Source organism: Gordonia sp. N1V (assembly GCF_029269935.1).
Lineage (GTDB): Bacteria > Actinomycetota > Actinomycetes > Mycobacteriales > Mycobacteriaceae > Gordonia > Gordonia polyisoprenivorans.
Genome location: NZ_JARJDD010000022.1, coordinates 1 through 97,380 on the forward strand (window position 1 = coordinate 1; position 97,380 = coordinate 97,380).

A 97,380-nucleotide genomic window follows, 5' to 3' on the forward strand; every position below is an offset into this window, starting at 1 on the left:
GACCACACCACAAAAAACGCCTCCCACACCCCTTGACACGTTATAGGAACGTCCCTGTTGCCACAGAACCTCATCCGGGACACCGCACCGAAATCTTCAGCACGACCTCTCGTACTCGACCTCGACGGCCTGCACGCCCCAGACCTCACCCGACCGCACATGCCCTGTTGGGGCCCAGCCGCGTTCGGCGTAGAAGTCCATGGCTCGCTCATTGCCCTTCAGCACGTGCAGCCGGGCGACCGGATAGCCCTGGCGGGCGATCTCCGCTTCCGCGCGATCCATCAGGGCCGACCCGATCCCCGACCGCCAGTGATCCGGATCGACGTAGAGCGCCATCACCGTGGCGTGCCCGTCGAGTTCACCGATGGTCACGAAACCGGTGACGCGGCCCGATGATTCGGCAACCCAGGTGTGCGGCCCGCGGTCGTCGTCAAAGGTGTAATGCTCGGCGCGGTCCTCTGGGCGCATCGCCCGCAGTTCAGCGTCGGGCAGCAACCCGTGGTAGCCACGCTGCCACGAACGCACGTGCACCCGCGCCACCGGAAGCGCGTCGGCGGCGGTGGCTCGCCGGATCAGCATCGACGGTTGTTCTCGTCGTCGGCCAGCTCTCGACGAAGCTGGTCCGCCATATCCGGTCGGAACCTCGACATCTGCATCGCTGCGATCGCCTGCGCTCCGACGGTCGTCACGCCGAGTTCCGACACCAGCCGCCGGATTGCGTCCTCCTCGGATTCCGCACGTTGCATGAGCGAGAGAACCTCTGCGGAACGATCGAGCGCTGTCACACAGGCACGCAACACCTCTGATCGCTCCTGCCGCCCGACCTCAGGATCCGGTCGTGCCCGGCGCCCGCGTGGCGAAGGCGCTTCGACGACCGGTCCATCCCACTCGAAGAGTTCGTTCGGGAGCGAGGCATGCTCGGTGAGCTCGACGACTTCCGACGATCCCGAACCGGCCGACATCGAAAGCCGCACGATCACCCCGGTCGACTCGTCGATGGAAATCTCGCCATTCTTTCTGGAGCGGTCCCCAACTACCACCACCCAGGCCTTACGGCCACCGACATCCACCGCTCGTGGCTCGTCGCGAACGACGACGTCACGACTCATACTGTGCAGCAATGAGTTCTGACCGAGTAACTGCAACGGGCTGACCCCGCGACCGAGTATCGGCAACCTGATGTCACCGTCCAGCAGAGTCATGTCGCCGTCGATGCGCACCAGCGATCTGTCACGACCGCTGAGATACACCGGCTCACCGCCGATCTCGATACGCCACCGATTGGTCGGCGCGTGCCAGAACCGATAGGACTCGTCGAGTTTGGCTCCGCGATCCGAGCCACGAGATCTGAGGAGTCCCGAGACCGTCACCGATCCGGACGCCGCATTGCGCCCGACCAGTTCGACCCACGAGACCCCCATCCCCGAGCTACCCCAGCGCCTGATCCAGATCCGCGAGCAGGTCGTCGATACCCTCGAGCCCCACCGAGAGCCGAACGACGGAGTCGCTCAAACCGATTGCGGCGCGCCCATCCGGACCCATGGCCCGATGTGTGGTGGTCGCCGGATGCGTGATCAGCGACTTGGAGTCACCGAGGTTGTTCGAGATGTCGATGACGCGCAGAGCGTTGAGGACCTCGAAGGCACGCTTCTTGCCGTCGACGCCGTCACGGTCGTTGAGTTCGAAGGTCACCACCGTGCCACCGCCGGACATCTGTGCGGTCGCCAGCTCGTACTGCGGGTGCGAGGTGAGGAAGGGGTATTTGGTCCACCGCACGCGCGGGTCGGCCTCCAGGAACTCCGCGATCCGCAACGCCGAGGCCACCGAGGCGTCGACGCGCAGCTTCAGCGTCTCGAGTCCCTTGACGAGGGTCCACGCGTTGAACGGCGAGAGCGCAGGTCCGGTGTGGCGCATCAGGGTCTGCACCGGCCCGTCGATGTACTCCTTGGTACCGAGCACAGCGCCGCCCATCACCCGGCCCTGGCCGTCGATGTGCTTGGTGCCGGAGTAGACGATGACATCGGCCCCCAGGTCCAGCCCCTGCTGCAGTAGCGGGGTGGCGAACACGTTGTCCAGCACCACCTTTGCTCCTGCAGCGTGCGCGAGCTCGGAGACCTTCGCAACGTCGACGAGGCTCTGCATCGGATTCGACGGGGTCTCGAAGAACACCGCATCGGCGGGCGTCGACAACGCCTGCTCCCACTGCTCGAGGTCTTCGCCGTCGACGAAGTCGGTGTGCACTCCCCACCGGGGCAAGATCTCGTTGGCGACGACGAAGCACGAACCGAACAGACTGCGGGCTGCGACCAATCGGTCGCCGGCTTTCAGCAGCGCACCCAACGACACGAAGACTGCGGCCATTCCGCTCGCGGTGGCGAAACATGCCTCGGCACCTTCGATCAGCCGCAGCCGCTCCTGGAACATCTCGACGGTCGGATTGCCGTACCGGGAGTAGACGAAGCGCTCGTCCTCACCCGTGAACGCACGCTCGGCGGCTTCGGCCGAGTCGTAGACATAACCGCTCGTCAGATACAGCGCCTCGGAAGTCTCGAAGAAACCCGACCGATCGAGCCCGCCGCGGACCGAGAGCGTCTCGGCCGAAACCCCCTCCGGCAGACCTCGGCTCACGACTGCCTCCACGGAAGGTCGAGGGCACGCCAACCCTTGGAACCACGGTGATCGAATTCGTCGAGCGGACCCTCGAAGCCGTCGACGACGTTGTACGCCTTGGCAACACCGTCCGCGGTGGCCGCCTCGGCGGCACCGATCGAGCGATGCCCGGAGCGGCAGAGGAAGATCACCTCGTCGTCATCGGCCACGCCGGCATCACGCAACTCGGCGACGAATCCCTCATTCGGAGTGCCGTGGGGAAAGGTATTCCACTCGATGAAAAGTGGTTTCTTACCAAGGATTTCGAGGTCAGGAACCCCGACGAAGGACCATTCGGCGCGGGTGCGACAGTCGACGAGTTTGGCCTTCGGGTTCTGCTCGAGCTTCTCCCACGCCTGCGTGGGACTCAGATCTCCGGCATACGTCATGGCTTGCACACCTTCCAGTTCCCGTCTTCCCGAATCGCGGCAACCTTGGTCGTCTGCGCCTGATCGGACTTCTTGTCGAAATGCCAATGTACCGTCGCGGTCGCCCGGTCACCGGACACCGCCACGTCGCTGATCGTCGGAATCACGATCCGCCCGTTGGTCTCCAGCGATTGCCGGTTCTGCGTCGCGAACTCCGGCTGCGTCGGAAATCCCGCCGAATTCAGGTCGGCGCTGCAGGTGTGCTCACGAAAGGCCGTGTAGTCGACGTTGTTGCGCGCGGTGTACAGATCGTTGATCGCGTACTGCACCTTCGCCGAGTCACTCGCCCGGTCCTCCGCCGGACGGAACACGTACGAGAGCGCGATCCCGCCGGCTGCGAGAACTACGACCACCAGGGCCACCCAGAACGGCCACGCGTTGCGCCACGACGGGGCGGCCGGCTCATCGGGGACGACGTCCGGCTCGGCCCGCTTGGCTGCGCGTTTTGCCATGTCGGCGAGTGTATCGACGCAATCGCGACACGAAGTGGGCGCCCTCGGCCGGCCGTGCCGCCGGTCACACGTGGTTAAGTGAGGCTATCCAAGGATGCACAATCCGACGAAGGAGACATCATGGCGCCCACCCGACCGGTCCGATTCGCCCGCCGACATCGTGGCCGACGCTCAGGTATCGCAATTGCCGGGCTGGCGTTCAGTGCGGTGGTGGCACTCGCGGGCTGCAGCGCTCCCGCCGACGATTCCGCGTCGTCGAGTGCGCCCGCGCCCGAGGCCGGAGCGCTGCCGGTCACCATCGACCACAACTACGGCTCGACCACCATCTCCACGCCGGTGACCCGCGTCGCCGCGATGGGGGTGGGCGACGGCGACACCCTGCTCGCGCTCGGCTTCCAGCCGGTCGCCATGGCCCCGTTCGGCACGCCGGCGAAGGTCCGGACCCCATGGACGGAGAAGTTGCTCGGTTCCAACGAGCCGGTGTCGCTGCCCGAGGCCTCGCAGCAGTTCGGCAACGAGATCGCCAAGGCGCTGTCCACGAATCCCGACCTGATCACCGCCGTCGGCGCCGCGCCCACCAAGGAGCAGTACGACAAACTCGCCGCCGCGGTCCCGACCATCACCCGGCCCACGAACTACCCGGATTGGCAGGTTCCGTGGGATGTGCAGGCCGCCGAGATCGGGCGCGCCGTCGGCCTCCCACACAAGGCCACCGAAACGATCAACGCGACCAAGAAACACGTCGCCGACCTGGCCGCCGCGCATCCGCAACTCGAGGGCAAGACCGCGGTCGCGGTGACCGCCTCGCCGGACGGCACCATCTCGATCTTCGGGCCCGGCGACGGCCGGGAGCAGATCCTGGAAAGCTACGGGCTGACCTTCCCGGAGGGCTTGAAGTCCGCGGTCACCAGTGGGTTCTATGGTTCGATCTCGGCAGAGAACATCGGCATGCTGAACCAGGCCGACGTCGTCGTCGTCCTCGACTGGCAGGGAGCCAACGACCAGCTCCGCAAGAACGCCAACTGGACCGGCCAGCCGTTCGTCACCGGCGGCCGCACCACCTACATCAACCAGGAGGTCGGAACCGCGATGGGCGTGCCGACAGTGCTGTCGATCCCCTGGATCGCCGACCAATCCATCGCACAGATCGCCGACGCGGCGGGCCACGCGAGCTGAGGTCGGCACCAACGCGGCTGCGGGCTGTGTGAGGTCACCCTAACCGCAGATTTTGGGTACGGGCTGCCAGGGCCTACCGTAGAAGGGATAAGCGTCGACGCACCGCCTCGTACCGCGGGCGTCTGATCTCCGTCGAGAACCGAGGTACTGACACTCCATGACCGATCAAGCTCGCCCGCTGCGCGTGGCCATCGTCGGCGCGGGTCCCGCCGGGATCTACGCCGCCGACGCCCTGATGAAGTCCGACACCGCCAAGGACCGCGGCGTGTCCATCGACCTCTACGAGCGCATGCCCGCGCCCTTCGGCCTCATCCGGTACGGCGTCGCACCCGACCACCCCCGCATCAAGGGCATCATCACCGCCCTGCACAAGGTCCTCGACAAGCCGCAGGTCCGCCTGCTCGGCAACATCGACTACGGCACCGACATCACCCTCGACGAACTCAAGTCGCACTACGACGCGGTGATCTTCTCCACCGGCGCCACCGACGACCGCACTCTCGAGATCCCCGGCGTCGACCTCGAACGCTCCTACGGCGCAGCGCAATTCGTCGCCTGGTACGACGGTCACCCCGACTTCCCGCGCGAATGGCCGCTCGAAGAGGAGAAGGTCGCCGTCATCGGCGTCGGCAACGTCGCGCTCGACGTGGCACGCGTGCTCGCCAAGACCGGCGACGAACTACTGCCGACCGAGATCCCCGACAACGTCTACCAGGGCCTCAAGAACAACAAGGCCCTCGAGGTCCACGTCTTCGGTCGTCGCGGACCCGCCCAGGCGAAGTTCACCCCGCTCGAGCTCAAGGAGCTCGACCACTCGCCGAACATCGAGGTCGTCGTGAACCCCGAGGACATCGACTACGACGAGGGCTCCGCCGTCGCGCGCCGCGGGTCGAAGATCACCGACCAGGTCGCCACGATCATCGAGAACTACGCGATCCGCGACCCCAAGCAGGGCGCCATCCACAAACTGTTCCTGCACTTCTTCGAGAGCCCCACCGAGATCCTCGGTGAGGACGGCAAGGTCGTCGGTCTGCGCACCGAACGCACCCAGCTCGACGGCACCGGCAACGTCAAGCCGACCGGCAAGTTCACCGATTGGGACGTCACCGCGGTCTACCGGGCCGTCGGCTACCTCTCGGACAACCTGCCGCAGATCCCGTTCGACAGCCAGGCCGGCGTCATCCCGAACGAGGCCGGACGAATCTTCGACGAAGGCGCCCACCTGACCGGGCTCTACACCACCGGGTGGGTCAAGCGCGGACCCGTCGGGCTCATCGGCCACACCAAGGGCGACGCCAACGAGACCGTCGACTGCATCATCGAGGACATGACCAACGGCGCGCTGCTCGAGCCCGCCCATCCCGCCGAGGACGCCGTCATCGAGTTGCTCGAGTCCAAGGGCATCCCGTTCACCACCTGGGACGGCTGGTACCGACTCGACGAGCACGAGCGTTCTCTGGGCGCCGAACAGGGCCGCGAGCGCGTCAAGGTCGTCGAACGTGAGGACATGCTCGCCGCCTCGGAGCCGCACAAGGTTCAAAAGGCCTGACTCCGTCAGGGGTTCAAAAGGCCTGACTCCGTCAGGGGTTCAAAAGGCCTGACACTCACTCCAGAGACACGGCTGACGAAAGTGGGGGAAGAATCTTCTTCCCCCACTTTTCCGTTCGTCCCCAAGCAATTTCCGGGGGACGAACGAAAAGCCTTGGGAAGAAGCCACACACACAGCGAGGGGCGAGACGGAGATCCGCCTCGCCCCTCGCTGACTGTGAGAGTGGTTGTCGTTCAGCCCTGCTGAATCGTCGGTGCCAGGTTCTGCGGGCCCGGCGAGTTCTGCGGTGCCGGGATCTGACGCACGTTGGCCCAGAAGCCGAAGTTGTTGGCGAGGTTCTCCACCTGCGCGCCGATGGTGTAGCCGGAGATCGACGACGGCCAGCAACCGGCCCACTTGGTCTCGACGTAGCGGTAGAACTGCCCGGGCTTGAGCAGACCGGCGGGCTGGCCGGCAATCCGCACCTGCTTGGTGGCCCCGCCGATCTCGGTGACGTTGACGTTGGTCATGTTGGAGCCGCCGACGTTCTTCACGCCCATCCACCGCGTCATCTGCCAGAGCGGTCCGGAATCCCAGTTCGGGCCCCACCGCTTGAACTCGCAGCTCACGCCGCCCAGCATGGCCAGATCGCCCGGCCCTGCGGCCTGCGCCTCACCCGCTGCGGCCAAGGTGCCCCCGGCGATACCGGCGGCAACCGCCGTCGCCGCGACGGCTCGCTTCATCGTCTTCTTCATGTCGACTCCTTCTTCGTCGAGCGGGCCCCGAAACCGTGGACGACCCCGAGGCTGCGAACTCCTACGACGCCCCCGCGCCGAAATGCGTACGTCTCCTTGTATCGCACTCTCACAGGTAACCGTTACGTAGGTCTCAGAATCGTTGCCGCACGGCAGCCGGATCGTCATCGAATCCGACAACCCGGGCTGAGGTAAGGTTGCCCTTCGTGCGACGCCTCACCGGACTACTGCTGATCCTCGCGGTACTCGTGGTCGCCATCATCGGGTCGGTGTTGATCGGCACGAGAGAGATGCCGCTGGCCGCCACCTGGGATTCCTTCACCGCAGGCTGCTCGCAGATCTGGCAGGCCCTGATCCACCTGCACATGCCGCGGGTCGACAAGTCGTCCGACACCGCGGGCATCGTCTGGGACCTGCGTGTGCCGCGTACCGTGCTCGGTCTCATCGTGGGTCTGGCCATCGGCGCGGCCGGCGCGATCACCCAGGGCCACACCCGCAACCCCATCGCCGACCCCGGGTTGCTCGGCGTCAATGCCGGCGCAGCCTGCGCGGTCGTCGGCGGTGTCTACCTGTTCGGCATCTCCTCGCCGCTGGCCTACATGGCATTCGGGCTCGGCGGAGCGATCATCGCCTCGGCCCTCGTCTTCGGGATCGCGGCACTGACCGGGACGGGTCCGATCACCCTCGTGCTGGCGGGCACCGGCCTGTCGGCGATGCTCGTGGCGATCACCTCGGCGATCGTGCTCAGCGACACCGCGTCGCTCGACGCGTGGCGTTTCTGGAGCGTCGGTTCGACGGCCGGCCGCAGCATCGACATCTTCTGGGCCGCATTGCCGTTCATCGGGGTCGGTCTCGTGCTGGCGCTGGCGTCGGGGTTCTTCCTCAACATCCTGAGCCTCGGCGACGACATGACCAAGGCGCTCGGCAGCCGCGTGTTGGTGATCCGCGGCGTCGGCATCCTCGGGATCACCCTGCTGATCGGGGCGGCGACCGCCGCCTGCGGACCCATCGTCTTCCTCGGTCTGGTGGTGCCGCACATCGCGCGCGCGATCACCGGCGCCGACTATCGCTGGATCATCCCGTACTCCGCGCTCATCGGCGCCGCGCTGTTGTTGGTGTGCGACATCATCGGTCGCGTCGTCGCCCGGCCCGGCGAGATCCAGGTCGGCGTCGTGTTGGCCTTCGTCGGGGCGCCGTTCCTGATCGCCATGGTCCGCCGGACAAAGTTGACGAGCGTATGAGTACCGACGCCGCCGCCGCGACGGCCGGCGACCACCGCCCGGGTCGCGACTCGCGCCGCATCGTGCGCGTCGGGCCGACGTCGTGGGTGTGGCGTCCGCGCATGGTGATCGCGGTGACCACCTCACTGCTGATCGCCTTCGTCCTGTTCCTGATGAGCGTCACCATCAGCGACTACCCGGTGACACCGATCGACGTGATGCGCATCCTGCTCGGTGGCGGTACCCGCATCGAGAACGTCGTCATCCTCGACGACGCCGTGCCGCGCGCGTTGGTGTCGGCGCTGGTCGGCTTCGCGCTCGGCATGTCGGGATCGTTGACGCAGTTGATCGCCCAAAACCCGTTGGCGACCCCCGACATGCTCGGCATCACCGCCGGGGCCAGCGTCGCAGCCGTCTCGGCGATCGCCTTCGGAACCGGGTGGGGCGCCGGACTCGCCCAGCTCGGCGTGCCCGCGTCGGCCCTCATCGGCGGACTGGCCACCGCCGTGGTGATGTATCTGCTCGCCTGGCCCGGACGGAAAGCCAACCACGCCATCAATCCGCTGCGCCTGGTGCTCATCGGCGTCGGCATCACCTGGGTGCTGCAGGCCGCCACCTCCTATCTGCTCACCCGCGCCGAGATCCGCGATGTCGGCCGTGCCCAGACGTGGCTGGTGGGGTCGGTGGCCAACACCTCGTGGTCGAGTGTGTGGCCGGTCGCGATCGCCGTGGTGCTGGCCGTCGTCGCCGTCGGGGTGCTCGCCCGCCAGATCGACGCGATGAGCCTCGGCACCGATCTGGCGCGCTCGCTCGGCGTGCGAACGATGGCCGTCTCGAGCGCGATCCTGCTGATCGCGGTGATCGTTGCGGCCCTGGCGGTCTCGGCCGCCGGGCCGATCGCCTTCGTCGCACTGCTCGCCCCGCAGATCGCCATGCGCCTGACCGGCAGTGCCATCCCCACCCCGGTCGCTTCCGGGGCGATCGGCGCGATTCTCGTGGCCGGCGGCGACATCCTGTGCCGCACGGTACTGCCGTCGGGTCTGCCGGTGGGCATCGTCACCGCGGCGCTCGGCGGCCCCTTCCTGATCTATCTCATGGTCTCGATCTCCCGAAAGGCCACCGTATGAGCCGACTTTCCGCACGCGACCTCGTCGTCGGCTACGACGACCGCATCGTCATCGACGGTCTTGACGTCGACATCCCCGACGCGGCGATCACCACGATCATCGGCCCCAACGGCTGCGGCAAATCGACGCTGCTGCGGTGTCTGGCGCGGCTGCTGCCGGCCCGCTCGGGCGTCGTACGCCTCGACGGCACCGACATCACCCGGATCAAGCCGAAGACCGTCGCCCGCACGCTGGGCATCCTGCCGCAGAATCCCGTTGCGCCCGAAGGACTCACCGTCGAGGATCTGGTCAGCCGAGGCCGCCACCCCTACCAGAAGTGGTATCAGCAGGCCTCCGCCGAGGACGAGGCCGCCGTCTCTCTGGCCTTGGAACTGACCTCGACGACCGACCTCGCCGACCGCACCCTCGACGCGCTCTCCGGCGGTCAGCGCCAACGGGTCTGGATCGCGCTCGCGCTGGCGCAGGGCACCGACCTGTTGCTGCTCGACGAGCCGACCACCTACCTCGACCTCGCGCATTCCCTCGAGGTCCTCGACCTCGTGCACTCCCTCAAGACCGAGCACGGCAAGACCGTCGTCATGGTGCTACACGACCTGAATCTCGCTGTGCGCTACAGCGATTCGCTGTTCGTTATGAATGACGGCCAACTGGTCCGGCATGGTGCACCCGACGAGGTGATCACCACCGAACTCCTCGACGACGCCTTCGGCCTGCGCGCGCAGGTGGTCACCGACCCGGTCTTCGGTGGCCCGATGATCGTGCCGATCGGCGCGCACAGTGCACGTGAGATGACCAGTGCACGCGGGGTACTCAGCGAGCCCTAGGCCGTTCGGTCACAGGGCGGCTACCCTGTGTGCTCACAGGGCGATCGCCCCGGCCAGCCATGTCCCCGACGCGAGCAACGCGCCGAACAACTCGATACCGATCGTCACCGCCGCCGCCTTGGTCGCCGCCACCGTACCGCGCCACGCAGCGCCGGCCGTGCGGGTTCGCACCAGCTCGGAAACCAGTGCACCGGCGATGAAACCGAGGAACAACCCGACGACGGGCACCACGAAGAACCCGACGATCCCCACCACCCCGCCGACCACGATGGTGCGGTTGGGGATCTCGTGACGACGCAGAACACGGCCGGCGACAACATATTTGACGATCTCACCGACACCGATCAGCACCGCGGCGAGCGCGAACACCGCCCAGGCCCAGCCGCCGACGACGATCGCCCACACCAGGATCGACACCGCGACCAGCAGGGTGCCGGGCAGCACCGGGACGACGATCCCCAACAGCCCCACGGCAATACAGACACCAACGATGACCTCGCCGTACAGGGGCATGAATCGGCCGCTCTACTCGACCTTGGCCGGAGAATCCGACCCGGCCGCCTCCGGACGCGGCGCCCCTGGCCCCGCCGGAGGGCGCAGTCCCGGGCCCGGCGCTCCCGCGGGTGCGGGCCCACGCGGTCCCGGTGGCGGACCACCCTGAGGCCCGCCCGGACGCGGACCACCCGGTGGTGGTGCGACCGGGGGCGGTCCCATCGGCGGCCGGCCCTGGGGGCGTCCCGGCCCGCCGGGAGGCATCTGTCCCGGCTGCGGGCGCGGCGGCACCCCCGGGGGCGGCCCACCCTGCGGTCCACCTTGCGGTGGTCCCACCGGCCCCCGTGGCGGAGGTCCGGCCGGGCGTGCGGGCGCCGGGGGCGGTACCGGTGCGGGAGCACCGCGACGCGCCTCACGCCCGGGCACCGGGGTGACGATCGAAGCGGCCTGCACCGCACGCTCGCGGGCCGTCGTGACGTCGTCGGCGGTCGCGGTGACCACCCCGACGCGACGTCGATGGAAGCTCTCGGGTTTGCCGAACAGCCGAATGTCGGTCTCCGGCACGGCAAGTGCTCGTGCGACGTTCTCGAAGCCGATCGCCTTCTCGTCGAGCTGACCGTAGATCACCGCCGACGCCCCCGGCGAGGCCAGCGTCACGTCGACCGGCAGCCCGAGGATGGCGCGTGCGTGCATCTCGAATTCGCTGAGTCGCTGGGTGGCCAGGGTGACCAGACCGGTGTCGTGCGGGCGCGGACTGACCTCGGAGAAATAGACGTCGTCGCCCTTGACGAATAGTTCGACGCCGAAAATGCCACGGCCACCGATCTTTCCGTCGCCGAGCGCGGTGGCGATCCGTGCGGCTATCGAGGTTGCGGCACCCAGCGCATCGGTGGTCATCTCGTGCGGTTGCCAGCTCTCGACGTAGTCGCCGTTGACCTGCTTGTGCCCGATCGGCGCGCAGAAGTGGGAGGTCAGTCGTCCGGTTGCCGGGTCGATGGCACGCACGGTGAGCAGTGTGATCTCGAAGTCGAAATCGACCCAACCCTCGACGATCACGCGTTCACCGGCGACGCGCCCACCCGTGGTCGCGCGCTGCCAGGCGGATTCGATGTCGGCGGCGCTCTTGAGAACGGTCTGCCCCTTACCCGACGACGACATGACCGGCTTCACCACACACGGGTAGCCGATCTGCTTGACCGCCACGGTCATCTCGTCGAGCGACCCGGCGAACAGGTACGGCGACGTCGGCAACCCGAGGTCCTCGTCGGCCAGTCGACGGATGCCCTCGCGGTTCATCGTTGCGATCACCGCCGACGCGGTCGGGATGACCTCGGCCAGCCCCTTCTTCTCGACTGTTCCGAGCGCCTCGGTCGCGATGGCCTCGATCTCGGGCACCACATAATGCGGGCGATACCTCTCCACCAGCGCGAGCACCGCGTCGCCGTCGGTCATGTCGATGACCTCGGCGTGATGGGCCACCTGGTGACCGGGAGCGTTTTCGTAGCGATCCACCGCGACCACCTCGACGCCGAGTCGCTGGAAGGCGATCACGAGTTCTTTGCCGAGTTCGCCGGCACCGAGCACCATCACCCGGGTCGCGGTCGGCGACAACGGTGTCCCGAGGATGTCGGGCGGGCCGACCGGTACGGACGCGGGCCGACGAACCGCCTGCACCTGCGTGGGCGCCTGGGCGACCGCGTCCGGCTTCTGCAATCCGACGGCGGGCTCACCCACCGGCTCGCCCCCCGGCACCGGCACCGCGACCACCGGCGCCTGCACGGACGACGACGGCGCAGATGACGACGGCGCGGACGACGACGGCAACTCCTGCGGGGACGGCGCGTCGGGACGCGAAGGCTCCTCAGAGGCGGCGCTGCTCTCGGTGTTCGAGGTCATTCTGTGGATTCTACGTGGCACCCGATCGGTGGGTCATCCACACCGCGCACGGTCGGCACCACTCGATACACGGCTGTGACCTGCGCGGACACCGGCCGACGATAGGTTCAGCCGACCACCTGATGGATGTAGCACCACCGCCAGAGTTCACCGGGTTCCGCCGAACGCATGACAGGATGCCCCGACGAGTGGAAGTGCGCGGTCGCGTGTCGGCGCGGCGAGGAGTCACAACACGCCACGTGCCCGCACTCCAGACACTTGCGCAGATGCGACCAGTGGTTCTCCCCGATGGCCATGCAGTCCTCGCACTCGTCGGTGTGTCCGGCAGCTGCGGCCGGATCGGTCGCGGGGTCGAGACCGATCTCGGCGAGTTCGGGACACCGCCCCGACGGGGTCGACGGCTGCGCCTTGGTCTCGGTGGTGCGGGAACGACGTCCTAACAGTGCCATGTGCCCATTATCGTCGCCCGGTAGGTTCAGGCGGGTGAGTGCATCACTCCTGCTGGTGGCCGCGGTATCGCTCGCGATCGCCGCCCTGTGCCGTCACTTCGGTTTGTCGGCCCCTCTGGTGTTGGTGGCGGTCGGCCTCGGGATCTGTTGGATCCCCGGGCTCCCCGACGTCGGACTCGACCCCGAGTTCGTGCTGTTCGTCATCCTGCCGCCGCTGCTGTACTCGGCCGCGCAGGACAGCTCGTATCAGGAGATCCGGGCCAACCGACGCGCCATCGGGCTGCTCGCGGTCGGGTTGCCACTGTTCTCGACGATCCTGGTGGGACTCGTTGCATGGGCTCGCATCCCCCATGTCCCGCTTGCTGCGGCGCTGGTTCTGGGTGCGGTCGTCGCTCCGCCGGACGCGGTGTCCGCGCAGGCGATCGGACGCCGCGTCGGATTGCCCCGTCGCATCATGACGCTGCTGGGCGGGGAGAGCCTGCTCAACGATGCAACCGCCCTCACCGCCCTTCGGGTCGCCCTGGCCGCGGCCATCGGCGCCACCACGACGGTGGTCAACGGCGTCTCCATGTTCCTGCTCGCCGCGGTGGGCGGTGTCGCGGTGGGGCTGGCGATCGGCTACCTGACCGCCCGCGTCCGCGACTGGCTGACCGACCCGACGATGGAAACGGCGATCGGGATCATGGTGCCCTTCGGCACCTACTTCATCGCCGAGGAACTGCATTCCTCCGGGGTGATCGCGGTGGTCACGGCCGGCCTGTTCCTCGGACAACGCTCCGTCCGACTCGGCTACGCCACCCGCATGCAGGACGACGCCGTGCGCCGATCCATCGACGCCATCCTCGAGGCGTTCGTCTTCCTGCTCATCGGTTTGCAACTGCCCGAACTGATCCGCGGGCTCTCCGGCCAGTCGTGGACACAGATCACCATCGACGCGGCCATCGTCCTCGCCGTCGTCATCGCGGTCCGCTTCCTCTGGGTGTTTCCGGCCACGTATCTGCCGCGGGTGTTCTCCCGGAAGGTTCGCGACGCCGAACCGTCACCCACTCCGAGCGCGGTGTTCGTCGTCGGATGGGCCGGGATGCGCGGCGTGGTCTCGCTCGCCGCGGCGTTCTCGATCCCGCTGTACACCGACTCCGGTGAACCGTTCCCGGCGCGCGCGGAAATCCTGTTCCTGACCTTCGTGGTGGTGGTCGGCACCCTGCTGATCCAGGGCACCACCCTGCCGTGGGTGATCCGGCGTCTCGGGGTGACCGGTGACGATCCGACCGAGGAGTTGCTCGCCTACGCCGGCGCGCAGGATCGCGCGACCCGTGAGGCCGAGAATCTGCTCGACCGCATCGAAGCCGAGATGGCACCCGATGACGTCCGTCGACATCAGATCGGGTTCTTGCGCAAATGGGTCACCACACAACGCAATACGGCGTGGGAGGACCTCGGCCGGGGTCCCGAGGCGATCGGTGAGAGTCCGAACGCCGCAGGTAATCGCATCCGACTGAAGCTGGTGCGGGTGCAGCGCAAGGTGTTCATCGAGGAGCGCGACGCCGGCCGGATCGACGACGAGGTGTTGCGCAAGGCATTGCGCCGGCTCGACTTCGCCGAGGGCCTGACCGACCGCGACGACACCTGACGAGCCCCGCGCCGTCTGACCGGTTGGTCCGCTTCATCGGCATCATCGCGATAATCCCAAGTGGGACAACTGGTTCAAACGGGACGCCTGTGACTGAAGTTGTGCCGAACCGTGATGCGACCACAACCGAATCACGGGCCGACCGGCAGTAGGTTGCCGATATGAGACGCCGGATGGCCGCGGGGGCGGCAGTACTCACATGTGCCAGCGCAGCCTGGTTGGGCCTCGCAGCGCCGGCCCACGCCTGGACCACCGGCACCGCCCATGCCGGATCCGGGACGATGAGCGGCAACACGGTCACACTCTTAGGCGTCAACAACTCACCACTGGCCGGCGGTCAGGGGCAGTGCAGCGCCTTCGTATATCCGATCTCGGCCCTCGGAGCACTCGAACAAGCCGCCCAGGTCGGCACGCAACGGGCAGCGGCACGCGTGCAAAACCAAGGGCCGCAGGTCGATTCACTCAACAACCAGTACGACCAGGACATGTCGGGGGTGGGCACCCCGCTGGCCGTCGCCGACACGGTCGCCGTCGGCGCGACCCCCACCACCCTGCTCACCTACCAGGGCACTGCCGCCCAGTACGCCGGATACGTCGTGTGCAGCTCCACCGCCGGACAATCCAGCGATGAGGACTACACGGCCTTCCCGGTCTCCGCCTCGGCGCCCGCCACACCCTCTCCCACCGCGCCCTCTCCCACCGCCCCGACACCGTCGACCCCGGGCCACACCGACACCGACGGCGTACTGAACTCGGCGAGCAGCTGGATGAAGTGGCTGTGGGCGTGCACCCAGTCGAGCGCCGCGACCTGTGGTAACGCCCCTGCGCTGCCGGGCCTGGCGCACTGAGCACACGGGCGCACCTGAGCATTCGGGCACGCCGGCAGCTCCGGATCGCGGGCCGTCAGGATGCTTCGGACACCGGATCGCCCACCCCGACCGCCTCGTAGACGACGGTCTCCTCGGTGCGCCCGCGGAGTGTGGCATGTTCGGCCTCGCGCCACTTCTCGCGCTCGGCCGGCCGCGCGGCCTCCACGGCACGCCCGGATGCCAACGGGTGCCGCGGATTTCGTTTGGCGAGTTCGGACAGTCGCGCACTCTCGTTGACCGGGTCGCCGATCACGGTGTATTCGAAACGCTGGATCGCGCCGACGTTGCCCGCCACGACCGGCCCATGGCTGACGCCGATGCCCGCCGACAGTTCCGGCACCTCCTCGCCGAGTCGCGTGGCGATCGTTCGGGCCGCCGCCAGGGCCGCACCGGCACAGTCCGACAACGCGATCGGCGCACCGAAGATCGCGAGCACCGCGTCGCCCTCGAATTTGTTGACCAGCCCCTTGTTCTCCTCGACGGCGGCGACGATCACCCCGAAGAAGCGATTCAGGATCTCCACCACCTCGCCGGGTGAACGTTCGGCGGCCAGCGTCGTCGAACCGATCACGTCGACGAAGACCGCGGCCACGACCTTCTCGGTACCCCCGAGTTCGGGGTCGGAGGCCAGAGCGGCCTCGGCGACCTCACGTCCGACGTGCCGACCGAACAAGTCGCGCATGTGTTCTCGTTCGCGCAGCCCGCCGACCATCAGGTTGAAACCGGCCTGCAGATCACCAAGTTCGGTGCCGTCGTAGACGACCACCTCGACGTCGTCGAGTTCCCCGGCTTCCACCCGGTGCAGCGCGGTACGCACGCTGCGGATGGGGCCGATGATGCTCAGCGACGACAACAACGTCAGGATCAGCCCGGTGGCCAGGGCCGTCACTGCCAGCACCGCGACACCGACGAACATGTCGACCTTGGACGTCTCGGGCCGGAATGCTCCGAACAACACGACCAGCAGGATGCCGGTCACCGGGATCGCCGAGCCGACGAGCCACGACACGATCGCCCGGCTGCGCACCCCGCTGCGTTTGCGTCTGCGGTATCCGGCGCTGATGAGTTCGGCGGCCACCGGCCGCAGTGAGAACTCGATCAGCAGATAGGAGTTCGCGACGACCACCACCCCGCTGAGACCGAAGACGAAGATCGTCTTCGGGATCAGTTCGGGATGCGGGATGCCGTAGCAGAGGGTGAAGAAGACGACCGCACCGATCCAGAGGACCGCCTGGATGCTCACCAGGCGCCACGGGGCCCGACGGGCACGCCGCGCATCGCGTTCGGTCGGCGGCCGATCCCGGATCGCCCAACGCAGATCGCGAACGACAACGATCGTGCCCCAACCGATTCCGATCACGAACGCCCCGGCGACGTAGAGCGGCAACGCGAGGAAGTTGACCCACCAGAGATCGGGCTGGAACACCGACGGCTCCGGAATCCCCACAGACGACAACGCGATGGCGATGATCGCGCCTACCAGGTTCGCGACGACAATCGACGCGGTCAGCAGCGTCTGGATGCGTAGCCGCTGTTTGAACCCGCTCTCACTGGCCGACCCGAGCAGGATCGAGCCGTAGTCGCGCCTCCCCCGCTTCGGTGCCATGGAGCTACCCTGCCATACCCGAGTCCGTCACCGGGCTGTTGTCATATGCGGGGCAGCGCCGAGCGCGCCTTGAGCGCCAGCCAGAGTTCCATGCGGTCCTCGCCGTCGTCGAGCCTGCGCCCCGACAGCGTGGCGATGCGATCGATCCGATTGCGAACGGTGTTGCGGTGCACCGACAACCGGGCTGCCGCCGGGTCCCACGCGCCGTTGACGCGCAGCCACTCCTCGAGGGTCCGCATCAGTTCGACGCGCTCGCGCTCCTCGAGTTGATCGATCGGGGCGAGCACGGCGTCGGCGAATCCGCGGAGGAGCCGTGGCTCACCGAGCCCGATGAGCAGCTCGACGGTGCGGCCCTCGCGCGCATCGACCGGCCGACCAAGGCGTTCGCTGGCGCCCACCAGCGAGCGCGCCTGGGTCAGCGACACCGGCAACGACGCCACCGCGACCGGGGCGCCCAACCCGATCGGCGTGCCGGGAGCGATCGCGGTGAGCGTCGCGAGCAACCCGTCGGATTCGGGGTGGGCGATCTCCACGAGCCGCCCGTGCGACCGGACGAGTCCGGCCGTCAAGGAGGATTGCAGGCGGAACAGCAACGCGTCCGCATCGTGGGGTGCGGGCGCGATCACCGCCGCGACGACGAGCGTCGTCCGCCAGCCCAAGGAGTCCGCAAGCTGTTGTGCGCGTGCCGGTTTCAGGCCAGGACGAACCAGTTGGGCGAATACCGCACCTCGGCGCTGACGTTCGGGTTGGCCGGCGACGTGGCGACGTTGCACCTCCAACGCGAGCAGCGAGACGAGCACCGTCGACGAATGCCGCGCCACCGGATTGAGTTGGGCGTCCAACACGATGAACGCCAGCGCGACACCGGAGCCGACGGTGTGGATCTCTCGCCCGGCACGCAACACCCACGACTGTCCGGGCGGTTCGCGCGAGGCGGCCACCGCCAATTCCACGGCCTCCGTACGCGCCTGCTCCGAGGCCCCGGGAGAGGCCGCGATCAGCCGGCCCACACCGTCGCAGACCACACAGTGCGCGCTCGACGCCTCGGCCCAGGTCTCCAGCAGCGCCGGCAACGGCGCGCTCGACGTGGCCACCGCGGTCAGTCGGCGATTGAGCTCCATCGCCTCCTCGAGATCGTGTCGCTGCTGGGCGGCCCGCTTCTCGAACACCCACTTGGTGATGGCGATGAAAGGCACCTCGACGGGGACCACGAGGAGCGGAACACCGATCTCGGCGGCCGCCGCACGCAGCGGCTCGGGGCAGGCGGCGTAGCGCGGGCCCAGACCCAGCACCAGGCCCGCGACACCACCGGCCCGGCAGTTGCGCACATACTCGCGACACCCTTGCTCGGTCATCTCCACCAGCAACCCGATGGTCATGAGCAGTTCCCCACCGCGCAGCCATTCGTGTGGGTCGGTCAGCTCGGAGACGTGCACCATCGTGACCTCGGCGTCGAGCGCCTCCCCTCCGGCCGCCACCTGCAGGTGGAGTTCGTCCGCTGCGGCGACCTCGCCGACGGTGATCATCGGATTCCCCTGGGCCCACTGTTGTACATATTGCCCAATCGTAATGACCGGATTGGACATTTTCGCACTGTCGGTGCAGGTCAGTGCGCCGCACTCTTGATGCACCGGCGACGACGCCACCCACCGAGTGTTCCGATCGACCCGAAAGCCCGTCATGACCCTCGATCTCCCCGCCGACGGCCCGACCGCCCGCGCCACCACCCGTCCTGCCATCGAGACCCGCTCCATCGACTACGTGCCCGACGACGAACGCCACGGCAAGGTCTCCGCACAGGGGCCGTTCTGGTTCGTCGGCAACTTCCAGCCGTTCACCCTCGCGCTGGGCTTCGTCGGCCCGGCGATGGGGTTGTCGTTGCTCTGGAGCATCGTCGCCGGCCTCGCCGGTATCGCCTTCGGCACATTGTTCATGGCGTTCCACGCCACGCAGGGCCCGGTCCTCGGGCTGCCCCAGATGATCCAGTCCCGAGCCCAATTCGGCTATCGCGGAGTGCTGTTGCCGCTGATCGGCACGCTGTTCACCTTCGTCGGCTTCAACGTCGTCGACATCGTGATCATCAAGTCCGGTCTGCAGTCCATCTTCGGCTGGAGTCCGGTGGTGGTCGCCGTCGCGATGTCGGTGATCGCCGCCGCGCTGGCCATCTTCGGCCACGACCTACTGCACCGGGCGTTCAAGGTCCTCTTCTGGATCTCGTTGCCGCTGTGGCTGATTCTCACGATCGGCATCCTGGCCGGCTCGGTGCACGGGTCCCTCGGACCGGCCGGTCCGGGCGGCTTCACCCTCGTGGCGTTCCTGGTGCAGTTCTCGGTCGCGGCGTCCTACAACATCACCTACGCCCCGTACGTGTCGGACTACTCGCGGTACCTGCCCCGGGACACGCGCCCGTTCTCGATCATCGCCTCGGTGTTCCTCGGCGCTGCCGCCTCGCCGGCGTGGCTGATCCCGGTGGGTGCGTTCCTGGCGACCTACCTCGGTGCGTCGGACGCGTTGAGCGGCATCAATGACGGTGGCAATCAGGTCATCTCGGGCCTGGGTAGCGTCCTGGCGGTGGTCGCGACCCTGGTGCTGGTGGCAACGATGGGCCTCAATGCCTACAGCGGCATGCTGACCGTGGTCACCGCGATCGACTCGGTCCGCCAGATCTCCCCGACGCGCCGGCTCCGCGTGATCACGATTCTGGTCCTGACCGTCGTGTGGCTGGCGCTGTCACTGGCGTTGACCGATGCCACCGAATCACTGAACACCGCCCTGCTGATCATGCTCTACCTGCTGGTGCCGTGGACGGCGGTGAACCTCACCGACTACTTCTTCGTCCGCCGCGGCCACTACGTCATCGCCGACCTGTTCACGCCCGCAGGCGTATACGGCCGGTGGCCCTGGCGCGGTATCGGCGCTTTCCTGATCGGCATCGCCGCCGAGATCCCGTTCATGGACCTACCGTTCTTCGTCGGGCCCGCCGCGTCGGCGATGGGCGAGGTGGACATCGCCTTCGTCGTCGGTCTGGTGGTCTCGGGCGGAGCCTACGTGCTGTTCACCCGCACCCAGGATCTCTCCGCCGAAACCCGGCTCCTCACCGGCCACCCCGAACTGTCCGACCCGGCAAGTACCGGCGAGATCCGCACCGAGATCGCCGCAGAAGAGCACAGCATGGAGGAGAACTCATGAGTGACAACGTGATTGCCGGTTTCGACACCCAGTTCCCGGTCATCGACGGGGTGGTGGGGCAGGTCGATGCAGCACGCTTCCCCCGCTACGGCGCACCGGCCACCTTTGCCCGCCTGCCGCGTCGGGACCAGGTCGCCGATGCCGACGTGCACATCCTCGGCATCCCGTTCGACACCGGGGTCAGCTATCGGCCGGGCGCACGATTCGGCCCCGGGCACATTCGCGCATCGTCGAAGTTGTTGCGGCCCTTCAATCCCGCCCTCGGCGTGGCGCCGTTCGCACGGCAGCAGGTCGTCGATTGCGGTGACCTGTCGGTTAATCCGTTCGCCATCACCGAGGCCATCGACACCATCAGCGCCGCGGCGAGAACCCTCGGCGCCGACGGCGCCACCCCGCTGATCCTCGGCGGCGACCACACCGTCGCGCTGCCCATGCTGCGCGCGCTGCACGACCTACACGCGAAACCCGTTGCGGTACTACACTTCGATGCCCATCTCGACACCTGGAACTCCTACTTCGGTGCGCCCTATACCCACGGCACACCGTTCCGCCGGGCCAGCGAGGAAGGACTGATCGACATGGAACGCTCGATGCACGTCGGCATCCGCGGACCGCTCTACAGTGCCGCCGACCTCGACGACGACTCGGCGCTCGGGTTCGCCGTGGTACGCGCCGATGACTACGAATTCGACGGTGTGGCAAGCATTGTCGAACGGGTGCGCACGCGCCTGGCCGGTGGTCCGGTGTACGTCTCCATCGACATCGACGTCCTCGATCCAGCGCACGCACCGGGCACCGGAACCCCCGAGGCCGGCGGCCTGACCTCCCGCGAGCTGTTGAACACCCTGCGTGGCCTACGCGGCCTCGACATCGTCGGCACCGACATCGTCGAGGTCTCGCCCGCCTACGACCACGCCGAGATCACCGGTATCGCCGCCGCACATGTCGCCTACGAGATGCTGTCGATCCTCGGGCCCCGCCGCTGAAGCGGCCGGCCCACCGTCCCTGCCCTTTCCCACCTGAACGGATCCCCCATGACAACCGACACGCTCACCGCACGCGCACTCGATGCCCTCGACGCCCTGGTGGCCGCGTTCGCCGCGAATGACGAGGACGCCTACTTCGGCGCATTCGCCCCCGACGCGCAACTGGTCTTCCCCGATCAGGACCACACCGCGATCGGCGTCGCCGACTACCGGGCGCTGTGGCGTTCCTGGCGTGCCGAGGGCTGGGGTGTAGCCACGTGCGCGAGCAGCGATCGGCGCGTACTCGTCGTCGGCACCGTCGCGATCGTGACCCATCGGGTGTCGACCACGCTGGCCGACGGCACCACGCTGTCCGAACGCGAGACGGTGGCCTTCGACCTCGACGCCGACCCCGGCCCGCAGGTCGTTCACGAACACCTGTCGGCGTGAGGCGCGCCGGGTGATGTAACGCCGCGCCAGGTCGTGAGCGATCCTCACGGTATCGGCGCCATCCCTCTCGACGCCGGCTGATGGCAGGAGTGTTCATGTCCGGTTCCGACGACACCCGCACCGCGGGCGGCGACCACGACTCGTCGATCGCGGCGAACTGGATGATTCACCCACCGCAGGCGCCGACCCCGGCGCCCCGTCGTCGGCGACGCCGGTTGATCGTGGTGGCCCTCATCGCGACGTTGACGATCAGCCTGTACGTACTGAGCTCGCTGATGTCGGGCGGCAATCGGGCCTCGGCGCTGGTCGGGCACCCGGAGGTCCTACGGCCCGGCTGCACGTGGGATTCGTCGGGCAACTACGTGCAGAACTGCAAGGTGTGGTCGGCGTCGATGAACAAATACATCGTCGTTCAGATCCGCGCCTCCAACAACAGCACGCAGGGCATCTACCTGCTCGACGGGATGCGCGCGGTGGATTCGCGGTCGGCGTGGACCACCGACGTACAGGCCGCGAAGGTCTACGACTCCAGCACCAACACCACGCTGGTGATGCCCGCCGGTGGCGCGTCGTCGTTCTACACCGACTGGAACGGTCCCGCGGGCGCGAACACCACGATCAAACAGGAAACCTTCCTGACCTCGGAGCTGCCCGACTATCTGTCGCAGAACTTCGGGGTGAGCAAGACCGGCAACGCCATCGTGGGCCTGTCGATGTCGGCGGGACCTGCGGTCACCCTGGCCGAGAAGCACCCCGAACAGTTCAAGGTCGTGCAGGCCATGTCGGGCTACTACCAGCTCGACAACCCGATCGGTGCACTCGGCGTCCTCGCCTCCCAGACCATCGTGTCGAACTACACCAACGGCATCCTCAACATGTGGGGTGCGCCGGGTAGTGCGCAGTGGGCGGCCAACGATCCCTCGCGCAACGTCGACAAGCTCAAGCAGAACGGGCAGGTACTGATCATCTCCTCGGGCAACGGCTTCCTCACGCCGGCCGAGGCCGCCAAGCTCGCACCGCAGGATCAGATCAGTGCGATGGCGTTGGAGATGCTCTCGGCGGTCTCGACGGTGCTCATGCAGTTGCAGCTCGGCCAGTCCGGGGCATCGGTGATCTCGCTGCCCAACTACGGCGGCCACGACTGGGACAATTGGGGCCGGAGCCTGACCGACGGCAAGGACGACCTGCTGAACGCCTTGCGCCAGAACCCGCCGGTGACCGACAAGGCACAGGTCGTCAATGCCACCGGGGCCACCAATACCGACGGTGTCACCGCAGCCGCGGCCAACATCCGCAAGGCGGCGGACACCACGGTGGCATTGCCGGCCGTGGTGGCGAGCAGTTCGTCGGACGCAGCGGCGTCGAGTGCGGCGTCGTCGAGTGCGGCGTCGTCGAGTGCCGAATCGTCCGCACCGGAGAGCGCGAGTTCGTCGGCGAACACCACGACGTCGGAGGCCCCGTCGAGTGACAACCCCACCTCCGATGACGCGACCACGAGCGACTCCACCCCGACCGCCCCGTCAGCCGACTCGCAGCCGACGCTGACGACGACCACCCCGGCCTACTGACCACCACACACTGCGGCGCCGGACGTTCATCGCGTCCGGCGCCGCAGCGTGTCTGATAGGTCAGCGTGTCTGAGGTGAGCGTTCGTCAGCTCACGCGGATCATCTTCTTGTTGACGAACTCGTCGATGCCGAAACGGCCGAGTTCGCGGCCGAAACCCGAGCGCTTCACACCGCCGAACGGCAACTCGGCACCCTCGGCACCCACGGCATTGACGAACACCATGCCGGCCTCGATCTTGTCGGCCACGCGCAGCGCCTGTTCGGAGTCGGTGGTGAACACATATGAGCCCAGGCCGAACGGGATGTCGTTGGCGAGTGCGACGGCCTCGTCCTCACCGGAGACCTTGTAGACCGTGGCGACCGGACCGAACAGTTCTTCCTTGGCCACCGGCGACTCCGGATCGATACCGGTGAGCACCGCCGGGGGGAAATGCGCGCCGGAGCGTTCACCCGCGGAATCCAGTGTCGCACCGGCCTTCACGGCCTTCTCGACCTGCTCCTCGAGGCGTTCGGCGGCGGCCAGCGACGACAGCGGCGCGAGGCCTTGCGCGGTCGCCTTGACCTTCTCGGTGAACTTGCCGAGGAACTCGTCGTAGATGCTCTCATCGACGATGAACCGTTTGGCGGCGTTGCAGGCCTGCCCGGTGTTCTCGAACCGGCCGTCGACGGCCGCGGAGACGGTCGCGTCGAGATCGTCGGTGGACAGCAGGATGAACGGATCGGACCCACCGAGTTCGAGGACCACCTTCTTCAGGTTGCGACCGGCGATCTCGGCGACGGCGGCACCGGCGCGCTCCGACCCGGTCAGCGACACACCCTGCACGCGCGGGTCGGCGATGGCGTCGGCGATCTGCTCGTTGGTGGCGTAGATGTTCACATACGCGCCGGCCGGATACCCGGCGTCAAGGAAGATCTGCTGCAGCGCCGCGGCCGACTCGGGGCACTGCGGGGCATGCTTGAGCACAATTGTGTTGCCCAGCACCAGGTTCGGGCCGGCGAAGCGGGCGACCTGATAGTAGGGGTAGTTCCACGGCATGATGCCGAGCAGCACGCCGACGGCACTGCGACGGATGAACGCCGACCCCTCGCCCTCGAGCAACGTGATCGGCTCGTCGGCGAGGAACTTCTCGGCGTTGTCGGCGTAGTACTCGTAGATCGCGGCACTGAACTCGACCTCGCCGACCGACTGATCGAGCGGCTTGCCCATCTCGCGCTGGATGATCGCGGCCAGCTCGTCCTTGCGTTCGGTGTGCAACTGCGCGACCTTGCGGATGAGGTCGGCACGCTCGGCGACCGTCGAGTTCTTCGACCATGTGGCGAAGGCGTCGGCGGCGGCGTCGATCGCGGCGCCCACCTGCTCGTCGGTGGCGGTCGGATATTCCTTGACGACCTCACCGGTCGCGGGATCGGTGACGGCGTACAGGGCCATCGGAACACTCTCCTCGTTCGCAGGGCAGCCCGGATGGCGCCCACTGCTCATGAGGGTAGCCTCCGATGCAACACCGCGCTCGGGAAACCGCAGAATCGGAGACTGATTACAGAGCTATTCGCAGCAGATCCCGACTTACGCGACGGAATCCGTCAGAAAGCCACCAGCCGCCGATGCTCCCGGAGTCAGACGATGGCCCTGCGAACAACGCGAAACCGCAAGCCGCCGACGCCACCGCGCTCAGACGATGGCCCTGCGAACAATCGTCTGGTCGCGGCCCGGGCCGACGCCGATGCAGGAGATGAAGGCCCCGGAGAGTTCCTCGAGCCGCAGGATGTAGTCCTGGGCGTTGCGCGGCAGCTCGTCGAAGGTCTTGCAGTTGCTGATGTCCTCCCACCAGCCCGGCATCTCCTCGTAGATCGGCTTGGCGTGGTGAAAGCCGGTCTGGGTCATCGGCATGTCCTCCACGCGCTCGCCGTCGACCTCGTAGGCGACGCAGATGGGCACCGTTTCCAGGCTGGAGAGGACGTCGAGTTTGGTCAGGAAGTAGTCGGTGATGCCGTTGACGCGTGTCGCATAGCGAGCGATCACCGCGTCGAACCATCCGCAGCGGCGGGCGCGTCCGGTGGTGACGCCGACCTCGCCGCCGGTCTTGGCGAGGTAGGCGCCCCACTCGTCGAAGAGTTCGGTCGGGAACGGCCCCGACCCGACGCGCGTGGTGTAGGCCTTGAGGATGCCGAGCACGGTGGTGATGCGGTTGGGCCCGATCCCGGCGCCGACCGCTGCACCGCCCGCGGTCGGATTCGAGGACGTCACATAGGGATACGTGCCGTGGTCGACGTCGAGCAGGGTGCCCTGCGAGCCCTCGAGCAACACGGTCTCGCCGCGTTCGAGGGCCTGGTTGAGCAGCAGCCGGGTGTCGGCGATGCGGTGTGTGAAACCCTCGGCCTGGGCGAGGACCTCTTCGACGACCTGCTCGGGCTCGAGTGCGCGCCGATTGTAGATCTTCACCAGGATCTGGTTCTTGAGTTCGAGTGCGGCCTCGACCTTTTGGGCCAGGATCTTCTCGTCGAGGACGTCGGCCACGCGTACTCCGACACGGGCGATCTTGTCCTGATAGCAGGGGCCGATCCCACGGCCGGTGGTGCCGATCTTCTTGTTGCCCAGGAAGCGTTCGGTGACCTTGTCGATGGCCACGTGGTACGGCATCAGCAGGTGGGCGTCGGCGGAGAGCAGGAGCCCGGTGGTGTCGACGTCGCGGTCCTCGAGTCCGCCGAGTTCGGTCAGCAGCACGCCGGGGTCGACGACGACACCGTTGCCGATGACGTTGTTGACGCCGGGGGTGAGGATGCCCGACGGGATGAGGTGGAGCGCGAAGGTCTCGCCGTTCGGCAACACCACCGTGTGTCCGGCGTTGTTGCCGCCTTGGTAGCGAACCACCCACTGCAACTTGCCCCCGAGGAGATCGGTGGCCTTTCCCTTGCCCTCGTCGCCCCACTGGGCGCCGATCAGCACGATCGCGGCCATGTTCTCTTTCCGCCCTTCCGCTTGCCTTCGCAACCGGGACAACCCTACTGGTTCGGTCAGCTCGATACCCTATTCCCATGTCTTTCGCGGTCATCACGTCATCGCAGGTGTCGGCGTCGGGCCTTTCTCGCCGCGCGATCCGGGACGCGGTGGCACATCGGATCGCCGACCCCGCCGTCACCCGGCTGATCGTGGAACCCGCGGCCGAGTCCACAAGTGCCGACAGGGGGTCGTCGACCCACCCCGACGCCCACCTCGCGCAGGTCATCGCCGCTCTGATGCTCTCCGAACGCCTCGACGTCGAGGTCGCCTACGTGGCCGATCGCCCCACCGCCGCGACCCGCACGTACGGGTTGCCGCACGGGTCGGCGGCCCGCGATCTCGCCGAACACGGCGACGCCGTGGCATTGCCGCTGATCCGCGACGACGCGGCGACCGTGCTGGTGGGCGTGGCCCGGCACCTCGGCGCCGAGGGGGCGCCATTGCACGGCGAGAGCTATGTCGACAGCGTCCGACTGTTCACCGGCGAGGTCCGCGGCATCCGGATCGAGCCCACCCCGCACGAGCCGGGTCTGCGCGCGCGCCTGGAGACCGGTGCGCTGGGCCGCTGGACGCGGCGAGGCCGATGGCACGACGGTCGGGCGATCCAGACCGGCGGCACCAATATCGTCGTCGAGCGGGAGGACGTGCTCACCGATCGGGTGGTCAAACGGTCCACCTACTACCGTCATCACGTGGATCTCAACCTGGTGTGCCCCCGATGACCGGCCCCGCCTTCGGCAGACGCCGCAACCCGACGATGACCGAGATGGCCCGCGCCATCCAGCCCGGCGTCGTGTTCTTCGCGCTGATCGCGGTGGCGGTGCTCGGCGGCTGGCTCGCAGCGACCGCCGGCTCCGATCGCTCGTCGGGCAAGGCGACCCTGGGTGTGATCCTGCTCGTGCTCGCGGGTTGGGTGATCTCGTTGTGTCTGCACGAGTTCGGTCATGCGGTCACCGCCTACCGATTCGGTGACCGCGACGCCGAGTTGCGCGGATATCTGACCCTGAATCCGTTGCGCTACACCCATCCGGGGCTGTCCCTGGGGTTGCCGTTGCTCATCATCCTGTTGGGCGGCATCGGTTTTCCCGGCGGGGCGGTGTACCTCAACGAGCGTGGCTTCACCAAGGCGCAGCGCACCATCGTGTCCCTGGCCGGTCCGGCGTGCAACATTCTGCTCGCCGTCGTGCTACTCGGGGTGATCCGCGGGTTCGGTCCGTTCGTCGACAGCCCCATCGGCTTGTTCGTCACCAACCCCGACAGCATCAATCTGTGGGACGGACTGGCGATGCTCGCGTTCCTGCAGATCACCGCCGCCGTACTGAACCTGATCCCGATGCCCGGCTTCGACGGCTACAACGCGATCGAGCCGTACCTCTCGCCGCAAACCCGGCAGAGCGCTGCCGCCGTCGCACCGTACGGCTTCCTGCTCATCTTCGCCCTGCTGTTCATTCCGCAGCTCAACAAGGCGTTCTTCGACCTGATCTTCTGGCTGTTCGAATTGTCCGGCGTCCCATCCGGTCTGGCCGGGTGGGGGTGGGACACCTTCCTGTTCTGGCGGCGTTAGGGCAGCGTTGCGACTTCGGTCGACGCCGGGTCAGCTCACCCGTTCCCAGAAGGCGCCTGTCGCCCGTATCCAGCTGCGGGTGTTGACGCCCGTGCCGATGTAGCTGCCCTGACCGCAGTCGGTGGCGGCGAACCCGCTGCGATCGGTCACGGCGCTGGTGCGGTGATAGAAGATCCGGACACCCTGTGTCTCACCGGAATTGCGGCCCGCCCCGACGCAGTCGAGTTCGAGGACCACCTTGACACCGGCCGGGCAGTTCACCGACGCCCCGGCCCAGTAGTTGTAGATACGGCAGTCCCGCGGCGATGCGGCCTGCGCATCACCCGGCGCAACGACGGCGGCGCCCAAGGCGATTCCGGACACGGCGATGCCCGTGGCGATACGTGCGGCGATGGTCATGCGAATACCTGCTCTCCTGTGGGGGCCACATCACAAGGACATTCGTCACAATTGCGGCAATCGTTACGCCCGTCGTCATGGGGGTCGGGGTCACGGGGTCAGGATTGCGGGGTCGAGAACCCGACGAGTTCAGGACGATCGACTCGTCCGGCACGAGCGGCGGTCGCCGCCGCCGTCCCGAGGGCTGCGACGGCCAGCACGAAGCAGGCGATCGCATACGGCAGGCTGCCGGTCGGGGTGCCCGCAGCGGTGACGCCGTCGACGGCATCGAGGTAGGCCGGCAGCGCACTGATCCACAGCACCGCGAAGACGACGAGATAGAGGGCCCCGAACACCACGATGAACGGCATCGCACTGCGCGGGTCGACACCGCTGGTGCGCTGCGGATCTCGCAGGTGACGGGCGAGCACGGCCAGTCCGATCACCCAGAAGGCGGCGAGTTCGGTGGTCAGCACGATGGTCTGCGCGGTGACGTTGGGGGTGCCCTGGCCGAAGATCGCCGTGGGGATGGAGAACACCACCATGCCGATCGGCGCGCACACCCCGGTGACGACGATCCGCCATCCGAGCGAGAATCCGCGCGGTGGCACACCGGCCGCGCTGCTCACGCCGATCAGACGGACCGCGAGGTAGATCAACACCCCGAACGACACCGACGCGAACAGCCAGATGCTGTTCATCGGCACCGACGCCAGCATCGGGGAATTGGCCTTGTTGCCCAGATCGCTTGCGGTTCCGCCGAAGAAGGGTTCGTCGACGTTCCATGCCCACCACTTCATCTGAGGGCCGAGCTGATCGAAGATCTCGTAGAACGCCTGATACACCAACGCCGTGCACACCGCTCCGGCCAGTGGGCCGCGGCGGGCGAACACCCCGAGGGCGCGGACGATGTCGTAGGCGAGCTGGCTGACCGCCGGATAGAACGCGACGATGTAGAGCGGCAACCGGTCGTACATGAACTGCACACTGAACACGTTGTGGGAGAACATGAAACCGACGGAGTGTTGCAGACCGAACCATTGTGGGAAGTACAGCGGCGGCTCGATGACGAACAGGTAGAGCAGCGATGCCAGCCAGATCGCCAAGTTCGTCGGATCACCGTCACGCCGCCACCGCCGCATTGCATGAAGCAGTGCCAGCACCGCGCCCAGAATGATCGTGTACTCCAGCACCGGCAGCGTCCAGTTGGCCAGCTGCGCCGGATTACGCAGGGTGACAACCGGATCGGCTGCCGAACAATCGAACCCCAGGTATCTCGTGATCAACTCCGCCGCCGACCCCGGCGCACAGACACTCATGTCGAACCCCCTACTCGGCGGTTGCGGCCGTCACCGGCCCGCGGTGAGACCGGCGGCGTCGGGCAGCGGAATCACCTCGGCGTTGCGGCCCGGGGTGGCCCGCCCGTCGACCCAGACGTCGGCGGGCGGATGCCCGGTGGGATCGAATCCCGGTGGCAGTACGGTACGTCCCGTGGCGCGTTTGCACCAGTACCACGCCAGGCCGGCGAGAACCCGTGGACTGCGGACCATCTGCACCGCCGGTTCGTCGAGATTGAAGACCTTGGCGAAGTGGTCCTCGACCACCGAATCCTCCCGGGTGGTGCCGGAGATGAGGTTGAACACCGGCCAGGCGAGTCGCCCGACGATCCGCCGTCGCCACGGCGGCACCACCTCGGTGCCCTCCGCGCTGTCGTATCCCTGATCACGCGCCAACGCCAGCATCCACGGGACCTTCAGCGACTTCGCCTGTGCGCGATAGAAGTCGGTGAAGAAGTCCCGATCCAGAGTTGTTCGGGCGGTGAGCTTCTCGTCGAGCAGCAGCGCCGAGCGGGCCGCCGAGCTCATCCCCTGGCCGTAGAGCGGATTGAACCCACAGATCGCATCGCCGATCACCACCAGGCCGGTCGGCGGGGCGTCGAGCAGATCGTAACGGCGCCAGGCGTTTCCGGTCGATTTGGTGACGAAGACCTTGGAGATCGGTTCGCACACGTCCACCACCGCACCGAAGGTGGGGGCCCGAACCGCGTGGGCGGCATCGACGAAGTCGTCTTCCCGCAGCGGCATCTTGTGTCCCCACGACCCCATGGTGACCAGCACCCGATCCTTTTCGATCGGGAAGATCTGACAGAGGTAGTCGTCGACAGCGGGATGCTCGCCGGTGTCGGTGGTCGGCAGAACCGACAGGTGATGCCACCACCACCAGTCCGGTCTGCTTGCCCCCGTGGGCTTTTGGTACCACCGCGTCGAGTAGGTCGCGCCGGCGTCGAGCGTGCGTACCGGCACCTGCGGCCATCCCGCCCGGTGCAGCCACTCGCTGACGCGTGAGCCGCGACCGAGCGCGTCGACGATGAGATCGGCCTCGACGACGTTGCCATCGGGCCCACCCGGGCGACCCGACAACCGGACGCCGGTGACCCGACGACCGTCGGCACCGTCGGCCGTCTCGAGGCCGCTCACCCCGACACCCTCCTCCACGGTCACATTCGGTATGTCGCGCAGCATGTCCCGCAGAACGCGTTCGACGAGCAGCCGGGAGGAGTAGATCATCGTCATCGTCGACTCCTGCCGCGGAATCCAGCCACGACCCTCGCAGTGCGCGGCCGCCATCGACGGCATCAGTTGCATCCCACCGGCCTGAACCAGCGCGCGCTCGAAGCCGGGGAAGATCGTATCCATCGCGCGACGTCCGGAGTTGAGCAGAAAATGCGGGTGCCGGCTCTGCGGCACACCCCTCCGGTGTTCGGCACCGTCGGGCAGCACGTCGCGCTCGACGACGATCACCTCGTCGACGTGCCGCGCGAGGACCCCCGCCGCGCAGATCCCCGCGATACTCCCGCCCATCACCACAGCCCGCCCACCGTGCGACATCGCCACTCCTCTTTTGTCATTCGTCTTGATCATACATTATCACTTATGTGTATGACCGTAACCACGAAGGCGACGCGGAGTCAATGGTGAACTCAACGGGACGGGTACCCGAATACGTACGATGGGGGCGGCCGACCTGCGCCGATACGTTCGGCACCACCCCCAGACGTGCCGGCCACACCCGAGGACCGAGGATGATCCCCATGGAGTTCACCGATTGCGCCGAGAGCGTTCGCTGATGCGCACCCGAGGATGGAACGGCACCCCGCCGGCCAGCGACGACGAGGCACGCGAACGCATCCTCGATGTCGCACGCCAAGCGATCACCGTCGACGGCGCGATCAACCTGAGCATCACCGACATCGCCCGCGAACTCGGGGTGACCCGGCAGACGGTGTACCGCTATTTCCCCAGTGCCGACGCCGTTCTCATGGAGGCAGCGCTGCGGTCGGCGACCGCGGGCTTCCTCGATCGTCTCGCCGGCCGCCTCGTCGGCATCACCGACCCGGCCGAAGCCGTCGTCGAGGGTCTCGCGACCACCCTCGAGGTGCTACCGGTCGATCCCTACGTCAGCGTGGTACTCAGTCCCGGCCACTCCAGCAGCCTGCAGTCCGCGATCACCTCCGAGGTGGCCATCGAGCTCTGCCGATCGATGTTGATGCAATTCGACATCGATTGGGCGCAAGCAGGTTTCGATGATGCCGAACTGGAGGAGCTGGCCGAGTTCCTGCTGCGGATCCTGCAGTCGTTCATCCTCGATCCGGGCCATCCGCCCCGCCAGGGCGCACACCTGCGCCGATATCTGCGGCGCTGGGTCTCCCCGGCGGTACGGGTGGCCGGTCTATCCGAAGGCTCCGGCGAATCCCGGACCCGCGCAGGTAGAAACACATGACCGCCAGCACGCTGCCCAGCACCCCGGTGTAGGCGCCGAACACCTGCGCCTCGACGGTCGAACCGACCTTGGTCAACCCCACGGCGAGCATGACGAAGAACGCCAGCGGGGCGAGATCGAGGATCGGGTGCAACGGCGGCGACGAGCCGGCGCGGGCGAGCCGCGCGCCGGCAGCCCTGGGCCCGATGACCCTGGTCAGCACGACCACCTGCAGGAACACGAGCAGCGTGAATCCCGGGAACACGCGCAGCGGCATCGCCATGTGGTCGGAGCCGATCGGCGACCCCCAGTAGCCCGCCACCTGCCCCGACTCGATCTGCGGGTAGGTGTAGGCACCGATCTTGATGCAGATGGCCTCGTAGATGACCGGCATCCACGAGACGAACATGCCGGCGATCAACGCCACCGAGATGGTTGTGAGCCAACTCCGGCCACGGTGATCGACGGAGTAGTCGCCGCACAGGATGATCGACGCGGCGCAGAACGCCGGCCACACCAGCACCGCGATCGAGACGGGCGGCACGATCGGCACCCCGAACAGCTGCGGCCCCCACAGACTCGTGTACGCGAAATGCGCTCCGTACCAACCACCGTCGGTGGCGATGTCGACGTACTCCGAGACCAGTTCCAGCGCCATCATCGTCACGAAGTAGACGATCATCGCGCGCACACCGAGCACACGTGTGATGTGCATGAGCAGCATCACCGCGATCACCAGCACCTGCGGGATCAGCAACCAGGCCGGCAAGAACGTGCCTTGCGGCAGAAAGAGATTGGCCGCGATCGAGACCATCCCGAGCCCGATCACCACCAGCAGAATGCGATCGAAACGAGTCCTCGTCGCCGAGCGGAGAACGGCGCGGATCGTCACCGCAGGCCGGTCGGTCGTTTCCGTCATGAGCGCCTCCCGGGGACCTTTAGGTCATACATTTGCCGTGCAGTGTATGACCGAGCGGGCAGTCACGTCCAGGGGTCATTGTGAGAACGTTGCCGTGGCGCAGTTCGGCGCGGGAACACCGCACGACTCGACGCAGGACCTCAGCACATGAGCTGGAGGCAGACCGCTGTCACCAGTTGAGATCTTCCGAGCATCTGTGCTGATCGTCGGCGGGATCGATCTGGACGGTCGCGTGACCGAGCCCATGGCGTGACAGCACGGCCTGCGCGGCCGGGAGTACTTCGGCATTGGGCCGGTCGCTGCCGAGGTGCACCGTCGCGACGTCCATTCCGGTGGTCAGCGACCAGACGTGCAGGTCGTGCACATCGGTAACCGAGGGGATCTCGGACAACTCGCGACGCACCTGGTCGACGTCGACGTGGGTGGGCGCCTGCTGATTGAGGATACGGAGGGCGTCGACGGCCAGCCGCAGGGCACGCGGCACGACCCACAGCGCGATGCCGACGGCCACGATGATGTCGGCGTAACCCCATCCGGTGGTCAGCGCCACGATGCCGGCGACGAGTACCCCGACACTGCCGACCGCATCGGCCAGCACCTCGAGGTAGGCGCCGCGAACCGCGATGGACTCCTGCGAATCGGCCCGCAACAAGAACATCACCAGCACGTTCACGGTCAGACCGACCAGCGCCACGACGATCAGGGTGAGACCGGGGACCTGGGGGTCCGACCCGATGCGCTCGATCGCCTCGTACAGGACGAAACCCGCGACGCCGATCAGCAGGACCGCATTGGCGACCGCGGTGAACACCTCGGCGCGGTGCCAGCCGAAGGTCCGGGTGTCGGTGGCCTTGCCGTGCCGGGCGAGCAGTAACGCGATGAGGCCCATGACCAGGGCGACGACGTCGGTGAGCATGTGTCCGGCATCGGCGATCAGCGCCAGCGAGTTGACCGCGAAGCCGACCAGGAGTTCGACGACGAAGTACGACCCGATCAGTCCGACGGCCACCGCCATCGGCCAGACGCGACGCTGCGACGCATTCGTCACGTCCACATGCGAATGGCTGTGGGAGTGCGGCGGCGCGGCGGAGTGTGAATGTGAATGTCCCATGGCCCCGCCAATATATGCACAAGTACGCATATATGGCAAGGCTTAGGTGTGCCTAACCCCTTCGCCTCCGCCATCCCCGCCGATCGGGCGCATGTTTCGGTCGGCTTGGCGCTCATCGACGTCGACCGTGCGCCAAATCTCGTCGACCGTGCGCCATTTTTCACCGATCGGGCACAGGCACCCAAAATCGAGAGCACTGCTCTTGCAATCGGCGCCTCCGACGCGGATACTCGGGGGCATGACCAAGAGCACCGCTCTCGAAAACTCCCGTTCTCCGCGCTCGGACGCCGTCACGCCACTGCCTCTCCACGGCACGGAGTACCTCTGGGGTGCCGGGGTGTTCGCCGTCGAGATCACTCTCTGGGCGGGCAGCGCGGCAGCCGGATACCACTGGGGTGCCCGGGCGGCGGGCCCGATCGGTGGGATCGGCCTGGCTTTGGCCGTGTTGGCGCTCATCGGGGTCTGCTGGGGTCGATGGATGGCCCCGAAGGCCACGCGACGATTGCGGGTGGCACCTCGCGTGGCAGTCGGCGTGATGCTGATCTGCGCGGTCACCGCCGCTGCACTGTCGATACTGGGCGCCGGTGTGGCGATCGGATGTCTCGCGATCGCCGTCGGGGTCTTCGCGATCGGTCAGGTACGGATCGACGGCAAGGCCTGATCGAGCGCTTCGATGCTCATCGCCGCGGTGTCACCGGCCTTCACCAGGATCAACATCTCGTCGGCCAGGCGCTTGCGACTCAGGGACACCACCCCGCGATAGAGCCCAGGCTCGCCTTCTACAGGTCGCAGCAGGTGCCCGTCGGCCCACACGTGGACCCCTGTCGCCTCCTTGGTTACCGACTCTTGTTCGGCTACACGAACTTTCACGTCCCACGAGCGGTCGGTATGCCCGATGTCGACCGAGTACGTCGGAGCCGGCGAACCGCCGTCACCAACGTCACCAGCCGGCTCGATCTGGTTGGCGGGCAACGTCGGCGTGAGGAACGCGGGTTCACGGCGCGTCGTCGCGGCCTCGTAGGCGCCCGCCAGATCCAGCAACCTGTCGTCACTGTAGGCCGCTCCGGCGAAGGTCAGTCCGACCGGCATCTGGATGTCGCCCATGACGCCCATCGGCACCGTCACACTCGGGATACCCAGATGGCGCAGCACCCGGTTGCCGTTGGAGTAGACGACGCCGTTGCGCATGGCCTCCTCACGACTCTCGGTCCGGGAGAACAGATCGGCGCGACCGACGCCGCCGGCAGCCGGGAATACCACTGCATCCAAGCCATTTTCGGTCAACCAGTCCTCGAAGTCCGCGGTGCGCGCCTGCTCGAGCCCGCGTAACAGATGGTCGATGTCCGGAACGTCGTCGTAGGACTTCGGAAGCCCCTGCTTGACGAGTTCGGCGAGCCGCTGCCAGTCGAATCCGCCGCGCGCACGGGTGATCCACACCGCCACCGGTGCATCGCCGGTGGGAAACACCGTGTCGCCGTCGACGTCGGCCCAGCTGTTCAACGCGGGATCGCCGTTCTCGCGCAGGAATTGATCGAGGGCCATCGCGGTGATCGTGCCGCCCTCGAGCGCACGCCAGTTCGGTGGGACGAGGCCACGTTCCGCCGGCCCGTCGGCACTCGGGCGGTCCTGCTCGTAGTTCGACACGACGGGGAAGTCGACCTCCACCACCTCGGCTCCGAGCGCGCGCAGATCGCCGAATGCCCTGTCCCACAAAGCGCGAACCGACGGTGTGATCACCGGGGGATCGAGTGGTACGCGGTCCTCGCCGATGTACATTCGCGGTACGCCGAGCCGCACACCGTCGAGTCGACTCGGTCGCGGGCGATGCACCGGCTGCGGGAGGACCTCCTCCGGGCCGCGCAAGGCTACGCGGGTCTGCTCTCGCCAGAAGTCGCCGGTGCGGATCGGGTCGTCGACCGCCAACACATCGAGCAGGATCAGCAGATCCTCGACCGAACGGGTATGCGGCACAACCACATCGCAGGTCGGACGCAACGGCCAATTGCCGCGGATCGACAGCACACCCCGGGACGGCGTGTAGGCGACCAGTGCGTTGTTGGAGGCCGGTGAACGCCCAGACGACACCGTCTCCTCGGCCATCCCGAAGCCGCAGAAACTTGCCGCCACCGCCGTTCCGGAACCGTTGGACGACCCGGAACCATATGCGGCGGTGAGGAACTCCGGGTTGTACGGACTGCGCGCGTAGTCGTACACGCCGGGCTGGACACCACCGGCCGCCATCGGCGGCATGTTGGTCTTGCCGAGTAGCACCGCACCGGCGGCACGCAACTGCGCGACCGTGGCGGCATCCTCTCCCGCGACGACATCGGCCAACGCGGGCGAACCGCAGGCCACGGTCATCCCCTTGACCTTGTAGCTGTCCTTCACGGTGAACGGGACGCCTTCGAGCGGCCCGGCCGCTCCGGCTCGCCGACGACGGTCGGAGTCGGCGGCCTCGTCGAGACAATTCGGGTTGAGCACGGCGATGGCGTGCAGACACTGACCGGTCCGGTCGTAGTAGGCGATCCGGTTGAGGTAGGCGCACACCAGATCGACACTCGTCAAGAGACCGGACTCGAGCGCATCGAGCATCTCTGCGACGCTCATCTCCACGACGTCAACGCGGTCCACCATCGACCCACCGGCCTTTCTCGTCATTGTCGACACAGGGTTGCGCGACTGAATTCTTGTATTTGCCGATTCAGCATTACTTCTCGCCGACTCAGCGCAGTGTCGCCACTGCCGACGATCGCCGCAATCCGGCGACCATCAACAGATCGACGAGCAACGACCGGATCTCGGCGAGCAGCGCGGTCTCCGACATCCCGCGTTCGGCGACGAGTTCGGCTCGCGCCTTGCGGGCTATAGTGCGCAGGACGCGTGCGGCGTCGGCCGGGTCCGGCGAGTGCCCCGGGTCGGCGAGCATCATCTCGCGCAGTATCTCGAAAGCGTCCCCGAGATCGCCGATGATCTCGATGAGTTCGGGACGCACCTCCTCACCACGCTGGGTGATCCCCAGGGCCCGTCGCGCGATGATCCGAAAGTTGCGGACCCCGTTGTCGATCGGGTCCGCGGTCGCCGAAATCCGTTGCAGCCGAAGCCGTGACCCCCAGTACAGCGGGGACAGCGTGCTGATCTCGCGGCCGCCGCTCATGTCCTGTCGCATCGTGTTGATCGCCCCCTGGGTTCCTCGCGCCTTCTCCAGCGCGGCGAACACCATGGATTCGTCACCGGCACGCATTCCCTCGGCCAGTTGCCGGGCGGCATCGCGGACCGTCGCGAGGACGGTGGCCGCGTCCCGGCGGGCGCGGGCAGCAGGATTCGCGGGCAGCAACGCACCGACCAGGATTCCGATCAAACCGCCGGTCAGGGCGTCGATCGCGCGATGGAAACCGCCGATTCCACCCGGCGGTAGCAGGGTCGCCACGAGCACCGCCGAGGACGCCGCCTGCATCGGGATGAGCGGGCCGTCGTCGAGGAAGACCGCCACCGCCATCGCGAGCGCCACCACCACGACGATCTGCCAACCGCCACTGCCGATTTCGACGATCAACAGGTCGCCGACGAGGATGCCGATGGTGACGCCGGCGACGAGCTCGACCGATCGGCGCCATCGGCGGCCCAGGGAGAGCCCGAGGGAGATGACCGCGGCGATCGGGGCGAAGAACGGTTGCTGGTGACCCAGCACCTCCAGCGCGAACCACCATGCGAGGCCGGCGGCGATCGCGCACTGCGCAATCGGGACCGCCGACAGCCAGAGTCTGCGGATGCGCACCCGCAACAATCGCGGCAACGCCTCGTAGCGGCGGCGAGCCCAGGTGGTCATCGGCGTCACGAAATCGGGTCGGAAGGAGTCCGAGTCAGTTCAGACCGAGCTGTCCGGCGGCATTCGGGTCACTGTCGTTGAGCAGATCGAGGCATCGCAGGTACTCGTCCTCCTCGCCGACCGCCTGGGCAGCACGGGCCAGCGCGCCGACACAGCGCAGGAAGCCCTGGTTGGGTTCGTGGCTCCACGGCACCGGGCCGAATCCCTTCCAGCCGTGGCGCCGCAGCTGGTCGAGGCCGCGGTGATATCCGGTGCGGGCGTAGGCGTAGGCCTCGATCACCTTGAGCGTGTCCGGTGTGCCGCTCAACGCACGTTCGGCCAGGTACGCCCAGGCGATCGACGCTGTCGGGTGCGCAGCGGCCACCTCGGCCGGCTCGGCACCGTTGAGCAGCGCCGATTCGGCGTCGTCGTCGCCGGTCAGCAGGACGGGTTGAGGACCCAGGAGGTCTCCGAAGGAAGTCACCCCACCATTCAAGCATCGCGGCGCGCACGACCACGACACGTCGCGCGAGGTCGACCCCGAGACGGGTACGTCGGATTCATCCGTTCGATCGGATGACCAAGTCTCCCCAGGTGATGATGTGCGCGACCGTTCGCTAGTGTGAATGACGCACTTCGTGGCGTGACGTTGTGTGATGCCGTTCTCAGTGTTGGACGGATTTCTCGTGGGCAAACTTCGAGCGTGGTGTTCGAGGAAGGTTGGGTGATGACCGATGGCGCAGTCTGACGACCGGAAGTCAGCTGTCACCAGGGCTTTCTCGAAGCTGCGCAAGATGCGGGAATCACGCGGGTCCGAGCCTGCCGACGTCGGCCGACCCCCGCGGCCCACGGCTCCCGGGTCGCGGCCGACGTCGAATGTGCCGCCCCGACCACAGTCCGGACCGACCGGCGCACCCGGTGGATCGCGCCAGGGTGGACCGACCGGTGGGCGTCCCGTATCCCCCGGCACCCCTCCCGCCGGTCCGGATGCCCAGACGAGGCCGCTCCGTACGCAGCCACCCGCCGAGCCCGCTCGCAACGCGTCGCCGTCCGAGCGACCTACAGCATCCGAGCGACCGGATGACCAGAGCAGCGCCGACGGTAGTAATGCAGACACCACCTCGCCGGATTCGGCCGACACCACGGATACAGGAGACAAGGTGACCGAACACCCGAGGCCGCGCGGGGGACGTGGCATCGACTCGGCGACCAAGGTCATCAGCCGATCCAACCTTCCCGACGCCGCCGACCTCGAGGATCTCGAGAACGTCGACCCCTACGGCGGTGCACGGGACGAGAGCGCTGCGACTTCCGACTCGGAAGACGCGGCCGAACAAAGCGCGGCAGGTGCGGAGAACTCCACCGATTCGGTGCCCGCGGAGGCGGCCGCCGAGCAGTCCGACGACAGTCGTCCCGACGAGGACTCCGACACCGCGTCGGCACCCGTCGAAGCAGCCGGAGCAGCCGAGGCAGAGGACACGGAGGAGGGCGACTCCGAGGAGACCGACGAGACTCCCGCCGACGAGACCAGCTCGGCCAAGACCGACTCCGACGGGACCGGTTCCGACGGCGACCACAAGGCCGCGGCCACCGTCGCCGCAGCAGGTGCCGCTGCTGCCGGTACCGCCGCAGTGGTCGCGGCAACGTCCTCGGACAAAGACGACGCCGACACCGACGGCACCGACACAGTCGCCGACACGAGCGAAGCCGACCGGCCCGAGTCCGACGCGGCAGATGACGCTGCGACCGCTGCCCCGGACACCGAAGACCCAGCCGCCGAGCAGGCCGTAGCCGAACCCGTCGCACCAGACTCCGACGAACCGGCCACGCCGGATGCCGAGGTGAGCGAGGCCGCCGACTCGGAAGACACCGAGTCCGAGAACACCGACTCCGAGGCCGCAGCTTCCGAGGACTCCACCGTCGAGACCCCTGCTTCCGAGACCCCCGACGCCGAGGTTGCGGAGTCGGCAGGCGAAGAAATCGTGCCGGAGACCGAGGCCGACTCCGACCAGACCGAGGAGCACGTCGCCGAGGCCGATGCGGACGAGGCGCTCGTCGACGAGGACGTCGCCGACAAGGTCGACGCCGAAGAAGCCGAGACCGCTGAGGCAGACGACGAGTGGGACGAGATTCCCGCCGACGCCGAGTCCAGCGAGGCCGAGACCGCCAAGCTGCCGGCAGCACCGGCCGCACCGGACACTGCCACCGAGACCCCCGCCGACGAGACTGGGGCCAATGAGACTGGGGCCAATGAGACTGGGGCCAACGAGACTGGGGCCGATCAGGTCCCGGCGGACGACTCGAAGACCCAGATCCTCACCAAGCCCGCCGCGGCGGCCGGAGCAGGTGCTGTCGCCGCAGGCGCAGCCGCCGCGACCGGAACCGCTGCCACCCAGGGCTGGTCGACCACGGCCCACCAGCCGCAGGTAATCCCCGGTGATCAGGAGAAGCAGCCGAAGCCGGCGAAGTCGGACGGCGGCCGCCGTCGGACGGGCATCCTGATTTCGGCGGTCGCCGCGATCGTCGTCGTTGCCGCGATCGTCATCGGCGTCTTCGCGTACTTCCAGCTGCGACCGCAAGCACCCGAGGACGCGGCCGCCGACGCCGCGAAGACCTATGGCAACGCGGTGTACAACGGCGACCTGCAGACATTGCGCAACGTCACCTGCGGCAACAAACTCGCCTACTACCAGAACATGCAGGACGGCGACTGGACCAAGCTCTACCAGTCGCAGAAAGCCCGCAACGAGCTGGTCAAGGTGGAGAGCATCAACGCCGTCCGCGTCGATGGCAACACCGCGCTGGTCGAGGTGACGGCCGTCAATACGAGTACGCCCAACCAGCCGCAACGCGTCGCGATCAACCTGCAAAAGCAGGGCGACAACTGGAAGGTCTGCGACCAGCAGTGACCGACGAGCGCACCGCGGGTGATCCGCCGGCGGACCACGCCGGCGCCGACGCGATGCCCACTCGACCATTCGACGGTCAAGGTCGCCACCAACGTCCGGCGCCGCCTCCCGACCGTCCGCCGCTGCCGATGGGAGTGCGCCCGGCGGTCCCCAACGGCCGACCTCCCGTACCCGGCGCACATCACGCTGATCGACCTGCACCACAACAGAATTCGGGATTTCCCGCTGCACCGGCAGCCGGTTGGGGGCCGCCCCCGGCGGAGGCGGACAGCGTCTTCACACACGCCACCGAGCCCCTCGTCACTCCCGCGCCACCGGTGCCGGGTGAACCGAACCCGCGCAGGATGCAGGCCCCTCCGCCACGGGGCCCCGTCGCGCCGCAGACACCTGCTGCACACGCCGGCCCACACGCCTACGCGCAGCCGCCGACACCCGACGCAACCCGGAGCGCGACGTCGCGGCCCGGCTCAGCGCGGCCCGACTCCTCACGCGCCTCGTCGACACAGTCCTCGTCGACACAGTCCTCGTCGACACGGTCCTCGTCATCGCGTTCCTCGTCGGGCCACGACGCACAGAGTCGGGCCCACCGACATCGTCGCCCCGACCCGATGGTCATCGGTGCGGCGATCGTGATGGTCCTGCTCGCGGTCGCTGTTCTCGTCGGCATCCTCACTCTCTGAGGTCACACCCGAGCGCGCCGACAGCGCTGTCCCCCCACGCCCACAGCGCCCACCAGAGCGCCGTCGGCGGGGACGAAAGCACAACGGCGGCGCCCGGATTCACCGGACGCCGCCGCCGACACCCCCGGGGATGCTCACCGGAGAGCGTTCAACTACTTCAGGCGCTGATCGACTTACCCACCGACTTGAGGTCGGTGCAGGCCTCGACGACGCGCTCGCTCATCGAGGTCTCTGCCTTCTTGCTCCACACGCGCGGGTCGTAGGTCTTCTTGTTGCCCACGTCGCCGTCGACCTTCAGCACGCCGTCGTAATTGCTGAACATGTGGCCGGCCACCGGACGCGTGTAGGCGTACTGGGTGTCGGTGTCGACGTTCATCTTGACGACGCCGTAGCTCAGGGCCTCGTCGATCTCGCTCTTCAGCGAGCCGGAGCCACCGTGGAAGACGAAGTCGAACGGCTTGGAGCCGTCGGCCAGGCCGAGCTTCTTGGTCGCCACTTCCTGGCCGGTGTTCAGCACGTCGGGACGCAGCTTCACGTTGCCGGGCTTGTACACACCGTGGACGTTGCCGAACGTGGCAGCCAGCAGGTACTTGCCCTTCTCGCCGACGCCGAGCGCGGCGACGGTCTTCTCGAAGTCCTCGGGGGTGGTGAACAGCTTGTCGTCGATCGCGGCCTCGACGCCGTCCTCCTCACCGCCGACGACGCCGATCTCGATCTCCAGGATGATCTTGGCTGCGGCGGCCTTGGCCAGCAGTTCCTGCGCGATCTCGAGGTTCTCGTCGATCGGGACCGCCGACCCGTCCCACATGTGCGACTGGAACAGCGGATCCTTGCCCGCGTCGACGCGCTCCTGGCTGATCGCGAGCAGCGGCCGGACGTAGGTGTCGAGCTTGTCCTTGGGGCAGTGGTCGGTGTGCAGGGCGATCGTCACGTCGTACTTTGCGGCGACGACGTGGGCGAACTCGGCCAGCGCGACCGCACCGGTCACCATGTCCTTGACGCCGAGACCCGAGCCGAATTCCGCGCCGCCGGTCGAGAACTGGATGATGCCGTCGCTGCCGGCGTCCGCGAAGCCCTTGATGGCCGCATTGATCGTCGACGACGACGTGCAGTTGATCGCCGGGAACGCGTAGCCACCCTCCTTTGCCTTCTGGAACATCTCGGCGTACTGCTCGGGGGTTGCAATGGGCATTTCACGTCCTCCAACCGGATAAGGTTTCACGCTTCGAGTCGGGTCACTCCTGTTCAGTATGGCAAGGTCGCTCACACCGCGCGCAGCGGCGTCCGAGGGTCGCCGACCGGCAGGTTCTGCGAACGCTCGCCTCCGCCAGGTACCCTCGGGACCCGTGACCGAATTCGCATTTGCCGCAAACACGACAAATCTGGCCCTACTTCCGGGGTTCCTCGATCCGGTCAACCTGCTCAACTCGTTCGGCACATGGATTCTCGCGGGCCTGCTGCTGGTCATCTTCATCGAGTCCGGCCTGCTGTTCCCGCTGCTACCCGGCGACTCGCTGCTGTTCACCGCGGGGCTGATCGTCGCCGCGAAGTCCGCCGACATCGAGCCGTTCGCGCCACTGTGGGTGCTGCTGGTGACCATCCCGATCGCCGCCTTCCTCGGTGACCAGGTCGGTTATCTCATCGGCAATCGCCTCGGATACTCCCTGTTCCGGCCGAACGCGAAGGTGCTGAAGGAGAAGTACATCGTCGAGGCGCACGAGTTCTTCGAGAAGCACGGTCCGATCACCATCGTGTTGGCGCGCTTCGTCCCGATCGTGCGGACCTATGCCCCGCTCGTCGCCGGTGCGGCGAAGATGCGGTACTCGATCTTCCTCACCTACAACGTCGTCGGCGCCATCCTGTGGGGTGCCGGGGTGACGCTGCTCGGGTATTTCCTCGGCCAGATCGCGTTCATCCGCGACAACGTCGACTACATCTTCCTGCTGATCGTGTTCGTCTCGGTGCTGCCGATCATCTCCGAGGTCGCCAAGCGGGTTCTGCGCTCGCGTCGGGCGATCGTCGAGGAGCCGGTGGCCTCACCCACGCCGGCCGACCACTCCTGACCGCACCACCCGTCCCCGGTCCGGCCCCACGCCACACACCGACCCGCCAGCATCCATCTGGCTAACCCTCAGGCTGCCCGCGTAGCCTGGTGACCCGTGATCGACTCCGCACTTGCCCACACCACCACCACCGTGGTCGCGCTGCCGGGCATCCTCGACCCCATCAACGTGCTCAGCTGGTTCGGCGCCTGGGCGTTCTGGGGTCTGCTCCTGGTGATCCTCATCGAATCCGGCGTCCTGTTCCCGGTGTTGCCGGGCGACTCGCTGCTGTTCGTGGCCGGCATGGTCGTCGCCGCGGGTGCCGGGGGCACCGAGGGCATCGACAAGTTCGCCTCGCTGTGGCAGCTGCTCGTCTTCGTCCCGATCGCGGCGATCATCGGCGGTCAGGTCGGCTACTGGATCGGCCGCTTCATCGGTACCGAGATGTTCAAGCCCGACGCCCGGTTCCTCAAGGAGCGTTACCTCGTCGAGGCCAACGAGTTCTTCGAGAAGCACGGACCGATCACGATCTTCTTGGCTCGCTTCGTGCCGATCGTGCGCACGCTTGCCCCGATCGTCGCCGGCGCCGCGCGGATGAAGTGGGCGGTGTTCGCCGTCTACAACGTGGTCGGCGCGATCGTCTGGGGTGCGGGCATCGTATTGCTCGGCTACTGGCTCGGACGGTTCGAATTCATCCAGAAGCTCATCGAGCCGATCTTCATCCTGATCGTCATCCTGTCGATCGCACCGATGCTCATCGAGTGGTATCGCAGGCGCCGGGCCGCCAAGCGCGCCCCGGTCCCAGACGTCGCCGCGGCAGACGTCACCGCAGCGCCCGCCGACGACCGGCGGACCGACACCGTCTGAGTCGACGGCGCAGGCCGGTCAGACGCTACCCGCTCACCGCGTACGCCGCGGCCAGGTCGATGCGCACCCATCCCCCGTTGGCACCGGCCTGATCCAGCGGATAGCCGGCGGGAATGGCGGTGCGTCGCAGGATGTCGAGGCGCGCGGCGTCACTGAGGTTCGGGAATCGCGAGCGCAGGAGCGCCGCGGCCTGCGCCGGGATGACGTTCACCTGGTTCGGGGAGATCCGCGGGAATCCGAATGTCATCAGCTCCTGGGCATTGGACACCGCCTGCGACGTCGAGGCCACGGTCGGGTCGTCGGCGAGCGCCCGGGCCACCGGCTCACCGAGCGCGGTTCGGAGCTGCTCGCGCAACTGATCACCGGCGGCGTCGACGAGCCGGGCGAATGCGGGATCGGAGAGCCGCTCGGAGGCGACGGTCAGACCCATGATCCGTCCGCCCATCACATCGAGCGGATAGTGCACGCCGAGCACCATGCGACTGAGTCCGATGTGGCCGGACTGGGCGAGGATCTGCGGTCCGGCCTCGGGCAGCCAGTAGGCCAGCAGCGCACCCTGCCAGAACGCCTGGCTGGAGTGGCCGGACGGGTACGAGCCGTTGCCGGCGAGGTCGCCGTAGAGATCCGACCCGGGCCGGTTGTAGCGCTTGATCTGCGCGGGCGCGACGACGAAGGGCCGCGGATTGTTGTAGTACTGCTTCTCGATCAGCGTGGTCTGCAACGGGATTCCGGCACGCGCGGCGTCACCCTTGACCAACTGCGCGGCCTTGGGCAGTTTGCCCGCGGCCAACAGCTGCCGGAACGCGGTACCGACCCTGGTGCCCAACGCCTGCGACAGGGAGACGATCCGGTCGTCGTAGTTGATCGCAACGGCGTCGGCCTGCTGGGCCGGTGTCGCGGAGTTGTTGACCGACACCACCTTTGCGAGGTTCTGCTTCATGAGGTCGGGCCGCTGGGCGCGCAGCGCCGCGAAGCCGTCGAGCTCGGGGAGATACGTTCCGCCCGGCGGAACGTCGGAGGCGAACGGACCGACGAGCTGCGCGGTGGAGAATCCCGCGGGCGCGGTGGCCGGTGCCGGCGCCGCGTGCGCAACGGGCGCCCCGAGCATCAGGAGCACCACGAACATCGAGAGCAGGACCGAGCGCACACGCAACGACATGGCCATCACTCTGACTGATGTCCGACTCTCCGGGCAAGGCGGGGGCGGCTGTTCACGTCGCATTCGCCGCACCGTCACCCACGCCGGGCAGCTCAGCCGAGTGCGACTACCAGGCCTGCCCGAGGTCGGCGTGCTGACGAATCCACGCGTGCATGGCAATTCCCGCGGCCACCCCGGCATTGATGCTGCGGGTGGAGCCGAACTGTGCGATCGAGACGGTCAGATCGGCCTGCTCCTGCGCATCCGCGCTGACGCCCGGCCCCTCCTGACCGAAGAGCAGCACGCATTCGCGCGGTAGTTCGGCGGTCTCCAACGGCTGCGCGCCGGGGGTGTTGTCGACGGCGACGACCTTCAGATTCTTTTCGCGCGCCCACGCGATCAGGTCGGCGACGGTGTCGTGGTGTTCGAGGTGTTGATAGCGGTCGGTCACCATGGCGCCTCGGCGATTCCACCGTCGACGTCCGACGATGTGCACCGCGGCCACCGCAAAGGCGTTGGCGGTGCGCACCACGGTGCCGATGTTGGCGTCGTGGGCGAAGTTCTCGATGGCCACATGCAGTGCATGCCGCCGGGAGTCGATGTCGGCGACGATCGCTTCGCGCGTCCAATATCGGTAGGCGTCAACGACATTACGGGTGTCGCCTGCTGCCAGCAGGTGCGCGTCGTAGCGCGGGTCATCCGGCGGCGGACCGTCGTGCTCGGCCGCCCAGGGCCCCACCCCGACCGCCGGCGCCGACCCGAACTGCCACTCCGTCGGACCGGGCTCGTCGGCGGTCGGCTGCGGGTCGTCGTCTGCCACGCCTCAGGCGAGGCCGAGATCGGCCAGCGTCAACAGCGACCGGTAGGGCACGCCGAGCGCCTCGATGACCTCATCGGCGCCGGTATCTCGATCGACAACGGTCGCCACCCCGATCACCGTCGCGCCGGCTTCGCGTGCCGCCTCGACCGCGGTCGACGGTGACGCCCCGGTGGTCGAGGTGTCCTCGACGACCAGCACGCGGCGCCCGGAGATGTCGGGGCCCTCGATCCGACGTTGCATCCCATGGGTTTTGGCGGCCTTGCGCACCACGAAGGCATCAATGGCACGGCCACCGGCATGCATGATCGACGTCGCCACCGGGTCCGCGCCCAGGGTGAGTCCGCCGACGGCGTCGTATTCCCAGTCGGCGGTGAGTTGACGCATGAGCGTGCCGATCAGCGGCGAGGCCTGATGGTGCAGCGTCGCCCGGCGCAGATCGACGTAATAGTCGGCTTCTTTGCCCGATGAGAGCGTCACCTTGCCGTGCACCACCGAGAGTTCTTTGACCAGTTCGGCGAGGACCTCTCGATCGGCGGTATCGACGGACGGAATCGCTGCGGACACTACAGAACTCGCTCTCTTCTCGCGGATCGGGCCCCGGCCCCGACGGGTCGGTCGTGTGATCAGTTGCGGCGGTGACGGTTCCGTCGCGAGGGCATTTCACTCGGACCGGTCCGTGCCTGTCGCGTCGGCGGCGCGACATCATCGTCGTCGAGATCGACGTCGTCGTCGAGCTCCGGCGGTCGAGTTGCCTTGCCGCGCACCGGCATCGGTGCCATCGGACGGCCGGCGGGCCGGGGATCGGTCGGAGCCGAACGGCCTTCGGCAGGCGGGGCGGCACGTCGCGGCCGCGGTGCCACCTCGGCCGGCTTGCGCAACGCGGTCGGCACCGCGGCGTCGGAGCCCGTACCGTCACGCTCCGCCCTGTCTCGACCTGCGGCCTCCATGCGTGCGCGCCGGTTCTTGTCGCGCATGTTCTCGGTCTTCTCGTCGGCCAGCTCGGCGCGGGTCGGACCGTGCGGATCGCGCGGGTCGGGGGCGTCCTGCGGCTCACGCAGCGGCGGCAGCACCCGCAGCAGGTCGGCGAAGCGCCGCACGACCTCCAGGCCGGTGTCGAGTTCGGTGGCGTCGTCGGTCAGCGGTAGCGACCCCAGCGCCCAGTTGCCCTCGTTCCACAGCACCTCGACGTAGGCCGGGGCCTTGTTGGCCAGCGCGACCATGCGCCGGTCACACACGCGGCGGGCGGCGTCGAGATTGTTGGAGAACATCACGCGCGGGCCCATCGCGCCGAGCAGTTCCACGTCCTCTTCGGCGGGGGCGAGGACGTCCTCGTGCCGCAGGTCGACGACCACGGCGGACGGGGTCGACCGGCGGACCGCGATCACCGTGGCGGTCTCGGAGAGGTCGAAGACAACTGCCTCGGCGCCCCCGTAGTGCCCGTAGGCCACGTTCTCCACGGCGACGGTGTCGGGCACGTTCATGGTGGCGCGGCGGAACACCGTACGGAGCTTGGTGTCGGTCTCGCGGAACTTGAAGTCGTGCTCGTCACCCCAGATCGCGCGCTCGTGCCTCGTGACCGAGGAACGGCGGCGATCGAGCCACAGCAGGGCCACCGCCCCGGCCAAGGCAATGGCGGCGATCACGAAATAGACGATGGTCATCGCGCTACAGACTACTTCAGGGTGTGTGCGGATCGCGCCGCACGACGTACCCCCGGACCTTGTCGACGACGTTGTCGAGGCGCGTTTCGAGGTCGTCATCACCGGCGCCGACGTATCGCCGCAGGTTATCGAGGATCTGCGCGCTCAGCACATCCCGCCATCCGACGACGTCACCGCTGAGATGCGCCGAGATCGCGACGTTGTCCATCCCCCACAGCGGGTTGTCGGCGGGCAGGGGTTCGGTGACGAACACATCGAGCGATGCCGCACCGATCTCGCCCGTCTGCAGCGCCTCGATCAACGCCGGCTCGTCGACGAGGTCGCCGCGCCCCACGTTGATCAGATGCGCGTCGGCGCGCATCGCCGCGAGCACCTCGGCGTTGATCATGGCGCGCGTCGCCGCGGTCAGCGGGGCGATCGCGACGACCGTGTCGAACCCGCCGACGTACTCGGCCAGTCGTGCGGTCTCGTGGACCACGCCGAAGTCGGGGTCGTGGTCCCGAGCCCGTCGTCCGGCACCGGTGACCTCGATTCCGACCGCGCGCAGCAGCCGAGCGATCTCCCGGCCGATGCCACCGGTACCGATGACCAGGGCCGACGTACCGGTGGTCGAGCGCGTCTCCCGCCAGCGCCACTCACGACGCGCCTGTAGGCGCATCGATTCGTGCAAGAGTTTGTCGCGGGCCAGGATCGAGGCGAGGACGAATTCCGCGATGGGTCGATCGAAGACGCCGTGGGCGTTGGTCACCACCACATCGGAGTCGGTCAGCTCGTCGAACAGCAGCGAATCCACCCCAGCCGCGCACACGTGCACCCACCGCAGCGCGTCGGCCTGGGCCCAGTTGTCCCGCAGTGCGCGCGAGAAGAAGTCCCACACCACCAGCACATCGGCGCCCGGCAGCGCCGAGCCGAGTTCGTCGGCGGTCGTGTGCCGGATGTCGGCAATGGCCTCGAGCGCCGCGAGATCGGTCGGCGGCGGAACGTCGGGCGAGCCCAGTAGGGCGAGAACGGGACGGACCTCGGTGTCTCCGGTTGCCATGGCTCCAACGTAGCGGCGAGCACCGCTGTGATGACAGGCTGTTGTCATATTGACAGGATTCTGTCATAGTGGGTGTGGGCCGGGGGAGCCGGACCTCATCGACCGGACCTCGTCGACAGGGAGCACCCATGCAGACCGTCCACCTCGCCGTGTACGACACCCTCGCCGACTGGGAGTACGGCTATCTCGCCGCCGGCGTCAACAACCCCGAATTCCAGCGCACGCCGGGCGAATTCCGGATCGAGACCGTGGGCACGACCGCCGATCCGATCACCACGCTCGGCGGTGTCACGATCACTCCAGACATCACACTCGACGATGTCGATCCGGCCGCGAGCGCGATGCTCGTACTTCCGGGCGCACAGACATGGGACAGCGGGAACGACGAATTCATCGACGCCGCCCGACGGTTTCTCGGTGCCGGGATTCCGGTCGCCGCAATCTGTGGTGCCACAGTCGGACTCGCGAGGGGCGGACTACTCGACGACCGCGCGCACACCAGCAATGCACCGCAACAGCTCGCGGCCACCGGTTACTGCGGAGCCGACCGGTACCTCGACGTAGCGGCCGTCACCGACCGCGAGGTCATCACAGCAGGCGCGGTGGCGCCCATCGAGTTCGCACGAGAGGTGTTCGCCCGCTTGGGTGTTTACGACGACGCCGTGCTCGACGCGTGGTATCGGCTCTATGCGCATCACGATCCGGCCGGATTCCTCGCCCTGGGACAGCAGTGACCGATCACCCGACGTCTCAGGAACTACTGAGCCGAAGTGCGCTCGCCGCATTCCGGCTCAATGGCCAGTTCCTTGCTCTCGCCGAACAACTCGCCCGGCCGGCCGGGCTCACCGCAACACGGTGGCAGGTCCTCGGGGCGGTACTGCCGGGCCCGTTGACCGTCTCCGACATCGCCCGCGCCATGGGTATCACGCGCCAGAGCGTGCAGCGCACCGCCGACCTCCTGGCCGCAGAGGGGCTCGTCGAATATCGCACGAATCCGGCACATGCGCGGGCAAAGCTGGTGGCCCCCACCGGCGCCGGGCTCGCTGCGATCAACGACATCAACCCTCAGCATCGCGCCGCGGCCGCCCGCATCGCCGCGCGCCTCGGATCCGATCAATGGCACGCCGCACTTGCCGCACTCGAATTGCTCAGCGCATCACTTACCGAGATCGATAATGACCCCGGCGAAATGTGAGTTCGACACAACCTGCACTATCCATCGCCGCGGGGTACCAGCAACTTCCGCATCCCATGTGTCCCAGATCACAATTCAAGGTTCGGGAATTCGGTGGCGTATATTGCCCTAGGTGATCGCGACGCTGGACGACAGATATGCAGCCCATGTGAGAAATCTCGGGCAATTCGCCCGTTTCGGCATCGTGGGCGCATCCGGGGTCGTCGTCAACATGCTCGTCGCGGTCCTGATGAACAAGGCGCATGGCGGTACCGCCAACGCGTTCAATGTGATCTGGCATATTCCGGGTTCGGCCTACAACGTGCGTTTCACCGTGCTGGTGTGGATCGTCGGGTTCCTCGTGGCCAACTTCGTCAACTTCCAGCTCAATCGGTCGTGGACCTTCAAGAGTTCCCGGCATGCGACGTGGTGGTCGGAATTCTGGCCGTTCCTCGCGGTGGGCAGTGTCGCCGCGATCGTCGGACTGTTCCTGAAGGTGGGCTTCACCAACCCCACCTCACCGCTCTACCTCTCGTCGTCGTTCTTCCACGAGGCCGCCGGGTTGCACTCCCGCGAGTACTGGGCGCAGATCATCACGATCGTCATCACGATGCCGATCAACTTCATCGTCAACAAGCTCTGGACGTTCCGGGCCGTGCGCTCGCCGGCGGAGCCTGCTCCCGTCGACGCCGGCACCCCTGTCTGAGCATCACCCGTCTGTACGACCCGGCTGGACAACCCTGTCTGGGCAACCCGGTCTGGGCACCACCATCGGCCAAGGGCCCTAGGCTGGTCCCATGACACAGCCGGCGCGCATTGCCGTTCAGGTCAAGCCCCAGCACGCCTCGTTCGCCGATCTGCGTCGTGCCGCGGCGCTGGTCGAGGAACTCGGCGCCGACATGCTGCTCACGTGGGATCACTTCTTTCCGTTGTCCGGTGATCCCGACGGCCGCCATTTCGAGGCCTGGACCACCCTGTCGGCCTGGGCCGAATCGACCAACCGCGTCGAGTTGGGCGTTCTGGTCTCGTCCGTGGGTTACCGGAACCCGAACCTGTTGGCCGACATGGCACGCACCGTCGACCACATCAGTGCGCGTGACGGTATGGGCCGGTTGATCCTCGGCATCGGCGCCGGCTGGTTCGAGCGCGACTACACCTCCTACGGATTCGAATTCGGCACGGTGGCACAACGTTTGCGGACCCTCGACGACGATCTGCCGGTGATCCGGGAACGCTGGGGCCGGCTGAATCCGGTGCCCACGCGCAGAATCCCGATCCTCATCGGCGGTGGCGGCGAGAAGGTGACGCTGCGGATCGCCGCACAGCACGCCGACATCTGGCACGGCTTCGGTGACGCCGAGACCATTGCCCACAAGCACCGGGTGCTCGACGACTGGTGCGCCCGGATCGGGCGCGATCCCGGCGAGATCGTGCGCTCGGCCGGGGTGAGCCCGAAGCCGGGACGCTTTCCCGAGGATCTCGACGACTACCCGGCGTCGGCGGAGAAGTTGTACGCCGTCGGTACGCGGATCTTCACCGTCGGACTCGAGGCCCCGACCTGGGATCCCGGACCCATCCGCGATCTGGTCGCCTGGCGCGACGCGCGCAACGCCTGACGTCACCACCGGCCACACCTCTGACACCGCTGTCCAATTGTTGACAATCCGACGATTGGCCGTCACCGTGGTCCCATGACCGCCGTCGAACACCTCACCCAGACCGCGACCCTGTCCCCCATCCTCAAACAGGCCACACCGGTGATCGTCGATCACGCGCAGGGCTCGTGGGTGTACGGGACCGACGGTCAGTCCTACCTCGACTTCACCACCGGCATCGGGGTCACCAGCACCGGCCACTGCCACCCGCGGGTGGTCGCCGCCGCTCAGGAGCAGTGCGCCAAGGTCATTCACGCCCAGTACACGACGGTCATGCATCCGCCGTTGCTCGAGCTGACGGCGAAACTCGGCGGGGTCCTCCCGCTCGGCCTCGACTCGGTGTTCTACGCGAACTCCGGATCGGAGGCCGTCGAGGCCGCGATCCGCCTGGCCCGGATGGCCACCGCGCGACCCAATATCGTTGTCTTCCAAGGGGGTTTTCACGGGCGCACCGTCGCGGCGGCCAGCCTCACCACCGCGGGCACCCGGTTCTCGGCGGGCTTCTCCCCGCTGATGGGCGGGGTGCACATGGCCCCGTTCCCCTACGCCTACCGCTATGGCTGGGACACCGAGACCGCCGTCGATTTCGCCCTCACCGAACTCGACTACCTGCTCACCTCACGCGTGGCACCCGACGACACCGCCGCCTTCCTCATCGAACCCGTCCTCGGCGACGGCGGCTATCTTCCCACTCCCCCAACGTTTCTCGCCGGATTACGCGAGCGCGCCGATCACCACGGCATCCTGCTGATCCTCGACGAGGTCCAGGCCGGCTTCGGTCGCACCGGACGGTTCTGGGGCCACCAGCATGCCCCGATCAGCCCCGACATCCTGATCACCGCCAAGGGACTCGCCTCCGGTTTCCCGATCTCGGCGATCGCCGCACCCACCGAGCTGATGACCAAGGCCTGGCCGGGCTCGCAGGGCGGCACCTACGGTGGCAACGCTGTGGCCGCGGCCGCCGCGATCGCCACCCTCGACGTGATCGCCGAGGAAAACCTCGTCGACAACGCCGCCATCCGCGGGGAACAACTCCTCGCCGGCATCCGCGAGGTGACCACCGGACTCGACGCCGTCGGCGACGTTCGCGGACTCGGGCTGATGATCGGCATTGAATTCGTCACCCGCGTCGGTGACCGCTGTTTGCCTGACGCCGCTACCGCACTTGCGGTTCAGCGCGCCTCGACGGCTCACGGGTTGCTGACCCTGACCTGCGGCCCGGCCGGCAACGTCGTGCGCCTAATCCCTGCACTCGTCGTCACCGCCGACGAGATCGCGCTCGGCATCGAACGCTTCGGCGCTGCGGTGCACTCGGTTCTCGGCGCATGATCAGCTCATGACGAGTGTGTCGCAACAAGCACTGGGCCCGGATCTCGATACCGACGACGCGGCCGGCGCGCTCCTCGACGACCTGACCGCCCACGATCTGCTCGTCGACGCCTCGACCCGCCGGCGCGCGGAATACTCCTACGACGCCTCCAACTATCGGGTACCTCCGCTGGCGGTGGTGTTCCCCCGCAATGCTGACGAGGTCGCACTCACCGCACGGCTGTGCCACCGCCACGGGGTGCCGATCATCGCCCGTGGCGGCGGAACCTCCATGGCGGGCAACGCGATCGGCGCCGGCATCGTCATCGACCTGTCCCGACACATGCGAACCGTCGGCGTCGTCGACGCCGGCGCACGCACGGTCACCGCCGATGCCGGGGTCATTCTCACCGAACTCGCCGCCCAGGTGCGCACCCGCACCGACGGTCGGCTGACCTTCGCCCCCGACCCGTCGTCGGCGTCACGCGCCACCCTGGGCGGTGCTATCGGCAACGACGCCTGCGGCAATCATTCGGTTCGCCACGGACGCACCAGCGATCATGTCGAGGCACTGCATCTGGTGACCTCCGACGGTCTACGCCTCACCGCCACCCGCACCGGGGTGCATGCCACCGAGCCCGACGACACCGAAGCCACCTCCCGCGCAACCGAACTCACCGAGGTGCTGCGCGATCTCGTCGGCCGCAACCTCGCGATCCTGCGCACCGACCTCGACACCATTCCCCGCCAGGTGTCGGGGTATCACCTGTCACACCTGTTGCCGGAGCACGGTTTCGACGTCGCCCGGGCGCTCGTCGGCAGCGAGGGCGGCTGCGCGATCGTCACTTCGGCCGTCGTTCGTCTGGTGCCCGTGCCGACCTCACAGCTGCTGCTCTGTGTCGGCTATCGCTCTGTCGCCGACGCCGCACGCGACGTGCCGGCCATCCTGCCGTTCGAGCCCTCGGCGATCGAGGGAATCGACCGCAAGATCGTCTCCACCATGGCTGCTCGACGGGGACCGGAAACGGTCGCCGGACTTCCCGACGGTGACGCGTGGCTGTTCATCGATCTCGACGACACCAGCGCGGCAGCACAATCGGCGGTCGACGTACCGGCCACCATCGATCGCCTGCTCGCCGAGTTGCGTGCCGGCGGCCGCATGGTGGACGCGACCGTCGTCTCCGACCCCGCGGTGCGGTCATCGCTGTGGCGGGTCCGTGAGGACGGCGCGGGACTCTCGGCCCGCCTGATCACCGAGGATCACACCCATGAGTCGTGGCCCGGATGGGAGGACGCCGCCGTCGCACCCGATCGCCTTGCCGACTACCTCGTCGACTTCGAGCGACTTCTCGACGAGCATGGCCTCACCGGAGTCATGTACGGACACTTCGGCGCCGGGTGTATGCACGTGCGCATCACCTTCGATCTACGCACCCACGAGGGCCGCGCGGTCATGCGCCGATTCTGCACGGATGCAGCACATCTGGTGGTATCCCACGGCGGATCGCTGTCGGGTGAGCACGGTGACGGGCGAGCGCGTTCGGAGTTGTTGCCGATCATGTACTCGCCGGAGATGTTGCGCGCCTTCGACGATTTCAAACGACTCTGGGATCCGTCCGGGCTCCTCAACCCGACAGCCGTCGTCGAGCCTGCACCGATCACCACCGATCTCGCTCTCGCCGAGGTGCCGAATCGGGCGTGGATCGATGCCGGTTCGGTCACCCAACAAGGCTCGACCCCCGCGGGATCGTTGGACTCCTTCATTCATTCCGTGCAGGGCTGCATCGGGGTGGGCCGGTGCCGTACCTCGTCCGGCGGCGTCATGTGTCCGAGCTATCGGGCCACCCGCGACGAGAAGGACTCCACCCGTGGTCGGGCACGCGTACTGCAGGAGATGGTCCGCACCGCACCGACCGTCGAATCCGGTTGGCGATCCACCGATGTCGCCGACGCCCTGGACCTGTGCCTGTCGTGCAAGGCGTGTTCCACCGACTGCCCGACGGGCGTCGACATGGCAGCGTACAAATCGGAGTTCCTCGACCACCACTACCACCGACGACTCCGCCCGGCCTCGCACTACTCCCTCGGCTGGATGCCGGCGTGGCTACCGCTCGCGACCGCGGCGGCACCGCTGATCAATCGGTCGATGAGCGTACCGTCGTTGCGCCGCATGGCAGCTCGGCTCGGCGGTCTCGACGCTCGCCGTGCGATGCCCGCCTTCGCCGCCCGTCGCGAGGTGCGTACTCACCTCGCCCCACTGCCCGCGGTCACCGACACCACCGACACGGTCTTGTTTGTCGATACCTTCACCCGGGCCTTCCGACCGCAGGTCGCGACCGCCACCGCACGGCTGCTCGGCGCCACCGGAGACAGCGTCGGCTGCCGCAGCGACGCCTGCTGCGGACTCACCTGGATCTCGACCGGGCAACTGTCCCGGGCCCGAAAGACACTCGCGCACACCGCCGAGATCCTCGACGACGGCACCGACCGGCCGATCGTGGTCCCCGAACCGAGTTGTGCCGCCGCCTTGCGCAAAGATCTTCCCGAACTCGTCGACACCGCCGCGGCCCGACGCGTGTCCGCACGTGTGCACAGCGTCGCCTCGATCGTCGGACACCTGCTCGACGCGGGGTTCGCGCCCACCGGTCTCCCGAAGGCGGTCACGCTGCAAACCCACTGCCACGAGTACGCGACGTTCGGCGCCCGCACCGGTGCACAGGTACTGTCCCGGCTCGGCGTGCAGGTCCGCACCGCCGACGGATGCTGCGGTGTGGCAGGCAACTTCGGATTCGAACGCGGCCACTACGACGTCAGTGTCGCCGTTGCCGAGCACGCCCTCGCACCGGCGCTGCGCGCCGACGCCACCACGCCGGTCGTGACCGATGGATTCAGTTGCGCGATGAGCGTCGAGCACCTCGCCGCCACCGACCCACTGATCAACGCCACCGGCATCCACCTCGCCGAACTCCTCGCACCCCCGCCGACAGCGCCCGACACCCATGGAGGTTCCGCATGACCACCACCGAATCCCGCACCGTCCCAGCCCTCGCGGGCATCCACACCGACCTCCTCATCGACGGCCACTGGCAGCCTGCGGCATCGGGCCGGCGGTTCAATGTGGAGAACCCGGCCACCGGGGAGATCCTGGAGTCGGTCGCCGACGCCGGAGCCGACGACGCGCTGGCCGCGGTGCGGGTCGCCGCCGACACGCAGGCACGGTGGGCCGCGACGAGCCCCCGCGCCCGCAGCGAAATCCTTTATCGGGCTTACCAACTCATCATCGATCGCACCGACGAGTTCGCCGCGGTGATGACCGCGGAGATGGGTAAGCCGTTGGCCGAGGCGCGGGGTGAGGTCGCCTACGGCGCCGAGTTCTTCCGGTGGTTCGCCGAGGAGGCGGTGCGTATCGGCGGTGACGCCACCACCACCGGCGACGGCGGTAACCGAATCGTCGTCACCCGCCGCCCGGTCGGTCCGTGCGTCCTGATCACGCCGTGGAACTTCCCGCTGGCCATGGGAACCCGCAAGATCGGGCCGGCCGTCGCGGCCGGCTGCACGATGGTGTTCAAACCCGCAGAGCTCACCCCGTTGACCTCGCTGTTGCTCGCCGACGTGCTGCGTGAGGCCGGCCTACCCGACGGCGTCCTCAACGTCGTCACCACCACCGATCCCGGAGCCGTCGTCGGGGCGTGGATGGCGTCGGGTCTGGCCCGCAAGGTCAGTTTCACCGGCTCGACCGAGGTCGGCAAGTTGCTCATCGCCCAGGCCGCCGAGCACGTCATGCGCACGTCGATGGAGTTGGGCGGCAACGCCCCGTTCATCGTGTGCGACGACGCCGACATCACCCGCACCGTCGACGCGGTGATGGTCGCGAAGATGCGCAACATGGGACAGGCGTGCACCGCCGCGAACCGGATCTTCGTACACCGCAGCGTGTTCGACCAGTTCGCCGACGCGCTCACCGACCGGATGAGCGCCCTGACCGTCGGTGACGGCACAGTCGAGGGCACCACCGTCGGACCGCTCGTGGAGGAGAAGGCCGTCGCCAAGGTCGAACGTCTCGTCGCCGACGCCGTCGACCGCGGCGCCCAGGTGCGTTGCGGCGGTGCCCGCGTCGACGGCGCCGGGCTTTTCTACCTGCCGACCGTGCTGACCGAGGTCGATCCCGACTCCGACCTCGTCCACACCGAGATCTTCGGTCCGGTCGCAGCCCTGATCCCCTTCGACGGCAACGGTATCGATGCAGATCAGAAGGTCCTCTCCCTCGCCAACTCCACGCCGTGGGGACTTGTCGGTTACGTTTGCAGTGAGAACGCCGACCGGCTGTCCGATCTCGCCGATGCCCTCGAGGTCGGGATGGTCGGTCTCAACACCGGGTTGGTCTCCAACCCGGCGGCACCGTTCGGCGGGATCAAACAGTCAGGCCTGGGTCGCGAAGGTGGCCGGCTGGGCATCGAGGAGTTCCTCGACGTCAAATACACCTCCAGCCCGATCCGTCGGCGGTAAGACCCACCGGCAGAACCAGGAGAAGCCACCATGCCACGAAGGAGGCGATGAATGTACCTCGGCGCGCAGCTGTTCACCGACAGCGAGTACGAGCGGAGGCTGACCCGGGTGCGCGAAGCGATGGATCTGCAAGGTCTTTCGGCACTCATCGTCACCGAGCCCGCGAATCTCTTCTATCTCATCGGCTACAACGCGTGGTCGTTCTACACGCCACAGATGCTGTTCGTGCCCATCGAGGGCGACATGGTCTTCTTCGCCCGCGAGATGGATGCCCATGGCGCACACCGCACCACGTGGCTTCCCGAGGAGCAGATCGTCGGCTACCCGGAAAGCTACGTCCACCGGCCGCACGTCCACCCGTTCGACTGGGTCGCGTGGGCACTGCGCCAGCGCCACCTCATCGCCCCGGCGTCCAAGGCCGGCTCGGTCGGCCTGGAGATGGATTCGCACTACTTCACACCGAAAGCCTATCGGGCACTGTACAACGCGATCCCGGAGTGGAAACTCGTCGACGGCTTCGAGCTGGTCAACTGGGTCCGGTCGGTCAAGTCCGACGCCGAGATCCAGCTGATGCGGCAGGCCGGGATGGTGTGCTCGGAGGCGATGCGCGCGGCGATCGACACCATCGATGTCGGTGTGCGGCAATGCGATGCGGCCGCGGTGATCTCCCAGGCCCAGATCACCGGCACCGAGGAGTTCGGTGGCGACTATCCGGCCATCGTGCCGATGATGCCGACCGGCGCGGCCGCCGACACCCCGCATCTCACCTGGCATCAGGGGACATTCGTCGAGAACGAGGCCGTCGTCATCGAATTGACCGGCGCGCACAACAGATATCACTGCCCACTCGCGCGGACCGTCGCGTTGGGCAAGCCGTCCAACGATCTGGATTACGTCGCCCAGGCCACCGCCGAGGGCCTGAACAATGTGCTCGACGCGATCCGTCCCGGGGTGCCGACCCGCGAGCTCGCCTCCACCTGGAACTGGACTCTCGCGAAGTACGGCCTCGAGAAGCCGTCCCGGTTGGGCTATTCCATCGGTATCGGCTATCCACCGGATTGGGGCGAACGCACCATCAGCATCCGCACCGAGGACGAGACGATCCTGGAGACCAACATGACCTTCCACATCATCTGCGGAATGTGGATGGACAACTACGGTTTCGAGCTGTCCGAGTCGGTGCGCGTCAGCCCGACCGGTGTGGAGACCTTCACCAGTTTCCCCCGCGAACTGATCCAGAAATGAGGTGAGGACATGACCACCATCCACCCCGCCACCACGCACCCCGCCGCTGCGCACTCGACCCCCACGATCCCACTCGCCGGGCGCGCCAAGGATCTCGTCGGATCGATGATCGACTCCTCGACCTCGCTGCTGGCTGCACAGAGCCACGACATCGTGCGATTCGCGATGGGCTCCCCCGCCGACGAGGCGGTGCCCGCCGACGAGTTCCGAGAGATCGCCGGGGCGATCCTCGACAACACCTCGTTCACCTACGGCGCCACCGAGGGCGAACCACGACTGCTGCAGTTGCTCGTCGACTACCTCGCCACCACCCCGGACCCGTCGAGCCACGACCGGCTCGTCATCACCACCGGGGGCATGCAGGGCCTCGACTTGGCGTCCAAGCTGTTCGTCGATCCCGGTGACCTCGTCGTCGTCGAGTCGCCCACCTACACCAACGGCAGCGCCACGGCGCTGTCCTACGGTGCGCAACTGCTCGAGGTGCCGGTCGACGACGACGGCATGCAGGTCGACACGCTCGTGGACCTCGTCGCCCGCACCCGCCGCACGCCCAAGGCGATCTACACGATCCCGACGTTCCAGAATCCGTCGGGCGTCACGCTGTCGGAGGAGCGCCGCAGAGAGCTTCTGCGGCTGGCCCACCATTGGGGTGCGGTGATCATCGACGACGACCCGTACGGGCTCCTGCGTTTCGCCGGCGAGGACATCCCCACCTTCCAGACCCTCTCGCCCGCCGATCCGCTGGTGTTCTCGGTGCGCACCTTCTCCAAGATCCTGGCGCCGGGCTGGCGGGTCGGCTGGGTTGATGCCGACCCGTCGCTGCGGCAACTGCTGATCAACGGCAAACAGGCCATGGACACCTGCACCAACGTCCCCAATCAGCACATCGTCGCCGAATACATCTCGCGCGGCGGCCTGACCGATCACCTCGCGTCCTTGCGCACCCTCTACCGGGCGCGCAAGGACGCGATGCTCGACTCCGTCGGGCGTCATCTGGGTGAACGCGTCACCACCACCAACCCCGACGGCGGCTTCTTCCTGTGGCTGACCTTGCAGGGCGAGTTCGCCGAGATCGACACCCGCGAACTGTTCGAGGTGGCCTTGGCCGACGGCGTCGCCTTCATTCCCGGCCCGGCACTGTCCCCGGGTGGACGCTTCCGCAATGCGTTGCGTTTATGCTTCGCCTCGAGCACTCCCAAGCGAATCGAGGAGGGCATCCGACGCCTGACCGGCAGTCTTGAGAAGATGGCCGGGTGAACAGTGCACCCGGACCCCTGCCGACCGACGCCCTGCCCATCGACGCCGACGAGATCACCGATCTGACGGTCGCGTTGGTGCAGGCGCCCAGCGAGAACCCCGGCGGCACCGAGGCACAGGCCGTCGCCGTCCTTGAAAAGGCGTGCCAGAACGCCGGGTTCGTGGTCAGCACGCATGAGGTCGCACCCGGCCGGCCGAATCTCGTCGCCACCCTGCCCGGCGGCAACGGCCCGGGTCTGATGTTTCTCGGGCACTCCGACGTCGTGCCCGCGGGCCCCGGCTGGACCGGCGACCCCTACCTTGCGCGCGTCGCCGACGGATCGATCATCGGCCGCGGCGCCACCGACATGAAGGGTGGGCTCGCCGCGATCGTGACCGCCATGTCGGCGCTGGCGTCCTCCGGCATCGAGCTCACCGGTCCGGTGCAGCTGGTGTGCACCGTCGACGAGGAGGAACACGGCAGCGGCGTGCGTGATCTCGTCACCGATCATCCCGGCGAGTTCCTGGGGTGTGTGGTGGCCGAGCCGACCGATCTCACCGTGGTCCGCGGCTGCCGCGGCGCGTCCTACATCGAGATCGACGTGACCGGTCGCGCCGCGCACTCCGGACGTCCCGACGACGGCCGCAGCGCCATCTACGCCGCCGCCGCGATCGTCGACCTCATTCGCGCCGACCACGAGGCGATGACCGCCCGCGCCGACGGCCTACTGGGTTCTGGGACATGGAATGTCGGCACCATCTCCGGCGGGCAGGGCATTTCCGTCGTCGCCCCGATGGCCGCGCTCGGCATCGACCGCAGGCTGATGCCCGACGAGACCGCCGACGGCGTCGCCTACGCGCTACGTGCCCGAATCACCAACGCGGGCATCGATTCCGACGGCATCGGCGTCGACGTGCGGGTCACCATGGAGATGCCCGGCTTCGAAACACCCACCGATCACCGCCTCGTCGCCACCACTGTCGGTGCACTCGAGAGCCTCGGCGTCGCCACCTCCGTGGGCGGATGGAGCGCCGCCTGCGACGGCGGCTTCGTCAGCCGCGACCTCGGCATCCCGGCCGTCGTCTGCGGTCCTGGCGACATCAACACCCAGGCCCACCAGCCCGACGAGACCGTCCGGATCGCCGACGTGGTCACGGCCGCAAGGGCATACACCCAGATGGCCCTGACCCTCCTCGCTCCGCGCCCCTGAACGCCCCATGAATGTGCGAACGCGGGGTCAGTTGGCAAACGCCGCTGGTACACCAACCGCGTTCGCCAACTCGACCAGCGAAAATTTCGATGGAGCCTTTCGGCCGCTTGGTGCGTCCAACCATGTATGACACCACTTCCCACAGACGAGCACGGCATCGTTTATCGACACGCGTGCATCGCCGCAGGCTTCACCGACGACGAACTCCGTAAGGCTCGCCGGTCCGGGGCCATCGTGCCACTGGTGCGGGGCGCCTTTGTGACCACCGCCGATCGCTCACGCGCGGAGATGCACCGTCTGGCAGTCATCGCGACGCACCAGCTCGGGCGGTTCGGTACGGCGGTGCCCAGCCATCAGTCCGCCGCCACGCTCCATCGCCTTCCCATGCTCAAGCCCAACCTTCAGCGCTTGCACACCACCACCGGAAAAGCGGTCAACGGCTCCCGTACGTCCACCCGACACGACCACGTCGGCTCCATCCCCGACGAACAGATGACGACCGTCGACGGGATCGACGTCCCGACCATCGAACGTACGGCGGTCGACGTCGCATGTACGTCGTCGATGGGTTTCGCCGGCGCCTTCGCCATCTTCAACTCGGCACTCCGCGCCGGCGCCGACCGCTCCACCATGGTCGAGATCCTGCGCACCCAACGGCGCGGCGTCGCCGTCGCACGGCGGGCCCTGCACCATGCCACCGGGGAGGCCGAGAATCCCGGCGAGGCCTGGAGCCACGCCGTCATGATCGAGGCCGGACTACCCACACCCCGGCAGCAGCACGAGTTCTTCGACGATGACCGACGATTCGTGGCACGCACCGATTTCGACTGGGCCGGGAAGCTGGTCGGCGAGTTCGACGGCAGGATCAAGTACATGAAGTACCTTCGCCCGGGCGAACAGCCCGCCGACGCGGTGATCCGGGAGAAGAAGCGTGAGGACACTCTGCGACGCATGGGCGTCATGGTGGTCCGCTGGGTGTGGGACGATCTCGAGCAAGGTCGCGTCGCCGCGATGCTGACGGAATGGCTGGTCACGCTGGCGTTGATGGCCCCACGCCACTCGGCCTGAACCCGCCCACCGAAATGGTGAACGCGGGTGGTGCACCACCCGCGTTCACCACATCACACCGCGGCCGTCAGCTGCGCACCCCCGCGTTTTCGTCGGCTACCGCGAAATCCTCGGTCCGCTCCGGGATCTCGGTGCCGCGGATCGAGCAGCCCGCGGTCTCCTTGAGGAACACCATCGCGATCATGCCGATGGCACACGCGCCCATCATGTAGATGGCCGGGAACAGCAGCCAGCCGGTATCGCCGACGACGGCGTCGTTGACCAGCGGAGCGGTGCCACCGAAGGCTGCGGTGGCGACGTTGTAGGAGATGGCGAACCCCGCGTAGCGCACCTGGGTGGGGAACATCGCCGGGAAGGTCGCCGAGATCGTGGCGAGCTGCGGGATGTAGAGCAATCCGAGAACGACGAATCCGATTATGGCCCAGGCGAATCCCTGACCCATCAGCCAGTACAGCGGTAGCGCGAGTACGAAGAGGCCGATCAGCGAGCCCCACCACATCGGTTTTCGGCCGGTCCGATCCGACCACGCGCCGAAGAACGGGATCGCGACCATCATCGCGAGCTGACCGATGAGCACGACGGTCGAGCCCGACGACTCCGACAACCCGATCGTGCTCTTGAGGTAGGTGGGTTGGTAGGCAAGCAGGGTGTAGTTGACGACGTTCAACGCGATCACCATGCCGAACATGGTCAGGATCGGCTGCCAGTAGTTCGAGAGGAGATCCTTGAACCTGGTCCACGCCGTGCCCTTGATCTCGTTGTCCTGCTCGAGTTCCTGGAAGACCGGGGTGTCCTCCATCTGCGAGCGCAGGTACAGACCGATGAGACCCATCGGCAGCGCGATCAGGAATGGGATGCGCCAGCCCCACGTCTGCATCTGATCGTCACTGAGTAGCAGTTCGAGCAGCAGCACGATCGCGGTGCCGGCCGAGAAGCCTGCGAGGGTGCCGAATTCGAGGAACGAGCCGAATCGGCCTCGTTTGCGATCGGGGGCGTACTCGGCCATGAACGTTGCGGCACCGCCGTATTCGCCGCCGGTCGAGAACCCTTGGATCACGCGTAGCGCGATGAGCAGGATCGGCGCCCAGATCCCCGCCACCGCATGCGTGGGCAGCACACCGATCAGTGCCGTTGCCCCCGAGATGAGCAGGATAGTCATCGCCAGCACGGACTTTCGTCCGATCCGGTCGCCGATCGGTCCCCAGATCATGCCGCCGAGCGGACGCAACACGAACGAGATCGCGAAGCCGAGCATGGTGCCGATCGTGCCGAGATGACCGGGAAAGAATGCGTGGGTGAGATAGGTGGTGGTCGCGGCGTAGACGCCGTAGTCGTACCACTCGGTGGCGTTGCCGATCGCCGATGCGGCGATCGCTTTGCGCAGTAGCGCTTTTCCTTCGCGCGATTCCGGATCGGGCGCGAGATCCTCATATGTTGCCGAGGAGTTTGCCGTAGCCATCTGTGCCTTCCTGGTGGAGTCGGGGCCAGTGTCGTCGGGCTGACTCACATCGGTGGGCGATGATCTCGAGGGCGATGTCGATCGCGTTGCCCTACAACGCGATCTCCGCAGTGGACCCGGACCCCTCCTGTCCGCCCACGACGTCACCGATCAAGCGGTGCAGCCCATCCCTCATGTGTTCGATCATCAGCACGTCGGCCGCCTGCGGATCTCCTGCCGCGATGGCGTCCACCAATGCCTGGTGTTCGTCGATTCGTTCCTTTCCCGAGGCGTACGTTCCTCGCATGGCCCGCAGACACATTCGCGTCTCCACGCGGATCGTCTCGTGCAGCCGCGAAAGACGCTGACTACCTGCGGCTTCCACCAATCGCTGATGGAACCGCATATCCGCTTCGGCCATGGCTTCACCGTTCGGATCATCGACGCACTCGCGCATCATGGCCACCGCATCATTGAGGGCCGCAACCGATTCCGGGTCATCGGCGGAGATGACCTGCTCGATCGCGGCCCGTTCGACGGCGGTGCGTGCTATGTACATGTCGCGTATGTCGTCATCGTCCATCGAGACGACGAACAGACCCCGGTTGCGGTGGCTCACCAGCAGACCCTCTGCGGTGAGCCGCTGCATCGCCTCGCGCAACGGACCACGGCTGACCCCGAGGTCGGCCGCCAGACCCGATTCCGTCAACTGCGAACCAGGCGGAAAACTACCGTTGGCGATGGCCTCATGCAACTTCCGGGCGATGATCGCAGGTGTGGACTCCTGCACGATCGGCGCCAGCACGCGTTTGCGTGCCGAGGCCGATCTCCCATCACCAGTAGACCGCATATTCGCCATCTCTGTTCTTCCTTCTTACTCGCTACACGGCCCAATGTCAGCTTTCCGCTGCGCATTTCGGCCTGCTCGCGCCGCGTGCAACCCGGTGAGCTGCGACGATGCACCCGAGGTGGTGATTCGTCACGGAGACCACCTTTCGCATGCCGCAGCGTTAATTGTTAGATTGTTGACAATCTACCCCGGCGGTTGGTCCGGTGACAACAACATCGGACTCATTCCCGAACGAACCGGTAGCCCATCCCCGCCTCGGTGAGCAGATGCCTGGGGTGAGCGGGGTCCTCCTCGAGCTTGCGGCGCAGGCTCGCAAGGTAAACGCGCAGATAGTTCGACTGGCCGGTGTAGGTGGGCCCCCACACACCGGTCAGGATCTCGCGCTGGCCCACCAATTTGCCTTCGTTGCGCACCAGCATCTCCAGCACTCCCCACTCGGTGGGAGTCAGATGTACCCGTTCGCCGTTGCGCGTGACCTGTTTGGCACCGAGGTCGACCGTGAACGACCCGGCTGACACCACAGGGTTCTCGGCGGTCGGCTCCCCCGACGAACCCGCCCCGCGGCGGATCGCGGCCCGCAGGCGTGCGACGAACTCCTCCATCCCAAAGGGTTTGGTCACGTAGTCATCGGCACCGGCATCGAGGGCGGCGACCTTGTCGACGGCCTCGCCGCGGGCCGACAACACGATCACCGGCACGTTCGTCCACCCGCGCAGACCGGCGAGCACCTCGAATCCGTCGATGTCGGGGAGCCCCAGATCCAGTACCACCGCCTGCGGGTTGGTCTTGGCCGCCGCCGCCAGTGCGGCTGCGCCGGTCGCCGCGGTCGTCACGTCGAAACCACGTGCTTTCAGGTTGATCCGCAACGCCCGCAACAACTGTGGCTCATCGTCGACGACGAGCACACGTGCCCCGTCAGCCATGCGCCACCCCCTCCGCGGGCGCGGACTGCTCCGACTGCTCGATGGCGGGCAGATCCACCACCATCGTCGTACCGCCACCGGGGGTGTCGACGACGGCGAGATTGCCACCCATCGTCGAGGTGAAACCCTGGGCGACCGAAAGGCCCAGCCCCACACCGCCATCGGAGCCGTTGCGATCGAAGCCCTGGCGGAAATCGTCGAAGATCTGCTCACGCCGTTCGACCGGAATCCCGGGCCCGTGGTCGACGACCTCGATGATCGTGCGCGGCGACTGCGGGTCCGACTCGTCGAGCGAGGTCGCCACCTCGACCTGCCCGCCGCCGTGGCGCACCGCGTTGTCGATGAGATTGGCCAGCACCCGTTCCAGCAACCCGCCGTCGGTCCATGCCCAGACATGACCGAACCGGAAGGTGATGCCCGCGGCGGCCGGTCCGCTGCGGTTGGCCGCCCGGTGCACCACCTCGACGAGATAGGTGCGCGCCATGTTCGGACGGATCGCACCGGCCTCGAGCCGCGACGAGTCCAGCAGGTTGGCAACCAGAGCCGAGAGCTGATCGACGGATTCCTCGATGGTGGCCAACAATTCGGCGGTGTCCTCCGGCGAGAACGTCACCTCCTCGCTGCGCAGACTCGACACGGCCGCCTTCGCACCGGCCAGCGGGGTACGCAGATCGTGGCTCACCGCCGACAGCAATGCCCGCCGGAGTTCGTCGGTCTGCGCGAGGGCCCGCGCGGCGGCGGCCCCGGCCTCGAGATCGGCGCGTTCGAGTGCGGCGGCCGCCTGGGTGGCGACGGCCGTGAGCACCCGGCGATCCTGCGCCTTCGGCGACGCCCCGCACAGCAGCAACTCGTACTCGTCGCCCCGCGCGGGCAGAACGGTATCGGCTTCCGAATCACGTTGTGGTGGGTCCTCTCCCACCGCAGCACTGACCTCGACGCTGCCGTCGGCACGGCGGTGCACCACCGACACCGCGCGCTGATCGTAGGTCTCCCGGACGCGTTCGAGCAGACCCGCCACGTCCGCGCCACCGAGGACGGCGTCACTGAACACCGCGAGCAGTTCGGCCTCACGCGCCGCCCGTTGTGCCTGCACCCGTCGGACAGTGGCCGAATCGACCAGCGCGGCAACCGCTATCGCGATGACGAGCATCACCAGGATGGTGATCAGATTGTCCGGTTCGTTGATCGTCAGGGTGAACCGCGGTGCGGTGAAGAAGTAGTTGAGCAGCACACCGGAGACCACTGCCGACAACGCGGCCGGGGCAACACCGCCGAGCATCGAGATCGCCAGCACGGTGACGAAGAACAACGCTGTCTCACTGGCGAATCCGAGCCAGCGGTCGAGGATGGCCAGGATACCCGTCATCACCAGCGGTACCACCACTGCCAGGACCCAGCTCAGCGGCCGGTGGAACCGGGTCTCGCGGATGTCGAGGCGGTTGCGTTTCGCGGTCTCCTCGTGGGTGACCATGTGGACGTCGATCCGTCCACTGCTGGCGACGACCGTCGCGCCGACCCCCTCGTCGAAGATCCGCTTCCACCGCGGCCGCCGAGACGTGCCGAGCACCAGCTGGGTCGCGTTGACCCCGCGCGCGAATTCCAGCAGCGTGGTGGGGATGTCGTCGCCGACGATGGAGTGCACGCGGGCACCGAATCCGGCGGCCAGTTCGGTCAGTTCTGACAGTTCCACACCGGAGCGACCGGCGAGCCCGTCACCGCGGACCACGTGTACGACGATCAGCTCGGCACTCGACCGTGAGGCGATGCGGCTGGCGCGGCGGATCAGCGTCGACGATTCGGCCCCACCGGTGATCGCCACCACCACCCGTTCCCGGGCCTCCCATGTGTCGGTGATCGCATGCGCGGCACGATAATCGGCCAGATTGTCGTCGACGCGATCGGCCAGCCACAGCAACGCGAGCTCACGCAACGCGGTCAGGTTGCCCTGGCGGAAGTAGTTGGCGAGCGCGCCGTCGATCCGGCCGCTGGGATAGACCTTGCCCGCCGAGAGTCGTTGCCGCAGCGCCTGCGGGGCGATGTCGACGAGCTCGATCTGGTCGGCGGCGCGCACCACCGCGTCAGGGACGGTCTCCCGCTGGGTGACGCCGGTGATCTGGGCGACCACATCGTTGAGACTCTCGAGATGCTGGATGTTGACCGTCGTGAGCACATCGATCCCGGCATCCCGGAGAACGTCGATGTCTTGCCAGCGCTTGGCATTCGCCGATCCCGGGACATTGGAGTGGGCGAGTTCGTCGACGAGGGCCACCTGCGGGTGGCGGGCCAGCACCGCGTCGAGGTCCATCTCCTCCAGCTCGGTACCCCGATAGACGATGCGGCGTCGCGGAATCACCTCGATGCCCTCGATCAGACCGGCCGTCGCCGACCGCCCGTGGGACTCCACGACGGCGATCACCACGTCGGCGCCCTCACCGATCAGATCGTGTGCGTGCGCGAGCATCTCATAGGTCTTGCCCACGCCCGGGGCACAGCCGAGGAAAACCTCCAGGGTGCCCCGGGCGTCGGCAGTGGAAACCATGCGTCCGAGTCTATCGGCGAAGTGCCGTCACGACCGGCACACGGTGTGTCCCAGGGCGAGATTCACCTCGAGCACATCGACGGTCGGCTGACCCAGGAAGCCCCACTCCCGGCCGGAGGTGTGCGCGTCGATGATCGCCTGGACCTGTGCGGGGGTGCGGCCGCTGTTGCGGGCGATGCGGGGTACCTGCAGTGCCGCGTAGGCCGGGCTGATGTCGGGGTCCAGACCCGACCCGGAGCCGGTGACCGCATCGACCGGCACCGCCGTCGGTGCCACCCCTTCGCGCTGCGCGATGATCTTTCGGCGCGCCTCGATCTCGGTGGCCAGTGTCTGGCTGTTGGGTCCCTGGTTGCTCGCCGCCGACGACGACGGGTCACCCGGCGCCATCGGGTTGTCGGCCGATCCGAGTACGCGGGCGTGGAGGAACGAGTCGGGTTGTCCGGCAACGGGTTGTGGGTCGATGCCGATGATCGAGGAGCCGGCGGCGCAACCGCGGGCGTCGACGACCTGGGAGCCCTCGGCGGCATGGGTGTCCAATCGGGACGCCGCCCACACGACCGCCGGATAGGCGACGCCGACGACGACGGTCAGCGCGAGCAGGACACCGATCGCGGCGACGCACTGCCGCACGAAGGTGGAGATGACGGTGTTCATGACTTCCTCACCCCATTCCCGGAAGGAAACGGACCACGAGATCGATCAACCAGATCCCGACGAACGGTGACACGACGCCACCGAGGCCGTAGATCAGTAGATTTCGGCCGAGCAGGCGCGAGGCCGAGCTGGGCCGGTATTTGACGCCACGCAACGACAGCGGGATGAGCGCGACGATGATCAGGGCGTTGAACACGATCGCCGAGACGATCGCCGACTGCGCCGAATGCAGGTGCATGATGTTGAGCACATGCAGTTGCGGGTAGATGACCGCGAACATCGCCGGCAGGATCGCGAAGTACTTCGCGAGGTCGTTGGCCAGCGAGAACGTCGTCAGCGCGCCGCGGGTGATCAGCAGTTGCTTGCCGATGGCGACGACCTCGATCAGTTTGGTCGGATCGGAATCGAGGTCGACCATGTTGCCGGCTTCCTTGGCTGCCGACGTCCCGGTGTTCATCGCCAGCCCGACGTCGGCCTGCGCGAGCGCCGGGGCGTCGTTGGTGCCGTCGCCGGTCATCGCGACCAGCCGTCCGCCTGCCTGCTCGGACCGGATCAGGGCGAGTTTGTCCTCCGGGGTGGCCTCGGCGACGAAGTCGTCGACCCCGGCCTCGTCGGCAATCGCCTTGGCGGTCAACGGATTGTCACCGGTGACCATCACCGTGCGGATGCCCATCGCCCGCAGTTGCGCAAAGCGCGAGCGCATTCCGGGCTTGACCACGTCGGAGAGCTGGATGGTACCGAGGATGCGTGCGCCGTCGACGTCGTGGACGGCGACCAGCAGCGGCGTGCCACCACCCTGCGAGATCTCCGCGACGCGATCGGTGACGACCTCCGGTACCGAGCCGCCGAGCCGGCCGATCCAGCGGGTCACCGCGTCGGCGGCGCCCTTGCGGTAGGCGACGTCGGACGGGCCGTCGTGCAGATCGATTCCGCTCATGCGGGTTTCGGCGGTGAAGGCGACGACGTCGTAGTTCGGGTGAACACCACCGCGCGCCGCGTCGGCGTCATCGGCGGCCATCGGGGTCACCTGATGCTCCTGCAGACAGAGATCGACGATGCTGCGGCCCTCGGGGGTGTCGTCGGTGAGACTGCACCGATACGCGGCGGACGCGAGGTCGGCGGTGGAGGTGTCGGGGCCGGGGAAGATCTCGGTGGCCCGCCGGTTACCGAAGGTGATCGTGCCGGTCTTGTCCATCAGCAGGGTGTCGATGTCGCCGGCGGCCTCAACCGCCCGGCCAGACATCGCCAGCACATTGCGTTGCACCAACCGATCCATCCCGGCGATACCGATCGAGGACAGCAGCGCCCCGATCGTCGTCGGGATGAGGCAGACCAGCAGCGCGATCAACTTGATCGGATCGGGGCTCTGCCCGGCGTACTGCTGCATCGGACCGACCGCGACGACGGCGAGCAGGAAGATCACCGTCAGGCTCGCGAGCAGGATGTCCAGCGCGATCTCGTTGGGGGTCTTCTTGCGGGCGGCGCCCTCGACGAGCGCGATCATCCGGTCGACGAAGGTCTCTCCCGGCGCCGTGGTGATCTTGACGATGATGCGATCCGACAGCACGACGGTGCCACCGGTGACCGCGCATCGGTCCCCACCGGATTCGCGAACCACCGGCGCGGATTCGCCGGTGATCGCCGACTCGTCGACGGTCGCGATGCCCTCGATGACGTCGCCGTCACCAGCGATCACCTCACCGGCCTCGACGATGATCCGGTCGCCGACCACGAGATCGCTGCCCGATACCGAGACCGTCGAACCATCGGCGCCGATCCGTCGGGCCATGGTGTCGCGCTTGACCTTTCGCAGACTGTCCGCCTGTGCACGGCCGCGTCCCTCGGCGACCGCCTCGGCGAGGTTGGCGAAGATCACCGTGAACCACAGCCATGCGGCGATCAGCCAGGAGAACCACGACGGCCGCCAGATCGCGAGCACCGTGGTGACGATGGCGCCGAGGAACACCACGAACATCACCGGATTGCGGGCTTGGTCCTTGGGGTTCAGTTTGCGCGCCGCCTGCGGCAACGAGGTGATCAGGCTGCGGGCGTCGAATGCACCGCCCGACACCAGTTCCGGGGCATCGGCGGACTCGTCGATGGGCTTGTGCCGGCCGTCGGTCCGGTCGATCGTATCCACACTCACAGAGCTGCCTCCGCGATCGGTCCCAGCGCCATGGCCGGGAAGAAGGTGAGTCCTGCGACGAGCAGGATGGTTCCGAACAACAACGCGCCGAACAGGAGTCCGTGCGTCGGTAGGGTCGATGCGGTGTCGGTGCGGGCCTCGAGCGCGACCGCGCCACGGCTGTCGGCGTCTGCGTCCCCATCGGCCGCCCCCTGACCGCTGGTCGAGGTGCGAGGCGCCCCGGCGCTCACTGCGTCGCCACCTCTCCCCGGACCGCTGGTCGAGGTGCGAGGCGCCCCGGCGCCGAGCCTCGAGACCTCCTGCCCCGGTGCTGGTTCCAGCCCATCGGCCTTCGCACCCCGCGGCCGCTGGCGCGCCAGCAGACCGGCCAGCGCCAGCACGAACACGATCGGCAGGAACCGACCGAGGAGCATCGCGAAGCCCAACGAGCTCTGGAACCAGTCGCTGGTCACGGTCAGCCCACCGAATGCGCTGCCGTTGTTGTTGGCCGCCGACGCGAACGCGTAGAGCACCTCACTGAATCCGTGGATCGACCCCGCGGTTCCGGGCGACCCACCGTTGCCCTGCGCGTCGAGCGTCGAGGAGAGGACCACCGTGATGCCCGCACCGATCAGCACGAGTGCCGGCATCACCAGCACATAGAGGGCTGCCATGGTGATCTCGTTCTGCCCGACCTTCTTTCCGAGGAACTCCGGAGACCGTCCGACCAGCAGTCCGCCGACGAAGACGGTGACCACCGCCATCATCAGGATTCCGTAGAGTCCCGAGCCCACGCCGCCTGGCGCGACCTCGCCGAGCAGCATGTTCCACAGCAACACACCGCCACCACCGGCGGAGAAACTGTCGTGGGCGGAGTTCACCGCGCCGGTCGAGGTTCCCGTCGTCGACACCGCGAACAACACCGACGCCGGGATGCCGAATCGTTGTTCCTTGCCCTCCATCATCGCTCCCGCGACCTGCGCGGCCACACCGTTGGTGCGCGACTCGAAGTACCAGGAGACGGCCAGCATGATGCCCCACAGTGAGGCCATCACACCGAGCAGGGTGTATCCCTGACGCCGGTCACCGACCAACGTGCCGTAGGTCCGTGTGAGGCACACCGGGATGATCAGCAGCGCAATGATTTCCACGATGTTGCTCAGCGGCGTCGGGTTGGAGAAGGGGTGGGCCGAGTTGGCCGAGAGGGTTCCGCCGCCGTTGGTTCCGAGTTCCTTGATCGCCTCCTGTGAGGCGAACGGTCCGACGACGCTGTGTGCCGACGCACCGTTGAGCGTGGTGAAGTCGAAGCCGGTCTTGAACGATTGGACGGCACCCTGTGTGATCAGGATGACCGCCATGATGATGCTCAGCGGCAACAGGATTCGGATGACGCCGCGGACGAGGTCAACCCAGAAGTTGCCGAGCTGACCATCGCCGCGCCGGTTCACCAGTCCGCGGATGAGCGCGACGGCCACCGCAAGGCCCACCGCCGCCGACGCGAAGTTCTGTACCGCCAGACCGATCATCTGGGTGAGGTTGCTCATCACCTGTTCGGGTGAGTACGACTGCCAGTTGGTGTTCGAGACGAAGGAGACCGCCGTGTTGAACGCGGTCGCCGGGTTGATCCCGGGTTTGCCGTCGGCCCAGGGCAATACACCCTGAAGTCGCTGCAGCAGATAGAGGAACAGAACACTGACGACCGAGAAGGCGAGCACCGCAAGCGCATAGCCGACCCAGGTCTGTTGGCGCTTCGGATCGATCCGGGCGAGGCGATACAGCACTCGCTCGGCCCCGAGGTCGCGTTCGCTGCGATAGACCGAGGCCATGTAGTCGCCCAGCGGCACATAGGCCAGGCCCAGCACCACGAGGAGGAGCGCCACCTGCAAGGTGGCGGCCAGAGCGGGATTCATCGGGCTCAAAACCTTTCCGGGAAGATCAGCGCGACCATCAGGTAGACGGCCGTCACCACCGCGAGGGCCAGCAGGACGACGTTGATCACGCCGTCGGCGGTCATCGCCGGATCCTCACGTCGACGGCGCGCACGGCGAGCACGCACAACGCGAAGCCCACCAATGCGGCGAGAACGTACAGGAAGTCAGCCACTCTCACTCCTCACACCGCAACCGTCGAGCCAACCGACGGCCATGCCGATGCACCGGCCGGCGGCCGGTGCGCAGGACCACTCTGCGCTCCCGATGCCGATCGGACGAAGTGCCTTAACGCGATCAATACGCGCGGGCAGGCAATGTTGACGCGACCTTCTCATCAGGGGGTGCGACGGCCGGCTCGTCGATCATCGGGCCACGACGCTCGAGGGCCTCCGAACAGCTCGCGGTGCGCGTCAAGGACGCGTCAAAATCCCAGCGCACGGCGTCGAGATCGTGTGAGAACCCCTTACCGCGCGATGAGCCGCGGATTAGACCTGAGGTCATGAGCAGCACAGCACCGCGGCGCATCGTCGCCGGCGACTATCGATGGGGATAAGTGCAGATCGGTTACGCCCGCCAGTGGGTCCGTGACCGGATGGTGCTCTACCCGCCGGGGACCTCTGTCGAACAGCGCCGCTGGATGCGGGCGTGGCGCTGGCTTCCGGCGATCGTCGCAGCCATCGTCCTGGGCACGGCTTTCATCTGCGGATACGTCAATTCCGCGCTCGTCGTCGCGTTTGCGGTGGCGATCGCGGTGTCGGTGGGTTTGGTGATCGTGGTCGCCGAACGCACCCGGGACATCCGTACGGCCTCGGTGTCCGTCGAGGGCTGGACGGGTCCCGACGCCGACCTGACGTCGCTGTCGAACATCGCGCTGATCCGGCGCATCTCCGCGCGACTACGCGATGCCGACTCCGACCTGCGCGACGGGCGGATCGACGAGGTGGAGTACGAGGTCATCTGGGCGAGCTGTCACACCGACATGGCCCAGACCCTGCGGCTGACCACCCCGGACAAGCCGGTGTTCGAGCGACCACAGCTCCGTAAGACCAACACCCAGACACCGGAACGTCGCCACAGCTCGGCCCTCAGGCGGCAGGCCTGATCGCGATCCCGATGGTGCCCGCCGATCCGCGACGTAGTTTGCTGCCGGCGATCACGAGTCGGGCGAGTAGCCCGTACTTTCCGACCAATAACTTCTTGGCGCGATCGGTGCCCGCCTCGTCGAGCAGCTCGGCCCGACCCTCGACCGGCTTACCCTCCAACGTCTTTCCCATGCGGTCACACGCCTGGACGACGACCTTCTGATCACGGCGAAGACGTTTGATCTTCCACGAGTCGGCAGGTGTCCACATGAACATCTCGTTGCCCTCGGTGACGCCCCACAGCGGTGAGGACACCGGGGTGCCGTCCTTGCGGTAGGTCGTCAGGAGGACGAACTTGGCGGTGGTCGCGGCGTCGAAGGGCGCGCCGGTGTTGCCGTGCGGGTCGCTGGTCACGGGTCCATCGTAGAGCTGCGCCCGCCGCGAACTTCGCAGAAGGTGCAAGTCAAGTGGGCGCCGGCGGTGTGGGCGTACAAAGTAACGATGGACCGGGACGGCGATAGGCGAGACAGGAGCGACCCGTCACGGGAGGCGCTACGCGCCGAGCGCGCACGCACCGCAGCACTAATCGACGCTCTGTCACAACGACTCTCGGCGGTCATCGAGGCGACTGCCGACGAGGCCGCCGACGACGAGCACGACCCCGAGGGTTCGACGCTCGCGGTGGAACGCGGCCAGCTGGTGGCCCAGGTCGAGCGATCGCGGGCGCGCCTCGTCGAGATCGACGCAGCCCTCGAGCGCGTCGGCCACGGCAAGTACGGGCGGTGCGAGACCTGCGGCTCGCCGATCGGCGCAGAACGCCTGGAGGTGCTACCGGCCGCTCGGCAGTGCGTGGCCTGCGCGATGCGCAACCCGACCTCGCGGTGGTGACGTCCGCCCCTACCCGCGACAGCGCCCTCCAGCACGCCGACAGCGCCCTCCCCACCCCGCGACAGCGCCGTCGCGAGCTCGGCGTTATCAAACCGTTATCCGCGTTGCTAATGCGTCGCGTTTGGTCACGGGCCGTGGTGGCAACCCGAATCGGTACATAGCGTCGAGACGCAGAGGCCGGACACCGGTGATTCGCCACCGAATCCACATCGGATGTCTGACCACCCAGCCCCTAAGGAGTCCGATGAGCACACACGACGACGATCTCGACGTGCTCTTGACGCGTGTCGGCTCCGGCGATCAGGTGGCCTTCGGGCGGTTCTACGACCTCACCTCGGCACGCGTTTACGGCATGACCCGACGTGTGCTGCGCGACGCCGGAATGAGCGAGGAAGCCACTCAGGAGGTGTATCTCGCGGTATGGCGCTCGGCGGATGGGTTCGCCGTCGGCAACGGCTCGGCGATCAGCTGGCTGATGACCCTCGCGCATCGTCGCGCGGTGGATCGGGTGCGATCGGAGACAGCGAGCCGGCGCCGCACGATCGATTACGGCACAGCCGATCTCGGCTCGCGGGTCGAGCGCGACGTGGTCAGCGAACTCGCCGAGCGTCACGATACGAATCGCGAGATCCGATCGAGTCTGTCGGTCCTCACCCCACTGCAGCGCGAGTCGATCGAGCTCGCCTACTTCGAGGGGCTGACCTACCGGGAGGTGGCCGATCGTCTCGGCGTCGCGCTACCGACCGTCAAGTCTCGAATCCGCCAGGGACTCAAGCGACTTGCCCCGCAGATGTCGGGCGTTGCGGCGTAGCAGCCGGCTCAATCATCAGCGATCGGGGTGTTCTGACCGGCTGTCACCCACCATCGTCCGTCCCGCTCGACCAGCACGTACATCGCCATCTCGGAGAATCCACCCCCGCGTGCGTGGCGTCCGATCTGGGCAACCACCACTCCGGGCGCGATCATTGCGGCCTGCGCCACCGAGAAGTCCGACGGTGGCGCCACGGCTTGAGCGAACAGCCGCTGATGAATCCAGTTCAAGGTGGAGAAGCCTTGCAATACCGCACCTTTGGGTGATCCCCAAAGAATGTCGGCAGCGAACATCGCGTCGTAGGCATCCGCGTCCGAGCGGTCCATTCCGAGCTGTAGCGCGGCGACGAGTCGATGTGCCACGTCGAGCGCGTCCGGATGGGCGGGCGCGAGGTACGGCCTGTCACCGTGGTTCGTCATGACAACGACGGTAAGACCTCAAGCTCGATTGAAGTCAAACCGTCGTGGTACGCCGCCCTTCTGCACCTGACGCCACCAGCGCCGCGCCAGCCGTCGCACACCGCCGCCGTCACGTATCGGGATCTGCGTCACGCGGAGTGTGCCGAGTACCGGGATGCCAAGTCGCCGACGAAGGCGGAAGTCGATCATGTACGACCACAGCAAACCCAAGGCGAGTTGACGTCCGCCGACGCGGTCGAGCACGCGCATCCTTGCCAGCGCCCGGTCGAAGTTGCGTTGGTCGCGATCGGTCCAGTCCCACCCCATCAGCTCCCGGAATCGCGGCGGCAGGTTCGCGCGGGTCATGAATTGGTAGTGCTTGCCCAGCAACAGTGGGAACGGACGTCCGAGCGGCCCCCACGCCTCGAGAACGAACTCCATGTTCGACAGCGTCTCGAAGTCCCGCTTCACCTCTGCGGAGATGGACAGGTGCGATTGCATGCCTTCCCAATACTGGGTGAACTCCGCCCACGTCTGCGGCCAGGACGCCGGACGCACGTTGACGCCGGTGGCCAGCGGCTCTCCGGCACGGACGAGGACGTCGAGCTCGGCGGTGGTCAGATCGCCGTAGAGGATCGTGTACTGGTCGAGATAGAAGCGGAAAAGGCAGGCGGCGACCCACAATTGGAGGTCAGGACTGTTGCCGCTGTAGCGCACCGGACTGTCCGGGGTGGAGACGACGGGCTTGTGCATCTGCGCAACCTCCGCGCGCAGCTGGTTCTTCTCGTCCTCGGTGCCGAGCAACGCCACCGCGAGATAGGTACCGGTGGTGCGCGTGCGCTTCATCGGATACCGCCGCGGGCTACCGGACACCACGCGGCTCTCGTTGACGCCCACACCAACCGGCGGTAACGACAACTGCATGATGATGTTCGCGACGCCGCTGGTGAGACCCTCGACGGTGATCAGGTCGAGCATCGTCGTCGGATGCCGGCGGCCGACCGGCGCTGTTCGGGTCGTCGTTGCGCTCACCATGACCCAGCCCCTATCTGGATACGACTGTTACCACATGTGACGCTACTCTCACGCCCCGCCACCGGTCAACGATCGCCTCACGACGGTCGCGGGTGTGCGGAGATCGCGGCATCGACGGTCGGCCGGATCGCACAGTCGTAGGCATGGTCGTTGACGAATCCGGCGGCCTGCATCAGCGCGAACATCGTCGTCGGGCCAACGAACCGCCACCCCAGCTTCTTGAGGTCCTTCGACAGCGCCAGCGATTCGGGAGAGGTCGTCATCGACCCCGGCTCATGGTCCCGGTCTGGTGCGTACCGCCAGAAGAACGCCTCGAGCGAGCCCTCGACGTCGATGAGATCCTCGGCGTGGCGCGCATTGTTGATCGACGCCTCGATCTTGCCGCGATGCCGGATGATGCCCGCGTCACCGAGAAGCCGCGCCACGTCGGCCTCACCGAAGCGAGCAACCGTCGCAATGTCGAAGCCACGGAACGCTTTCCGAAAGTTCTCCCGTTTGGTGAGGATGGTCCGCCAGCTCAGCCCCGACTGGAATCCCTCGAGACAGACCCGCTCAAACAGGGCGGTATCCCCCGACAGCGGGAATCCCCATTCGGTGTCGTGGTAGGTGGTCTCGGGCTCCCGAGCCGCCCAGGTACAACGAGAGATCCCGTCGTCCCCGACGATCACATCCGACATTCCGCTCTCCTCGCGTTCCACCCGGCGAACGTACCTGTCGGGTCCGACAAATCGATCGTAGCCACCGAGAGGCCCGCGACTTTTCGCTATGGCACTACCACTCTCAGCTCGAACACGCCGACCAAGGATCGAGGCAGGATCGAGGCCCGCTTGACCGATGGCCGAGGTGTCCTTCTTATCGGTGGTCAACGTGTCCCACTTTCCAAAAGTCGAGGTGTCGTTCTTATCGGTGGTCGAGGTGCGAGCCGCGTGCGGCGAGCCTCGAGACCATGGTGAGATGACAAGCATCGCAACCACATCCACCACCCACTCGACGCAATGGAGCGCCCACTCGACGCGTCGGAAAAAAGTTGTCCACAGATTTCTCGAGCCGCGCGATCGCCGGACCGGTTTTGTCGGTACCCCTTCGTACACTTGTTCTCATCAAGTCCGATCGCGGGGGGGGAGGTTGTTCAGATGTCGAGTCTGCTGACGTTCACCGATCCGGATGCCGACACTGCCGCGATCACAGCCATGTCGCGCGATGAGCTCACCGAAACCGGCCCGGACCTGCTACGCGAGTCCCGCAAATACGAAGCCCGGACGGTGCTGACTGCCGCCGCGCTGGCGGAGCGGGTATTTCACGAGCATCTGGCCGATCGGCCCGAGACCGGTGTGTGGGGTTCCGTCGTCGAGCATGCCGAGAGACTCGGCCGGGCCGAGGTGTCGTTGCAGTTCAAGGTCTCCCGCAGCAAAGCCGGGAGTTGGATAGCGCTGGCGGACCTCCTGGAGAAGCTACCGCTGATCCGTGCCGCCTATCTGAACGGGGAACTCTCCACCAACCGGGCTTCGATCATGGCGCGCGCCGCCCAACGTGGCGCGGACACCGAGACCGACAGCGACACCGACAGCGAAAGCACCGACGGTGACGAGTCCGAGATGTCGTTCGAAGAGATCGTCCTGGATTACGGATCCCGCGCCACCACCGACCCAGTGCTATCGCAACAACTCGACGCCGCACTGATCTCGATGAACCCCGACAGCGTTATCGAGGACCGCGACACCATCACCGACCTGGTGGGAAACGTCACCATCACCCCCGACGTTGCCGGGCACTCCGCTCTCGACGCGGTCGTCCCCGCCCATTACGGGGTATTCCTCACCACCCAGATCGAGGCGCTGATCGATGAACGCACCTGCCGCAAGGACCCCCGCCGCGTGGGGTCGCTGCGGGTGATCGCCCTCGGGGAGATCACCGGCGTGCCCGGCGCGCACCTCGACTGCGAATGCGGACAACATGACTGCCCGAAACGAGGCGGCAGCACAGACAGCAACGGGTCGGCCGAAACACCCACTGACGCCGACGACGCGGCAGCGTGGGACGACCTGCTACCCGAACCCGCCGATGCCGACGCTCCCGAACTCGAGGACGTCGAACCTTCTAGTGCGCCGGAGCCCTGCGCTGCGCAGGAGGTGGTCGATCCGGTGGAGCCCGTCGCCGAACCCGCCGTCCCCGACCCGATGAATCCACCGACGCCGGATGAGGTGCCGGTGGCATTCGGGCGGGCTTTGGTGGTGCCCGGAGCACCCGTACTGACGGTGTTGAAGGACCCGGACGGGATTCTCGTGCCTCGGTTGCAGGGATACGGGCCGATCGACCCCGACTACGCCACCACCCTCGCCGACGTGGCGAAAACCATCCACTACCCCGAATCCGCCCGGGCCGCGGGACCACTCATCCCGCAGATCTCCGACCGGCCGCAAGCCCCGCCGGCGGATCCGACCGGACACGGTGGTCACACCGTGCCACCCCCTGGGGCATTGACGTATGCACCCAGCGCAAAGTTGCGCGCTGAGGTGTTGGCCAATGATGCGTGGTGCCGGTTCCCCTACTGCGGGATGCCGTCACACCTGTGCGACCTCGACCACTGGCGACCGTTCAACCACACCGACCCCGAAGCCGGAGGCTGGACGGTGCTCGGCGACCTGATCCCGCTGTGTCGGGCCGATCACCAACGCAAACACCTCGCCGAGTGGGTGCCGACGCTCTACACCGATCGGCGGGTGGAGTGGCGGAACCGACGGACGGGGCAGGTGATTGTCACCTACCCACGGTGACATGGTACTGCTGTGGGGTGGAACCAGCTGTGGCTCACCGGGTCTCGAGGCTCGGCGCACGCGCCTCACACCTCGACCACCAGGGAAAGGGCGCCTCGACCATCGGAGGAAGGGTTCTCGACCATCAGAAAAAGCGCACCCGAAGATGAGAGATGGGCTGCCCCACCGCAGTGGGACAGCCCATCTCTTGGGTGAAATCAGCCGAGCACCAACGACTCTCCGTCGGCGCTGACGTTGACCGGAACGATGTCACCGTCGCGGATGTCACCGGCCAGCAGGGCTCGGGCGAGCTGGTCGCCGATGGCCTGCTGCACCAGACGCCGCAGCGGCCGGGCACCGTATAGCGGGTCGAATCCGCGCTCGGCCAGCCATTCCTTGGCCTTCGGCGTGACCTGCAGTTCCAGTCGACGCTGCGCCAGCCGCTTCTGCAGTTGTCCCAGTTGGATGTCGACGATGGACACCAGTTCCTCGGGGCTCAGCGCATCGAAGATCACCACGTCATCGAGACGATTGATGAACTCCGGCTTGAATGCCGCCCGCACCGCCGCCATCACGTGATCGGCGTCGCCGCCGGACCCCAGGTTGGAGGTCAGGATCAGGATGGTGTTGCGGAAGTCGACTGTGCGGCCCTGGCCGTCGGTCAGGCGTCCTTCGTCGAGGACCTGCAGCAGGATGTCGAAGACGTCCGGGTGCGCCTTTTCGACCTCGTCGAAGAGCACCACCGTGTACGGCCGACGACGCACCGCCTCGGTCAGCTGACCTCCCTGCTCGTACCCGACGTAGCCCGGAGGGGCACCGACAAGTCGTGCCACGGCGTGCTTTTCGCCGTACTCACTCATATCGATGCGCACCATCGCGCGCTCGTCGTCGAACATGAACTCCGCCAGCGCCTTGGCCAGCTCGGTCTTGCCGACGCCGGTCGGTCCGAGGAAGAGGAACGATCCGAGCGGCCGGTTGGGGTCGGCAACCCCGGCACGTGCACGACGCACCGCATCCGAGACCGCCACCACGGCGGCCTGCTGCCCGACGACCCGGCGCCCGAGCTCTTGTTCCATGCGAAGCAGTTTGGCGGTCTCCCCCTCGAGCATCTTGCCCGCGGGGATACCCGTCCACGCCGACACGACCTGCGCGACGTCGTCGGGGCCGACCTCCTCCTGCAGCATCACGTCCTGGTCGGGATCGGTGCCGGTCTTCTCGATCGCGGCCTCGAGTTCCTTCTCCAGGCCCGGGATTCGGCCGTACCGGAGCTCGGCGGCCCGTCCCAGATCACCATCACGCTCGGCGCGGTCGGCTTCTCCACGAAGGTTTTCCAGCTGTTCCTTGACGTCGCGGACGGCGTCGATGGCGGTCTTCTCCGACTGCCAGCGCGCCGAGAGCTCGTTGAGCTTCTCGCGCTGATCGGCCAGTTCCTGACGCAACTTCTCCAGCCGGTCCTTGCTCGCCTCGTCGTGCTCCTTCTCCAGCGCTACCTCTTCGACCTCGAGGCGTCGGACGACACGCTCGACCTCGTCGATCTCGACGGGGCGCGAGTCGATCTCCATCCGCAACCGCGAGGCGGCCTCGTCGACGAGGTCGATCGCCTTGTCGGGGAGGAATCGCGAGGTGATGTAGCGGTCGGAAAGCGTTGCCGCAGCGACCAATGCGGAGTCGGTGATGCGCACGCCGTGGTGCACCTCGTAGCGCTCCTTGAGGCCGCGAAGAATTCCGATGGCGTCCTCGACGCTCGGCTCCCCGACGTAGACCTGCTGGAAGCGGCGCTCGAGCGCAGCGTCCTTCTCGATGTACTTGCGGTACTCCTCGAGCGTGGTCGCGCCGACCAGTCGCAGCTCACCACGGGCCAGCATCGGCTTGATCATGTTGCCCGCATCCATCGCGGATTCGCCGGTGGCACCGGCGCCGACAATGGTGTGCAGCTCATCGATGAAGGTGATGACCTGACCGGCCGAACCCTTGATCTCGTCGAGCACGGCCTTGAGCCGCTCCTCGAATTCGCCGCGGTACTTCGCGCCGGCGACCATCGAACCGAGGTCCAGCGAGATGACGGTCTTGTTGCGCAACGACTCCGGCACATCGCCCTCGACGATGCGCTGGGCGAGCCCCTCGACGATGGCGGTCTTGCCGACGCCGGGCTCACCGATGAGGACCGGGTTGTTCTTGGTCCGACGGGAGAGCACCTGCACGACGCGACGGATCTCGGTGTCGCGGCCGATGACCGGGTCGAGTTTGCCCTCTCGGGCGGCCTTGGTCAGGTCGGTCGAGTACTTCTCCAGCGCCTGATAGGTCGACTCCGGATCCTCGGAGGTCACGCGGGCGTTGCCGCGCACGGCGACGAAGGCCTCACGCAATGCCTGCGGTGTCGCACCGGCATTGTGCAGCAGTTTGGCGACCTCGGAGTCGCCGGTCGCGAGGCCGACGACGAGGTGTTCGGTCGAGACGTACTCGTCGTTCAATTCGGTCGCGAGCTGCTGGGCGGCACTGACCGCGGCGATCGACTCGCGCGACAGTTGCGGCTGAGCGCTGGCGCTGGCCACCGTCGGCGCGCGATCGACCATGCCCTGAGCCTGCGTACGAACAGTCGACGGATCGACCCCCACCGCCTTGAGCAGCGGCGCGGCAATGCCGTCGGACTGGTCGAGCAGAGCGACCAGGATATGGGCGGGACGCACGTCGGGGTTACCAGCAGCGGCCGCCGCCTGCACCGCAGCACTCAACGCCTGCTGTGTCTTGGTGGTCGGGGTGAAGCTGTCCACTTCGGGTGCACCTTTCTCTACGTTCTTAAGTCGGTACGGCTCAAGTATGGCCGTTCGACTCCTACAACGCGAGCAAGGTTGAGTGCATTCCGCTCAACTTATGCAGTTTGGTGATATGGGTCACACTCGGTGAGTGCGATTCAGCCACCGACCCCGGACCTACGCCTGCGCATCCCCCACACCCCGATCACTGCGACGGCGACGACGCTGACCGCGGTGAACCACGGCAACCCGATCGCCACGATCAGCGGCACCGACAGCGCGGTGATCAAGCCGCCGCCGAGGAATGGCTCGTACGGTAGTTGTTTGTAGCCATAGGTGTTCGCGGTCGAGGTCTCGCGTCGGGGATCGACCATGTCGGCGAGGACGAAGCCGGTCGCCACATTGCCCTGCGACTGCCGAAGTCGGCGATGGCGTGCTCGAACCAATCCGCACCGTGGAATCGACGCCCCAGCCAGATCAGGCAGACCACACTCCACCCGACACCGACGACGGTGAACACGACGATCGCCGGGACGTTGGAGCCGATGGTCGCCAGCGACATCGTGCCGATCGCACACACCAGCAAGACGTCGAGGGCGATCGACGAGATCCCCTCGACCGCACGCTTGTCGACGCGATGGGCCTGCCCGGTTCTCGCTACCACCCATTGCACGATGAACCCGCCGATGACGGCCACCGGGAACAACGGCATCTTGTCGAGAATGTCGGAACCGAGTGCGGAGACGATGGCCCGCACTCCCCACAGGATGCCGACCGACACCAGAATCGTCACGCCGATCAGGGCGAAGGCGAGGGTGGTGGGGTGCAGACCGGTCTCGTTGGCGGGCTTGGCATCTGCCGGGACCACGTGGATGTCGTCGACGTCGTAGTTCTCATCGGACCGGAGGGGCTCGTTGCGGCGCAGCGGGATTCGGGGATGGCGGACCGCCCAGCGCACCAGCATCGATCCGACGACCACGCCGGTCACCATGCTGATCGTCGCCAGGCCGAGCCCGATGTCGACGAGTTCGGGAGCGCCTTCATCGCTGAAGACCTGACCCATGCCCGCGATGGTGCCGTGACCGCCGGCAAACGACATCTCCAACAGGGAACCGGCTTCGGCGGGTAGTCCGAAGAAGGGAGTGAGGACCAGGAGCACCGCGAGACCCCCGAGAGCGAACTGTCCGAACGACATGAACGCACCGAACAATGCGTGCGGTGCCGCGGCGTCCCACAGGGCCCGCGGGCTGGGCAGCGTCTTGCCGAGCATGATGGCCGCGAAGACCACGTTGATCATCAGTCCGGGGATCACCCGCCAGACCTCGATGACGTCCGAGGGGAACAACCCGTGGCTGTCGGTGAACCGGCCGAGCACCTGGGGTCCGAGGATCAACACCAGGAATCCCGACACCACGCTCGCCGGGATGAACAAGGTGTGCAGGAATCCGACCTTCATGCGCACGATCCACCCGACGACGAGTACCGCGCCGAGGATGGCCAGCGACAGTCCGACGGTCTGGGCGTCACTGAGTTGTGCGAGCACTACCGCGCCCCCGATTCGGCTGCATGCATCGCCCCATCGTAGGCACCGACGTCGGTGGCGGACGTGTCGGGATCGCCTACGGAGGCCACGACGAAGCGAAACCGACGAAGGTGTTGACACCGCTTACTTCGGGTTCTACCGTGAGCCGGGAGGCGTCCACAACAGGAAACGAACCTCCCGAGATCCGACCCGGCCTTCCGGGCGGCAACTCAGCGCGGGAAATACATTCTCCACCATCGATTCTCGTGCCGCGGTTCTGACACAACCACCCGCGTCGAAAACCTCAACTGCCAGATGCGACTGCAATCGACTCACGCTTCCAGAGGAAAGAGGCTCACCCCATGCCCGAGATTCCCGCTCCCCTGCCCCCCTATCTCGAACCCGCGGCGCAAGAGCTGTGCGCCGCCACCGATCCCCACCCGCGCATCTACGAGGTACCACCCGATCAGGGACGTCAGATCCTGCTCGACCTGCAGAGCGACGAGAGCGTCCCCCGACCCGAGGTCGACGAGGAGTGGGTGGATGTCAACGCCGGCGAATGGGGCACCGTCAGAACCCGGATCATCCGGCCGAAGGGCGCGAGTGGCCAGCTGCCGGTCGTGTTCTACATTCACGGCGCCGGTTGGGTTTTCGGGGACGACAGAACCCATGACCGACTGTTCCGGGAACTGGCCGTCGGCGCCGGCGCGGCCGGGGTCTTCCCGGTCTATGACCGCGCACCCGAACACAAGTACCCCACGCAAATCGAGCAGAACTACGCCGTTGGCCAATGGGTACTCGAACACGGTTCGGAGCATGGACTCGACACCAGCCGCATCGCGGTGACCGGCGAGTCCGTCGGCGGTTGTATGTCGGCGGTGTTCGCACTGATGAACAAGGAGCGCGGTGGCATCGATCTCAAGGCACAGGTGCTGCTCTACCCCGTGGCCAACGCCGACTTCAACACCCCGTCCTACCTCCAATTCGCCGAGGGCTACTACCTCACGCGCGACGGAATGAAGTGGTTCTGGGATGCCTACACCACCGATCCGGCACAACGGGCAGAGGCCCACGCGTCACCGCTGCAAGCGAGTGTCGAAGAACTGCAAGGACTCCCGACAACACTGGTCATCACCGACGAAGCCGACGTGCTGCGTGACGAAGGCGAACAGTACGCGAACAAACTCCGTGAGGCGGGAGTGGACGTCACCAGCGTGCGGGTCGCCGGCATGGTCCACGACTTCCTGCTCCTCGACAGCCTGCGAGATACCAAGGCCGCCAACGTGGCCCGCACACTCGCGATCGATGCACTGCGGAGTGCGTTGCAGGGCTGACTCTCAAAGATCGGCGGCACCGGCCACCGTGTACGAGGTGCTGGATCCCTACGCACGTCCGAACTGACCCCGATACTCCCTCGGCCGCATACCGGTGTGCCTTGTGAACAGGTCCGAGAACGCGCCGCCATCCTGGTAGCCGACGGCACGGCGGACGTCGCCGAGGGTGCGGTCGGTGGACGCCAGAAGGTGCTGCGCACGCCGGATGCGGGCCCGCTGTAGATAGGTCAGCGGCGACTCCCCGGTTTCGCGTTTGTAGGTCCGGAGCAGAGTTCTGGTACTCACCGACATCTGCGCCGCAAGGTCTTTGAGGCTGTACGGCTCGGTGAGGTGATGCTCGAGGTGGCGTTGCACCCGCGCAGCGAACGACGACCCGGCGGGCGGCAGCAGCGCGGTGTCGACGTAGGGCGTCTGGCTGCTACGGGCGTCGTCGAGCAGCGCGATCCGCGCGGTGCGACGCGCCACGTCGACGCCATGGCGGCTCTCGATGAGATCGATGACGAAGTCGTACATGGCGCTGAAGGCGGCGGTCGTGGTGACCCCACCGTCGGTGACGACAAGTCTTTCCGCATCGACAACCGAGCGCGGAAAGGCTTGTTGCAGAGCATCGGCGAACAACCACGCGGTGGTGACCGTGCGGCCGTCGAGTACCCCGGCCGCCCCGACCAGAAAGGCGCCGACGCACACCGAGACGACGGGTCGGCCATCGCGAACGTGCCGGCCGATCACCTCGATCTCCGGCGCCAGATCGGCAAGTCTGTCCGAAACATTCTCCCCGGGAACGAATTCGAAACCAGGAATCACCAATACGTCGATGTCGTCGCCGGCCGCGGACACCTGCAGCGGGATGTCACCGGAAGCGACGACGCGCCTACGCGGCGAGACGATCGAGGTCACCAGCGACGGCTCCTGGTGGTGCGCCCGGGCGACGTGACCGCCCATGGTGAGCACGTCGGCGATACCGAAGATCTCCGAGGCGAAGCACCCCGGGTATGCGAGGATCCCAACACGCGTCAGGTCAACCATGTTCCTCCGCAAAGGTTTCGGAGTCGACGAGCAGGGCCGCGGTCAGGTAGTCCACGATCTCGGCTCTCGCACGGATCGTCGGATGACCGGCCTCGTCGACGAGATGGGCGGTCACCACGCTATGCGGCGTGCCGACGACGTCGGCGAAGAACGGCGGCGGACTCGGATTTGCCGACGACCCCGGCAGCACGCGCCCATCGAACCGGTCGCCGAGCAGCTCGGCATAGGCGGCGAATCGTGCTGCGGTACACCATCGGTCGGTGTCGAACCGATACCCGATCACCCGCAGGTCGTCGGCGTCGAGCCGGCGACGGAGGGCACGGCCGTTGGCCTCGGACAGTTCGAGACCGCCCGGGTCGTCGAGCGGCAGTGACGGGTGATTGACGACGGCAGCGACGACCGAGTCGTCGAGCATCATCGTGAGGGCGAAGTTGCCGGTGAAACACAACCCGACAGCGCCCACACCCGGCCCACCGCATTCGGCATGCGCCAACCGCGCCAGCGCGCGCAGCGTCGTCGCGATCGGACTCGTACCGCCACCGGCGAAAGCATGGAACTCCCGGCTCACGCACGCCCGCTTCATGATCGCCGTGCCCGTATCGGCCTGCGGGTAGGCTCCGTCCACCCCGAACAGCGACGGCAGGTAGACAGCCAGTCCGGCATCGCGTATCCACCGACCGAATCGCAGCACATCGGGGCTGATGCCCGGCATCTCCGGCAACAACACCACCGCGGGGCCACTGCCCGAGGTCCACACCGTCAGTTCGTCGCCGTCGAGATCGAGGTCGCGAGCGGTGAAATCAGTCATCGGATCATCGGTCGCGGAGGTTGGGTTCATGTCTTCATGCTCGGTCATCACCAGGTCACGCCGACAGTGGCGGGATCGCCATTCTTCTGGGTGATCTCGCCACCATACATCGGACGTCGTGGACAATGGGGTTCATGCCCGACGACCTCCACTTCTATTTCGACCCCGTGTGCCCGTTCGCCTGGATGACCGGTAATTGGGTGCGACAAGTGCAGGATCAACGCGACTATTCGGTCGACTGGCGGTTCATCTCTCTACGCCAACTCAACGCGCACATCGACTATGCGGCCCACTTCCCGCCGGAGTACGAGGCCGGGCACACCGCCGGTCTGCGCCTGCTCCGCGTGTGCGCGAGTGTCCGGCGTGAGCACGGGCGCGAGCTGATGAACCCGCTGTATCAGGCGTTCGGCACACGGATCTTCGACGAGCACACCGGCACCTACCTCGTCGAGGGCCGCGATGTCCGGGGCACCGAGGACTTCCTGCGGCCCGTCCTGACCGAGCTCGGACTTCCCGAACATCATGTCGCCGCCCTCGAGGACACCTCACTCGACGCCGAGATCCAAGCCGAGACCGATGAGGCCCTCGCACTGACCGGACGCGACGTCGGCACCCCGATCATCCATGTCGAACCACCCACGGGCGTCGCCTTTTTCGGGCCGGTCATCAGCCGCCTGCCCGACGACGCCGACGCCCTCGAGTTGTGGGATCACGTGGTCGGCCTCGCTCGATTCCCCGGCTTCGCCGAGCTCAAGCGCAGCCTCCGAGAAAAGCCCCAGCTCAAGAGTTTCGGTGTCGACGTCGGCGCCGTCGGCGAACAAGAAGACTGGCACGGCGGGTCTCGGCGTACCAAGCACTGAGCATCAGCAAGCAATCACCGTCTGGCGCCGAGCGGCCCAGGCCATCTCGACGGTGATGAGTGTGCCGACGACGGCCACCACCAGCGCGACGACTTTCAGGGCGCCCGCCGCGGACTCGGTGTAGGCGCCGATGACAAGGGCGTGGTCGCCGGGTGCCACAGCCAGCGCCTCGGCGACGGTGTGCGGCGTGCCGCCACTCCCCGAAATGGAAAGCCGCTGTGCGAGTCGGGATACCAACCCGGACGTCAACAGTGTCCCGATGACGGCGACACCCAATGCACTCCCCAATTCACGGGTGGTTGCCTGCAGACCACCCGCAACACCAGCCTGCTCCCGGGGGAGGGCACCGGCGATGACCGTCGTCAAGGTCGGCAGCGCGAGGGTCACCCCGACCCCGGCAACCACGAGCCAGATCGCGTAGATCCCGTAGCCCTGATGCAGAGCCACCGACAGGCCGAAGAGGCCGACGGCAATCGCCGTAAAGGCGACGGCTATGACGCTGCGCTCCCCGAGGCGAGTCACAAGCGCGGGGACATGGCGAGTCCCGACGATCATCGGCACCACCATCGGCAGCACACCGAGTCCGGCCTGGAGTACGGTGAAACCTCGTCCGTATTGCATGAGCGAAGCGTTGAGGAAGAAGAAGCCGAACATACCGAAGAAGGTGATGAACATCCCGAGGCTCGCCGCGCGCAGTCCGGGAATCGCGAACAGGCGCGGATCGAGCATGGGATGCCGTGCGCCCAGTTCGATGAACGCCCACGCAGACAGCAGAACCACCGCCGCGACAAATGCTCCGACGACGAGCCCACTGCTCCAACCGGATTCAGGGCCCCAGGTGATCCCCAACAGTAGCGCAAGAGTGGCTGCGGTCAGGAGGATGGCGGCCGAGACGCCGACGCTGCGATCATGGCGTGAGCTGCGCGGCGCGCCGAGGGCCACCCAGATCCCGCCCAGCACTGCGACCGGGACCACCGCGACGAACAGCCATCGCCACGATCCGACAGTGAGGATGGCTCCACCACCGACATTGCCGACCACCCCGCCGATTCCGGAGCATGCCGCCCAGATCGCGATGGCGCGTGGTCGCCGCGCGGGTTCGGTGGCGTGGATCAGGACGGCCAACGCATTGGGCAGCACGCACGCCGCGCCGATGCCGGTGATGACGCGGCCGATGAGCATCGTCACCACGTCACCTGCCGCCGCCGACACGACAGCGCCGATCGCGAACACCATCATTCCCGTGATGAGCACACCCTTGCGCCCGATGCGATCACCCAGTGCGCCGGCGGGAATCACAAGGCAGGCGAACAAGATCACGTATGCATCGACGACCCACAGGAGCTCGGATGCACTCGGATGCAGAGAGCTTGCCGCAAGCGCAGGCACCGCGAGGTTGATCGCGGCAACGAAACCGACCACCAACACCGTGCACACGCACACGCAGGCCAGAACCTGAGGGGAGCGAGCCGGAGCCACGTCGCGGTGCGTTGAAGTGCGTCGACCGCCGATGCCCTCGCGCTGTCGATCCGGCGTACCGATGAGATGACGAAGGACTTGCATGCGGACTCTCCTCACGGCCCGTGAGGACCGTCTGTAACGGACAAGAGCGGTGGCTCGTCGGGTCGACGAGTTCAACACTTACTGGACACCGCGTCCCGTTAGACTACGCACATACGGTGCACGGTGTCCAATAAGTTCCGAACGACGACGTCTTGAGTAACGAGACAATGTGTCCAGTCCGGTTGCTAGGCTCGGACCGGTGACCACGAAGAGCCCACGGACCGGGCGGCCACGCAGTGCGGCCGCCCGCGACGCCGTGTTGCACGCGGTCGACGACCTCCTCGTCGAACAGGGCTACGCGGCAATGACTCTCAAAGGAATTGCCGAGCGCGCCGGCGTGTCGCGGCAAACCCTTTACCGCTGGTGGTCGACAAAGGCGGAAATCCTCTTCGAGGCATCGTGGCTCGACGCGGCCGGGGAACTTGCCGTTCCCGACAGCGGCGGGCCGGCCACGCAGGTCAGTGCCTTTCTCGACGGATTGATCCGATTCCTGACGAACTCACCAGCAGGCGCCGCCTATCGGGCGCTCCTCGGCGAAGCACAGCACGACAAATCGGTTGCCGCGCTCATCGCCTCGCGAGACATTCTGGGTGACAGCGCTGCCACGGTCATCAGCCGGACCGTCGGCTCTTCGGCGATCCCGATCGGGGAGGCCACAGCCCGACTGATCGGCCCGACGTTCTACTGGATTCTCAGTGGCCGCGATCCTCGGCAGCTCGACACATCGGATCTCGCAGATCGTTTCCTCGTAGACCTGAAGTGAGAGTGAGCGCCCTCGGTATGGTCTCCTCATGACGACCGACTGGCGAGCAGCCCGAGCCGAGGCGGTGCGCACCCTGATCCTGCAGGCCGACCCCGACATCACCGAAGAGATCAAGTGGCGCAAGCCGTCCAATCCCGATGGTGTACCCACATTCTCGCTCGACGGACTGGTCTGCACCCTGGAGACCTATAAGGACAAGATCAAGGTCACCTTTGCGCAGGGGGCTTCACTGCCCGACCCGGGACAGGTCTTCAACGCAAGCCTGACCGCCGGCACCCGACGGGCCGTCGACCTCAAGGAGAACGATCAACTCGATGCCGATGCGTTTGTCGAGCTGATCCGCGCGGCGGTGGCGTTCAACCGGAAGTAGATCGTCCCCACCCGTGTTCATCAGACCTTCCCATGCAGGGTAGCCTTAGCTAATCTGAGGGAAGGGTGGTCATGATCGAGGCCGCAGCGACCCCGGTGCCGTTCATCGGTGCCGGCGCATTGATGACGATGCTGCTCGCGCTCACCGTGCTGCTGGCCTCGGCAATTGCGTTGGGCTGGCTCGCCCGGCGAATCGGCCTGCCCGCGGTGGTCGGCGAGATCCTCGCCGGCGTCATTCTGGGTCCGTCGATCCTCGGGCTGGCATGGCCGTGGCTGCAGCACACGCTCTTTCCGACCGATGCCACCCGCTTGAACCTGATCGACGCCATCGGCCAACTCGGCGTCATCCTGCTCGTCGGGTTGGCCGGCGCCGAACTCGACCTCGCATTCGTGCGTCGCCGCACCACGGTGGTGACCTCGGTCGGCGTGTTCGCGTTCATCGTCCCGCTCGGCGCGGGTATCGGGGCCGGATTCCTCATCCCGGCGAGCATGCGCGCCGACGGCGTCTCCCCGACGGTGCTTGCGCTGCTGCTCGGGACGGCGTTGTCGGTCAGCGCCATCCCGGTGATCGCGAAGATCCTCACCGAGATGGGGTTGTTGCACCGCAACATCGGCCAGTTGATCCTCGCCGTCGGCAGTACCAACGACGCGGTCGCCTGGGTCCTGCTGTCGGTGACGTCTTCGATGGCGACCGTCGGGCTGCGCAGCGGCAACGTCGCGGCCGCGCTCATCGCGACAGTCGGAGCGATCGGGGTTGCCGTCTTCGTCCTCAAACCGCTCATCCGGCCACTGCTCGACAAGCTCGAGAACAGCGAGACCGCAACGGGATACCTCGTCCCGGTGTGCGCCACACTCGTCATCGCATGCGCCGCCGTGACCCAGGCACTGAACCTCGAGGCAATCCTGGGCGCCTTCCTCGCCGGCGTGGTGATCGGTCCGCGCCGACCCGCCCTCATCGAACCGCTACGTCTGGTCACGATGACACTGCTCGCGCCGATCTTCCTGGCGACCGCAGGCCTGCGGGTGGACCTGCGCTTGCTGGGCGACCCGACGGTCGCTCTCACCGCCGCGGTACTGCTGGTGCTCGCCGTCACGTCAAAGTTCGCCGGCGCCTACATCGGCGCTCGGCTGGTGCGGCAAACCCGTTGGGAGTCGGTGGCATTGGGATCGGGGCTGAACACCCGAGGTGCCGTGGAGATCGTCATCGCGATGACCGGACTACGTATCGGGGTGTTCTCGGCCAGCGTCTACACGGTGATCGTGCTGATCGCCATCGTCACCTCCGTGATGGCACCGCCGATGCTCAAGTATGCGATGTCCCGGATCACCAGCACCGAAGAAGAACACGTCCGCGAGGCGCTGCGGAAGGTCTGACGGACCCCGAGCTCAGTGCCGCAACCACACCGCCGCATCACCGGGCAGTTTGCCGTCGACGAGCCCGACACTCGAGAGCAGGACGGCCGCACAACTCGGTAGTGACAACGGTCGGGCCCCGGTGTTGACCCAGCACTCGAGATCGCCGCGGCGGAATGCGAGGGCGTCGCTACCACTGTCCAACCAAACCAGACCCTCAGCGCCGCACCACAGTTGATGCCGAATCCGAAGAGCCGCGCGATACAGCGTGAGGAAGGAATCGGGATCGTCCACCTGCTCGTCGTGGGTCAGCCCGGCCCATGATTCCGGTTGCGGAAGCCAGGCCGGTACAGCGCCGTCGGGCGAGAATCCGAGGTTGGCGCCCGCCTGCGCGCCCCACGGGAGCGGGACGCGGCATCCGTCCCTCCCGGGGTCGGTGAAGTCCGACTGCACCCACATCGGGTCCTGTCGCACGCGTCCGTCGAGATCCTCGACCTCGTCGAGTCCCCATTCCTCACCCTGATATATGTATGCCGTTCCGGGCAGTGCCAATTGGAGAAGCGCCGCCGCCCGGGCCCGACGACGACCCAGGTCGATGTCGGGAGCCTGATAGGGCCAGCGACCACGATCCCAATCGGCCTCCACCGGATGCTGGGGCTGGTGGCGCGCATACCGTGTCACTACACGGGTGACGTCGTGATTGGACAGCACCCACGTCGGCGGCGCCCCGACGTCGCGCACCGACTCCCGAGCATCGTCGATCACCGTGCGCAGTGCGTCGGCCCGCCACGGCGTGCGCAGGAAATCGAACTGGAATGCGGTGTGCAACTCGTCGGGCCGCAGATATCGGACGAGCCTGTCATTGTCGGGAACCCAGATCTCACCCACGAACACCTTCGGCGGATCGTAGGAGTCGGCGATGGTGCGCCATCCGCGGTAGACCTCGTGCACGGAGTCCTGATCCCACGCCGGATGGGCCTGCAGATGCTGGCTCGAGGCGATACGCGGCCCGGCGTCGGCGAGATCAGGCTGCTTCATCAGCCCGTGTGCGACGTCGATCCGGAATCCGTCGAGTCCACGATCGAACCAGAACCGCAGCACGTCCTCGAACTCGGCGACGACCTCGGGATTGGACCAATTGAGATCGGGCTGATCCGGGGCGAACAGATGCAAATACCACTGGCCGTCCGGCAGTCGGGTCCAGGCCGGCCCACCGAAGCAACTCTCCCAGTCGTTGGGGGCCTGCGCGCCGTCCTCACCTCGTCCATCCCGGAACACATACCGCTCGCGCGCCGCCGCATCCCCGGCGAGCGCGGCCCGAAACCAGGTATGCGCCGACGACGTGTGGTTGGGCACGATGTCGGCCAGAACGCGCAAGCCGAGGCGATGCGCCTCGTTGATCAGCGACTCGGCGTCGGCAAGCGAACCGAAGTCGGGGTGGATGGCGCGGTAGTCGGCGACGTCGTAACCGCCGTCGGCCATCGGCGACGGATACCACGGATTGATCCATAGCGCGTCGGCCCCGAGATCTGCGAGGTAGGGCAGTTTCGACCGCAGTCCGGCCAGGTCTCCGACGCCGTCGCCGCTCCCGTCGGCGAACGAGCGCAAATAGACCTGGTAGACCACCGCGTCGGCCCACCATGGTGTGCCGACGCATTCCTCGACGTCGCCGATCGACTGACAACTCACGGACATGGGTTGGATTCCTCTCGTTCGGTCGCGGGCGTGGTGTGGACGCACCCCGCCCCTCACGTAAACGTTTGCGTCGAGTGTGCGGACCACTCGCACGGGTGTCAACACACACGCAGGACCGCACCGCCCGGCCGTCACCGTTCCTGAGGCACGGGTGACGACGCGTACAGTCGGGGAATGGCCAGCGGATGGTCGGTGAACATGGCCGATGTGGCGCGACACCTGGGTGTGTCGACCGCCACGGTATCTCGTGCTCTCCGAGGCGAACCCGGGGTTTCCGCGGAGACCCGCGACCGCATCCGCAAGGTCGCCGACGAACTCGGCTACGTGGTCTCGCCCGAGGCTTCCGGACTCGCGCGCGGGGCCACCGGCCGCGTCGGAATCGTTTTGCCCCGGCTGGATCTGTGGTTCTACGGATGCCTCGTGGCCGGTATCGAGGAATCCCTGCGATCGGCGGGGCTCGACTGCCTCATCTACTGCCTGGACTCCGCAGATCAGCGCCGCTCCTTCGCCGCTGATCTGCCGTTGCGCCGCAAGGTCGACGCGGTGATCGCCGTGGCCTTTCCCAGCTCGGATATCGCGTGGAATCGTTTGGACGACATGCACATCCCGGTCGTCACCGTCGCGACACGGGTGGATCGGCATCCGTATGTGGGCATCGACGACGAGCTCGTCGGCCGACAAGCGGCCCGTCACCTGGTGCGGCTGGGTCATCGCCGGATCGGCATGATCCGCGGGCTCGATCCCGACGGCATCCATTGGCAGAGTGACGACGACCGCGCACGCGGATTCCTCGACGAACTCGCCTCGGCTGGCGTCGAGGATCCGGCGCGCTTCATCGTCTCGGAGACCTCGGGTATCGACGGCGGCGCCCTCGCGATGGAGTTCCTGTTGGGCGCGAGCGAACTCCCGACCGCGATCTTCTGCACCAGCGACGAGCCGGCCATCGGCGTCCAACGAGTACTTCGTCGCGCCGGAATCCGGGTGCCCCAGTCGATCTCGTTGATCGGCGTGGATGACCAGCCGATCGCCGAGGCCGCCGACCTCACCACCATCGCCCAACCCGTCATCGAGCAGGGACGCACCGCCGGACGACTGACCGCCGATCTGATCTCCGGCGCCACCGCCGTGCCGATGCGCACCCTGTTGCCCACGCGACTGGTCGTCCGCGGATCGGCCGTCTCACCGCCGCCCGTCGACGGGCTGCGCGTCACCGCTCCGCACACCCCGTAGTAGCGATTTCGCCTCACCCCTTGACTCCACGGGAGATTGCGTCGATAGTACTTAGCGCAAACGCTTGCGTGACATGTGACACACAGGAGATCACTTGTGAACGAGACCAAGGACGTCCCATCACGGGCCGGCACCCGCCCTCGCGGCGGACGCCGACGACGCGACCGCACGACACTTGCCGCGCTCACCCTCGCGGTGGCACTGTCTGCGGCCGGATGCAGCGGATCGTCGGGCGACGATTCGACGGGCACATCGATCTCCTACTACGTCAACGCCGACTCGGTCGCGAGCTCCAAGGAAGCTGCCGCCACGTGCAGCAAGGACTCCGGCGGCCGCTACCACATCGACGTCGTCACGCTGCCCAAGAGCGCCGACAACCAGCGCCTGCAGATGGCGCGCAGACTCGCCGGGGGAGACAAGTCGCTCGATCTACTCAGCCTCGACGTGGTCTGGACCGCCGAATTCGCCAACGCCGGCTGGCTCCGTCCGGTCCCCGACTCCATCGCACAGACCATCGAGCAGACCACGCTCGCCGGTCCCCTCGCCACCGCACGATGGAAGACCGCCGTCGACCCCGAGGCCCGGCTGTACGCGATCCCCGCGTGGACCAACACCCAACTGCTCTGGTACCGGCCGGATCTGATGGAGCGCTACCTGGGCTCCGCGACACCCCCGACCACCTGGGACGAGATCCTGGCCGACACCGAGAAGATCCGTGCCGCCGGCGGACCGAGCTGGATCATGGTGCAGGGCAAGCAGTACGAGGGACTCATGGTCTGGTTCAACTCGGTCCTCGCCAGTGCAGGCGGCGCCGTCCTCGATCCCGCCAATCCGACCCACCAAACCCTCACCGACACACCCGAACACCGGGCCGCGACGATTCGTGCGCTGACCGTCATCAAACAGGTCGCCACCGCGCCCGGCCACGACCCGTCCATCTCCAACTCCGACGAGTCCTCCGACCGTCTCGGCATGGAATCGGGGAAGGCCGCCTTCGAGCTCAACTGGCCGTTCGTCTATCCGTCGATGCGGTCCAACAGCGCGGCCGGATCGGTCCCCTTCCTCCCCGAGATGACCAGGTATGCCTCGCAATTGGCCGAGGGAGGACCCGACCCCTCGCCGGCCGAACTCGCGGAGATGACCGCCGTCGTGGCAAAGAAGTTCGCATTCGCCCCGTACCCCGGTGTGATCTCGGCAGAAACCGCACGGACCACACCCGGTGGCACCAACATCGCGGTGGCGTCCACCTCGACTCATCCAGAGCTCGCATGGACTGCGGCGCAATGTCTCACCAACGCCGCCTCGCAGCGCACGTACGCCGTGGACGGCGGCAATCCCCCGACGCTGTCGGCGGTCTACGACGACCCAGCCTTCAAGGAGGTCTACCCCATGGGCGACATCATTCGTGATCAGCTCACCGCACAACACTCGTCCCCTCGACCGGCTTCTCCTCAGTACCAGACCATTTCGACGTTGATCACCGCCAAGCTCAGCCCGGTCGGTGCCTGGGACCCGGCCACCAAGGCCGACGACCTCGCCACTGCCGTCGACAACGCACTGCGCGGAGAAGGGCTCGTCCCATGACCGCCACCACGGCAGCCGCTCCGAGGCGGAGTGAGGGTAAGCGGGCGGAGCGTCGGTTGGCGTTTTGGTTGGTGTTGCCTGCGGTGGTGATGATGGCGGTGGTGACGGGGTATCCGATCATTTATGCGGTGTGGTTGTCGTTGAACAAGGCGAGTTTGTCGGCGCCGGGTAAGCGTGAGTTTGTGTGGTTCGCCAATTACGGGACGGTGCTCTCGGATGGGTATTGGTGGACGGCGTTCGGGGTGACGTTGGGCATCACGGTGGTGTCGGTGGTCATCGAGTTCGTGTTGGGGTTGGCGATCGCGTTGGTGATGCATCGAACGTTGTTCGGGCGGGGCACGATTCGCACCGTGGTGTTGATTCCGTACGGGATTGTGACGGTCGCGGCGGCGTTCTCCTGGTATTACGCGTGGACGCCGGGGACGGGGTATCTGGCGAATCTGTTGCCGGATGGGAGTGCCCCGTTGACCCAGCAGTGGCCGTCGTTGGCGATCATCGTGTTGGCCGAGGTCTGGAAGACGACCCCGTTCATGGCGTTGTTGTTGCTGGCCGGGTTGGCGTTGGTGCCCGATGATTTGTTGAAGGCCGCCCAGGTCGACGGGGCCGGGGCGTGGACGCGGTTGTGGCGCATCATTTTGCCGTTGATGAAACCGGCGATCCTGGTGGCGTTGCTGTTCCGTACTCTGGACGCGTTCCGGGTGTTCGACAACATTTATGTGTTGACCGC

The 97,380-nt window shown here is 67.0% G+C and carries 88 protein-coding genes; 41 read left to right on the forward strand and 47 right to left on the reverse strand.

Features of this window, described 5'->3' with window-relative positions; all coding sequences use genetic code 11:
• Positions 1-96: 96 nt before the first annotated feature.
• Genes P3L18_RS22480 through P3L18_RS22500 form a run of 5 tightly spaced genes read right to left on the reverse strand, consistent with a single transcriptional unit; the run spans position 97 to position 3,529 of the window.
• Complete coding sequence (locus P3L18_RS22480) at positions 97-579, reverse strand: GNAT family N-acetyltransferase (RefSeq protein WP_276115275.1); 483 nt, start codon at positions 577-579, stop codon at positions 97-99.
• A complete protein-coding gene (locus tag P3L18_RS22485; protein ID WP_276115276.1) occupies positions 573-1,421 on the reverse strand; it encodes a hypothetical protein in 849 nt (282 codons plus the stop codon). The genes P3L18_RS22480 and P3L18_RS22485 overlap by 7 nt, the downstream gene beginning before the upstream one ends.
• Before the next feature lie 7 nt (positions 1,422-1,428).
• A complete protein-coding gene (locus tag P3L18_RS22490; RefSeq protein ID WP_276115277.1) occupies positions 1,429-2,628 on the reverse strand; it encodes an O-succinylhomoserine sulfhydrylase in 1,200 nt (399 codons plus the stop codon).
• Positions 2,625-3,038 carry a rhodanese-like domain-containing protein gene (locus P3L18_RS22495; RefSeq protein ID WP_276115278.1) on the reverse strand — a complete coding sequence of 138 codons (414 nt, stop codon included), beginning with the start codon at positions 3,036-3,038 and terminating at the stop codon, positions 2,625-2,627. The genes P3L18_RS22490 and P3L18_RS22495 overlap by 4 nt, the downstream gene beginning before the upstream one ends.
• Positions 3,035-3,529, reverse strand: a complete 495-nt coding sequence (locus tag P3L18_RS22500; protein WP_079930859.1) for a hypothetical protein — start codon at positions 3,527-3,529, stop codon at positions 3,035-3,037. Before P3L18_RS22500 ends, P3L18_RS22495 begins: the two co-directional genes overlap by 4 nt.
• 120 nt (positions 3,530-3,649) lie before the next feature.
• Between P3L18_RS22500 and P3L18_RS22505 the strand changes: the two genes are divergently transcribed.
• Positions 3,650-4,705, forward strand: a complete 1,056-nt coding sequence (locus P3L18_RS22505) for an ABC transporter substrate-binding protein (protein ID WP_276115279.1) — start codon at positions 3,650-3,652, stop codon at positions 4,703-4,705.
• Between the two features lie 157 nt (positions 4,706-4,862).
• A complete protein-coding gene (locus tag P3L18_RS22510; protein ID WP_276115280.1) occupies positions 4,863-6,254 on the forward strand; it encodes an FAD-dependent oxidoreductase in 1,392 nt (463 codons plus the stop codon).
• Between the two features lie 233 nt (positions 6,255-6,487).
• Here P3L18_RS22510 and P3L18_RS22515 read toward each other — a convergent pair whose 3' ends face one another.
• Positions 6,488-6,988 carry a hypothetical protein gene (locus P3L18_RS22515; RefSeq protein WP_079930862.1) on the reverse strand — a complete coding sequence of 167 codons (501 nt, stop codon included), beginning with the start codon at positions 6,986-6,988 and terminating at the stop codon, positions 6,488-6,490.
• A gap of 206 nt (positions 6,989-7,194) precedes the next feature.
• On the opposite strand from P3L18_RS22515, the gene P3L18_RS22520 reads away from it, so the two are divergent.
• The 3 genes from P3L18_RS22520 to P3L18_RS22530 are packed head-to-tail and all read left to right on the forward strand — an operon-like array spanning position 7,195 to position 10,159.
• Positions 7,195-8,229: an iron chelate uptake ABC transporter family permease subunit gene (locus tag P3L18_RS22520; RefSeq protein ID WP_276115281.1), complete on the forward strand. Its 1,035-nt coding sequence runs from the start codon at positions 7,195-7,197 to the stop codon at positions 8,227-8,229.
• Entirely contained in the window at positions 8,226-9,335 is a 1,110-nt protein-coding gene (locus tag P3L18_RS22525) for an iron ABC transporter permease (protein WP_276115282.1), read from the forward strand. Before P3L18_RS22520 ends, P3L18_RS22525 begins: the two co-directional genes overlap by 4 nt.
• Positions 9,332-10,159 carry an ABC transporter ATP-binding protein gene (locus tag P3L18_RS22530; protein WP_079930865.1) on the forward strand — a complete coding sequence of 276 codons (828 nt, stop codon included), beginning with the start codon at positions 9,332-9,334 and terminating at the stop codon, positions 10,157-10,159. The genes P3L18_RS22525 and P3L18_RS22530 overlap by 4 nt, the downstream gene beginning before the upstream one ends.
• A 33-nt stretch (positions 10,160-10,192) precedes the next feature.
• Here P3L18_RS22530 and P3L18_RS22535 read toward each other — a convergent pair whose 3' ends face one another.
• The 3 genes from P3L18_RS22535 to P3L18_RS22545 all read right to left on the reverse strand — a co-directional run bounded on the left by P3L18_RS22535 (position 10,193) and on the right by P3L18_RS22545 (position 12,996).
• Positions 10,193-10,672 carry a DUF456 domain-containing protein gene (locus P3L18_RS22535; protein ID WP_020169969.1) on the reverse strand — a complete coding sequence of 160 codons (480 nt, stop codon included), beginning with the start codon at positions 10,670-10,672 and terminating at the stop codon, positions 10,193-10,195.
• A gap of 12 nt (positions 10,673-10,684) precedes the next feature.
• Positions 10,685-12,547: a formate-dependent phosphoribosylglycinamide formyltransferase gene (purT, locus tag P3L18_RS22540; RefSeq protein ID WP_276115283.1), complete on the reverse strand. Its 1,863-nt coding sequence runs from the start codon at positions 12,545-12,547 to the stop codon at positions 10,685-10,687.
• A gap of 107 nt (positions 12,548-12,654) precedes the next feature.
• On the reverse strand, positions 12,655-12,996 hold the full coding sequence (locus tag P3L18_RS22545) for a UBP-type zinc finger domain-containing protein (protein ID WP_006371899.1): 342 nt from the start codon (positions 12,994-12,996) through the stop codon (positions 12,655-12,657).
• 34 nt (positions 12,997-13,030) lie between these two features.
• Here P3L18_RS22545 and P3L18_RS22550 point away from each other — a divergent pair, with 34 nt between their 5' ends.
• Together P3L18_RS22550 and P3L18_RS22555 are read left to right on the forward strand one after the other, a co-directional pair.
• Positions 13,031-14,626, forward strand: a complete 1,596-nt coding sequence (locus P3L18_RS22550; protein ID WP_020169966.1) for a Na+/H+ antiporter — start codon at positions 13,031-13,033, stop codon at positions 14,624-14,626.
• A gap of 161 nt (positions 14,627-14,787) precedes the next feature.
• The gene (locus P3L18_RS22555) at positions 14,788-15,474 is read left to right on the forward strand and encodes a hypothetical protein (RefSeq protein ID WP_276115284.1); all 687 of its coding nucleotides are present in this window, start codon (positions 14,788-14,790) and stop codon (positions 15,472-15,474) included.
• Between the two features lie 55 nt (positions 15,475-15,529).
• On the opposite strand, the gene P3L18_RS22560 is transcribed toward P3L18_RS22555, so the two are convergent.
• Entirely contained in the window at positions 15,530-17,101 is a 1,572-nt protein-coding gene (locus tag P3L18_RS22560; protein WP_276115285.1) for an adenylate/guanylate cyclase domain-containing protein, read from the reverse strand.
• 41 nt (positions 17,102-17,142) lie between these two features.
• Positions 17,143-18,627, reverse strand: a complete 1,485-nt coding sequence (locus P3L18_RS22565) for a PucR family transcriptional regulator (RefSeq protein WP_079930925.1) — start codon at positions 18,625-18,627, stop codon at positions 17,143-17,145.
• 154 nt (positions 18,628-18,781) lie between these two features.
• On the opposite strand from P3L18_RS22565, the gene P3L18_RS22570 reads away from it, so the two are divergent.
• The 4 genes from P3L18_RS22570 (at position 18,782) to P3L18_RS22585 (ending at position 23,273) form a co-directional block, all read left to right on the forward strand.
• Positions 18,782-20,290: a cytosine permease gene (locus P3L18_RS22570; protein ID WP_276115286.1), complete on the forward strand. Its 1,509-nt coding sequence runs from the start codon at positions 18,782-18,784 to the stop codon at positions 20,288-20,290.
• Positions 20,287-21,276: an agmatinase gene (speB, locus tag P3L18_RS22575; RefSeq protein WP_276115287.1), complete on the forward strand. Its 990-nt coding sequence runs from the start codon at positions 20,287-20,289 to the stop codon at positions 21,274-21,276. Before P3L18_RS22570 ends, speB begins: the two co-directional genes overlap by 4 nt.
• Before the next feature lie 48 nt (positions 21,277-21,324).
• Positions 21,325-21,705, forward strand: coding sequence for a nuclear transport factor 2 family protein (locus P3L18_RS22580; protein WP_079930918.1), 381 nt, complete (start codon positions 21,325-21,327; stop codon positions 21,703-21,705).
• Positions 21,706-21,800: 95 nt separating this feature from the next.
• Entirely contained in the window at positions 21,801-23,273 is a 1,473-nt protein-coding gene (locus tag P3L18_RS22585; protein WP_276115288.1) for an alpha/beta hydrolase family protein, read from the forward strand.
• Between the two features lie 85 nt (positions 23,274-23,358).
• Here the strand turns inward: P3L18_RS22585 and P3L18_RS22590 are convergent, their stop codons facing one another.
• Together P3L18_RS22590 and P3L18_RS22595 are read right to left on the reverse strand one after the other, a co-directional pair.
• A complete protein-coding gene (locus tag P3L18_RS22590; RefSeq protein WP_079930919.1) occupies positions 23,359-24,702 on the reverse strand; it encodes an NAD-dependent succinate-semialdehyde dehydrogenase in 1,344 nt (447 codons plus the stop codon).
• Between the two features lie 240 nt (positions 24,703-24,942).
• Positions 24,943-26,229, reverse strand: a complete 1,287-nt coding sequence (locus P3L18_RS22595; protein WP_079930920.1) for an adenylosuccinate synthase — start codon at positions 26,227-26,229, stop codon at positions 24,943-24,945.
• Positions 26,230-26,306: 77 nt separating this feature from the next.
• Between P3L18_RS22595 and P3L18_RS22600 the strand changes: the two genes are divergently transcribed.
• Together P3L18_RS22600 and P3L18_RS22605 are read left to right on the forward strand one after the other, a co-directional pair.
• Positions 26,307-26,993 carry a hypothetical protein gene (locus P3L18_RS22600; protein ID WP_079930921.1) on the forward strand — a complete coding sequence of 229 codons (687 nt, stop codon included), beginning with the start codon at positions 26,307-26,309 and terminating at the stop codon, positions 26,991-26,993.
• Entirely contained in the window at positions 26,990-27,835 is an 846-nt protein-coding gene (locus tag P3L18_RS22605; RefSeq protein WP_276115289.1) for a site-2 protease family protein, read from the forward strand. The genes P3L18_RS22600 and P3L18_RS22605 overlap by 4 nt, the downstream gene beginning before the upstream one ends.
• 30 nt (positions 27,836-27,865) lie before the next feature.
• On the opposite strand, the gene P3L18_RS22610 is transcribed toward P3L18_RS22605, so the two are convergent.
• The 3 genes from P3L18_RS22610 to P3L18_RS22620 all read right to left on the reverse strand — a co-directional run bounded on the left by P3L18_RS22610 (position 27,866) and on the right by P3L18_RS22620 (position 31,134).
• Entirely contained in the window at positions 27,866-28,234 is a 369-nt protein-coding gene (locus P3L18_RS22610) for a hypothetical protein (protein WP_079930923.1), read from the reverse strand.
• A gap of 98 nt (positions 28,235-28,332) precedes the next feature.
• Positions 28,333-29,532, reverse strand: a complete 1,200-nt coding sequence (locus P3L18_RS22615) for a hypothetical protein (protein WP_276115290.1) — start codon at positions 29,530-29,532, stop codon at positions 28,333-28,335.
• Positions 29,533-29,562: 30 nt separating this feature from the next.
• Positions 29,563-31,134 (reverse strand): FAD-dependent oxidoreductase, encoded by a 1,572-nt coding sequence (locus tag P3L18_RS22620; protein ID WP_276115291.1) that lies wholly within the window; start codon positions 31,132-31,134, stop codon positions 29,563-29,565.
• Between the two features lie 205 nt (positions 31,135-31,339).
• Between P3L18_RS22620 and P3L18_RS22625 the strand changes: the two genes are divergently transcribed.
• Positions 31,340-31,993, forward strand: a complete 654-nt coding sequence (locus P3L18_RS22625; protein WP_276115292.1) for a TetR/AcrR family transcriptional regulator — start codon at positions 31,340-31,342, stop codon at positions 31,991-31,993.
• A 1,067-nt stretch (positions 31,994-33,060) separates the two neighbouring features.
• On the opposite strand, the gene P3L18_RS22630 is transcribed toward P3L18_RS22625, so the two are convergent.
• A complete protein-coding gene (locus P3L18_RS22630) occupies positions 33,061-34,002 on the reverse strand; it encodes a cation diffusion facilitator family transporter (RefSeq protein ID WP_172398901.1) in 942 nt (313 codons plus the stop codon).
• A 238-nt stretch (positions 34,003-34,240) separates the two neighbouring features.
• Here P3L18_RS22630 and P3L18_RS22635 point away from each other — a divergent pair, with 238 nt between their 5' ends.
• On the forward strand, positions 34,241-34,663 hold the full coding sequence (locus P3L18_RS22635; RefSeq protein WP_079930930.1) for a YrdB family protein: 423 nt from the start codon (positions 34,241-34,243) through the stop codon (positions 34,661-34,663).
• Here P3L18_RS22635 and P3L18_RS22640 read toward each other — a convergent pair.
• The 3 genes from P3L18_RS22640 to P3L18_RS22650 form a co-directional block, all read right to left on the reverse strand.
• Positions 34,636-36,636, reverse strand: a complete 2,001-nt coding sequence (locus P3L18_RS22640) for an amidase (RefSeq protein WP_276115293.1) — start codon at positions 36,634-36,636, stop codon at positions 34,636-34,638. The two genes, P3L18_RS22635 and P3L18_RS22640, sit on opposite strands and share 28 nt — an antisense overlap.
• A gap of 88 nt (positions 36,637-36,724) precedes the next feature.
• Complete coding sequence (locus P3L18_RS22645; protein WP_014361592.1) at positions 36,725-37,828, reverse strand: FUSC family protein; 1,104 nt, start codon at positions 37,826-37,828, stop codon at positions 36,725-36,727.
• Positions 37,829-37,862: 34 nt separating this feature from the next.
• The gene (locus tag P3L18_RS22650; RefSeq protein WP_006371877.1) at positions 37,863-38,291 is read right to left on the reverse strand and encodes a DUF3151 domain-containing protein; all 429 of its coding nucleotides are present in this window, start codon (positions 38,289-38,291) and stop codon (positions 37,863-37,865) included.
• A gap of 676 nt (positions 38,292-38,967) precedes the next feature.
• Between P3L18_RS22650 and P3L18_RS22655 the strand changes: the two genes are divergently transcribed.
• Entirely contained in the window at positions 38,968-40,716 is a 1,749-nt protein-coding gene (locus tag P3L18_RS22655; RefSeq protein WP_276115294.1) for a hypothetical protein, read from the forward strand.
• Between the two features lie 412 nt (positions 40,717-41,128).
• Here P3L18_RS22655 and P3L18_RS22660 read toward each other — a convergent pair whose 3' ends face one another.
• A complete protein-coding gene (locus tag P3L18_RS22660; protein WP_079930933.1) occupies positions 41,129-41,383 on the reverse strand; it encodes a hypothetical protein in 255 nt (84 codons plus the stop codon).
• Positions 41,384-41,553: 170 nt separating this feature from the next.
• Positions 41,554-42,588, reverse strand: a complete 1,035-nt coding sequence (gene fbaA / locus P3L18_RS22665; protein ID WP_020169950.1) for a class II fructose-bisphosphate aldolase — start codon at positions 42,586-42,588, stop codon at positions 41,554-41,556.
• A 154-nt stretch (positions 42,589-42,742) separates the two neighbouring features.
• Here fbaA and P3L18_RS22670 point away from each other — a divergent pair, with 154 nt between their 5' ends.
• Both P3L18_RS22670 and P3L18_RS22675 read left to right on the forward strand, forming a co-directional pair.
• The gene (locus tag P3L18_RS22670; protein ID WP_006371873.1) at positions 42,743-43,459 is read left to right on the forward strand and encodes a VTT domain-containing protein; all 717 of its coding nucleotides are present in this window, start codon (positions 42,743-42,745) and stop codon (positions 43,457-43,459) included.
• 96 nt (positions 43,460-43,555) lie between these two features.
• A complete protein-coding gene (locus P3L18_RS22675) occupies positions 43,556-44,305 on the forward strand; it encodes a VTT domain-containing protein (RefSeq protein ID WP_276115295.1) in 750 nt (249 codons plus the stop codon).
• 25 nt (positions 44,306-44,330) lie between these two features.
• On the opposite strand, the gene P3L18_RS22680 is transcribed toward P3L18_RS22675, so the two are convergent.
• From P3L18_RS22680 to P3L18_RS22700, 5 genes are all read right to left on the reverse strand, one after another.
• On the reverse strand, positions 44,331-45,470 hold the full coding sequence (locus P3L18_RS22680; protein ID WP_276115296.1) for a phosphatase PAP2 family protein: 1,140 nt from the start codon (positions 45,468-45,470) through the stop codon (positions 44,331-44,333).
• Between the two features lie 100 nt (positions 45,471-45,570).
• Positions 45,571-46,263, reverse strand: a complete 693-nt coding sequence (locus P3L18_RS22685) for an RNA methyltransferase (protein WP_276115297.1) — start codon at positions 46,261-46,263, stop codon at positions 45,571-45,573.
• A gap of 3 nt (positions 46,264-46,266) precedes the next feature.
• Positions 46,267-46,827 carry an orotate phosphoribosyltransferase gene (gene pyrE / locus P3L18_RS22690; protein WP_006371869.1) on the reverse strand — a complete coding sequence of 187 codons (561 nt, stop codon included), beginning with the start codon at positions 46,825-46,827 and terminating at the stop codon, positions 46,267-46,269.
• Between the two features lie 59 nt (positions 46,828-46,886).
• On the reverse strand, positions 46,887-47,924 hold the full coding sequence (locus tag P3L18_RS22695) for a hypothetical protein (protein WP_079930937.1): 1,038 nt from the start codon (positions 47,922-47,924) through the stop codon (positions 46,887-46,889).
• A 16-nt stretch (positions 47,925-47,940) separates the two neighbouring features.
• The gene (locus tag P3L18_RS22700) at positions 47,941-48,963 is read right to left on the reverse strand and encodes a D-2-hydroxyacid dehydrogenase (protein WP_276115298.1); all 1,023 of its coding nucleotides are present in this window, start codon (positions 48,961-48,963) and stop codon (positions 47,941-47,943) included.
• Between the two features lie 128 nt (positions 48,964-49,091).
• On the opposite strand from P3L18_RS22700, the gene P3L18_RS22705 reads away from it, so the two are divergent.
• From P3L18_RS22705 to P3L18_RS22755, 11 genes are all read left to right on the forward strand, one after another.
• Positions 49,092-49,697, forward strand: a complete 606-nt coding sequence (locus P3L18_RS22705; RefSeq protein ID WP_276115299.1) for a DJ-1/PfpI family protein — start codon at positions 49,092-49,094, stop codon at positions 49,695-49,697.
• Positions 49,694-50,158 (forward strand): helix-turn-helix domain-containing protein, encoded by a 465-nt coding sequence (locus P3L18_RS22710; protein ID WP_079930940.1) that lies wholly within the window; start codon positions 49,694-49,696, stop codon positions 50,156-50,158. Before P3L18_RS22705 ends, P3L18_RS22710 begins: the two co-directional genes overlap by 4 nt.
• A gap of 112 nt (positions 50,159-50,270) precedes the next feature.
• Positions 50,271-50,843, forward strand: a complete 573-nt coding sequence (locus tag P3L18_RS22715) for a GtrA family protein (protein WP_276115300.1) — start codon at positions 50,271-50,273, stop codon at positions 50,841-50,843.
• 91 nt (positions 50,844-50,934) lie between these two features.
• On the forward strand, positions 50,935-51,753 hold the full coding sequence (locus P3L18_RS22720) for an LLM class F420-dependent oxidoreductase (protein WP_276115301.1): 819 nt from the start codon (positions 50,935-50,937) through the stop codon (positions 51,751-51,753).
• Between the two features lie 75 nt (positions 51,754-51,828).
• On the forward strand, positions 51,829-53,121 hold the full coding sequence (locus P3L18_RS22725; protein ID WP_276115302.1) for an aspartate aminotransferase family protein: 1,293 nt from the start codon (positions 51,829-51,831) through the stop codon (positions 53,119-53,121).
• Positions 53,122-53,128: 7 nt separating this feature from the next.
• Entirely contained in the window at positions 53,129-56,116 is a 2,988-nt protein-coding gene (locus P3L18_RS22730) for an FAD-binding and (Fe-S)-binding domain-containing protein (protein WP_276115303.1), read from the forward strand.
• Positions 56,113-57,606 carry an NAD-dependent succinate-semialdehyde dehydrogenase gene (locus P3L18_RS22735; RefSeq protein WP_276115304.1) on the forward strand — a complete coding sequence of 498 codons (1,494 nt, stop codon included), beginning with the start codon at positions 56,113-56,115 and terminating at the stop codon, positions 57,604-57,606. Before P3L18_RS22730 ends, P3L18_RS22735 begins: the two co-directional genes overlap by 4 nt.
• A gap of 51 nt (positions 57,607-57,657) precedes the next feature.
• The gene (locus tag P3L18_RS22740; protein ID WP_208792811.1) at positions 57,658-58,851 is read left to right on the forward strand and encodes a M24 family metallopeptidase; all 1,194 of its coding nucleotides are present in this window, start codon (positions 57,658-57,660) and stop codon (positions 58,849-58,851) included.
• Positions 58,852-58,860: 9 nt separating this feature from the next.
• Positions 58,861-60,108, forward strand: coding sequence for a PLP-dependent aminotransferase family protein (locus tag P3L18_RS22745; protein ID WP_276115305.1), 1,248 nt, complete (start codon positions 58,861-58,863; stop codon positions 60,106-60,108).
• Positions 60,105-61,298, forward strand: a complete 1,194-nt coding sequence (locus P3L18_RS22750) for a M20 family metallopeptidase (protein ID WP_276115306.1) — start codon at positions 60,105-60,107, stop codon at positions 61,296-61,298. Before P3L18_RS22745 ends, P3L18_RS22750 begins: the two co-directional genes overlap by 4 nt.
• Positions 61,299-61,424: 126 nt before the next feature.
• Positions 61,425-62,366: a hypothetical protein gene (locus P3L18_RS22755; RefSeq protein WP_276115307.1), complete on the forward strand. Its 942-nt coding sequence runs from the start codon at positions 61,425-61,427 to the stop codon at positions 62,364-62,366.
• A gap of 67 nt (positions 62,367-62,433) precedes the next feature.
• Here the strand turns inward: P3L18_RS22755 and P3L18_RS22760 are convergent, their stop codons facing one another.
• From P3L18_RS22760 to P3L18_RS22800, 9 genes are all read right to left on the reverse strand, one after another.
• Positions 62,434-63,825 carry an MFS transporter gene (locus P3L18_RS22760; protein WP_006371847.1) on the reverse strand — a complete coding sequence of 464 codons (1,392 nt, stop codon included), beginning with the start codon at positions 63,823-63,825 and terminating at the stop codon, positions 62,434-62,436.
• A 91-nt stretch (positions 63,826-63,916) separates the two neighbouring features.
• Positions 63,917-64,663 (reverse strand): GntR family transcriptional regulator, encoded by a 747-nt coding sequence (locus P3L18_RS22765; RefSeq protein WP_205741432.1) that lies wholly within the window; start codon positions 64,661-64,663, stop codon positions 63,917-63,919.
• Between the two features lie 212 nt (positions 64,664-64,875).
• Positions 64,876-65,577, reverse strand: coding sequence for a response regulator (locus P3L18_RS22770; protein WP_006371845.1), 702 nt, complete (start codon positions 65,575-65,577; stop codon positions 64,876-64,878).
• A complete protein-coding gene (locus P3L18_RS22775) occupies positions 65,570-68,116 on the reverse strand; it encodes a sensor histidine kinase KdpD (RefSeq protein WP_276115308.1) in 2,547 nt (848 codons plus the stop codon). The genes P3L18_RS22770 and P3L18_RS22775 overlap by 8 nt, the downstream gene beginning before the upstream one ends.
• A gap of 27 nt (positions 68,117-68,143) precedes the next feature.
• Entirely contained in the window at positions 68,144-68,770 is a 627-nt protein-coding gene (locus tag P3L18_RS22780) for a potassium-transporting ATPase subunit C (protein ID WP_276115309.1), read from the reverse strand.
• 7 nt (positions 68,771-68,777) lie between these two features.
• Positions 68,778-70,916: a potassium-transporting ATPase subunit KdpB gene (gene kdpB, locus P3L18_RS22785; protein WP_276115310.1), complete on the reverse strand. Its 2,139-nt coding sequence runs from the start codon at positions 70,914-70,916 to the stop codon at positions 68,778-68,780.
• A complete protein-coding gene (gene kdpA / locus P3L18_RS22790) occupies positions 70,913-72,805 on the reverse strand; it encodes a potassium-transporting ATPase subunit KdpA (RefSeq protein WP_276115311.1) in 1,893 nt (630 codons plus the stop codon). Before kdpA ends, kdpB begins: the two co-directional genes overlap by 4 nt.
• Before the next feature lie 5 nt (positions 72,806-72,810).
• Positions 72,811-72,909 carry a potassium-transporting ATPase subunit F gene (locus P3L18_RS22795; protein WP_020169933.1) on the reverse strand — a complete coding sequence of 33 codons (99 nt, stop codon included), beginning with the start codon at positions 72,907-72,909 and terminating at the stop codon, positions 72,811-72,813.
• A gap of 211 nt (positions 72,910-73,120) precedes the next feature.
• Entirely contained in the window at positions 73,121-73,327 is a 207-nt protein-coding gene (locus P3L18_RS22800) for a hypothetical protein (RefSeq protein ID WP_276115312.1), read from the reverse strand.
• A gap of 52 nt (positions 73,328-73,379) precedes the next feature.
• Between P3L18_RS22800 and P3L18_RS22805 the strand changes: the two genes are divergently transcribed.
• Entirely contained in the window at positions 73,380-73,928 is a 549-nt protein-coding gene (locus tag P3L18_RS22805; RefSeq protein WP_276115313.1) for a DUF6611 family protein, read from the forward strand.
• Here the strand turns inward: P3L18_RS22805 and P3L18_RS22810 are convergent.
• Complete coding sequence (locus P3L18_RS22810; protein ID WP_079930956.1) at positions 73,912-74,322, reverse strand: PPOX class F420-dependent oxidoreductase; 411 nt, start codon at positions 74,320-74,322, stop codon at positions 73,912-73,914. The two genes, P3L18_RS22805 and P3L18_RS22810, sit on opposite strands and share 17 nt — an antisense overlap.
• Before the next feature lie 87 nt (positions 74,323-74,409).
• On the opposite strand from P3L18_RS22810, the gene P3L18_RS22815 reads away from it, so the two are divergent.
• Both P3L18_RS22815 and sigK read left to right on the forward strand, forming a co-directional pair.
• Positions 74,410-74,796 (forward strand): TraR/DksA C4-type zinc finger protein, encoded by a 387-nt coding sequence (locus tag P3L18_RS22815; protein WP_094601141.1) that lies wholly within the window; start codon positions 74,410-74,412, stop codon positions 74,794-74,796.
• Positions 74,797-75,040: 244 nt separating this feature from the next.
• Positions 75,041-75,607 carry an ECF RNA polymerase sigma factor SigK gene (gene sigK / locus P3L18_RS22820; RefSeq protein WP_006371835.1) on the forward strand — a complete coding sequence of 189 codons (567 nt, stop codon included), beginning with the start codon at positions 75,041-75,043 and terminating at the stop codon, positions 75,605-75,607.
• Positions 75,608-75,615: 8 nt separating this feature from the next.
• Here the strand turns inward: sigK and P3L18_RS22825 are convergent, their stop codons facing one another.
• The 3 genes from P3L18_RS22825 to P3L18_RS22835 form a co-directional block, all read right to left on the reverse strand.
• Positions 75,616-76,026 (reverse strand): nuclear transport factor 2 family protein, encoded by a 411-nt coding sequence (locus P3L18_RS22825; protein ID WP_006371834.1) that lies wholly within the window; start codon positions 76,024-76,026, stop codon positions 75,616-75,618.
• Positions 76,027-76,044: 18 nt separating this feature from the next.
• The gene (locus P3L18_RS22830) at positions 76,045-77,040 is read right to left on the reverse strand and encodes an oxygenase MpaB family protein (RefSeq protein ID WP_276115314.1); all 996 of its coding nucleotides are present in this window, start codon (positions 77,038-77,040) and stop codon (positions 76,045-76,047) included.
• A 77-nt stretch (positions 77,041-77,117) separates the two neighbouring features.
• Positions 77,118-77,717 carry a DNA-3-methyladenine glycosylase I gene (locus P3L18_RS22835; RefSeq protein WP_276115315.1) on the reverse strand — a complete coding sequence of 200 codons (600 nt, stop codon included), beginning with the start codon at positions 77,715-77,717 and terminating at the stop codon, positions 77,118-77,120.
• 456 nt (positions 77,718-78,173) lie between these two features.
• Here P3L18_RS22835 and P3L18_RS22840 point away from each other — a divergent pair, with 456 nt between their 5' ends.
• A complete protein-coding gene (locus P3L18_RS22840) occupies positions 78,174-79,814 on the forward strand; it encodes an HNH endonuclease (protein WP_276115316.1) in 1,641 nt (546 codons plus the stop codon).
• A gap of 197 nt (positions 79,815-80,011) precedes the next feature.
• Here the strand turns inward: P3L18_RS22840 and clpB are convergent, their stop codons facing one another.
• The 3 genes from clpB to P3L18_RS22855 all read right to left on the reverse strand — a co-directional run bounded on the left by clpB (position 80,012) and on the right by P3L18_RS22855 (position 84,089).
• Entirely contained in the window at positions 80,012-82,564 is a 2,553-nt protein-coding gene (clpB, locus tag P3L18_RS22845) for an ATP-dependent chaperone ClpB (RefSeq protein WP_276115317.1), read from the reverse strand.
• Positions 82,565-82,704: 140 nt separating this feature from the next.
• Positions 82,705-82,836, reverse strand: a complete 132-nt coding sequence (locus P3L18_RS22850; RefSeq protein WP_276115318.1) for a hypothetical protein — start codon at positions 82,834-82,836, stop codon at positions 82,705-82,707.
• Positions 82,833-84,089: a sodium/glutamate symporter gene (locus tag P3L18_RS22855; protein WP_276115319.1), complete on the reverse strand. Its 1,257-nt coding sequence runs from the start codon at positions 84,087-84,089 to the stop codon at positions 82,833-82,835. The genes P3L18_RS22850 and P3L18_RS22855 overlap by 4 nt, the downstream gene beginning before the upstream one ends.
• Before the next feature lie 341 nt (positions 84,090-84,430).
• Between P3L18_RS22855 and P3L18_RS22860 the strand changes: the two genes are divergently transcribed.
• Positions 84,431-85,402 carry an alpha/beta hydrolase gene (locus tag P3L18_RS22860; RefSeq protein ID WP_276115320.1) on the forward strand — a complete coding sequence of 324 codons (972 nt, stop codon included), beginning with the start codon at positions 84,431-84,433 and terminating at the stop codon, positions 85,400-85,402.
• A 48-nt stretch (positions 85,403-85,450) separates the two neighbouring features.
• Here the strand turns inward: P3L18_RS22860 and P3L18_RS22865 are convergent, their stop codons facing one another.
• A complete protein-coding gene (locus P3L18_RS22865; RefSeq protein WP_276115321.1) occupies positions 85,451-86,428 on the reverse strand; it encodes a helix-turn-helix domain-containing protein in 978 nt (325 codons plus the stop codon).
• Positions 86,421-87,266 carry a dienelactone hydrolase family protein gene (locus P3L18_RS22870; RefSeq protein ID WP_276115322.1) on the reverse strand — a complete coding sequence of 282 codons (846 nt, stop codon included), beginning with the start codon at positions 87,264-87,266 and terminating at the stop codon, positions 86,421-86,423. The genes P3L18_RS22865 and P3L18_RS22870 overlap by 8 nt, the downstream gene beginning before the upstream one ends.
• A gap of 104 nt (positions 87,267-87,370) precedes the next feature.
• On the opposite strand from P3L18_RS22870, the gene P3L18_RS22875 reads away from it, so the two are divergent.
• Positions 87,371-88,096, forward strand: a complete 726-nt coding sequence (locus P3L18_RS22875) for a hypothetical protein (RefSeq protein WP_276115323.1) — start codon at positions 87,371-87,373, stop codon at positions 88,094-88,096.
• Positions 88,097-88,099: 3 nt separating this feature from the next.
• On the opposite strand, the gene P3L18_RS22880 is transcribed toward P3L18_RS22875, so the two are convergent.
• A complete protein-coding gene (locus P3L18_RS22880) occupies positions 88,100-89,659 on the reverse strand; it encodes an MFS transporter (RefSeq protein WP_276115324.1) in 1,560 nt (519 codons plus the stop codon).
• 199 nt (positions 89,660-89,858) lie between these two features.
• Here P3L18_RS22880 and P3L18_RS22885 point away from each other — a divergent pair, with 199 nt between their 5' ends.
• The 3 genes from P3L18_RS22885 (at position 89,859) to P3L18_RS22895 (ending at position 92,165) form a co-directional block, all read left to right on the forward strand.
• Positions 89,859-90,422, forward strand: coding sequence for a TetR/AcrR family transcriptional regulator (locus tag P3L18_RS22885; RefSeq protein ID WP_276115325.1), 564 nt, complete (start codon positions 89,859-89,861; stop codon positions 90,420-90,422).
• Between the two features lie 28 nt (positions 90,423-90,450).
• On the forward strand, positions 90,451-90,792 hold the full coding sequence (locus P3L18_RS22890) for a DUF1801 domain-containing protein (RefSeq protein WP_276115326.1): 342 nt from the start codon (positions 90,451-90,453) through the stop codon (positions 90,790-90,792).
• Positions 90,793-90,863: 71 nt separating this feature from the next.
• Positions 90,864-92,165 (forward strand): cation:proton antiporter, encoded by a 1,302-nt coding sequence (locus P3L18_RS22895; protein WP_276115327.1) that lies wholly within the window; start codon positions 90,864-90,866, stop codon positions 92,163-92,165.
• 12 nt (positions 92,166-92,177) lie between these two features.
• Here P3L18_RS22895 and P3L18_RS22900 read toward each other — a convergent pair whose 3' ends face one another.
• Positions 92,178-93,839, reverse strand: coding sequence for a glycoside hydrolase family 13 protein (locus tag P3L18_RS22900; RefSeq protein WP_276115328.1), 1,662 nt, complete (start codon positions 93,837-93,839; stop codon positions 92,178-92,180).
• Between the two features lie 174 nt (positions 93,840-94,013).
• Between P3L18_RS22900 and P3L18_RS22905 the strand changes: the two genes are divergently transcribed.
• The 3 genes from P3L18_RS22905 to P3L18_RS22915 form a co-directional block, all read left to right on the forward strand.
• Positions 94,014-95,069, forward strand: coding sequence for a LacI family DNA-binding transcriptional regulator (locus tag P3L18_RS22905; RefSeq protein WP_276115329.1), 1,056 nt, complete (start codon positions 94,014-94,016; stop codon positions 95,067-95,069).
• 96 nt (positions 95,070-95,165) lie between these two features.
• Positions 95,166-96,653 carry an extracellular solute-binding protein gene (locus P3L18_RS22910; RefSeq protein ID WP_276115330.1) on the forward strand — a complete coding sequence of 496 codons (1,488 nt, stop codon included), beginning with the start codon at positions 95,166-95,168 and terminating at the stop codon, positions 96,651-96,653.
• Positions 96,650-97,380, forward strand: a 731-nt coding sequence (locus tag P3L18_RS22915) for a sugar ABC transporter permease (protein WP_276115331.1), incomplete at its 3' end; no start/stop codon positions are given. The genes P3L18_RS22910 and P3L18_RS22915, both read left to right, overlap by 4 nt.

Excerpts from the sequence above, each read along its gene's own strand:
- P3L18_RS22570 (WP_276115286.1), top strand. The coding sequence starts at position 18,782 with ATGACCCTCGATCTCCCCGCCGACGGCCCGACCGCCCGCGCCACCACC.
- P3L18_RS22560 (WP_276115285.1), bottom strand. The coding sequence starts at position 17,101 with ATGGCACCGAAGCGGGGGAGGCGCGACTACGGCTCGATCCTGCTCGGG.
- sigK (WP_006371835.1), top strand. The coding sequence starts at position 75,041 with ATGAGCACACACGACGACGATCTCGACGTGCTCTTGACGCGTGTCGGC.
- P3L18_RS22780 (WP_276115309.1), bottom strand. The coding sequence starts at position 68,770 with ATGAACACCGTCATCTCCACCTTCGTGCGGCAGTGCGTCGCCGCGATC.
- speB (WP_276115287.1), top strand. The coding sequence starts at position 20,287 with ATGAGTGACAACGTGATTGCCGGTTTCGACACCCAGTTCCCGGTCATC.
- P3L18_RS22635 (WP_079930930.1), top strand. The coding sequence starts at position 34,241 with ATGACCAAGAGCACCGCTCTCGAAAACTCCCGTTCTCCGCGCTCGGAC.
- P3L18_RS22640 (WP_276115293.1), bottom strand. The coding sequence starts at position 36,636 with ATGGTGGACCGCGTTGACGTCGTGGAGATGAGCGTCGCAGAGATGCTC.
- P3L18_RS22545 (WP_006371899.1), bottom strand. The coding sequence starts at position 12,996 with ATGGCACTGTTAGGACGTCGTTCCCGCACCACCGAGACCAAGGCGCAG.
- P3L18_RS22535 (WP_020169969.1), bottom strand. The coding sequence starts at position 10,672 with ATGCCCCTGTACGGCGAGGTCATCGTTGGTGTCTGTATTGCCGTGGGG.
- P3L18_RS22900 (WP_276115328.1), bottom strand. The coding sequence starts at position 93,839 with ATGTCCGTGAGTTGTCAGTCGATCGGCGACGTCGAGGAATGCGTCGGC.
- P3L18_RS22830 (WP_276115314.1), bottom strand. The coding sequence starts at position 77,040 with ATGGTGAGCGCAACGACGACCCGAACAGCGCCGGTCGGCCGCCGGCAT.
- P3L18_RS22795 (WP_020169933.1), bottom strand. The coding sequence starts at position 72,909 with ATGACCGCCGACGGCGTGATCAACGTCGTCCTGCTGGCCCTCGCGGTG.
- P3L18_RS22760 (WP_006371847.1), bottom strand. The coding sequence starts at position 63,825 with ATGGCTACGGCAAACTCCTCGGCAACATATGAGGATCTCGCGCCCGAT.
- P3L18_RS22895 (WP_276115327.1), top strand. The coding sequence starts at position 90,864 with ATGATCGAGGCCGCAGCGACCCCGGTGCCGTTCATCGGTGCCGGCGCA.
- P3L18_RS22860 (WP_276115320.1), top strand. The coding sequence starts at position 84,431 with ATGCCCGAGATTCCCGCTCCCCTGCCCCCCTATCTCGAACCCGCGGCG.
- fbaA (WP_020169950.1), bottom strand. The coding sequence starts at position 42,588 with ATGCCCATTGCAACCCCCGAGCAGTACGCCGAGATGTTCCAGAAGGCA.
- P3L18_RS22700 (WP_276115298.1), bottom strand. The coding sequence starts at position 48,963 with ATGGCAACCGGAGACACCGAGGTCCGTCCCGTTCTCGCCCTACTGGGC.
- P3L18_RS22825 (WP_006371834.1), bottom strand. The coding sequence starts at position 76,026 with ATGACGAACCACGGTGACAGGCCGTACCTCGCGCCCGCCCATCCGGAC.
- P3L18_RS22765 (WP_205741432.1), bottom strand. The coding sequence starts at position 64,663 with ATGGCGAATATGCGGTCTACTGGTGATGGGAGATCGGCCTCGGCACGC.
- P3L18_RS22720 (WP_276115301.1), top strand. The coding sequence starts at position 50,935 with ATGACACAGCCGGCGCGCATTGCCGTTCAGGTCAAGCCCCAGCACGCC.
- P3L18_RS22590 (WP_079930919.1), bottom strand. The coding sequence starts at position 24,702 with ATGGCCCTGTACGCCGTCACCGATCCCGCGACCGGTGAGGTCGTCAAG.
- P3L18_RS22530 (WP_079930865.1), top strand. The coding sequence starts at position 9,332 with ATGAGCCGACTTTCCGCACGCGACCTCGTCGTCGGCTACGACGACCGC.
- P3L18_RS22620 (WP_276115291.1), bottom strand. The coding sequence starts at position 31,134 with ATGATCAAGACGAATGACAAAAGAGGAGTGGCGATGTCGCACGGTGGG.
- P3L18_RS22840 (WP_276115316.1), top strand. The coding sequence starts at position 78,174 with ATGTCGAGTCTGCTGACGTTCACCGATCCGGATGCCGACACTGCCGCG.
- P3L18_RS22485 (WP_276115276.1), bottom strand. The coding sequence starts at position 1,421 with ATGGGGGTCTCGTGGGTCGAACTGGTCGGGCGCAATGCGGCGTCCGGA.
- P3L18_RS22775 (WP_276115308.1), bottom strand. The coding sequence starts at position 68,116 with ATGGTTTCCACTGCCGACGCCCGGGGCACCCTGGAGGTTTTCCTCGGC.
- P3L18_RS22505 (WP_276115279.1), top strand. The coding sequence starts at position 3,650 with ATGGCGCCCACCCGACCGGTCCGATTCGCCCGCCGACATCGTGGCCGA.
- P3L18_RS22555 (WP_276115284.1), top strand. The coding sequence starts at position 14,788 with ATGAGACGCCGGATGGCCGCGGGGGCGGCAGTACTCACATGTGCCAGC.
- P3L18_RS22580 (WP_079930918.1), top strand. The coding sequence starts at position 21,325 with ATGACAACCGACACGCTCACCGCACGCGCACTCGATGCCCTCGACGCC.
- P3L18_RS22495 (WP_276115278.1), bottom strand. The coding sequence starts at position 3,038 with ATGACGTATGCCGGAGATCTGAGTCCCACGCAGGCGTGGGAGAAGCTC.
- kdpA (WP_276115311.1), bottom strand. The coding sequence starts at position 72,805 with ATGAATCCCGCTCTGGCCGCCACCTTGCAGGTGGCGCTCCTCCTCGTG.
- P3L18_RS22600 (WP_079930921.1), top strand. The coding sequence starts at position 26,307 with ATGTCTTTCGCGGTCATCACGTCATCGCAGGTGTCGGCGTCGGGCCTT.
- P3L18_RS22890 (WP_276115326.1), top strand. The coding sequence starts at position 90,451 with ATGACGACCGACTGGCGAGCAGCCCGAGCCGAGGCGGTGCGCACCCTG.
- P3L18_RS22615 (WP_276115290.1), bottom strand. The coding sequence starts at position 29,532 with ATGAGTGTCTGTGCGCCGGGGTCGGCGGCGGAGTTGATCACGAGATAC.
- P3L18_RS22740 (WP_208792811.1), top strand. The coding sequence starts at position 57,658 with ATGTACCTCGGCGCGCAGCTGTTCACCGACAGCGAGTACGAGCGGAGG.
- P3L18_RS22605 (WP_276115289.1), top strand. The coding sequence starts at position 26,990 with ATGACCGGCCCCGCCTTCGGCAGACGCCGCAACCCGACGATGACCGAG.
- P3L18_RS22625 (WP_276115292.1), top strand. The coding sequence starts at position 31,340 with ATGCGCACCCGAGGATGGAACGGCACCCCGCCGGCCAGCGACGACGAG.
- P3L18_RS22510 (WP_276115280.1), top strand. The coding sequence starts at position 4,863 with ATGACCGATCAAGCTCGCCCGCTGCGCGTGGCCATCGTCGGCGCGGGT.
- P3L18_RS22755 (WP_276115307.1), top strand. The coding sequence starts at position 61,425 with ATGACACCACTTCCCACAGACGAGCACGGCATCGTTTATCGACACGCG.
- P3L18_RS22585 (WP_276115288.1), top strand. The coding sequence starts at position 21,801 with ATGTCCGGTTCCGACGACACCCGCACCGCGGGCGGCGACCACGACTCG.
- P3L18_RS22870 (WP_276115322.1), bottom strand. The coding sequence starts at position 87,266 with ATGAACCCAACCTCCGCGACCGATGATCCGATGACTGATTTCACCGCT.
- P3L18_RS22610 (WP_079930923.1), bottom strand. The coding sequence starts at position 28,234 with ATGACCATCGCCGCACGTATCGCCACGGGCATCGCCGTGTCCGGAATC.
- P3L18_RS22695 (WP_079930937.1), bottom strand. The coding sequence starts at position 47,924 with ATGACCATCGTCTATTTCGTGATCGCCGCCATTGCCTTGGCCGGGGCG.
- P3L18_RS22480 (WP_276115275.1), bottom strand. The coding sequence starts at position 579 with ATGCTGATCCGGCGAGCCACCGCCGCCGACGCGCTTCCGGTGGCGCGG.
- P3L18_RS22645 (WP_014361592.1), bottom strand. The coding sequence starts at position 37,828 with ATGACCACCTGGGCTCGCCGCCGCTACGAGGCGTTGCCGCGATTGTTG.
- P3L18_RS22905 (WP_276115329.1), top strand. The coding sequence starts at position 94,014 with ATGGCCAGCGGATGGTCGGTGAACATGGCCGATGTGGCGCGACACCTG.
- P3L18_RS22660 (WP_079930933.1), bottom strand. The coding sequence starts at position 41,383 with ATGCCGACGAGAACAGCGACCGCGAGCAGGACCATCACGATCGCCGCA.
- P3L18_RS22875 (WP_276115323.1), top strand. The coding sequence starts at position 87,371 with ATGCCCGACGACCTCCACTTCTATTTCGACCCCGTGTGCCCGTTCGCC.
- P3L18_RS22865 (WP_276115321.1), bottom strand. The coding sequence starts at position 86,428 with ATGGTTGACCTGACGCGTGTTGGGATCCTCGCATACCCGGGGTGCTTC.
- P3L18_RS22725 (WP_276115302.1), top strand. The coding sequence starts at position 51,829 with ATGACCGCCGTCGAACACCTCACCCAGACCGCGACCCTGTCCCCCATC.
- P3L18_RS22630 (WP_172398901.1), bottom strand. The coding sequence starts at position 34,002 with ATGGGACATTCACATTCACACTCCGCCGCGCCGCCGCACTCCCACAGC.
- P3L18_RS22680 (WP_276115296.1), bottom strand. The coding sequence starts at position 45,470 with ATGGCCATGTCGTTGCGTGTGCGCTCGGTCCTGCTCTCGATGTTCGTG.
- P3L18_RS22525 (WP_276115282.1), top strand. The coding sequence starts at position 8,226 with ATGAGTACCGACGCCGCCGCCGCGACGGCCGGCGACCACCGCCCGGGT.
- P3L18_RS22835 (WP_276115315.1), bottom strand. The coding sequence starts at position 77,717 with ATGTCGGATGTGATCGTCGGGGACGACGGGATCTCTCGTTGTACCTGG.
- P3L18_RS22565 (WP_079930925.1), bottom strand. The coding sequence starts at position 18,627 with ATGATCACCGTCGGCGAGGTCGCCGCAGCGGACGAACTCCACCTGCAG.
- P3L18_RS22595 (WP_079930920.1), bottom strand. The coding sequence starts at position 26,229 with ATGGCCGCGATCGTGCTGATCGGCGCCCAGTGGGGCGACGAGGGCAAG.
- P3L18_RS22745 (WP_276115305.1), top strand. The coding sequence starts at position 58,861 with ATGACCACCATCCACCCCGCCACCACGCACCCCGCCGCTGCGCACTCG.
- P3L18_RS22880 (WP_276115324.1), bottom strand. The coding sequence starts at position 89,659 with ATGCAAGTCCTTCGTCATCTCATCGGTACGCCGGATCGACAGCGCGAG.
- P3L18_RS22800 (WP_276115312.1), bottom strand. The coding sequence starts at position 73,327 with ATGACCTCAGGTCTAATCCGCGGCTCATCGCGCGGTAAGGGGTTCTCA.
- P3L18_RS22705 (WP_276115299.1), top strand. The coding sequence starts at position 49,092 with ATGCAGACCGTCCACCTCGCCGTGTACGACACCCTCGCCGACTGGGAG.
- P3L18_RS22500 (WP_079930859.1), bottom strand. The coding sequence starts at position 3,529 with ATGGCAAAACGCGCAGCCAAGCGGGCCGAGCCGGACGTCGTCCCCGAT.
- P3L18_RS22770 (WP_006371845.1), bottom strand. The coding sequence starts at position 65,577 with ATGGCTGACGGGGCACGTGTGCTCGTCGTCGACGATGAGCCACAGTTG.
- P3L18_RS22730 (WP_276115303.1), top strand. The coding sequence starts at position 53,129 with ATGACGAGTGTGTCGCAACAAGCACTGGGCCCGGATCTCGATACCGAC.
- P3L18_RS22815 (WP_094601141.1), top strand. The coding sequence starts at position 74,410 with ATGGACCGGGACGGCGATAGGCGAGACAGGAGCGACCCGTCACGGGAG.
- purT (WP_276115283.1), bottom strand. The coding sequence starts at position 12,547 with ATGACCTCGAACACCGAGAGCAGCGCCGCCTCTGAGGAGCCTTCGCGT.
- P3L18_RS22735 (WP_276115304.1), top strand. The coding sequence starts at position 56,113 with ATGACCACCACCGAATCCCGCACCGTCCCAGCCCTCGCGGGCATCCAC.
- P3L18_RS22515 (WP_079930862.1), bottom strand. The coding sequence starts at position 6,988 with ATGAAGAAGACGATGAAGCGAGCCGTCGCGGCGACGGCGGTTGCCGCC.